Genomic DNA, 115,343 nt, shown 5'->3' with positions numbered 1-115,343 from the left:
ACTATCGCCATGGGTAAAGGCGATATACTTGCCATCTTCACTCAAGGAGACTTCACCAATCTGCTGGTTGTTAAACTGGCGAACAACCTCTCTTTTATTAGTAGATAAAGAGACTAATACTAACTGATGTTTATTAGCTTCTGTATTGTTACTCGCTAAAACAAGATGCTTACCAAGCTTATCAAAATAGAAACGAGTGACATTGGCGATATTCTGACTTGCGCCACTATCCAGTGCGATTAGCCTGAATTCACTCCCCTTATCAAACTTATCAACCTTAGCTTTTTTCTCTTTCTTATCTGACTCTGGCTCAGATTTATCTTTACTGCTCTTATCTTTCTCTTTCGCCTCAAACCAAACAGCAAGATGTGTCCCAGACTCATTAAACTTGAACTCCTTAACACGTTCAAAGCGAGTCTCTTTACCGGTTTCAGTATCAAGCAACACCATGCCTGACTTGAGTTTTTTTCTCTCCTTCTCTGACGCTGCCTCCTTCTCAAGTAACGAAGTTTTAACAACAAAGGCAACAAAACGGCCATCACGGCTAACTTGAGGCTTAGAGGCGCCATCAAGAGTAAACTTCTTCGATGAGGTCAGCATCTGAACTAAACCATGACTGTCTCCCCTATCTGGCGCGACCTCCACAGCAAGTACCGCACCATTGGCAGAGATAACAGGTTTCTTTAACGATTCAAATTTCATGATATCGTTAGTTGTCATGGGGTTATGGTTTGATGGAGATGACACAGCAGCATAACAGCCAGCTGAGACGAAACTTGCCGAAGCAAGTAATAAAGATGCGATGGATAATGACTTCAAGGTCTTCCTCATTTTTCTTATTTTAATGGAATTTAGCTGAGTGATTATTTTATCTATTCGAATTTTATTAGACTAAAGTAGACTTTTTTAACCTTTAGCGATCAATCATCGTCATAAGCCCTCTTTAATGCAAGTTACACTATATAAAAAAACGTGAGACTGCTCACTATTTTCTGTGAAAAATGTTTAAAAGTGTTTAAAATAAAGAGGTGAACAATAAAAACTCATTCTAAGTCATATCCGTGTCGTTCGACATGGCCAGACAATAGCAGTACAACGAAACGTTGAAGGACTCTCATGTCAAAAAGAACTATAACCGTGATCCCTGGTGATGGGATCGGACCTAGCATTATCGATGCAGCACTAAAAATCCTTGATAAAGCTGGTTGTGATTTTGAATACGAGTTTGCCGATGCTGGTTTAGCCGCCCTTGAAAAGCAAGGTGAGTTATTACCCCAGCGTACTCTCGATATGATTGAGAAAAACCGTATCACGCTTAAAGGCCCACTAACGACTCCGGTTGGCGAAGGCTTTACCTCTATTAACGTATCTCTACGTAAACAGTTCAGCCTTTACGCTAACGTTCGCCCAGTCTTATCTTTTAAGGGCACTCAAGCTCGCTACGACAAGATAGATATCATCACAGTTCGTGAAAACACTGAAGGCATGTACTCAGGTCTAGGTCAAACTGTCTCTGACGACGGTGCAACCGCTGAAGCGACCAGTATCATTACTCGTCAAGGCGCAGAGCAGATCACCACATTTGCTTATGAACTGGCCCGTAAAGAGAACCGTAAAAAGGTTACTATCGTACACAAAGCAAATATCATGAAGTCAACCTCTGGACTATTCCTTAAGGTCGCTCGTGAAGTCAGCTTACGCTACCCAGACATCATCACCGAAGAGATGATTGTCGATGCGACCTGCATGAAGCTTGTTATGAACCCTGAAAACTTTGATGTAATGGTAACCACTAACCTGTTTGGTGATATCCTTTCCGATCTTTGTGCAGGCCTAGTAGGCGGCCTTGGTATGGCACCTGGTGCAAACATAGGTAAAGATGCGGCGATTTTCGAAGCGGTACACGGCAGTGCGCCAGATATCGCGGGCAAAAACTTAGCTAACCCAACATCGGTTATCTTAGCGTCAATTCAGATGCTAGAGTACTTAGGTATGGCTGATAAGGCTGAGAACATACGCTCAGCAGTGACCGCCGTTATCTCCGAGGGTGATCGCACCACTCGTGACCTAGGTGGTACTCACGGCACAACTGATTTCACACAAGCTGTGATCGATCGCTTGTAAACAGCAACACCAGACACAAAGTCGATTTCTCTCCATCCTTGGGAAATCAACATAAGTGTTCCAGACACAAAAAGGCCCTATGTAGATTGCTATATAGGGCCTTTTTATTATCTATCTCTTGTCTTGAAATGATGTGTTTGACGACACCTGCTATTGAGTCGGATTCAAACTCAAATAAACCGTCACCTCATCACGATCATGGTAGAGGTGCTTACACTTGATAGAGAAGTTCTTAATTTCGTTCTCCTCAAGTACAGTCGCCATGGTCTCTAATATTGTCGAGACATCTTGATAGCGACTCTTCATCGGCAGCTTGAGGTTAAACATCGCCTCTTTAAACCAGCCATTGATCGCCCAAGCTTCAATCAGCTCAGCCACACGAGATGGCTTCTCAATCATGTCACACACTAACCAGTAGATATTTTTACGTGGCGGTTCAAAACGAAAACCATCGGCTTGATAATGTTTTACCTGCCCAGTCTCCATCAAACCTTCATCCATAGGTCCATTGTCCACAGCCGCCACAAACATACCACGACGCACTAACTGATATGTCCAGCCACCTGGGCAAGCGCCTAAGTCGACGGCATTCATACCACTGCTTAATCTCTGCTCCTGCTCCTCTTCGGGAATAAAGTGGATAAAGGCTTCATCGAGTTTAAGTGTCGAACGACTCGGTGCATCGCTGGCCATTTTTAGCCTAGGGATCCCCATCGGATAGGGAGAGCTATTGTTACTAAAAGAGAAGCCCACGTAAGCCGTACCCGATGCCACAAAACAGACATGGATAATAGGTCGGCTGCTATTCTCTTTTTTAAGTAAGTTGCCTGCGTTTTTTAGCTTCTGCCTTAAAGGAACCGTAAATTTACGACAAAAAGCCGTTCGCTCTTTCGCTTCATTGGTATCGGGTGTTTCAACCCTTAACTCACCCGCATTCCTGACATCGGATAACGCTTCCATAATCGGTGTGATCCGATCATGCTCAGGTAGATTTTTCAGCAGCTCTTTAGCGGCAAACATCTGTCTGGCAAAAATCAGTGAATCCAGTTTGATTTTTTGCGCCAAGATATTTGCATCACCGGCTTGAAAACACTGGAAAATCACATAGCCGTCTTTTTTGTTGGTTTTAACAAAACCACCAATTTCGAGTTCAGCTGCACGATGTTGTATCTCAGCTGCACACTCTTTTTCATAACCAGAGCGGCAATATAAAAATAGGTTGATCATTGGAATTCCTGAAGCGAGCCGGTCGGCAATAAGTGCCAAAAATAACGGCCATTTAATCGATATCTGTCAATGGCCGCTATTCTACACTTTATAGATAATGAATACGATTAATCGTTAAGCTCGACGACTCGATTACGCCACACTGCAAGTGCGATCAACAGCCAACCGACTAAGAAGCACACGCCGCCCATAGGGGTAATAGGCCCTGTCCACTTAGTACCGAGTAGCGCATAAAGATACAAGGAGCCTGAAAAAAGTAACATGCCCGCAATAAAGAGGTATCCCGCCCAATCCAGTAAACGAGAACTTAACCAATGACCTGCAAACGCCACAGCGATAAGTGCAAACGTATGATAGAACTGATACTCAACCCCAAGATTAAAGATAGCGATCATCTCAGGCGATGCCACATTTTTTAATCCATGGGCACCAAATGCCCCCAATGCAACAGAGATAAAGCCACTTAACGCAGCCAATAACAGAAAACCTTTACGCATCCAGCCCCCGAATAAAATCAATACAGTAAGAGATAGCAGATGTTAGGTTATCCTCTTCGGTAACCCCTGACGACTTTCTGGGAACAAAACTATGATCTCCGTCAGTTAACCAGTGCAACTGGGTCCTCTGCATCACTGGCCAGCTTGGTACTAACTCCTTGCCGCCAAACTTATCCCGCTCCCCCTGTATCACACACAAGGGTGCCTTACACAACTCGATAGGCTCAAGCCTTGGATCTCCGCCTTTTAACGGAACAAAAGGGTAACCTAAACAGATCACCCCATCGACAGATGTCTGCTCCGCCACAATCGCCGCCATACGGCCTCCCATGGACTTACCCATTAGGACAATACGTTTAGGGGAGTATTGAGCTTTAATCGCTTCAATATGTAGATTGAAGTCTTTTAACAGTTTAGGGGCTCTGTCAGGCGGACGCCGTTTACCATCGAGTGCATTGGCGCGCATATAGGGAAAGTTAAAACGAATGACCCCGATCCCCGACTCGCTTAATCCTGCTGCCATTCTCTGCATAAAGTCAGAGGAGAGATTAGCTCCAGCCCCATGTGTGAAGATAACAAGCGTATCATTGAGCTCACCATCGATAACGCAGCGACTCTCTAGCAGAGATTCAGCCTCTAAGGGCTCCTTAACCAGGAAGTAGCTCACTGCGCGACTCCTCTTCAAACATATCTAACATCCACTCTCTGAAGGCTGCAATTTTACCTATATCTGAATGATTTTGCTGACACACTAGGTAGTAAGCATTTTTACTCACCAACACCTCAGGGAAGGGGCATACCAGACGCCCAGCTTTAATATCTGGGGTGGCAAGAACACTAAAACCTAATGCAACCCCTTGGCCATGAGCTGCTGCTTGCAACACTAAAGAGGAGTGACTGAATATTGGACCTTGGTTCACATTAATATCATTAATCCCACATTGTCTAAACCAAGCTTGCCAATTATGTCGACTAGTATCGTGCAATAGGGTGTGATTTTTTAGATCGCTTGGCTTCTCAAGTGGCTTAGGTCCACTGAGTAACATAGGTGAACAAACGGGAATTAACACCTCATTTTTTAACTTATCAGCCCTTAATCCTGCCCAATTTCCCTGACCGTAATAGATGGCAACATCGACATCATCGGATAAGGATCCATCTTCATCATCGACCGCTTTAATACGCACATCAATGTCTGGATTTTTTTCACTAAATTTAGCTAATCTAGGCACCAGCCATTGAATAGCAAAACTCGGTGAAGTACTTACTGTTAGTGAGCCTATGGCACTTCGAGCTAATAATCTGTCTGTCGCTTCAGCCAGTTGAACAAAGATATCTTTAATGTCTAAAAAGTATCCCTGTCCCTCCTCGGTCAGAAGCAAAGAGCGGTTCTTTCGGCGAAAAAGTTTTAACCCAAGATACTCCTCTAGCGCCTTAATCTGATGACTGACAGCCGCTTGAGTCACAAACAACTCTTCTGCTGCACGAGTAAAGCTAAGGTGTCTTGCAGCCGCTTCGAAAGCTTTTACTGAATTCAGGGGAGGTAAGCGTCTAGACATAGTGATCCCGATCTCATATTTTAATTAGTTTTTCTAATCCGTATTGTTACATTTTATCGTTTGAAAAGGGAAGCGATTTTGGTTAAATTTTGCGCCAACGAAATGACTATAGTTAGACAGCCTCTACGACGTAAATGGGGAGTGTCTGACAACCCAAAATCCCCGCCCGGAGGCGACCATATATGCTAAACCTTAAAACTGTATTTGTTCTTGCTTTTCTATCAACAGCAACGAGCGTACAAGCTGATGAAGCAAGAATTGACACCACAGACCTTCATGCAACGATTAGTGCAGAGCTAGCTGAGGGAATGGAAGTGATGCAACAAGATCTTACTGAAGACCTTAACGCTATGCTAAACACTAAAGATAAAGCAGAACAAGCTGAAGTAACAGTACTACGCGCCGAATAATCACGCTTAGCCATACTGAAACTGACAAAAAAGCCGCAAAGCAACTGATGCTCGCGGCTTTTTTGTGTCTGGAACACTTTGAAATAAAAAGCCTCAGTGATATCACTATCACTGAGGCCCACACGAGTTAACTCATACCTAGCACAAATAATTAAGGTCGATAAACCTTAACGTTCTCATAGCCCTGCTCTTGAAGATACAGTGCTTGAAGCTTGCTCATCACGCCTCTATCGCAGTAAAGCAGGTAGGTTTTACTCTTATCCAAATCGGCAAACTTAGTCGCTAACCTAAAGAAAGGGATCGCCTTCACTTCAACGCCCTCAACCTCAAGCGGTGACTGCTCCTCCTCTTCTGGAGCACGAACATCAATGATCACTTCACCCGAGTTAATATCGCCAACAGTTTCTGTTGAGGTGATCTTAGTGTCCATACTAGTAGCAATCTCTCTGATATCGATAACCTCTGCAGCTTCAACCACACGGTCAATAAGATCTTCAGAAAACTTCAGCTCCTCAGCTTCAATCTTAGAGAGCACAGCCTTAACCGTTGGGCGCTGAGAGATCACACCGCAATACTCAGGGATCGACTTAGAGAGGTCTTCTGTACCAATCTGACGAGTTAAGTTAATAATGTCTTGCTTATCCATGGCGATCAGTGGACGTAGAATAAGCTGATCTGTACATCGGTCGATGATGCTTAGGTTAGTCAAGGTTTGACTTGAAACTTGACCCATCGCCTCACCAGTCACTAACGCTTGTATTCCCATCTTTCTAGCCACTTTAGCCGCAGCTCGCATCATCATACGCTTGAGAATAACCCCCATCTGGCCATTATCTATCTTCTCAAGGATCTCAGTGACCACAGGATCGAAGGGGATTGAGATAAACTTAACCTTATGGGACTCACCATATTTCTGCCATAGATGATAAGCCACCTGCTTCACACCTATCTCATGCTGATCACCACCTAAGTTGAAGAAGCAATAGTGAGTACGAGAGCCACGTTTGATAAACTGATAACTGGAAACACCTGAGTCGAACCCGCCAGAGATAAGCGACAATACATCTTCCTGAGTCGCCATAGGGTAACCACCTAAGCCCTCAATGCGCTTACTCACCAGATATAGACTCTCTTTATCTATCTCAAGATTAATCGTCATATCTGGATTTTTTAATCTAACACCTGCAGCTTCAGTAAACTGATTTAACCCGCCACCGACATAACGCTCAACTTCGATGGATCTAAAATCATGGTTACCAACACGCTTAACCCGAACACAAAAGGTTTTGCCTGCAAGCTCATCTTTATAAACCGCTAAAGTCTGTTGATAGATATCATCAACAGATTCGAATGTGCTCTCACTTACCTGAAGCACATGAGCGATACCAGGAATACAAGCAAGACGCTCAGCGAAAGCCTCCACTAAATCTTGTCTATCGTCCGGCACCAACACCATGATTTTGTCCCACTCACGCTTCACTTTAGCGGTCTCATCGACCTTCTTAAGTACATTACGAATATTGGTTTCAAGCATCTTGGTAAATCGCATTCTTACCGGTTTGCTTTTCATCATGATTTCAGGGAACAGTTTTACGATAAATTTCATCAGGGGTCTTCCGGGGGGATCAAGCCATTAAATAATATTGGCCGCATTATACCAAGATCATTTGAAGATTGCTTATCTAGATATCTCCATCCAATAATACCAATTAAAAAGGCGCTAAGAGTCTCCTCTTAACGCCCCATTAAATTAGATGGTATCTACCTCTATGGCTCTACCGTTATCTCATCAGACTCCATGGCTTTACCTTGCTCAATGGCAATCTCAACCCTGCGATTACGGGCACGATGACTGCTGGTATCATTTGCCACAAGCGGATCAGAGTTTGCCATACCCACCACCTTCATCCTTTGTGGGTCAAAGCCTTTCACTTTTATCAATTCGTGAGCAACCGCTACGGCGCGTTTACTGGACAGATCCCAATTAGAGCTATAAAGCTCATTACTGATATTCATGTCATCGGTGTGTCCCGACACTGTCACAATTCCAGGAACATCTTTTAATAACTCACCCACTCGACGAACCACAGGTTTAAACCTTGGTTGTAGGAAACCAGAACCTGATGAGAAGGCGCCCTTCTCACGAATACGAATAATGATCTGCTGACCTAAAGACTCTATCTCTATCGCCCCATCAACAATCTCAGTATTTAGCTCCTGAGCCATCTTCTTCACCTGCTCATTAATATTTTCCTGAGCAGCAGCTTGAGCATCAGACTCCTCTTTAGCCTTAGCTTCTGACTCTGAGTCCGATGATGATTGAGCAACAGATTGCTCCTGCGCAGTTGCAGAGGACTCACCACCTCTTTGCTGCCCTTGCTGCTTTTGACTCCCACCCGAACTGTCGTCTTCACCGGCCTGGTATTCGATAACAGGCTCAGTAATTTCGCTGGTTTGTTGAGTAATGGTCTCAATGGGAGTCGGCTCAGGACGACCGGGCCTAAACTCAAGAGCGATGACCGATGTCCCTTTGGGGATATCTTTAACTTCTACTTTATTCTGGACACCAAAGGCATACTTCATCGAGCCGGCAATCTGCTTAAACTTCAGCACATCCATCTCAGAAAATGACAATAACAGCACGAAGAAACACATAAGTAGTGACATAAGATCAGCAAAGGTTGCTAACCACAGAGGCGCTCCGGGAGGTGGACAGTCACACTTTTGTTTAGCCATGGGATCACTCCCCGTCCGTCGTGTCTATCTGCCTTTGTTTTTCAGATATGTAATTCTTCAAAAAGCCTTCAATCACGCGGGGGTTCTGTCCATCTTGAATCGCTAAAACCGCATCCATGATCAGATTTCGATTTAGCATCTCTTCATTCATTCTCAGCTCTAATTTACCAGCAATTGGGATCGCTACCATGTTTGCGACCATAGCCCCATAGAGTGTTGTTAATAGTGCAATAGCCATCGCAGGACCAATGGATTTAGGATCATCCATGTTTGACAACATCCCCACCAAGCCCACTAAGGTACCGATCATTCCCATTGCAGGTGCAACATCACCTACAGTCGAGAAGATACTAATACCTAGCTTATGTCTCTGCTCAGTGAGTGCGATATCTTTCTCAAGCGCATCACGAACCACATCACCATCGTGTCCATCAACCAACATATCCACTGCTTTTTGCATAAAGCTATTGGTGATCTCCGCCTCCTCCAAGGCCAAGAAGCCACCTTTACGAGCAGCATCAGCCATAGTGACAGACTGTTCAATCAACTCATCGGGTTTATCAATCTTAAAGATGAACGCTTTTGCTGCAATTTTTATCGAGCCAAAAAACTGCTTCAGATTATATTTCATCATCACAACAAAAAAGGAGCCACACAATACAATCAAAATAGAGGCAACATCGATAAAAATCCCGATACCACCACTACTGGCCATCGCTCCGAGAATAAATCCGAATGCACCTATGAGTCCTATTAGGGTTGCTAAATCCACAACTGCTCCTCAAATGAAACTAGTCTTCGGCCTGAATATCCGAAACTGTAAAAAATACGCACAATGCCAACGAGATATGTTCTCTGTTATAACCTTAACTTTATAACAAAGATAGAAATAAACCCAATAAGCGTCCCCTTGGGAGACAAAAAATGCAAATAGCTTAATTAAGCGGATAAAACCTAGTCAAACTTGTCTGAATACCGTTCAAGGGCCAATGGTTCACTTCGTTTTTATCAGGGGAAGACAGACAATAAGATTTTAATCGCTACTCTCAATTATCGGACAGCTTACACGCAAGTTTAGCTACAAATTCAATTTTTTATAAAAAAACCACAATAAAGCGTGCTATCGGGCAAATTTACCGCAGCACAATTTGACCGTTGTCGCTGGCTGCGATACCGTGTGTCACGCTAATTTCAAGGAATCGTTACCGTGGCAAAAAAACCTGAAAATCTCACTTTTGAAGAATCCCTTTGTGAACTCGAGCGCATTGTTTCAGAACTTGAACAAGGCGACGTTTCCTTAGACGATGCATTAAAACAGTTTGAACGTGGCATAAAGCTTGTTCGCAACAGTCAAGGAAAGCTAGAGCAAGCACAACAAAAAGTCGCTATTTTAATGGCTGACGATGAAAACGCCCCGCTAACCCCCTTCTCTCCTGAGGCTGAATAAGTGCTAGCTCAAGCCACAACTCAATATCAACAACGCGTGGATAACCAGCTTACACAAGTTATCGATGCTCAATCTGTGACAGACTCTCAACTGCTGGCAGCCATGAAACATGGTGCGCTAATTGGCGGGAAGCGTATTCGCCCTTTTCTGGTTTATGCCATCGGCGAGATGCTCAATGTTCCACAGGAAAAATTAGATGCTGCTGCAGCGGCCATAGAGTGTATACACGCCTACTCTCTAATTCATGACGATCTACCCGCCATGGATGATGACGCCCTGCGCCGTGGACAACCAACGGTTCATGTTGCCTTTGATGAAGCAACGGCGATTTTGGCAGGTGACGCCCTACAGGCCTTAGCATTCGATATTTTAAGCCAGCCCATTGATGGCCTAACGCCCACACAAAATCTGGCGATGGTTCGCGCATTAGCCAAAGCCTCCGGTTACTCTGGAATGTGTGGTGGACAAGCGATGGATCTCAACGCAACCGATAAGCAGATAGATTTAGCCACCCTGACCCAACTACACAAACTAAAAACAGGTGCCTTAATCCGCTGTGCAGTCGAACTGCCAATGATAGCCGCAGATCTGCCAAAAGATGAGCAGGCACTATTAATGACTTTTGCCGATGCGGTTGGCTTAGCTTTTCAGGTACAAGATGATGTGATTGATATCATCTCCAGCACCGAAGAGCTGGGGAAACCTCAAGGCTCAGATTGTGATTCCAACAAGAGTACTTACCCAAAACTGCTTGGATTGGACGGTGCAAAAGCCACCGCCGAGAGTTTGATACAAGATGCTCTATCAGCGCTGACAAAATTACCATACAATAGTCAGCTAATTGCCGAATTCGCCCGTTTTATCATTGAGCGAAGAGTATAATCAAGAGACCAATTATCTCGATGAGTTTGGATATTTCTCAATACCCTGTGCTTGCACAGGCTAATACCCCTGATGAGCTAAGACAGCTCCCTCAAGCCGTGCTACCACAACTAGCAGACGAGCTTAGAGGTTTCCTATTGAAGTCAGTGGGCAAGTCGAGCGGCCATTTTGCCTCTGGACTCGGCACAGTGGAGCTCACTGTGGCACTTCATTACGTCTATAACACGCCGTTCGATCGCCTTATCTGGGATGTGGGCCACCAAGCCTATCCCCATAAGATCTTAACTGGACGCCGTGACGCCATGCACACCATACGTCAAAAAGGCGGAATACACCCCTTCCCTTGGCGTGAAGAGAGTGAGTACGACACCTTTAGCGTGGGTCACTCAGGCACCTCTATCAGTGCAGCATTGGCCATGGCCGTTGCTGCAGAAAAAGAGCAAGCGGGGCGTAAAATCGTTTCTGTTATCGGTGATGGCGCCATGACTGGCGGCATGGTCTTCGAAGCGATGAACCACGCAGGCGATCTACATAACGATATGTTGGTCGTGCTCAACGATAACGAGATGTCTATCTCTGAAAATGTCGGTGCACTCAATAACCACTTAGCTCAGCTGATGTCGGGGCGTTTCTATACCACGATCCGTGAAAGCAGCAAAAAAGTACTCAAAGGGATGCCTGTCATCAAAGAGATGGCTAAGCGTACCGAGGAGCACTTAAAGGGCATGGTTGTTCCCGGCACCATGTTTGAGGAGCTAGGCTTTAACTACATAGGTCCAATCGACGGTCATGATGTTGATGCTCTCGTTGAGACCATGCGCAATATGCGTAACCTATCTGGTCCACAGATTTTACATATCATGACCAAGAAAGGTCGTGGTTATGAGCCAGCGGAGAAAGATCCTATTGGCTGGCATGCTGTGCCTAAGTTCGATCCATCCACTTTTGAGAAACCGGCATCAAAGCCAAGTAATCCAACCTTCTCGCAAGTGTTTGGCAAATGGCTTTGTGATGTCGCCGAAAAAGATGACAAAGTACTGGGGATCACCCCAGCCATGCGCGAAGGTTCAGGCATGGTTGAATTCTCCCAGCGCTTCCCTAAGCAATACTTTGATGCAGCCATTGCCGAGCAGCACGCGGTAACGTTAGGTGCAGGCTTTGCCTGTGAAGGATTAAAACCGGTTGTCGCTATCTACTCAACCTTTCTGCAACGTGGCTATGATCAGTTGATCCACGATGTTGCGTTACAAAAGCTGCCAGTACTCTTTGCTATCGATCGCGGCGGTATTGTTGGTGCAGATGGGCCGACTCACCAAGGCGCATTTGATCTCAGTTTTATGCGTACAGTACCCAATATGGTCATCATGGCACCTTCTGATGAGAATGAGTGCCGTCAGATGCTCTATACCGGTTACTGCTATCGCGATGGTCCTACTGCTGTGCGCTACCCGAGAGGCAGCGCGACTGGCGCCCCTCAAGTTGAAGAGATGACAGCTCTAGCTATCGGTAAAGGTTTGATTAAACGTCAAGGCCAGAAGGTCGCTATTCTCAACTTTGGCACACTATTGGCCAGCGCATTAACCGCAGCAGAGTCCCTTGATGCAACGGTTGCCGATATGCGATTTGTTAAACCACTGGATGTCGAGCTGATTAAAGAGTTAGCAAACTCCCACGACGTGCTAGTGACTGTTGAAGAGAATGCCATCATGGGCGGTGCAGGCTCAGGTGTACTCGAACTGCTGCAACAACTTAAACTGCCAATGCCTGTGCTTCAGCTTGGTCTGCCAGATGAGTTTATTAAGCATGGGGACTCAGGTGAGATTATTGCTGAACTAAAACTCGATGCCGCAGGTATTTTGGAGCAGATAGAGAGCTATTTAGCTTAACAGCTAATCTATATCGGCAAATAAAAAGGACTGCAGTTGCAGTCCTTTTTCTATTGAGCTGAAATGATACCAATCGGTATCACTTCAAATAACCTTAAGCTTGGGTATCGACCCCTGAGCCACCTTGAGAAACCATCACCATTGCTGGACGCAATAGGCGATCATTTAGAATGTAGCCTTTCTGCATCACCATCATAACGGTATTTGCAGGAAACTCTGGACTTGGTTGCATGCCGATAGCTTGGTGGTGCTCAGGATTAAAAGACTCACCATGAGGATTGACCTCTTTAAGACCAAACTTATCAACCGTGCTCACAAAGCTCTTCAGTGTTAGCTCGACACCTTCATAGATAGCTTTAGTCTCTTCTGCCTCTGCATTGGTACCTTGAAGCGCACGCTCCATGTTATCAATCACAGGTAGCAGCTCATTAGCAAACTTCTCTAATGCAAACTTATGTGCTTTTTCAACATCTTGAGCCGCACGACGACGGATATTTGCCTCTGACGCTGCAGCACGAGTCACAGAATCTTTCTGCTCCTCTATTTTTGCATTTGCTTCAGCAAGTGCCTGTTCTAACTCTTCAACGCGGAAATTCGCCTGAGTGAGTTCATCCATTAAACTGGCTTCATCGTTACCGGTTTCAACCTCACTTTCAGTTAGGATTTCACCTTCAACGGCTTCATCTACTTGGTTCTGTTTCGCTTTACTTGAATCGTTGCTCATTCTAACTCCAGCTAAAAATACTTTGTTTCTTCCTGCTCTGAGGATAATATGGGGATCACATTCAAGGTTTCAAGCCCTAGTAATAAGATAATTTATGCCTAAAGCGTTTCAAACTATCGGTCTTATCGGTAAGCCAAATCACCATGGCACCAATCTCACTCTAAAACGGTTACACCACTGGTTAACCATGCAGGGGTTCGAGATACTGGTAGAGGAGCGAGTCGCCGCAGAGATGGGGCCTAAGTGTAACTCGGTGGATCTACTCGAGCTCGGTGACAGATGTGATCTGGCCATTGTCGTTGGAGGCGATGGTAACATGTTGGGCGCCGCCAGAGTGCTTGCCCGCTTCGACATAGGCGTTATTGGTGTTAACCGAGGTAATCTTGGCTTTTTAACCGATCTTCCTCCAGACTCATTTGAAGCTGCTTTAGGTGAAGTGCTAGAAGGTAAATTTGAGACTGAGTTTCGCTTCCTACTTGAAACTGAAGTACATCGTCACGGCAATATGAAATCCAGTAATACTGCGGTCAACGAAGCGGTTTTACATCCAGGTAAAGTCGCTCATATGATAGAGTTTGAAGTCTATATTGATAATAACTTCATGTACTCTCAAAGAGCCGACGGTATGATAGTGTCGACGCCGACAGGCTCAACAGCTTATTCACTATCCGCAGGTGGGGCTATTTTAACCCCTAACCTTGAAGCACTCATTTTAGTGCCCATGTTCCCCCACACCCTCTCAAGTCGCCCAATCGTAGTCGATGCCTGCAGCATCATCAAACTAGTGGTGTCACCAGAAAATGGTGATAATTTAGAGGTGAGCTGCGACGGACATGTCATGTTACCCGTGCTACCTGGTGATGAGATCATCATCAAGCGCAGCCATGAGCGTTTACGCCTAATCCACCCTAAAGGCCATAACTATTTTCATGTGTTAAGGAACAAATTAGGTTGGGGCAGCAAGCTGTTTTAACCCGCAAATAAATATAAATAAGGGCCTGATACTTTGACTTAGTATCAGGCCCTTATTTTTATCACTTATCTTAATGCTAAGACTTTGACATAGTGTAATCTAGCTGCACTGTGCTTGGTGCAGCAACCGGTTTACCGTCAACAAATTTAGGTGCATATCGCCACTTCTTAATTGCCTTTAAGGACTCCTTCTCAAAGCCACTGCCCCCCTCCGACATAATAATTTTTGGGTCAGTGACAAAGCCAGATTCATCGACAATAAAGGAGAGCTGTACCATCCCCTCTCTACCCGCTCTTGCCGAGTTAACGGGGTATTTTGGCGGTAAACGGTAAAGCGGCACCTGCTCCTGAGTATCTAACCAAGGGCGCATACTGCCTATTGCGATGCAATGTTGAGTGGACTTTTCACTCTGACCTTTCTTCTCATAGAGCTCAACCAGCTGCGCGTGGGAAGCTAACTCATAAGGATGACTGTAATCCAGTACTGAGAACTGCTTCACGACCTTATTGAGTAACTCAATAGCTTTAGTATCTTGCTTTTTAGATTTACGTATCATGCCGACAGTATAAGTAGCCCTGACACGAGCCATAGCATCTTCAGGTAACTCATCCTCATAGATCTCAAATGCCTTAATGGCATAATTTTGAATCTTTCGGCTGTAGAGTGGAGTTTTGGAAAGCTTGTTAAAGGCTGACATTAAGGTATTGGCCAGCAGTATAGGATCATCGGCATCTTCAGCAATATCGACTGCTTGAATAAAGTATTTTCTCGCTACTTGAGGTTTTTCAGCGGTATCAGCAGCGCCAATTAAGGGCTCAATCAGTTCGACCGCGTCATCATCAAAATGTGTTTGATAGATAGCTAAGGCTTCGTTGTATGCATCAAAGGCCCGAGTTTGCTCCTCATTGATCTCAAAAACACTCCCTAAATTTAGGGCAAGGTTTGCTAGATCTAGGCTCCCCTTTGGATATATCTCTTTTCCTAATTGATAGGCTTTTTCTGCATATACCTGTGCATCTGAGTAGTTTTTATCACTCACAGCAGATTGGTATGCTGCATAACTATCAGAAAACTCTGAAGCCGAGACAGTAAAATTCGCGGCACTACAAAGAGCTAAACTCAAGGTCGCCGCGAAAAGTGATTTTCGTAAACAAGATTCAAACTGCATAAATATCCTTATTTATATTGATGTTCATCTCTTATAAGCGCTTAGATTAGCACTCATTGTGTAGCTCTAGATTAACAACTCACCTTTATACTTCAAGCTGTTTCGCCACCCGCCGTAACGCAAACCCCATCCAGATAACCAAAAGTGAACTGCAACAAGCCAGCGAGATCCACACACCGTTAGTACCAAATGCCCAAGCAAACAGATAGACAACAAAGGCGATCAACAGCAGCTTAGCCCCAGTTAACATTGACGCTTCTTTTGAGTAGTTAATTGCCTGAAAGAAGCTTGCCCCCACTAACAGCAGTCCCTCCATCGGCAAGCCCCAGAAGTAGAGTCCCATCCCCTCAATCGCATAGGGAGTTAGCTCAAGGTTATCACCGGCAAAAATATAGACCACCCATTGCGGCTTAGTGTAGATAAATAACAGACCGAGAAATGCGGTCACTAAGGTGATCCCAAAAGCGATTTTCAGTGTCTTAAACACGCGGTCATAGCGTCCAGCTCCCGCATTGAAGCTAAATATAGGTTGAGTACCGAAGGCGATCCCTTCGAAAACAAGATAGAAAAATGCCTCCGTGTAACTCACAACCCCATAGGCAGCGACGTGCAGTGGTGAGCCCACCCACAAAAAAGCGATGTTATGTAGCGTAAGTACGATAGAGAGATAGAGGTTCATTAAAAAACTAGGCACACCAGTTTTAATGATATTAATACAGTGGCCTAACTCTAATTTCATCTGCGATAAGGTGATTTTTAACCGTGTCTTATCTGAGAAAAAATGCCACAAACAGAGGCCACCCGTCACCGCTTGAGACATCATGGTTGCAATAGCGGCCCCCACCAGCTCAAAGGGAAACACAACGATAAATAGCCAGTCGAGCACAATGTTAAGGCAGCCACCTAAAATGAGTACACCGGTCACGAAGCCTGGTCTGCCATCATTTCTCAACAGTGCGGTAAAGGCGACTGAGATAATAGGAAAGATCCCCAGAGTATAATACCAAAACAGATAATCATCTGCGCTATCGAGTACGGCACCTTCTGCGCCCAACAACTGCAATATATCTCTGGAGAAATAACTACCAAAAATGGCAAAAAAGGCGCCAAAGATTAAACAAAGACTAAAGGTATTACCGAGGATCTTTCTCGCCTTTGGCACAGAGCCTTGACCTAAGTAGATAGAGACAAGTGCCGCTCCCCCCATCCCCAACAAGGCACCAACCGCATACAGCAGAGCACCAACAGGGTAAGCCAGCATCATACCTGCAAGGCCAGTCTCCCCTAGATAGTGGCCGACAAACATGCCATCGATAGTGACATAGATCCCGGTCACCAACATGGAGAGTATGGTCGGTACGGTATAACGCCACATTAGCTTAGGAATAGGTTCATTGACCAAAGCTAAGTCTTGACTGGAGATCTCAGGATTCATTCACGCTATGCCCTATGAAAACCTCACCTATAGAAGGTGACGTGAAAAGCGGTTATATAAAAAGTTGCCGTAAAATATCAGAAACTTATACGCTTAGAAACTGCAAAAAGTCGAGCCTCTAACTTATCGATAGCTAGTGGGCTTAGACTGATTATCTCCAACCTTGAATCCATGGTGTCATCTAACTCGACAACACTCATCTCACCATCAATCACATTAAAGCCAGCAATCCCTTCATCGGTAATAAGAACAGCTTTAACGCGAGTGACATCTAAGGATTTAATAAAATTTATCACCTCATCGAAATTAAACTCATAGCTAAGATCAAACACCCAACCACAGGAGTAGAAGCCTTCCCCACTGTTGTGTTTAACTAATATCCCTCTCTCATCCAATTCAGGCTCAACTAAAGCAGGTTCAATCTCAAATACACTTTTGGGTTCAGGTGTTAACAGGCTTTTTTGTGGTGAGGGAGATTTCTTTGGAAGCTTTGCCGCACTATCGAGTGATGCCAGCAACAGGGCAGGAAGAGAGCTCAGGGCATTAGCAAGCATGCTTAATGAGAAAAAAGTGCTCTGCTTCGGGCCTTTTGAGGGGAAAGTTTGCTCAACATAATCAGTTAACTCTTCAAACTCTCTATCACGATAGAGATCTGATTTCGTCGCCAAGACAATATCCGCTACCCTCAACTGCTGATTAAAAATATCATGGCCAAGATAGCGCTCATCAGATACCTTTCTCGCATCCACCAAACACACTGTGGATTTCATTGCGATAACATTTTGATAGTGAGGTTGGCTCAATAGTTTAACCACCTCTTGGGGGTGGCCCAACCCTGTAGGTTCAATCAATAACCTATCCGGTTTTGCCTTAGCGATAAGCTGATTTATCGCCACCTGCATGGGTACACTTGCCGCACAACATAAGCAGCCCCCAGCCACTTCACGGATCTCAATACTTTCGCCACTGCCAGACAGCAGCGCACCGTCTATTCCCACTTCACCAAACTCATTAACTAAAATTGCCCAAGTCTCACCTTCAGGCTTAGTGGCTAATAACTGCTTAATGAAGCTTGTTTTGCCGACACCTAGAAAGCCAGTGATCACATTGGTTGGAATAGGTTTTAGTATCATGACAGCTCTTATGCAGATAATGGACAGCACAGTGTAGGGGGAAACAGCTCAACTCTCAATATCCAAGGCTTTGGTTATCACTTGAAAATATACACCAGAAATACACAGTCAAAACATATAAACAACAAACCATTAAAGAGTGTAAATTTCTGTGTAAAAAGACCGCAGCTAGTCTCAAAAACCACAGGGTTTCATAGTAAGCAAATGGACACATGTATAGAATCCCATCGAAGCTCAAATATATGAGCTCAACGAATAATTACTATTAATAATAAATATGATGGGTCATAAAATGAAACTACTTAAAACCGCAGCAGCGGCAGCTATTTCGATGGCGTTATTGGCAGGATGCAATGACGAAACCATAATCAACAATCCAGTTGAACCAACACCCGATGCAACTAATGTTCGCTTCGCGACCTATAACCTCTCATTTGATCGTGCAACATTTGAAGATCTTGTCAGTGAGATGCAGATCACCGCTCCTGAGCAGGAAGTGTTAATGCAGGGATGGTTTGATAAAACCTTAACTGATGACGAACTTAAAGTTGCAGAGAAGGTTATCCAGATCCGTAACGTTGCGGCCGTCATTCAAACAGAGCGCCCAGCTGTGTTGATGATGGGTGAGTTTAACAACGACGGTACCGCAGAGAATCAAGATGCAATCAAAGGGTTCCGCCTAAACTATCTTGCTGTGCCTCAAAATGCTTTAGGTACAACAGCAGATGACAAGAAGATGCTTGAGCCTATTCAATTCGCCTACTTCGAAAACTTCTCTACCAATACGGGTCTATTAAGCGAATTTGATCTCGACAGAAACGGTAAAGTCGCCCTACCTGGCGATGCATGGGGGTTCGGCTTCTACCATGGACAATACGCCTTTGGCCTACTGTCTCAATACCCAATCGATACCGACAACATCCGTACTTTCCAAAACTTTAAGTGGAAAGATATGCCAGGTGAGACCAACCCAACAATCACTAACTGTGATGATGAGAAAAATCCGATCCCTACAGGCATGAAGTGTGGCGACGAGTGGTATACGGCTGAAGCTTGGGCTGAAAAACCTCTCTCATCTAAAAACCATGTTGACGCACCAATCCTGATCCCAACAGCTGATGGCGAAAAAGTCGTACACCTACTACTGTCACACCCAACACCACCAGTATTTGATACCGTCACTGAGAACAATAAGCTACTAAACCGTGCAGAGATTGCTTTCTGGAATGACTATGTTGCTGGTGCTGATTACATCTATGACGATGCTGGCAATAAAGGCGGTCTAGGTTTAGATGCTTCATTTGTTGTGATGGGAGATCTCAACGCAGATCCTGAAAATGGTGACGGTTTCCTTGATGCTATTCAAGACCTAATGAACCATGATCGCGTCAACACTTTAGCCACTGATGGTGTCTATGCCCCTAACAGCCTAGGCTCTACTGAGTGCGTCGCCCTTGGCGACTGTGGAGACAGCACCTACCCAGACCGTATCACCAGCACCTTCGGCCTACGTGTTGACCATGCTATCCCATCAAACGATCTGAACATCATTGACTCTGGCGTATTCTGGCCAGCCACCTTTGAAGAGGGACGTCTGCTAATGAATGATGAGCGTGTTGGCAAATATGGTAACGGCAAAGATATCTCTTCTGATCACCGTTTAGTTTGGATTGAAGCTAAGCTTTAATCTTAACCATTAACGATTGCTAGATTTACTTAAAAAGGGAGCCAATAGGCTCCCTTTTTAGTCCGCCGAGTTATCAAAACATAACTAGCACCTGCATTTCCGTTTTAAGCGTATGAGCTAACAGTAAAACCTCAGTGACTATCAACATCAATAAGAATATCAACAGGAGTACCAACATAAACGTTAGCAAAAGCACGAAGTCCAACTCTGGACTTTTTTATGATTAAAGTCCATTATTGAACTTGGTTATTGATGAGAGGACCAATCATGTCTAACGCTAATGCTCAACATCAACACATTGATATTCACTCAGCTCACGCCTCTAAAGTAGGCTTTGATGCAGCAGTCACTATCCTTCAACATTGGGGATGTAAGACAGAGGCGATAACGAATATCTTGAGGGTAAATCGCTCCTCATACTTTGCCTACAAATCAGGGAAAAAAGCCTTCATTCTGGATAAAGACCAACTCACTCGAATTAGCTATATTCTCAATATTCACGCTGCTTTGAGACAGTTTTTTACCAACCCAGAAAATATCTATGGCTATATGAGCATGGTTAATCACAATCCCTACTTCGAAGGTCGCAAACCACTTGAAATAATCGAAGCGGGTGATTTCGGCGCATTACATGAGGTCTATAACCGAGTGGATCAATTACGCAGTGGTGGATGGGCATAGTGAGTTCAACATTAACGAGTGAAAAGGCCTATCGCCTGGTTAATACCCGATTTCCTGCAATCGACATCTTTGACGACTGTGCCAATGTTGAAGAGTTTGAGGTGCTGTTTGCCCTACAGAGCTTAACCAACCCTAGATTGCAAAATGAGGTTGGCGATCTCACCTTGTTGAGTCATGACCAAATTCCGTTTGGGATCACTGGATGCTCCTATGCCACCGCCTCTTTTACCCATATAAATAGAGATGGCAGCAGGTTTTCTAATGGCGAGTTTGGTGTCTTATACATGGCTGACACGATGAAAACCGCGATTGCAGAAACCCGTTACCATGTTCAAAAAATGCTCTCTCTTATTGAGGGGCTGCATTTTGAAATGATCGTGATGAAAGGGCTATCCTGCACCATAAGCGGCGAGCTAATCGATATTAGAGCTAATGCAATTGCACAGATGCAAACAACTGATATTTATCACCATACTGATTACACAGCCTCCCAACATTTAGGGTTTAAATACCGAAAACAAGCAGTGGAAGGACTACACTACACAAGTGTGCGAAACCCAATGTCCAACTGCTATGCCCTGTTTACGCCTAAAAGAGTAGAAGAGATCATCCAGTCAACACATTACGAATATGTGTGGGATGGAAAATCTATAGAGGTCAGAGGCATAACGGCAATTTAATACCAATCAGTATAATAAACGGCTCTGATAACGAGATGGCCTATATCAGAAAGGTGACTGTCCCTCTAAATTCAATGCAGAGAGACAGCTTTTTTTTGGGGAATAATGTGGAAAGTATCAAAAGCTAAAAACTAGCTATCGACGCCATAATCTCTTGTTAGCAGTTTATTGCTCAATACTTCGATACAACTTACCCAAAATTGACTTTTTCCCGCTAAGTAAAAATTCATTTGTTTGACTGTTAAATTGAGACTTATCAATACAAATATAAGAAGGCAACAGGCCTTCTAACTCTTTGGGTTCGACTCTATATTTGCAGGATTTTCTGCTGGTAGTTTCTACTTTAGTTAATAAAGTTTTAGTATTAAAATCTTGACCAATTAACATTGTAAACATTGCAGGTAAACTATACGTAAAAAATAGTCCAACGAAGCAAAATACAACAATAGGTAAAAATAATAAGCCAGTATTCCTTTGCCTTGAAGTTAGCTTTATCATTTGAGGACTACTTTTAAGTTTTTTCATGTTCTTAAAAATATAAAAAATTGAAACCAATGTTAATAATAATGCGATTCCGTTACCTAAGTAAAAGATCCAGTTACTAGGAGCAAAGTCTCCCCAATACCCATATGGTGAAGAAATGAGAATAAACATTAGTAAATGAATCTTTAGCTGCTTTCTAATGGATGGGTGACTTTCACCGAAATACAAAACTTTCCATGTCATCTAAACTTTCCTGAAATGCTAACGAGCCTGTAGAGTTACTCGTTCTTGATTGACTTTTAATACCATACAAGGACAATATCGAAGTTTCTATGGCTATTCAATTTTTCACTTGGCTTTATTCTTTGGTGGGCTATTTAACAAAGGGGTCGTAGCGAATTAACTAATGGTTCAATCGAAGAGATAATCTTCTTGTAAATCGGCCTGTGTAGATTCGACAGCGAGCTTCCAAAACATGGCCGGAAATGCTCCCTCCATTTCTAGGCATTTTCCACACTGAGCCATAGGGATATGGGAAATGTCTTATGTATGTAAGTAACATTCAAGTCCATGCACGTTACCTGCAGCAAGCAATAAACAGCAATGAAGGTGAGACATTCAAACAAACTATCCAATAACATAAAGCTGGATCCTGAAACAAGTTCAGGATGACGGTAACAATAATTCAGCCAGAAAATAAATCGGATAATGTAATCAGCCTTCATTGGAAGGCTGCTAAATGATGGGTTTTATCTAGCTCATTTGTTAGAATCCCCTTTTATTTTTTGGCAGCAGCCCTGACACAGAGGCTTACTGCCACACTCTGTTCCTATTGGCTTCTTTTAACAGATCGTTTTCGCACCGTTCAGTTTTAACAGAGTATTTAGGTTTTACTATTTAAGGCAGGCTATGACCGTTCTTCTAATGACCCCTCCCATGACCCAGCTGAATACGCCCTACCCGGCAACAGCGTATTTAACGGGCTTTTTGCGCTCCCAAGGCATAGATGCGGTTCAGCGAGACCCTGCGATTGAGCTTTTCCTAGAGATGATGACAGCGCCGGCGCTAGAGATTATTCGCCAACATGTTGAAGAAAATTTCGAGCACTTTGAAGATGATGAGTTGCCTGATGCCGTCTTTAACTTTCTAGCTGAATTTGACCGTTATCATCAAACCGTCGAAAGTGCGATTCGCTTTTTACAGGGCAAAGATCCCAGTCTGGCAATGCGTATTAACTCACGTCGCTTTCTACCTGAAGGCCCCGCATTTGACACCATTGCGCAGATGGAAGCGGTGTCGGGTGATGTACTGCAAGCCGCCTTTGGTAACCTAGGCGTACAAGATAAAGCCAAATACCTAGCCACCCTGTTTATTAATGATCTCTCCAGCGTCATTACTCAGGGAGTCGACCCCTACTTTGAAGTGAGCCGTTATGGCGAGCAATTAGCGGCAGCGAACCCAAGCTTTGATAATCTTTACGAGACCTTGATGGGCGAGCCAAGTTTCAGCTCGGAGATTTTAGAGCAGCTGGTTGAGCAGTATCTGGAAGAGACACAGCCTAGTGTCATTGCCTTAACCGTGCCTTTTCCTGGCAACATGCTAGGCGCCCTGCGAATTGCGCAGACCTGTAAGGCTATCAATCCTGAACTGCCTATTGTTATGGGCGGTGGGTTTATTAATACCGAGCTGCGGGCACTGAAAGATCCCCGTGTGTTTGAGTTTGTCGATTTTATCTGCCTAGATGACGGCGAACGTCCCTTTTTGACGCTGCTTGAGTACTTTCAAGGACTGCGTGAAGCCGATGATTTGGTGCGCACCTATTTCCTTGCTGAAGATGAAAATGGCGAGGCTTACGTACACTTCAATGAAAATTCAGCGCTGCAGGATATTCCACAAAGCGATGTGGGTGCACCGGTTTACGATGGCCTGCCATTAGATGAATACCTCTCTTTGTGTGAAATGCTCAACCCTATGCACCGTATATGGAGCGATGGACGCTGGAATAAACTCACCATAGCTCATGGCTGTTACTGGCGTAAGTGCAGCTTTTGCGATGTCAGCCTAGATTATATCGACCGTTTCGACGCCGCTGGCGCCGATGTATTGGTGGACAGAATCGAGCAACTCATCGAAGAGACTGGCGAAACAGGTTTCCATTTCGTTGATGAGGCTCTACCGCCAAAGCTTTTATTTACCCTCGCAAAACGCCTCATTGAGCGCAATGTTGTGATCAGCTGGTGGGGCAATATCCGTTTTGAGCGAACCTTTAGTCAAGCTCGCTGCCAATTACTGGCAGATTCCGGTTGCATCGCGGTAAGTGGTGGCCTTGAGGTGGCTTCAGATCGTCTATTAAAACTGATGAAAAAAGGTGTCAGTGTTGAGCGAGTCGCCCAAGTGACTAAATCCTTCAGTGACGCTGGCATCTTGGTTCACGCCTACTTGATGTATGGCTTTCCAACGCAAACCGAACAGGAGACCGTCGACTCACTGGAGATGGTGCGTCAGATGATGAAGCAAGGTTGTTTCCAATCGGCATACTGGCACCGTTTTGTAGCCACAGTTCACAGCCCTATTGGTATGAATCCAGAGCAATTTGGCATCACGCTTATCGATCGCCCTGAGATCTTATTTGCAGAAAACGATGTGGACTTTATCGATCCCACAGATACCGATCATGAGATGCTTGGCGAGGGCCTACGTAAAGCCATCTACAACTATATGCACGGCATAGGCTTTGAGCAGCCGATGAGTTTCTGGTTTAACCAGAATGTTGCCCCCACAAAGATGAAAAAAGATCTCATCTCAAAGGCGATTAACAATCTCATCACCAGTAATAAAGAGTACCAATAGAATTAACTGAGTAATAAGCCACTTTTTATTCCAAAGAGAGTGGCTTACTTCTTCCCCACCAACACTCAAAGAAAAATGAGTCACTCCCCCAGCAAAAGAGATTTAATACTTGTTATCCGATGACAGCCCACCTATGGTGTGTCACGGAGATGTTGTCATATTTTTTAAGAATTAAATCATATTCAAAGCGTAGTATGTGCCTAGCAGGTAAAAATGTGTTCTATCGCAACATTTCCGACATAATTTATCGCTATCATTCGCACCAAGCTACACATGGTTAACTTATTACAAGGAGTATTTATGTCCCTTAACCATCAGCAAAAAGTGTATATACCTAAAGCTGCTCGTACGAATCAATACATCACAGCAGAGATTAAAGTAACGGACGCTTTGCTGGCTCATTACCCTGATCTTAAAACATGTTACCAAACCGTTAGCCGTTCTATTTTCAGTCTTGCGGATCAAGAAGAGCTCAGCAATATTCATGTGATCACTAACGATAAATTACCCGTTGTGCGCTTCCACACAGAGGCTTACTGTTTCCAAACTGCTGAGCAGATAATACTTTTCTATAATCCTGCCTACCATGAAGCGCAAAACCTTATCACTGACGATAACTATCGCGCACGTAAAATCAGGATTGTTTTCTTAGCTACAGGCGATGAAATTCGTAGTAACTCCGCCAGTTTCCATGCAAAGGTGCAATCTTTTCTCACCAAGCTGATGCCACAACTGCCGGAAAATGAGCTGACCGTAAAAATTCGCGATCATCAGCACCTCTCTTATGATTTCTTCGCTAAGGCAAAAGGTAACAAGGAAAGCTACGGCTTTAAACTGCGTGCTATAGGTCCTAGATATAAGGCAAGAAATTGCCCGCTACCGGAGGAGCACAGCTCACTGAGCTACGTCACGGTAAAACTGCCTTTAGGTCGTCGACTCAAGCAATCAATATTGCCGGAGCATACTAATGACTTCACGCCACTGTATCAGAAACTAGAAGATGCATTTCTGCAAGCCACATCGGCAAAACAGCTAAAGCAAGTTGCTATGGTCGCCAATGGATTAACGCCACTTGTGCGCAATAGTAAGTATGATCAAGTTGATGGGACAGATGAAGTACAGATGATAGGGTTCGATCCCAACCAAGAGGAGCAGCAATTTGTTCGTCACTGGGATGGTAGCCAATTAGTCGAAACCGTTAGCTTTACTATAGTAGCAGGCAAAAAAGATTATAAAGATGCTGGATTTGGCCGCTTTATGAATCAAGTTGAAGATGCCCTCAAAAAGTTCACCTCTGAGCTTGAATTAGATAGATCCCACGAAGATCTTATTGTTCGCTTCCACCAGCATATTAGCTACCAAAATAGCTAATTGCAGCAGATCGAAATATTAAAAAACCTTAGCGGTTTACACCGCTAAGGTTTATCTCTTACTTCTACGACTTGAGTAACTGCTCTTATCGCTTGTAGACTTAGCGCGACGAGCTTGCTCTTTTCTACCTGCTGGCTTGCCTTTACGTCTCTCGACGCGTTTCTTATTAGGCGCCTCAGCACTGTCACGATAACGGGCCGGAAGTGGAGTGCCCTCTTCATAGCCTGGCACGACAATACGGGGCAGCTTACGCTCAATTAACGATTCAATCTCCTCAAGCATCTTCTCATCTGATGGGCAGACAAAGGAGATAGCATGTCCAGTCAATCCTGCGCGGCCTGTACGCCCGATACGATGAATGTAATCTTGAACATCGAAAGGCAGCTCAATATTAACCACTAGCGGGAGTGCATGAATATCCAGCCCTCTGGCAGCAACATCAGTGGCCACCAGCACACGCAGAGCACCGTTTTTAAACTCCTCTAACGCGCGATTTCTTGCCCCTTGAGTTTTATCGCCGTGAAAAACTGCACTCTTAAGCCCATCAAGCTTTAACTCTTTCTGGATATGCTCTGCGCTCTCTTTTGAGCTAGCAAATACCAACACCTGTTGCCAATTATTGCGACCAACCAGCTCAGAGAGTAACTCCGCTTTACGGCGTTTATCGACAAGATAAACCTCTTGCTCAACGCTCGATGCCGACTTGCTGGTGGCAACATTGATCCATGTCGGCTCACAGAGCATCTTTTCTGCTAAGCACTTAACATCATCGCTATAGGTTGCCGAGAAGAAGTGGGTCACATGTTGGCGAGCAACTAACCCTTTCACACGCTCGATATCACGAACAAAACCCATATCCAACATTCTGTCGGCTTCATCAATCACAAGGCTGGTAACACTTGAAAGGTCTAAACCATGTTGGCCGATAAAGTCGAACAGGCGTCCAGGTGTCGCCACTAAGATATCCACACCTGCATTTAACGCTTTACGCTGTGGATTCATATTCGCACCACCGTAAACCGCCAAGGTTTTCAGCGAAGTGAACTGGCTATAACGTGAGATATTCTCAGCAACTTGAATTGCAAGCTCACGTGTTGGGGTCAGTATCAATCCCCTCAGTGCGCTTTTATCTATGGATTCATCCAATAATTTTTGCAGTAGCGGCAATGCAAATGCCGCCGTTTTCCCGGTGCCAGTTTCTGCACAAGCCATTAGATCGCAGCCAGTTATAGCGACAGGGATCACTTTTGATTGCACTTGCGTTAATTGCTGATATCCACACACTTCAATGGCGTCAAGAATAAGAGGGGATAGGTCAAATGCTGAAAACTTCATGGGAAGCGTGTCCGGGAAAATAAATGAGGGCGGAGTCTATCAAAAATTGTACTTACTGGCTATGACGATACCTTGGCTAACTCAGATAGACCAAGAATATATTTCTCCTCAAACGCCTTAGCAGGAATTGGCTTAGAGAAGAGGTAACCTTGGCCATAATCGCAACCCGCTTCCACTAACGTGGCTAACTGAAACTGAGTCTCAACGCCTTCGGCTACCACCTTCATTCCCAGTTTATGTGCCATAACAATAATCGCTTCACACAAGGCTTGATCGTCTGAGTCAGATGCCAAATTTTGAGTAAAAGATTGATCTATCTTTAGGTAATCGATATCAAACTTTTTCAAGTAGGAGAGAGAGGAGTAGCCTGTGCCAAAATCATCCAATGAAACCTGAATTCCCGCATCCCGATATGCTAACAGTTTCTCTGATACCCCACTGTCGACATCGAGTAGTAAGCCTTCAGTTATCTCGATACAGATCCCATGGCTGTCAAGCTTGAGCTCCTTAAGCTGCTTAATCCAGCTCTCAAAACTGCCTCTTTCATCGCGAAACTGAACAGGTGATTTATTAATACTTATCTGTATCTCAACCCCATACTGCTCACGCCAATAAGCACTTTGTTTAGCAGCCTCCTCAAATACCCAATTTCCAATATCGATGATCAATCCCGTCTCCTCCGCTACTGGGATAAACTCACTGGGAGGTATTATTCCCCTTTCAGGGTGGTGCCAACGAATAAGCGCCTCAGCTTTTAACACTTTCATTGTGTTCATATCGATAATGGGCTGAAAATAAACCTCAAACTCCTGCTTACTTATCGCTTTGCGAAGATCTCTAATCAGTAACATTCGGTATTTTGCATACTCCTGCATTGAGGGAGTAAAGTAGTGGTAGCGATTTCTCCCCAAGCCTTTTGCTGCATACATAGCTTGATCCGCATGCTTAAGTAAACTGTCTATCGTTTGAGCATCATCTGGATAGAGAGTGATCCCGATGCTGGCACTAATATAGGCGGTTTCACTTCCGAGACTAAAAGGCTCCGAGAGTCTGGCTAGGATTTTTTCAGCGACTCTCTCAACCCCTTTATGATCCGCAATCGAAGAGAGCACCACTGTAAACTCATCTCCCCCTAATCGTGCCACCACATCGGACTCACGAATACAGCCCTTCAAGCGTTTTGCCGTTTCAACCAGCAACTGATCACCGATATCGTGACCCAAAGCGTCGTTAACCTCCTTGAAAAAATCCAAGTCTAAAAACATCAGAGCAAAATGCTGCTTGCTACGGTCGGACTTAAGTAGCTCAGTGCCTAGATATTCCAGTAGCATCCGCCGGTTAGGCAAGCTAGTTAAAGGGTCATAGTTGGCTTGCTTCCAGATAATGTGCTCAGCTTGCTTCTTCTCCGTTATATCACTGAAGAGCGCCACTCGCCGATAAACCTCGCCTCGATTATCCAATATGCTATTGATGGTTAATCTAACAATGTGCTCAGAGCCCGTTTTGTGTTTAAGCCAGATCTCTCCATTCCACCGCCCGGTTTCTTCAATAGTGCTCCTCATCTGCACAAAGGTTTTCTTACTCGAGCTATCACACTGCAAGATGCTGATGTGCTGATTAATTATCTCATCTTCCCTATAACCAGTTATCTCAGTAAACGCCGAGTTTATGGTGATGATATTCCCCTCTTTGTCCTGAACACTCATCGCCTCACTGGAGTTGTTATACACAGAAGCCGCCAGATTAAGAGACTCCTCCCCCCTTTTTCGTGCCGTGATATCCATATGGGTACCACACATACGAATAGGAGAGCCTTGCTCATCTCTACTGACCACTTTGCCACTGTCTTGGATCCAGATGGTCTCCCCTGAGAAAGTATGTAAGCGGTATTCGATACTGTGGTGTGAGGTATCTCCCTTAAGGTGAGCATCAATAGAGTGCAATACATCGACTCTATCGGAGCGATGAATGGCATTGATCCATACCCTTTCATCTCGGTTTAACTCTTCGACACTGCAGCCAAGTAGACTCGCACAGCGGGTATTACGATCGACTTTGTTAGATTTGATATCCCAATCCCATAAACCTAGTTCGCTACTATCCAAGACTAAAGCTAACTGCTCTTGGCTAGCACGCATGGCTGATTCAGCGAGCTTCTGGGAAGTAATATCCAACAAACCTGAGATAACGAGCCGAACCTTATTATTCTCTCTTTGACAAGCAACAGTTAAATGGGTGTAAACAATTGAGTTATCTTTAGCCACAAACCGTTTATCCATCTCATACTCATCGATCTCCCCCTTGAGCATTCTATCGAACTGATTTAACCCAGTTTGAAGATCCTCAAAATAGGTCATATCACTCCACTTCATTGCCAATAGCTCTTTTTCACTGTATTTAAGCATCTGGCACACCCGTGGATTAACTTTGATCCAGTGTTGATCCACCGATGAAATTGCAATACCGATATTGCCAATGTTGAATTGAGAACGAAAAATGAGGTCATCCTGAAGCTGAATATAGGCATCTCGCTCTATTTCAAGTCGCCTAGCAAGTAGTGAACTAATCAGTAAAAAAGCAATTGGGTAGATAATTAAGATCGGCAAGGCAACATTATTTAACGTATTCAAAGCCATCTCTAAGGGCAAAATAAATAACCATAGCAAAGAGATAAATTGCAGAATCATGCCAAAGGAGTAGAACTGAATATTAGAGATATCAACAACAGCTCTATGGCAGTAATAACGCCACAAGCAGCCCAATAATCCAGCCGAAACCATCATATTAATCTCAGACCAAAACCCAACTCCCCCTTCATAAAGTCTAAAAATAGAAGCAGAGCTCACAGCAATAAGCGTAGGTAATCCGCCAAAAAAAACGCCAGAGATCCCGAGTATGACTGAGCGAGCATCGAAATACTGACCTTGGGAATACTCCCATGATGTCATCATGCTGGTCATGGTTATGCCGCCTATGATGGCTCCTACAGTGAGCTGCCAGAGAAAAAGGTACTCATCTCGCTGCTTTCTGGGTACCGCATCATAGATAAATACCATGGCTAACAAGAGCGCAGTATTTTGCACTAAAGTAAAGATCACATTTGGCTCCATAAGCCTAACTGTTCTCAATAGTAAATATGAAGTATCAAGTCTTTAGTTTAGCAGAGATGTTACTGTACAATTTTCAGATGAGAAGCTATCAGCCTCAGCTCAAAAGTAAAAAACAGGAAGGCGAAGAGAAAACAGGAAAAACTGTAAATATGAGTGAAATATGCAAATAATAGTCAGCTTTTGTTTAAAACTCATTTATCATTGTGGCTTGAGTCATAGGATGCTCACTTCACTTAAAGGGATTTAAATGCTTCACACTAGATTGACACTCTTACTCATTACCTCCTTAGTTTGTTGTTTTTCCACAGCAAATGAAAGCTTAAAAACAGTAAAACTCGCCGCTGAAGATAATTGGGCTCCTTTTGCTAAGGCGTCAGGTACAGGCGTGTCTCACTCGCTTATTAACCAGGCATTCTCTACTGTCGGGATTAAAGTTGATAGTATCGTGGTTCCCTATTCAAGGGCGGTTGTGATGGCGAAAGAGGGCTTAGTCGATGGGGTATTTAACTTAGTCAAAGAGCAGAGCACTGAATCAGAGTTTATCTTTGGAAAACAACCCCTGTTCTCAGCCACGGCCTCTTTCTACCACAAGGTATCGACACCGGTTAAAGCGAAAGATAAATGGCAACTGCCATCCAATACAAAAGTCGGGATCATTCGTGGCTATGAGTATGGAGACGAGCTAAAGCAACTTCCCAATATCAAACTAATCACCCTTTCCAACCATAATCAACTCATCAACCTACTACTACTCGATAGAATCGATGTCGCCATTATGTACGACTTGGTTGCCAAGCAATATATTACCCAGATGGGCGTCTCACAAGAGATAGAGCAGATATTTACCAATCATACAGGTCAAGTCTATCTGGCATTTTCAAAACTCAACCCCCATGCATCTAAGTTAGCCGAGCTATTAGATAGAGGACTAACAAGGCTAAAGGATGACGGCAGTTATCAAGAGATAATGGCATCGGCTGGTTCACTTGCAAGAAATTAAACCTAAGGTCGATATAGAGGTATAACCTCTGACTAGAAAGGTTATGTTAGACTAGCGCCAATTTTTCCAGATCCCGTGGCACCATGCAGAATAAGAAAGCACTGAATTACAGCCAAACCTTCCACTTTCCGATCCAGATCTATTATGAAGACACCGACTTCTCCGGCGTTGTATACCACCCCAACTTTCTCAAGTATTTTGAACGGGCAAGAGAGCATGTTATCGGTGCAGACACTCTCGCCTCTCTTTGGCAGGAGCAAGGGTTAGGCTTTGCGGTTTATCGCAGCGATATGTTGTGTCATGACGGCGTTGAATTTGCAGATATTATAGAGGTAAAAACTCAGTTCTGTTTTGAGAGCAAGTACAGAACCATTTGGAAACAGGAGATATGGCGCCCTAATGCCAGCAAACCCGCTGTGACAGCCAATATTGAGATGGTATGCATGAACAAGGCGCGCCAATTGGCACCGATGACACCTGAGCTACTTGCCTTGCTTAAGCAGTCTTTTGACTCAACCTCCTAAGCCCGATTTGGGGAGCTTCTCTCCCCTAATCTTAGTGACAAGAGGTTACTTCCTTAATTGCAATTGTTGCCAGTTCACTTCGAGCTCTAACGCGCTCATCGGTTTTGCAAATAGATCCCCCTGGATCTTATCCACCCCCATCTCCACCAGCAATGACTTCACCTCTTCTGTCTCGACCCCTTCAACTGTAACCTTAAAATCAAGCCCTTTGGCTAGCTCTATGCTCGATTTCATTATGTGTTTAGCATGTTTATCACTCATCAGCTCATCGATAAATGCCTTATCTATCTTCACTTCATCAACAGGAAAGTACTTAAGATAAGCAAGGGAGGAGTGACCCGTACCAAAATCATCAATGGCGACATCGACACCAATCGCTTTCAACTTTTCAATGGTTTTAACTGCCATCTCCATATCGTCCATCAGCTTACTTTCCGTTATCTCAATGGAGAGCAATTTGGTCTCTAAACCATACTTATCGAATTTGGTCTGAATATCGTCACATAAGGTGCCGCTAATAATATCTTTTGAGGAGAGATTTACCGCAACCTGTAGTGACAGTCCCGATTGCTGCCACTTATGTTGCTGGGAGATCACTTGATCCAGCGCCCATTCACTGACTAACCCAATCATCCCAGCGTACTCAGCAAGGGGGATAAACTCAGCAGGAGAGATCATACCTAAATCCTCATGCTCCCAACGTATTAAGGCCTCAACCTGGCTAAATCCGCCACTTAACACATCTAGCTTTGGTTGATACACCATATACAACTCTCCTCTGGCTAATGCCTTAGGAAGTCGATTTATGATCCCGAGTTGACGTTGTTGGCTAAGATCGTCTCCCTCTGAATAGCTGGCAAAAAGATGTTTATCCTCTTTAGCTTTAATCAATGCGAGATCAAGCCGCCTCAATAGTTGGCTCACATAGGTATGATGCTGAGCAAGATCTAGATAGCCCATCTGGATCTGGACTGTGATCGGGATATCCTGAATATTAAACGGCATCTGCAGCTTCTCACGGATAGCTAACAGCCTTGCTTCGTCTTGTGCTTGTTCAAAATAGAGAAGAAACTCATCTTCATTCATACGAGCAAGAAATGAGGCATTATTTCCCTCTCCCTGTAAGCGTTCAGATAAGATCTGCAGCAACTTATCGCCAACAGAGAAACCGAAGAGATCGTTAACAAATCTAAACTGATAGATATCGATAAGTACTAAGGTGCCCTGAGTAATAGGCATCAAGGTGAGAAAACGGGACTTTAGTCCTAAGCGGTTAGCAAGCCCTGTCAGCTTGTCTTTATCATTAGGGACCGGCAAGCCATTAATAAATTGACGCCATGCACGATAGAGGGAAAGGTATCTTTTGGGAACATCGAGTTGAGTGAGTTGTTCAGAGGGGATATCGCCTAAATTTAGTGCCCCCTCTTTACTCTTAAGTAGCTCTATTTGTTGCAGCAGAGCATGAATAAATTTGGTTTCATCCCTTCTATGCCGGCACCAAAAGATGATACCAGCGATACAGATAATCAGTAAAAGAACTAAATACCAGCCAATGTCCACGTAAGTAATGCACACCCTTTAAAAGGAACGATGCTAAAGTTCAGCTTACCCCAATATTGACCAAGACAACAACTATTCATAGCTCGATTTTATAGAGTGGTATTTTTCCAAGAACTCATCACTGGCTAACTCTTCAGCCGAAACCGGCAAGCCACGTTTAGCATACAGATCTAACCGCTCTTCAAGCTCAATACCAGCCCTTAACTCTCCAGTGTAAAAAGCTGCGGCCCTAACAAAATCAAGATAACCTACATTATCAGGCAGATAAGATAGATCTGACCATCTCTCTACCACCTCAGTCACTTCTGGTGCGAACTCCCAACTCTTCAATACGGCGCGACCTATTGGCCCCTGCATCTTTCTCACTAACGCTCTGAGCTGATCTATGCTAGTAAACATATCAGGATGGGCTTCAGCCTCTTTAAGCACTGGCAGCGCACCTATGTTATGCACTAAACAGGCTAAAGTTAGCGTATCAAAACTGAGTCCACATCCCTTATGGGTTTTATTATAGATTTGCAGCATAGAGCAAGCCGCAGAGGTCACATCGATTGAGCTTCCCCACACCTCATCCATCACCTCCCAGACCATCTCATTGGTTGAGATAAAGAGCTGCTCCATCGCTGCAGAAGTTGCGATGGATTTAATCTGAGTCAAGCCTATCCGTGTAACCGCACAGTTTACATTTTCAGCTTTAATGCCCCTGCTATAAAGTGCACTGTTAGCCACCTTAATCATACGCGCCGATATCGCAGCGTCTTGTCCGATAATCTCAGCAACCTGCTTTGGACTTGAATCCGGCCTGGAAACCACCTCCTGAACCCTCATCGCAACCTCAGGAAGCGTCGGTAACACTAGTGCATCTGCTTTCAACTTTTTTAAAAGGCCGACCAACAATTGATGTTCAGTTGACATTTTTTATCCCCATTTTGAATCTCAAATAATTTTTCTATAAAAAAGAAGGCGACCAAACCCGCAGACTTGTTAAGCCATAATATAATAAGCACGATTTAAGTTAACGGCTTGTTTAGATTCTAGCTAACTTTAGGATTTTTAGGGAGTAAAAATCATTTTTTCATTAAAATTTTCATCCCCCTTCTCTGAGTAAAAACTTGATATAATAAGGGGTGTGGAAGTTTCTTGGGCAAAATTTGATAACCACACAAACATTAAGTAAAATGCCCGCCCGCTTATCACCCAAATATTCGCTAACTGAGAGTAATTATGTTTAAACCTGAGCTGTTGTCTCCTGCAGGGACACTGAAAAATATGCGTTATGCCTTTGCCTATGGTGCTGATGCAGTTTATGCAGGCCAACCTAGATACAGCCTTAGGGTAAGAAATAATGACTTTAAGATGGAAAACCTAGCCACAGGTATCCAAGAAGCCCATGATCTTGGCAAGAAATTGTACGTGGTGAGTAACATCGCACCGCACAACACCAAGCTTAAGACATACATTAAAGATATGGCACCTGTCGTCGACATGAATCCAGATGCGATAATCATGTCAGACCCAGGCCTTATTATGATGGCTAGAGAGGCGTTTCCCGATCAAGTGATCCACCTATCAGTCCAAGCCAATGCGATCAACTGGGCGTCGGTGAAGTTTTGGCAACAACAGGGGATTAAGCGCGTAATCCTATCACGTGAACTCTCTCTCGATGAGATTGAGGAGATCCGTCAGCGCTGCCCAGATATTGAACTGGAAGTGTTCGTACATGGCGCGCTTTGCATGGCTTACTCTGGTCGCTGTCTACTTTCTGGCTATATCAACAAGCGAGATCCTAACCAAGGCACCTGCACTAATGCTTGTCGCTGGAAATATGATGCCCATGAAGCAACTGAAACCGATTCTGGCGACATCATAGCGGTACAGCCAGATGTTCAGATCCAAACACCAACCTTAGGTGCGGGTCAACCAAGCAGCGATATCGTGTTACTTCAAGAAGCGGGTCGCCCTGGCGAATATATGCCAGCCTTTGAAGATGAGCATGGTACTTACATCATGAACTCCAAAGATCTTCGTGCCATTCAGCATGTCGAGCGCTTAAGTAAAATGGGCATAGACTCACTGAAAATCGAAGGGCGTACTAAGTCATTCTATTATGTCGCTCGTACCGCACAGCTTTATCGTCAGGCAATCGAAGATGCCGTTTCAGGTAAAGATTTTGACCGTACCTTGATGCATAACCTTGAAGGCTTAGCTCACAGAGGCTATACCGAAGGCTTCCTACGTCGTCATGTACATGATGAGTATCAGAACTATGATTATGGCTACTCTATCAGTGATACCCAGCAGTTTGTGGGTGAGTTTACAGGTAAACGTAACACCGTAGGCATGGCTGAGATCGATGTAAAAAATAAATTCAGTGTCGGTGACAACGTTGAGGTGATGACCCCACAAGGCAATCTAACCATCAAAGTCGAGGAGCTGTTTAACCGTAAAGGTGAATCAGTTGAAGCTGGATTAGGTTCAGGTCATTTCGTGTTCTTGGCTCTACCTGAGGGCGTTGAAACAGATAAAGCCGTTTTATTGCGTAATCTGCCTCAAGGTCAAGATACCCGTAATCCCCACGCTCAAGTATAAGCGAAAACGGTAGAAGCCTCCTGTGACTCTAATAATGGTATTAGGGTCATTAAAGTACATAAACGAGTAGATAGACAATGGCTTTATTAATCGACGATAGCTGTATTAACTGTGATATGTGTGAACCTGAATGTCCAAATCAGGCGATCACTATGGGCGAGGAGATCTATGAGATTGACCCTGAGCTCTGCACTGAATGTGTCGGCCACTATGATAAACCTACCTGTATCTCTGTATGCCCTATCGATTGTATCGACCCAGATCCAGATCATAACGAGTCAGACGATGAACTCTTAGTGAAGTATCACCTGATCACAGGTAAACCTGTAAGCTAAAATACTGACAGATATAATAAGTGGGTTTTCTCTTTAGCCCGCTTACTAGCCTCCAATTTTTTACCTTCCCTCCTCTTGTACATCATGGATAACAGTGCAGTTTCCTCCCTGTGATAATGCCTTTTGAAATGCCGCATCGGCTTGTGACAGTAACGTCTTAACCGTTGATTTTTCGTACATTTGCGCCCCACCGACGGTGATTTTAAAGCACATGTCACGCTCTTTAAGAGTGAATGAAAGTGCACTAGCAGCCTGTGTTAACTTATCTACCATCTCTCTATTTTTCACCAAACTTGAACCTGAGATTAAACAACAAAACTCTGCTCCCCCAAACCTTGCTCGGTAGGGAGGCTCAATGCTTTTTTTCAACAATTCAGCAAGCTCCACTAAAACCTTATCTCCACCACTGTGACCAAAAGTTTCATTTATCCCTTTAAAGTCATCTACATGAATAAAAATTAACAGGTGTTCTAGATTATTGACTAGCAGTTCATCGAAGTGCTCAGTCAACTGCTCGATAAAATGACGACGATTGGATAACGAAGTCAGATAATCCATATCGGCAGCCATCTTTATCTCTTCGATATATTGCAGCTTTTCGATGTTTTTAAAGACGCGGCAATAGAACTCTTCAGGACAAAAGGGCTTCTGTAGATAGTCATCTGCACCACTTTTAATAAAACGTGCTGATTGATAAGGTTTATCGATACCTGAGTAGCCAACGATCACCAACTCTCTATCGACAAACTGTTTTCTCACCGCCTGCACCAGCTCTATGCCATTCATGCCAGGCATCTCTTGATCGGTAATAATCAACTTTATTTCCGGATGCATAGCCAAAGCATTCAACGCCTTAGTACCATCAGGCACATCATAAAGCGTGAAGTTTCTTCGGCTTAATAGGTTACACACATAACTTCTCACCGACAGTGAGTCATCGACAACTAATACGCCTATCTCATGGTTTGTTAGCTGCCCATGGAGCACTCTCAGTAGATAATGGTAGGCCTGTGAATTCTCTTTTGTTAAATAATCGACGATAGGTAAACTGAGTAGTTTTTGATGAATCGCGTTATTCATCTTTCCAGTCATCACGATGCAGGGAATATTGTGCTCAAGTACATGGAAAATCGCCTGCCCATCGACCGCATCAGGTAAGCTGTAATCCACCGTTGCGGCAAAAAAATCATGATGGCTCACCAGTAAGCTTTTCAGCTCAGCGAAGGAGTATGCGATGGTAACTCGGTAACCTAGCGAGCCGCCGATATGTTCAATAACGGAAGCTATCGCCTTATTATCTTCGACAACTAGCAAGTTGTTCATCATTAACGTCCCTTCAGATCCAGCTGCTCTTAAGTGTACCTAAGTGAATATCCACCTTAAGCGTAGCAGTTAAACAGAAGGGAATTTAAGGATAAACAGTGGAGCTAATCAACTCCACTTAGCTCATTATGCTAACTCAGGGTTTGCCTTAAGCTGCAGTTGCAAAATCACCATCGCCAGTTTCTCAATACTGTGTCTAAGAGGAGAAGGCATAGTGTCAAACTCGATACTCAAGAGTAAATTTTTAACTTCAAGGCCTAACTCAGTATCCCCTTCGATTGACAGCTTACGTTGGAAGAACAAGGTATCAGGATCCTCCTTACCTGCAGCCACCAAAAGCAGCTCTTTTGATTGACCAGAGAAGGTCACTGCTGCAGATTCAGGCTCACGCACTAGCCAGCGTGAGTCAAAACTAACCTCGAACCTTAAATCCAGATCAAGAATATCGATAGCTACCCAATTCCCCTTGAGAAAATCTAACTCCTCATCACTGGCCTGCTGGGCAAGCAGTTGCCCTAATAGTCGCTCTAAAACTTCCGCTTTAAGCCGAAAAGGAACCAAACCTAAGGGACGGCGAGCCAATTTAGGCCCAAACTCCAGCAGCTGCTTAGCCATACTGTTCAAAAAAGGTGTTTGCATCTTGATCTCACTCCTTAATACAGGTAACCGATCTCCTCCTATAACAGGAGAGTTAAAAAGAAAAAGAGTTTAACCAGATTTTATGATCACAAACCTGTTTTATATCAAGTAATCGACAGCCAATCCCTTTTAAACTCCAAATTCAATTTTTGGGAGTATCTCGGAGCAAGAATATGGAACTGCTGTGCCCAGCAGGCAATTTAGCATCACTAAAAACCGCCCTTAACGCAGGTGCCGATGCCGTCTACTTAGGATTAAAGAATGACACAAATGCACGCTCATTCGCAGGACTGAACTTTACCCCAAAAAAGCTACAAGAAGCCGCCCAGTATACTAAGCAGCAGGGTAAAAAGATCTTCCTAACCATCAATACCTTCCCTAAACCTAGAGAGGAAAAGCGTTGGTATGAGGCGGTCGATATAGCCGCAAACACAGGCGTGGATGCACTCATCATCGCTGATCTGTCGTTATTAGATTATGCCCACAGCCATTATCCTCACCTCCCTCTTCACCTCTCAGTACAAGCCAGTGCCACCAATCTTGGTGCTCTTAAGCTTTATAAAGAGGAGTTTAATATTCAGCGCGCGGTACTTCCCAGAGTTCTATCGATGAAACAGGTGAGAGATCTAAGTAAAGTCACCCCTGTGGATCTTGAGGTGTTCGCTTTTGGCAGCCTATGTATTATGGCTGAAGGCCGCTGCCACCTGTCATCTTATGTGACGGGGCAATCACCAAACACTGGCGGTTCATGCTCACCCGCAAAGCATGTACGTTGGCAAGAGGAGGGAGAGAACAGGTTAACTCGGCTCAATGAGGTGTTAATCGATAAATCTGGTATCGATGAGCAGATGGGCTACCCTGTCGTCTGCAAAGGTCGCTACACCACTGAACATAACAGCACTCCGACCCACCTGTTAGAGTCGCCAACCAGTCTAAACACCTTAAGCTTGCTGCCCGAATTGGCTAAGGCAAATGTGGTCTCTTTAAAAATAGAGGGCCGTCAGCGTAGTCCCGCCTATGTCGAGCAGGTGACTCAAGTATGGCGGCGCGCTATCGATACCTACCTAAATAATCCTGATAACTTTCAAACTCAAGTTGAATGGGATAGAGCATTAGCCAAAGTATCCGAAGGACAAACGACCACCTTAGGGGCCTATGAGCGCACATGGCAGTAATTAAGGATAAGACAATGAAAGCATCACTCGGCCCTATTCTATATTGCTGGCCCAAAGAGAAAGTTATAGAGTTCTACACTCAGGTAGCCTCAAGTCAAATTCCCTTAGTTTACCTCGGGGAAACCATCTGTAGCCGCCGTCGAGAGTTGAAATTCAGTGACTATATGGACTTAGCCCATATGTTAAGGAACTCAGGCAAAGAGGTCGTATTATCAACACTGGCTCTACTCGAAGCCCCCTCTGAATATACTGAATTAAAAAAACAGGTAGAAAATGGCGAATTTATAATAGAAGCCAATGACATGGGGGCAGTTCAGGCCGCCAAGGAGAACAAGCTTCCCTTTATCTGCGGCCCAACCATTAATAATTACAACTTAGCCAGCCTAAAGACACTTCATAGGTGGGGAATGCAGCGCTTTGTCATGCCAGTTGAGCTCTCTAAACATTGGCTTAATACAGTCATCTCTGTCGAAAAACCTGAGTTTGAGATTGAGGTTTTTGGCCACGGATTTTTGCCTCTTGCGCTATCCGCTCGCTGCTTTACAGCAAGGCAGAAAGGCCTAGTCAAAGATAAGTGCCAAACAATCTGTATCGAAAATCCTAAGGGATTACTGGCTCAAACTCAGGAGTCTCAACCTCTGTTAAGGCTCAACGGCATACAGACTCAATCTGCAGCCTGTATCGATCTGACTTCAGAGCTCTCTTCGATGAGCGAAATGGGGGTCAACTACTTTAGGGTATCCCCATCAAGCATTAGCAGCATAGAGAAAGCAGATAAACTCTTTGAGTTGGGCTCACAAACCGCCCAAGTTGATGACACTCACTGTAATGGCTATTGGCATCAACAAGCTGGCTTTAACCACCTAAAGATATAAGCAAAGCTGAGTCAATTAAGGCTTTAGAAAGCTAAAGCCTTAATATATATCATTAGTGCTACACTCGATTTTTCACACTTCGGATCATGCCGCAACACCAAGCCAGAAACAGTAATAAACAGAGCCACTCAAGCGCCGCAGGCCACCATATTACAGGCCTAGGCAGCTCCATCACCATCTCTTGGTAGAAAGGACGATCACTGCCGAAAATGCCGAGGTCGATGTATGAAGATAGCAAGAAAACAGTAAAACTTATCAAGGTTAATAGTCCGGTAACTATATTCCACCTAGAGTAAAACATCCCTCCCTGACGCAATAGGTACACGAAATAGAGAGTGATGCTACAGGTCGCTAAATAGAAAAAATACTGAAGTGCCGCCGTGTGCAGGTGATAGACATTAACCGGAAATAACCCAACAGCCGCCAAACAGAAGAAAGTTGCAGCAAGAGAGAAACAGAGAGGATAAAGCAATTTATTATCAATTAATTGAATTGAAAATAGCGAGAATAGAATCAAGCTCAAACTACCAAAAAATAGCCCCCCATTGATAACAACGGCCATTGTAGAGTGTCCATAATGACCCAGCTCACTAAGGGTATGATTCAAAAAGTTGAATCCGCTCCCATCATAATCCTGATAGCCTGCAACAGATAGAGCCGTACCGATAAAAAGTCCGATTATCCCGAGCACACCAAATTTAAAAGCGAGGCTCGACAGTTTTTTACTCTTATCTACCATATTCCCTAAGTTCGCTATTCACCTAGTCCATACAATATATGGAAGCAGGTTTTTTTAACGAGGTCTAGCGCCAATTATCAACAATTCAATTTTCAAAAAATCAGAATTTGATAAATAAGCCATTTAACCGACAAACAAGGCGCAAACCAAAGCAGTAGCAACCACTAACCTAAAGACTCAAATCAGTGTTAATAATCGCAGGTGACATACAAAAAAGCATGATCATCCAAAAGATATCACGTCCGAGTAAAAAACACCCAAAATAAATTAAAGCGACAACAAAACAAGCACATAAGTGATACAATTCACAAAACCGACAATTGATCTGACTTAGATTTAGCTGTTTGAACGGGAAAACTGATGAAGCCAACAAATGCCCCCCAATCCGGGAGAGAGATCAAACTTAATCCAGATGATGAGCTCATATCGATCACCGATAAACGCGGGGTGATCACCTACGCTAATCAAAAATTTATCGATATATCCGGCTACAGTGAATCCGAACTTATCGGTCAAAGCCACAATATAGTCAGAGACCCAGATATGCCCAGTGCTGCATTTAAAGAGCTCTGGGAGAAACTCAAAGCGGGGCAATCTTGGCGTGGTGTTGTCAAAAATCGCTGTAAAGACGGTAGTTACTATTGGGTTGATGCTTTTGTTTCACCTCTTTATGAAGCTGGCCAGATAGTAGGTTATCAGTCTGTTCGGGTTGCCGCGTCATCTCAACTTACCACTCAAGCAGCTAAGATCTACAAACGGCTAAACAGTGGTAAAGCGGTTAAAGATCCTATATCACTCACTCAAAAACGAGTTCTTTCTGCTATTTGTGCCACCACAGGGTTAGTCATCGCCGGCATGTTTTGGGGCTGGGGTGTGATACTCGCTGGTGCCCTGCTGATGGGACTCAATTTAGCCATTTTTTACGATGAAGCTTTTATTGTCCCTAAAAAGCTGATGCGGATGAAACAGGATTATGATTCCGTTAGCCGCTTTGTCTATTGTGGCCGCGACACCTCATCAGTTCTTGATTTTCAAATCATGCTCCAAGGCGCCAAGATCCAAGGAATATTAGGCCGCTCACAGGACAACGCAGATCAAATAGATCAGATAGCCGATCAACTTGTGGTTGCCGCCAATCAAACTCACGCAGGGCTCAACCAAGAGAGCCAGCAAGTGGAGCAGATGGCCAGTGCCATGGAGGAGATGAGTTCGACCATAGGGGAAGTGGCTAACAATACCCAATCGACCTCCAACAGCATAGATGAAACCTATCGCCTCTGTTTAGATAGCCGTGACTCAATGCAAAGTAATACCAAAAGTATTGTGGACTTAACTCAAGCGGTCAGCGATGCTGCGGCCAATGCCAATCAACTGAACAAAGAAGCTGAGCAGGTGGCAGCGGCGATGAGTGAGATTGATGCCATTGCTGAGCAAACCAACCTTTTAGCGCTCAATGCTGCGATAGAAGCCGCCAGAGCTGGAGAGCAGGGACGAGGCTTCTCTGTCGTTGCCGATGAAGTCAGGGTACTCTCAAGCCGAACTCAAGAATCGACCAATCGGATCTCTAAAAGTGTCGACAAGATGTTCTCTATGCTTTCAAGCTGGGCAGGCCAGATGGATCAAAGCCGAGTACAGGCTGAGCTGTGCGCAACACAGACTCAAGATGCCGCATTAAAAGTCGATAATATCTACCAAGCCATCGGCACTATTCACTCCCTTGCACAGCAAAATGCCGTTGCAGCGGATCAACAAAAACAAGTTATTCATGAAATCAATAGTGGAATAAGTTCAATCAGCCTAGCCAGTGCCGAGAATCTACAAGCTGTTCACAGTGTTGAAGCCTCGGTACTTGAACTCAAAGAGAATGCAAACAAAGCAAAGGGGATGCGAGACACTTTCGGCTAATTGAGACCAATCAGTATCAGCCCGGATAATATAGATGGCATAGATAAAACTATGCCATCTCCCGCCAAAACAATCACACACAACACACATAACCAACACCTTGTTTTAACAAGTATTTTACCAAAAACCTCATAGCTAAATATCCCTCTCCTGCGCTACAATATAATTAATCAAAAAGATGCAATAACTATTCTACGGTATGCAGAATCACCGGAGTAATAGATAAGGTTTTACATACTGGAATGAAGGGGGTAATCTTGCCCTCCTTAGCATGAATGGATATTCAGTGATAATTTCACTTCGAATAAGATGATAACTTATTGGAATTGTACTGAACCGATAATTTAGAGTAAAAAAAAGTGGCAGAAAAACAAAACCATAACATTAAAACCATACTGACATTTATTATTCCGTCATTGATAGGCCTATTACTATTTATGACCCCAATCAGTTATCAAGATGCAATTACGATCCCAATTGCGATTGTATCTAAGGGGTTACAGGCACTTCTGGGAACTTGGTTAACCGCTATCGTGACGGGCGTAGTCTGCTTTACAGCAATCGCAACAGTGGTCACTAAGCTGCTCAAACCAGCATTTATCACCCAAAATGCCTTTCTCAACTCGCTGCTCAACGTCACACCTATGTGGCTTATCATTAGGGTTTTAGGTGCGGTATTTATTCTACTGACTTTTGCGCAGATAGGTCCGGAGGCTATCCGCTCTGGCGATACAGGTGCATTGGTACTCAATGATCTGCTTCCAGTGCTGTTTTGTGTATTTATTTTCGCAGGCATGCTGCTTCCACTTCTACTCAACTTTGGCCTACTCGAGCTATTTGGTACCTTACTCACTAAAATTATGCGCCCTGTTTTCAATCTACCAGGACGTAGCGCCATCGATTGTATGGCGTCTTGGTTAGGTGATGGTAGTGTCGGTATCTTGATGACCAGTAAACAGTATGAAGCTCGCTTCTATACCCAAAGAGAAGCCGCTGTTATTGGCACAACCTTCTCTGCTGTCTCTATAACCTTCTCTCTAGTCGTGATCTCTCAGGTGAAGTTAGAGCATATGTTTGTCCCCTTCTACCTTACCGTCTGTTTTGCCGGTTTGATGGCGGCGATTATTGTGCCTAAACTACCGCCGCTGTCTTGGAAGAAAGACACCTATATTGATGACACACCAAGACACCCAGATGATGAGGTGATCCCAGCAGGCAAAGGGGTTTTATCATGGGGTGTGGAACAGGCGTTAAATAAGGCTTCAAAAGCTGGTGGCCTAAAGCACACACTCACAGATGGCATGAAAAACGTCATTGATATGGTATTTGGCGTGATCCCTGTCGTTATGGCAATCGGTACTGTGGCGCTGATCGTTGCTGAACATACCCCTATTTTTGACTACCTTGGTATGCCATTTATTCCGCTTCTAGAGCTACTTCAGGTGCCAGAAGCAACAGCCGCTTCTAAGACTATCGTAGTTGGTTTTGCCGATATGTTCCTGCCCTCTATCTTGGCAAGTTCAATTGAGTCAGATATGACTCGATTTATCATCGCGGCCATGTCTGTTACTCAACTTATCTACATGAGCGAAGTCGGCGCACTTTTGATAGGCAGTAAAATTCCAGTCAATATACTGGAGCTGTTTGTTGTCTTTATTCTTAGGACCTTAGTAACCTTACCTATCATTGCGGGTGTGGCTCATCTGATCTTCTAAAGGTCACCACAACTTCAAACTAACAAAGAGTGGCGCTGCCACTCTTTTTTTATTCCTATAATTACTCCTCGCACTTTTGCTATTTGCTTCTAAACTTAAAGACTTAACAACTACCAATAAGAAGCAAACTAACGCTACCGGATGAGAATTTTCATTTTAAGTGTGATTTGGTTAATTGGCTGCCCTCTTTTTGCCATGGAAAACCAGCCTATTTTCGACGCCTATAAAGCGGAACAAGGGCTGTCGATGAACACTGTCAACGACATAGTGACAGACGATCAGGGATTTCTTTGGATAGCCACTCAAACAGGGCTTAATCGTTATGACGGAAAACATTTCAAACTCTATCAGGTAGGCAATAATAAAGGGCCCACAGAGAAGCATATCCAAAAGCTTTTCTTTGGTAGAAAGAAACAGTTATGGCTACTCACTAAAAGTGATGGCCTCAATCTATATCAAGCAAACACTGATACCTTTATCCCCTTTAACGAGTCAAATAGCCCACTCTCTAATACAGGTGTCATAGATCTGTACCAAGATAGCCGCGGCATCTTATGGCTAGCCACCCATGATAATGGCTTAATTCAGTACTCCCACACAGAAAATAGGATCCTTAATCATTTCATCTCCTCCCCAAACGATAAAGGACTTATCAGCAATCGATTAAACTTAATCTTCGGTGATCAGTTTGATCGTATCTGGTTAGTCTCAGATAAGGGGCTCTCTTTAATCGAACCTGATAATGAAATTGTCAACTTCCCGCAAATAAACAGTGTATTGGGTGACAGTATAAACAGCTTAGAGATAGGGAAAAGCAATACACTTTGGATTGGAACCAAAGAGAGAGGTTTGTACCTATTTGATATTCAAACAGGAGCGCTTAAACAGATAACTGCAGCGTCACAACTCGAAAGCGACACAGTCACTCACCTTAAAAAAGACAAATTTGGCAAACTTTGGATCGCCGTTCACGGTAAAGGGTTGGCCAGATATTCCCCCCAATCAAATAAACTACTCTATTTTGACAGTGCAGCAGAGGATAAACATAGCCTCAATAGCGTACATGTGACCTCATTTGCCATAGACAGCGAACATCAACTTTGGGTGGGCACCCGTGGCGGAGGGCTGAATAAAACCTATCTAGAGGCTGAAAGTTTTGGTCATATCAGTACTGGGAACTTTAAAGAGCAACCGCTTGAAAATAGCAATATCAGAAGTATATTCAGGGATCATCAACAGCAGCTTTGGGTTGGTACCGCAGCTGGCCTCTACCAAGCCCATGAAGACATAAACAGAGAGATCACTGGCTTCTCTCTCTTTGAGATAGCAGGAGTCCAAATAACCGATCTGTTCATCAGTTTTATCAGGGAAGATGAACAAAAAAGGTTCTGGGTAGGCACTAGAGGCAAAGGCCTGTTTATCTTCTCTCCCGACAAGCAAAGTTACACTCGCTATCAATATCAGGTTGGTAATCACAGTGGGTTGCCCAGTAACTACCTCTATAGTTTATATTTCGATAATGAAAATCGAGCTTGGATCTCAACCAAGGACTCAGGGGTCGCACGCTATATAAATGAAGAACAAGGATTTATTCAATATAAACACAACAGAAATGATCCGAACTCATTATCAAGTAATGAGATAACCAATCTCGTTCAAGATAATGAAGGAAACTTTTGGTTTACCTCCTATGACAAAGGGCTAAGTAGATTAGACAAGCAAGGGCAATTTACCCACTTCAACACCCAAACAAAGTCATCAATCCCAAATAAACACCTAATGTCTATTCATCAAGGAGGTGGCGACAATTTATGGATAAGTACCAATGACGGGATCTTCTCATTTAATACTAAAAGTTATGAAACTAAACTATTCAGTACTGATAATGGATTAATTGGAAATGTTGCCTACCTGACATTGATGGATAACAAAAAAAACCTTTGGGTAGGGACTGCATCAGGCCTAAGTATGCTTAATACTCATAATTTGAGCATAAGAAATTTCACCTATATAGATGGTTTACAAGATAATGAGTTTAATTTTGGTGCCGGTTTTATCGACACCGATAACCGCATCTATCTAGGTGGCATAAATGGGTTTAACCATTTTTTCACCTCTCAACTCCCAAAATTATCCCCTCCAAGACAACCTTTGCTCGAAACCTTAACTATCTTAAACGGATCTCAATCCAGTAGCTCAGAGACTAAAAAAGTAAATATTACTCAAGAAGATAAGATAAAACTCTCCTACCAGCATGATATTTTCACACTCTCATTCCTCACTCCTGCTCTTCATAGAGCGAAACGGTTAGTGTATGAATATAAGATGCTAGGATTGCATAACAACTGGTTAGTCGCTAATGCCGATCAAACAGCTCAATTCACTGGATTATCATCGGGTAATTACGCCTTCCTCCTCAGAGCAAGAGATATAGATGGTAAATACAGCCCTATTCGTCGCCTCGATATTCAAGTGTTAGCGGCTCCTTGGCTATCTTGGTGGGCACTCACACTCTATGTCATGGCTTTTATCACGCTATTTTCGCTATTTTATTATTCGAAGCTCAAAAAATACAATGAACAAAATCTACTGCTAAAAGAGATAGAGCAAAGTGAGCAGAGGCTACAACTCTCACTGTGGGGAAGTGGCGATGAATTCTGGGATTGGAATATTGCAGATAAGCAGATAGTGCGTACCAATGTATTTCTACAATACCCTGAAAAAGAGACCCATCTACACGATACAATGCAGCAGTGTGTCCACCCTGATGATCTACCTAATATCATGACAGAGATCGATGCTTGCATGAAAAAAGGCAAAGATAAATTTGAGTTAACTTATCGCTCAAAACTCACTGATGACAGTTGGCTATGGGTCTTAAACAGAGGGCAAGTTATTCTTAGGGATCACCTTGCTCGCCCCTCCAGACTCGCAGGCACAATCAAAAATATTCAATCTCAGAAAGAGATAGAAACAGCCCTCAGAACTCTAAATCAAGATTTAGAACAGAGAGTATTTAGCCGTACCAGTGAACTGCAAAAAAGTAATGATGAACTCAAAGCAACATTAGAGGAGCTAAAGTTCACTCAGGGTGAACTTATCGATAAAGAGAAGATGGCCACATTAGGTTGCTTGGTTGCCAGTATTACCCATGAGATAAATACACCGATTGGGATCAGTGTTACCGCAGCATCTCACCTACACAATAGTGTGGAGATATTTAACCAGCACTATACCGAAGGCGAGATCTCCCAAGAGGAGTTTGAAGATTATCAAGTAGAAGTGTCAGACTGCTCAAAACTCATCTTAACCAACTTAGAGCGAGCCTCTAAACTTATTCAAAGTTTTAAAAAGGTCTCTGTTGACCAGTCACATGAAGATATCAGAGAGTTTGACCTTAAGAGCTATTTAGATGAGATCTTCCTCTCCCTTAATCCTATGCTCTCAAGAACAGTTCATCAATACAGTTATCAATGTAAAGACAGCATAGTAATAAAAAGTAATCCTGGTGCTTTCTATCAAATTATTAGCAATTTAATTAACAATTCTATCGTACATGCTTTTCCAGATGATCGCTCAGGTGAACTCAATTTAACCGTTACATGTTCAGATTCTGGCATCGAAATTATTTACCAAGACAATGGTTGTGGTATGCCTGAGCATGTACAGGAAAAGATATTTTCCCCTTTCTTCACGACAAAACGAGGTAAAGGAGGTAGCGGCTTAGGCATGAATATCGTCTATAACTTAGTCACTCAGGTACTTGAAGGAGAGATTGAGTTAACATCAACAATCGATAGCGGCAGTCTGTTCAAAATCTCTTTACCGTCATCACTCTTGGTAAATTCCGCATAAATAACTTATCAATCTCACTCCAGAACTGTTATAAATATGTAAGAGTGAGTTTTAACTCATTGATTTATAGATAACAGGAGTGCCATTATGGATATACAAGTATCTGAAATAATGACAAGCAGAGTTGTCACCATAGAGATGGATGATAGATTATCTGTTGCTAAAGAGATCTTTGATAATGCCCCTTTCCATCACCTGCTCGTTGTCGAACATAATCAGCTGCAAGGGGTACTCTCTGAGCGAGATTTTTTACGAGCATTAAGCCCAAACATCGGCAATATAAATGAGACAGAGCGTGATAGTGATACTCTACTCAAGCGTGCTCATCAGGTAATGGCGCGTAACCCCATCACAATTGAAGCCAAAGAGAACATCAATTGTGCAAGTAAGTTACTACTTGAACATGGAATAGGTTCACTTCCTGTTTTAGAGCAGGGGGAGCTGGTTGGGATCATCACATGGAAAGATCTGTTGCGAGCCTACTCAGACTAATACCAATTAGTATAAGAAAGTAGTCAGCTCAGAGCTGTTTTAGGCAAACTAGTTCGAGGCGGATAACTGAAGTAATGGTGCTTCCTTGGGAAGTTATTCAACGAAGAAGTAGGCAGCCTAAAACGCTCCTAAAAGGCGAGTCTTAGCGCTTCTGAATACTACGTCATCGAGCTTGAGCGTAGAGCAACTATGCCCTTCACTCGCTTCCTTGTCTCAAAAGCGCTAATTTCTCGCTGAGTGACTACATCTTTATACTAAACGGTATAACGCAAAGCTCCATTGATGAGGCAAACATAAAGTTTACCTCATCACACAATTTATCCTTTTACCAAGTCAAAGTAAGCAAGGTTAAATTGCCCAGCCTCCCATGTAGAAGACCACTAGACCTAAGGTTATCGCAACCACACCAGGCTTTAACTGACGCCACTCACCACTGCAAATACGACCAATCACTAATGTCACAAAGCCAAGCATGATCCCCGTGACAATATTACAGCTTAAAATGATAAACACAGCGCAGGTAAGACCCGCCATGGCATCAACCTTGTCATTAAAATCAAGCTTAGTTACGTTACTTAACATCAAAAGGCCAACGTACATCAAAGCGGGTGCGGTAGCATAAGCGGGTACCAAGTAGCTAAGTGGTGCCAGAAACATCATCAGCAAAAACAGCACACCGACAATCGTTGCCGTTAATCCAGTCTTACCACCAGCAGCCGTTCCTGCTGCCGATTCAATATAAACAGCCGCAGGAGCACCACCAACGGCGCCAGCAACTATGCTGCTCACAGAGTCAGAGGTCAACGCTTTGCCGCCACCAACAATGTTATCTTTCTCATCAAGCAGTTCGGCCTGACCTGCAACTGCACGAATTGTCCCCGTTGCATCGAAAATAGCCGTCATCACCAGTGCTAATACAATTGGCAGTACCACAGGATTTAACGCCCCCATGATATCAAGCTGACCAATTAAAGACTGCTCAGACATTAAGTTCGGCCAAGCAAAGAAGCCTTGGTATTGCACTGCAGGATCGAAAATGAGTCCAAACAGAGAAAGCACAATAATCACCAGTAAGATCCCGCCTGGCACCCTGCGCTTCTCAAGGCCGATAGTTGCGGCTAATCCAAGTATTGCAGCCAAAACTGGTAGACTATTAATATCGCCTAGTTTAACTGGCAGACCTGCATCATTAGCCACGATAAGCTGTACGCTATTTGTTGCAATTAAAAGTAAAAACAGACCGATACCTATGCCGGTACCATGAGCAATACCTTTAGGTAAATTAGTTAGCACCCACTGACGTATTCCAGTGATACTCACAAAGGTGAATACCACCCCCATCAAGAAGATGGCGCCTAGAGTGACAGGAATAGAGATCCCCTGCCCCAATACCATGCTAAATGCTGTGAACGCAGTGAGAGAGATGGCGCAGCCAATCGCCATAGGCAAGTTTGCCCATAACCCCATCAATAGTGAGCCAAAAGCGGCAATTAAACAGGTAGCGATGAAAACCGCCCCGGTATCAAATCCTGCTGCACCTAGCATATTCGGGACAACAATGACCGAGTAAACCATGGCAAGAAAGGTAGTTAAGCCGGCAATGAACTCACGTTTAAGTGTGCTTCCTCTGTGTGAGATCGTAAAAAAACGATCTAAAAAAGAGAATAAACCTGATGATTGAGTTGCAGATACTTCTGGTGTAGGGCTAGTCTGTTGGGACTGCATAATGATTATACCTTTTTGATCTCTTAGAGTTTGGAAGGCTATGGCAGGTGAGAGCCCCGATACATCGGGTGAGAGATCCACTTAATACTAGTGAGTATTTAACGTGACCTGCATGCTTTATACCCGAGCATCTTGAGGTAGCTTGGGTATATATAGTGACACTAAGCCACCATTTGTGCCTTATCAACGCCCTAATCCAAAAGAAAAAAGTGCAATGACAACACAGCCTTTGTTGGCGGCGGATTCTACAGCAATATTTTCCTGGCACAAAGCACAAGCCATGCAAATTGTGATTTACTTGAAAAGCAGATTGACCTGCTCATTGGCATAAAATGGCTCGTACTAGCTAAGAGAACTGATGGAAAAATCCTCTATGCCATAGAAGAGGAAGGTAAAAAACCAACTAAAAAGAAGTTAAACAGCTGAATAATAAAGTAGAGCTTCATTCGTTCATATTTTTTCATATTTTCATAAATATCATTCATTCAACGTATTATACCTATTCACAAACATGCTTTATATTAGTGTAATCGAAGATAAGATCACATTAAGAGAGTCGGTTATGGCAGATCACCTACCAACAGAGACACCCGCTGAAGTGAAATCTAAAGAATTGAAAGCCTTAGGTTTCATTATTGTTCTACTTTTCCCAATCCTTACCATCTCAGGTATTGGTGCTTATGGCTTAATCATCTGGATCATCCAGGCCTTTGCTGGTGTTGCCAGCCACTAAGTAAGCACTAAGCTGCTGAACAACAACAAATTTAAGATTTAAAGGATACTGTTATGAAGTGGATCATCAACATTTGGCGCACACTTACCAAGCCTGCCAAATTTCTTACCTTAGGTTCGGTCAGTATATCTGCCTTCCTAATGGGTATTATCTTCTGGGGTGGATTTAACACGGCCTTAGAGGCGACAAACACCGAAGAGTTCTGTATTAGCTGCCACAGTATGGAAAGCATGCCATACAAAGAGCTACAGGAAACGGTACATTGGTCTAATCACTCAGGTGTTCGTGCAACCTGCCCTGATTGCCACGTTCCCCACAACTGGAGCCGTAAAATTGCGCGTAAGATGGAAGCATCTCACGATGTATGGGGCTGGATGTTACAAACAGTCAATACACCAGAAAAGTTTGAAGAGAAGCGTTTAGAGATGGCGAGTCGCGAGTGGAAACGCTTCGATCGCGACAACTCTTTAGCTTGTAAAAACTGTCATAACTACGACTCAATGAAATGGGAGAGCATGTCTAAACTGGCTCAAAAGCAGATGAAACGCGCTGCAGAGCTAGATCAAAGCTGTATCGATTGCCACAAAGGGATCGCACATAAGCTACCTGATATGGGGACATCACGTGCACCTGAACTTATCGCTCAAGTGGGTTCTGGTGAGAGTGCTCCTCAGGTCGAGCAGACATACTTCTCAGCATTGACTAAACCGCTTTACTTCAACGAAAAAACTGACGTTGAAGCGGGTACGCTAAATATCGCCACTAAAGTGAAGGTGTTAGAGACTAAAGGCAACCGCGTTAAGATTGGTATCGATGGCTGGCGTAAGAAGATTGGTGCAGGTCGTGTGATCTACTTCGATTTCGGTCTTAACATCCTATCGGCTCAACTAAGTAAAGATGCCGCCCTTGAAGAGGGTGTAATGGAAGTGTTCGAAGAGAAAGAAGATCCATTAACTGGTCTTAAGTGGCAACGAGTTGAAGCGAAAATTTGGACCGATAAAGATTACTTGGTTACCGATCTACAGCCACTTTGGGATTATGCTCGTGAAACATACAGCACAAGCTGTAGTGTATGTCACACCCAACCTGCTGAAGCACATTTTGATGCCAACACTTGGCCAGGTATGTTCCAAGGCATGATCGCCTTCGTTAACATGGATCAGGATACTCAAGCCCTGGTACAGAAATACCTACAAGAGCATTCGTCTACTTTCGATAAGTCTGCGCACTAGCATTAATAGGATAAGAAAATGAAAAGAAGAGACTTTCTAAAAGGCTTAGTATCAACATCTTATGTTGTCCTAAGCGGCGCGTCTGTACTGGCTCCACTCAATGCTCTCGCCGCTGCTGGTGCTAAGAAAGATGATGGCTGGCTGACCACAGGTTCACATTTCGGCGCATTCAAAATGAAGCGCAAAAATGGGGTTATCGATCAGGTTATCCCGTTTGACAGTGATAAGTACCCTAGCGACATGATCAATGGCGTTAAAGGCTTAGTCTATAACCCATCTCGTGTTCGTTACCCTATGGTACGATTAGACTTTTTGTTAAATGGTCATAAGAGTAATACCAGCCAACGTGGTGACTTCCGTTTCGTTCGTGTGACTTGGGATAAGGCGCTGCACCTACTAAAAGATTCATTGGATGAGGTACAAACCAAGTACGGTCCATCGGGTCTTCACGCAGGCCAAACAGGCTGGCGTGCAACGGGTCAGTTACACTCCTGTACTAGCCATATGCAACGCGCTATCGGCATGCATGGTAACTTCGTTAAGAAGATTGGCGATTACTCTACCGGTGCAGGTCAAACAATTCTGCCTTACATTTTAGGCTCGACAGAGGTTTATGCCCAGGGCACCTCTTGGTCCTTGATCCTTGAAGAGTCTGACACCATTATTTTATGGTCGAACGATCCTTATAAGAACCTTCAAGTGGGCTGGAATGCGGAGACTCATGAGTCTTACGCTTATCTTGCTCAACTTAAAGAGAAGGTTAAGCAGGGCAAGATCCGCGTGATCAGTATCGACCCTGTGGTCACTAAGACTCAGAAATACCTTGGTTGTGAGCAGCTTTACGTTAACCCACAAACAGATGTGGCGTTAATGTTAGGTATTGCCCACGAGATGGTAACTAAGAATCTGCATGACACTAAATTTATCGAAGGTTACAGCTTAGGTTTCGATCAATTCCTGCCTTACCTAATGGGTGAGAGCGACGGTGTTGCTAAAACTCCTGAGTGGGCATCAGAGATCACGAGCGTTAGCCCTGAGATCATTCGTGACTTAGCAAAAGTGATGACCAAAGGTCGCACTCAGATGCTAATGGGCTGGTGTATTCAGCGCCAACAGCACGGTGAGCAACCATACTGGATGGCGGCGGTTCTGGCCACTATGATCGGCCAAATTGGTCTGCCAGGCGGCGGGATCAGCTATGGTCATCACTACTCAAGTATTGGTGTACCTTCATCTGGCGCGGCTGCACCAGGGGCTTTCCCACGTAACTTAGATGAAGATCAAAAGCCTATCTTTGATAGCAATGACTTCAAAGGCGCAAGCAGCACAATCCCTGTTGCCCGTTGGATTGATTCAATTTTAGAGCCAGGCAAAACTATCGACGCTAATGGCTCGAAAGTAACTTTCCCTGATATCAAGATGATGGTTTTCTCGGGTAATAACCCATGGAACCACCATCAAGATAGAAACAGAATGAAGCAAGCGTTCCACAAGCTTGAATGTGTTGTCAGTATCGATGTTAACTGGACCGCAACCTGTCGCTTCTCAGATATCGTATTGCCAGCATGTACCACGTTTGAGCGTAACGATATCGACATCTATGGAAGTTACGCTAACCGCGGCCTGCTAGCGATGCAGAAGATGGTCGAGCCACTCTATGAAAGTCTCTCCGATTTTGAGATCTTCACTCGATTTGCAGCCGTTCTAGGTAAAGAGAAAGAGTATACCCGTGGCATGTCAGAGAAAGATTGGCTTGTTAAGCTCTATAACGACTGTAAAGCGGCCAACGCTGGTAAGTTCGAGATGCCTGATTTTGAAGGTTTCTGGAAAGAGGGTTACGTCTATTTCGGTGAAGGTAAGCCTTGGACTCGCCACGCTGACTTTAGAGAAGATCCAGAGATCAATCCGCTGGGTACACCTTCAGGTCTGATTGAGATCTTCAGCCGTAAGATAGCCCAGTATGGCTATGATGACTGCCCAGGCCACCCAACTTGGATGGAGAAAGCGGAGCGTAGTCACGGCGGACCAGGTTCAAACAAGTTCCCGGTATGGATGCAGTCTTGCCATCCGGACAAACGTCTTCACTCACAGATGTGTGAATCTGCTGAGTTCCGTGAAACCTATGCGGTAAAAGGACGTGAGCCTGTGTATATGAGCCCTGCTGATGCAAAACAGCGTGGTATTAAGAGCGGTGATATCGTTCGTGTCTTCAATGACCGTGGTCAACTACTTGCCGGCGCTGTTGTGTCAAACAACTACCCTCAAGGTGTTATCCGCATTCAAGAGGGTGCTTGGTATGGTCCAGTTGGTGCAGATGGCAGCAAAGAGGGCGGCGCTAAAGTCGGTGCACTTTGTAGTTATGGCGATCCGAATACCTTAACCATGGATATCGGAACATCTAAGCTGGCTCAAGCCTGCTCCGCCTACACATGTTTGGTTGATTTTGAGAAGTATAAAGGAAAAGTTCCTGAAGTTAGCTCATTCAGCGGCCCAATTGAAACTCAAATTTAATCACCAAAACATCAGGAATAAGTAACACGTATGAATGGAAGTAATATGAGTGCAAGTGAAATGAATGCTAGTGAGATGAATAGTGTGGCAGTAGTTAATCAGGCGAGAGCTATGGTCTATCGACTGCTCTCATCTTTGTTCGCTAAGGAGGTTGATCATCAACTTCTGCATGAATTAACCGGTGAGCAGGCACAGGCCTTTTTGGCACAACTTGCCAGTGAACCAGCATTCAAACAAGATATCGATACATTAATATCTGTCCTGAATACGTTAAAAACTGATAAGGCACTACTGGAACTGGCGGCGGATTACTGCGGCCTGTTCCTAGTTGGAACAAAACACAGTGCCTCACCTTATGCCAGCTTGTATCTTAATGAAACTGGTAGTGAAACACCTCTGTTTGGCGAGCAACATCAGCAGATGGTGCAGTTTCTCAAGCAGAGTCAGCTGCAGGTTCAAACCAGCTTTCCAGAACCTGCCGATCACATCGCGGTGATCTTAGCCTATGCCGAGCATATCTGCCTAAACAGCGGCGATGCAGAGCAACTCAAGTTTATTGAGTCCTACCTCAATACTTGGTTAGGTAACTTTGCCGCGAAAGTGACCCAATGCGACACAGGAACATTTTACAGTGCCCTGGCGCGTCTGACTCAAAGCTGGGTCACTTCAGATCTCGAAGGTCTGAGCCAAACGACTCACTAAGTTTAGCGACAAGCTGACACAAAAAAGCGCTGAAAATTCAGCGCTTTTTTATATCTAAAAGTGATTAACGGCATAAGTCTATAAATACAGTATGCTAGCCATCCCCAAGAAAGTGAAGAAGCCAACCACGTCGGTCACTGTAGTCAAGATCACCGAACCAGATAGAGCCGCATCTTGATTGCATTTTTGCAAAATAATCGGTACTAAAACTCCCGCTATTGCCGCCACCAGCATATTAACCAAAATGGCGCACGCCATCACCATGCCTATAGTGTTATCACCAAACCACCAAGCGGCAACGGCGCCAATAATACCCGCCCATAAAATCCCATTAACGCTGCCTATCCCTAACTCATTTTTCAGCAGTGAAAAGCGGTTACCCGGTGAAACTTGTCCCATCGCCATTCCGCGGATCATCAAGGTTAACGATTGACTCCCTGCAATCCCCCCCATCGACGCCACAATAGGCATTAAGATGGCAAGCGCAACCACTTGGGTTAGCACATCTTCAAACAAGCCTATGGTCGCAGACGCCAGAAAAGCGGTCAGTAAGTTGATCCCTAACCAGATAGCCCGGCGCTGAGCCCCTTTAACAATAGGCGCAAACAGATCATCCGACTCATCCATACCCGCCGTTGCCATCAACTGAGCTTCATAGTGCTCTCTGACTAAGATAGTTGCTGTTCTCAATGTCACTCGCCCAATCAAGACACCTTCATCATCAACAATGGGCATCTCAACTTCACGACTGTGTTCCATCGACTCAGCCGCCTCTATCAGAGAGGTATCAGCAGAGAGCGCACGGTTATCTTCAGACAGTAGTGACGCCAACGGCTCACTTGGATCATGTTTAAAGATATCAAAGCGTCTGACATCACCTTGATACTTATCATTTTCATCAACAAGAAAAATCTTATCGTTACAGTCTAAGTTGATCCGCCGAAAGAAGTTCTGTGCCTGGCCAATAGAAGATTTAAGATCCAACACCAGCATCTGGTGATCGGCATATCGGCCAATCTCATTGTCAGAGTATTGATCATAGAGTTCGAAGTGCTTTCGCTGGCGTAACCCCATCTTCGCCAACGCTCTCTCTGTTAAGCTCTCGGGAAGGTGATCACTCCAATCAATCAAATCTTCAGGACTTAACTGAGCAAATAGGAGATCGCTCTCCTCTAACGACATCTGCTCTAAGATCCCTAGCCTAGGTTCGGCACGCATTAAACTCAGAACGGTCACCCGCTCATTATCATCGACCTGCTGCCACCTGTCGTAGCGCTCATCTAAAGGTAATGATTCTAATAAAAGTGCAACCGTTCCTGATTCAGCTCCCTCAAGGATCTCATCAAACACCTCTGACTGCGCCTGACCTTCCGCCTCAGTCAATAGCTGAACGACATCTGCGATATCTAACTGAGTAGCGTCATTTTCATTATTTAATTCAACCACGAAATTTCCACCTCAATAGCTCACTCATTTTAGGGCTTTGATACAATTATCAAGGTTATTTAACGTCTTGCTTTCTTACTTCCAGTCGCTCTACGTCTAGCACGCTGCTTCTGGGCCGACTTACTATTTTTTCTTGTCACGCTGACACTTTTAGTTAGATCCGGTTCAAACCCTTCAAGCCACTGCTGCGGCAGACGCGTATCTAACACAGCTTCAACCTCTTCAAGCAACAGGGCATCATCTTCACAATATAGTGTGATAGCCAGACCTGAGTTCCCCGCTCGACCAGTACGCCCAATACGGTGGACATAATCCTCGGCAACAAAAGGAAGCTCATAGTTCACCACCACCTCTAATGACTCAACATCTAAACCTCTGGCTGCAACATCGGTAGCCACCAACACTTGCAGCTCTCCACTTTTAAACTCGTGCAGCACTTTTTCACGCACACTTTGGGAAAGATCGCCATGAAACGCCAGCGCCTTCACGCCTTCATTCACAAGTTTTGCGGCCAGCTTATCGGCGCCCTGTTTTTTTCGGCTAAAGATCAACACTTGCTGCCACTTTTTAGAGAGCATCAGATGACACAGCAGCTCACTCTTTCTATCAGCATCAACGGCATAAACACGTTGTTCAACTTTTCCCGCAGCCGCATTTCGCTTACCCACTTCAATCAATTTAGGTGCTTTAAGTAACCGCTTACTTAAGTTAAATACCCCATCATCGAAGGTGGCCGAAAAGAGCAAGGTTTGTCTCTCTTTAGGCAGCTGCTTAAGTATGGCATCTATCTCATCTTTAAAGCCCATATCCAACATACGGTCCGCTTCATCGAAAACCAGAAATGCTAACTGAGTTAAGGTGAGTGACCCCCGCCTTAAATGATCGAGCAGACGCCCCGGTGTTGCGATCAGAATATCAACCCCCGCCTTTAAGGTATCAGCCTGCGCATCGATGCTCACACCGCCGTACACAATTGCACTCTTAAGTGCTAAACCATTACCGTAGCGAACAAAACTTTGATGAACTTGAAGTGCTAACTCTCGGGTCGGCGTTAAAATAAGCGCACGAACTGGGGCTACTTCATGTGAAGTTTGGCTAGATTTAAATTGGCTCAATAGTTCAAGAATAGGCAAGGCAAACGCTGCTGTTTTTCCAGTACCTGTTTGTGCCCCCGCCATGACATCCCCCCCCGCTAAAATAGCGGGAATGGCTTCAGCCTGTACCTGTGTTGGTTCACTATAGTTAAGCTTAGATAAGACATTAAGTAACTCGGCACTTAACGCCATTGAAGAGAAAGACATAACCATACCTAAATGCCGATGAAATTGGCGCGCAGTGTAGCAGAATTATCTGCTGTTTACTCTCTGGATATTTAGCTTTGACAACAAATATAGTGGCAATAATGCCCTATTATTCAATCAATCATAAACCAGTGTAAAGACTAATATACGCAGCACAAAAAAGTTCAGCTGACCCTAAATGGCCGCTCCACTTTACGACAACTAAACTTAGAGAGATATGTCTTTTAGCCAGCTATCACAGGCGCAGGGGCTCTGTTTAGCAGGCTAAATATTTGGAGAGAAGCCTATGTACCCGTCTCCGATAGCCTCGGCCATCACCTTAGCCTTAGCAGGAACAGCGCACTTAACAGTGATGGCTGAAACCGCTCCCACAAACAGCAGTTCATCACTTAATAATATCCACAACCAATGCATAGTACAGATGCAGAGCAACCTTCATTCTAATGAAGTCACAGGCCTTGCCAACAGCATGCTCAAACGGGCCAATATGACCCTTAGCAATCCGGCAAAACTAACACATATCTACAAACACAGTATCAAAGGTTTTACCATTACAATGCCCTGCTCTGCAGCGCAAAAGGCCTTTGGGGATGATCCCAGCGTCAACTCATTTACCCCAGATAGTATCGTCAGTATCAGCAAAAGAAAACCCACGAATCCAGGTAACGGTGGAGGCGGAGAGGATACTGATAACAGCGTGTCCCAAAGCACACCTTGGGGAGTAACCAGAGTCGGCGGCTCAGCTGACGGCACAGGAAGAACAGCTTGGGTAATCGACACAGGTATTGACCTTAACAATGCCGATCTCAATGTTGATGCCAACAGAGGCTTTTCCGCCTTCACTAAGGGAAAAAATGCTGGCATGAACGATGGTCACGGGCACGGCACACATGTTGCGGGCACTATTGCCGCTATCGATAACAGCATAGATGTTGTCGGTGTCGCAGCTGGCGCCACTGTCGTTCCTGTAAAAGTGCTGGACTCGAGAGGCTCAGGCTCAACCTCTGGCGTAATAGCTGGAATCGACTATGTCGCAGCCAATGCCACTGCAGGCGACTGCGCCAATATGAGCCTAGGTGGTGGAGTAAGCAACTCTTTAGATAATGCGGTCAAAGTTGCCGCATCATATGGAATATTTTTTGTGCTCGCGGCGGGAAACAGTGGGGCTCATGCCAGTAATCACTCCCCTGCACGCGCCAATGGAGCAAATATATTTACCATCTCAGCAACCGATATCAATGACAACATGCCCAGCTGGTCCAACTGGGGGAACCCACCTGTGGATTACGCAGCTCCAGGTGTTAGCATCTCGTCACTCAAACGTGGCGGCGGTGTCACCACCATGTCTGGCACATCGATGGCCGCCCCAGCAGCTTGTGGTGTAATAATGATGACAAATGGTCAGCCTAAAAGTAGTGGCAATGCTGGCAATGATCGTGACGGAAACCCAGATCCCATCATCCATCTATAAGCCTAAACACTCACCGCTCCCCATTCATATCTCTAATGGGGAGCGCTATACCAATATTCATTGATAACGCTTCATCCCCCTTTCTTATAGTGATTGTCATTACTCACAAAATCATCAAAATTAGTGAGAGCTTAAGTAAAAAGCACGGTTCCGTCACAGTTATCTAGCTCAAAATAACGACAATACTCCGTTGTTAATTTGACCAGGTATCTCATTTCGTGTTTGACATTCATTATCTCTATTTTGCCCAAGGATTAGGCTTCATCTCAATGTTCTTGGCTTGGTGGGCTAACGCTCAAAGGGATGATAAAGCACTACTTAGCGGCAACTTAATCGCTTCGGGACTAACTTCAATTCACCTAGGTTTACTGGGCAGCCCCCTTGGCATGGTAAATCAACTGCTGAATATGGGCCGTTTTTTCTCTAGCCGTTACTACAGAATCTCAATTCTTGCTCCCATATTTGCCTCACTCGCCATAATACAGGGTTTATTATGGGCAGAGCATTGGAGTGAGTGGTGTACCGTAATGGCAGGGGTGATCATGAGCTTTGCACTCATTCACAGCAGAGGCACTCAACTTCGCTTAAGTATATTAGTGAGTAACATCTGCAACTTAGCACTATCGCTGCACTTACATTCATGGTCAGGAGTCATATATCAAGTAATCACCATAGGGGTGATCACTTACCAGTTAACAAGAGACACTCACTATGATAAATCCGGTAATGAGCCCACTTGCAACCATGCACTAGCCAAGTAGCTGACTAAATGCAGCCAGAGAGTCTTTATGCAACTGCAACAAACCTAAATACTCATCATCTTGATATTCAGATGTTTCCAGTAGCTTACACATCTTAGATAATCCGATAAGTCCCATGCTGGCACTGCTTCCCTTTAATGCATGAAGTAAGGTATTTCGATTCTCGCTCTTTTGTGACAGAGCCGAGAGTTGAACTTGGCTCGACTCTTTGTATAGCATCAGCATCTCCTCTACGGCATCCTTACCCAAATACTCGAGATCTTGCTCTATCTGCCCGATATCCAACAGTTCCCCTTGATAATCACCAGGAGAGGTCTTTGTCACTCTTTCCTCTTCGAGTGGGTTAACCACACCAATCCATGCCGCTAGCATCTGCATATTAAGCGGCTTACCCAGTACAAGGTCGAAGCCTATCTCACGATAATGGTCCATGTCATCGGCTTGGATCTGGGCGGTAAATGCGGCAATCTCCAGTTGATGAGATGCGTGTAAAGTCACCTCTCTTAGCTCTTTTAAAAGTACTAAACCAGAGCCGTCTCCTAACTGAATATCTAACATAATGGCATCGAAGCTATGCGCACTTTGTGTGCAATAAACACTCCTTGCCTCTGCGCAGCTATCAGCAAGCACTGACTCATGACCTAAATGAGCTAGAAAGCCCTGGGCGACCATAGCATTAACTTTATTATCCTCTATCACCAGAACCCGTTTCTTGTTTGTAACTCTCTGAGGTTCTTGCCCCCCTTCACTAGCCTTCTCACAAATAACCAGTGGCAAACTAAATCCAAAGCGGCTCCCTGCTCCCGCCTCACTTTCAACCCAAAGCGGTTTACAACCTCCCTCAAACAACCCCGCCTCTACTGATTTGACTTCATACTCAGGCAACTGACACATCAGCTCCACCAGCTCCTTACTGATAGCAAGTCCTAAACCTGTGCCACGAGATCGCCCCTGGTTCAATTGCGCACTATAGGCTTTAAACAGATGCTTCTTAGCTTCATCGCTGATCCCAACTCCACTGTCAACAACCATGAAGCAGAGCGCGCTATCCTCCACCCATACCTTAAGTCTAACCTCACCTTTGGGGGTAAACTTAATCCCATTACCAATAAGGTTAAACAACACCTGTCTTAACTTAGGGCCATCAATATTGACCCACTCCGGCAGTTTGGCACTATCGAGCACCAGATTTAACCCCGCCAGTCCTGCTCCTGCAAGCATGATAGCCACCACCTCATCGAGCAGATCATTAATGGCCACAGGACGAGGTTCATTAGCAAGTTTCCCCTGCTCCAATCTTGAGAAGTCCAGAATATCGTTCAACACAGTCTGCAGCAGGGTTCCACTGTATTGAGATAGGGCCAGCATCTGCTTTTGCGCGACAGGAAGATTTGAGTGCCCCAGTAGTGTTAAGGTGCCTAACAATCCATTGAGGGGAGTTCTGATCTCATGGCTCATGGTCGCCAAAAAGAGCGATTTGGCCTGATTAGCTTGCTCAGCCATGGTCCGAGCCTGAGCATGGCCTTTGGCTTCAGAGTCTAAGCGTTTATTGGCTATCGCCAGCTCCTGAGTTCTGGCTTCAACTTTGATCTCAAGCGCCGCCTTATGCTCGCTCAACTCATCGGCACTCTCTCTAAGCTCTAATTGAAGTTTTTGGTTATGTGCCGTTTTCTGTTTAAAGGCCTCAATGGCACTCGCCATTGCCGTTAACTCATCATCACCATGGGAGTTGATACCAACCTGAGTATCGCCCAAACTCAATCTGGAGAGTGCATAGGTCGCCTCATTGAGCCTCACTGCGATCCCCTTGTAGATCACACGATAAACCACAAACAAGATCACGATAAACATCAGGACACCTGTCCCCATCAACCCCGCTTTGGCCCAAGCTATTTGCTGCAGATAATCCAAACGAGCGCCTTCGGCCTCCTGCTGCTGAATAGCCATAGCATGATCAACCGTTTGATTAAGTTCATATAACTTATTTGAGAGCATGATAAGTTGCTTGCTCTGTGTTTTTATCAGATGCACATAGTTCTTCTGTATCGTCAGCCCCTCTGATACCTGCCTTAACACTGAAAACTCCCTCTCTAACTCTTTGGCACGCACAGGATCTCTCACTAACCCTTTAAGTAGCTCAAGCGCCATCAGGTCGACCTGTATGGTGGATTGTGAGCCCTCAGCATTGGGATCCATTGATGCTTGTAATGGCTGAAGTTGATAGGAGCTAGGCGGCACAACTGAAGGCTGCTGAGACATATTGCTCAACACAGTCAATAGCCCTTTTTCCTGCTCAGGAGATTGAAGTAACTGGCCAATGAGTGCGATATCATGGATAAGCTTAAGCGCCCTATTCAAGCGCTCCTGAATATCAATATCATGCTCAATCACAGTATCGAGTAGCTCTGCACTCTTCCTCTGACCCACTATCTCTGGATAGGCCAGACTCAATTTAGCTAGCACGGAAGAGTCAACGACGGCAAGTTCAGCCTCAAGCAGCTCAATACTATGACTTGCGGCCAGAGCTAAAGCCTCCCCCTGCGCGGTGAGTTTACTGGCGACTAATAATCGGTTTCCAACCTGCTTACCCAGTTGCGACAGGTCGTGAATAATCTCACCCGCTGTTAGCTCAAGACGCCAATCACTCTGCACCTGCAAGGATTTAAGTTTAGCGATAGCACTGAGCATATTGGTGCTATTTATCGACAATTTACGACCAATAAACTGCCGTTGGTGCTCCTCTTCGACTCGTCCTAGGGCTTGAGCATTTTCCGCCAGCGCGTTTGACGCCTGCGCCAGCTCTCTGGCCGCTTCAGATGCAGGAAGCGCCTTATCATAAAGGTAAGCATCGGCCTGATTAACCCAATATAAGCTTAAATTTCCCAGAGAAACCAAAAGAAGTAACAGTAAGCCAAGCACGCCAAAAGCCAACATCAGACGACCGACTAAACTTTTTCTTGAAAGTGATAAAGCGCTCACTCTTATTCCTTCTGTTAAAGGCTGATACAATTAAAAACTGATATTATATAAATCGAATAAACGCTCAGTTAATACCAAATAGCGGTGGTGAAAAGTGACTTTAAAAAAAATAATCTCAACGTTCGTCAGTATCATGCCACTTCTCTTTGCCCTCCAGGCCAACGGTGAAACTTGGTCCTTAGAGCAGCGTACTCCTTACAATACCAAGGTTCAAACCGCAAACACTCTGCTTTATACACCGCTTAAACAGACTCAACAACCTTGGAAAATCTGTGCTCTTGTTCCCCATCTAAAAGATGCTTACTGGATCGGCATTGATTATGGCTTAGTGCAGCAAGCCACTAAGCTCAATATCAAACTCGAGCTATTTGAAGCTGGAAGTTATTACCATAAAAAGAAACAACTAAAACAACTCAGCAACTGCATGAAAGGGGATTTTGATGCCATTTTACTTGGCACTGTCGACCCCAAACTCATTGCATATTACCACGGTCCAATCACTAAACCAGTTATCGCATTGGTCAATAGAGTCGACAGCCCCACCATTACGACACGGATCGGAGTCAATTGGTATCAGATGGGCTGGCATGCGGGTCAGTTTATCAAAAATGATCTGACTCTATCTCCTACAAGCAGCCATAAGAAACAGAAAGATTTAGCACTACTGACTGGCCCAGAAAAACTAGGTGGGAGCGATTGGGTAGACCAAGGGGTATTCGATGCATTAAAAGAGAGCGATATCAAGATCTCCTCTATACGTCATGCAGACAATAATCGGGATCTTTACCGGGATCAGCTACATCACCTACTCGATGATCAGAGCCCAAATTACATCTTAGGCAGTGCCGTCGCCATAGAGGCAGCCATCGGCGAAATAGGCCATAAACATTTAGAGGGCAAAGTAAAACTCGTCAGCAGTTACCTATCTCCTGGTGTACTAAGAGGCTTATTCAGAGATAAAGTCTCCTTTAGCAGCGATGACTTAGTAGTTTTACAGGGAAAACTGGCTATTGATATTGTTGTCAAAGAGCTAGAAGGAAATGCTATTCATGGTGATATTGGTCCCAAGATTCAAGGGATAAACGCTCAGAAGCTCAATCAAGACAAGATCAAAAACAAACTAAGCAAGAGCTTAGCTCCAGCCAACTTCTACCCTGTCTACAGCGTTAATCCTCAACCTTAGCTGAGAATAAGTAGCCCTCTCCGTGAACCGTCACAAATAAATCTGGATTAAGTTTATTGCGTAATCGTCTTAAGATGACATCGATAGTTCTATCATTAACATCTTGATTTCTATGACTTGTTTGCTGCATAAGACGCTCGCGGGAAAGCACTTGTTGCGGATGCAGTGCAAAAGCAGCCAGTAACTCAAACTCTGCTTTCGTCAGCTTAATGAGATCCTCACCATGAAGTAGTTTACGGCTATTGAGCTCAAGTGCATAACCATCAAATACGATCACATCATCTTTTTCTTCAAGCTGCTCAATAACTTTCTGCTCAGCCTGACGAACAAGCGAGATCCGCCAAAGCAGGTTTTTTACCCTAACTAACAGCTCACGCAACTCAAAAGGCTTAGTCACATAATCGTCGGCTCCCATCTCCAAACCAATGATCTTATCTATCGCCTCATCACGACCTGTGACCAGTATAATGCCTACATCGGAACGGCTTCTTAGCTCTCTTGTCAGGCTTAAACCATCGGCACCAGAATTTAATCCATTACTGCCCTGTAGATTAATATCGAGTATAACAAGATCGATATGTTGACGATTAAACTCATGCCACATCTGCTCGCCATTTTGAGCCTGTTGGACCCGATAGCCCTCCTTCTCAAAATACCCTTTTAACCTTGCACGAATGACTGACTCATCGTCGACAACCAACACGTTATACGCCATGGCTTAAATTATCCTATCCCGAAACATCTTCTCAATTATTCACATTTTTTCATATTTGCATATAAGCAATGTGTAAAATATCCGATTTGATCGATAAATGGCCAACATAAAGTGAGTTTGATCAGTAAAAAAACATTAATATCGCAAGAATTTTTACACCCATAACAAAGTGGCATATGCTTATAGCGAAGCATATTAATTTTTAAGCTATTTTCTAACCGGTACATTAAGGATGACTTATGGATGAAAGGCGTCAGTTTTCCCGTATTTTGTTTAATACAACCGCCTATCTCAATCAAGGCGAAAATATGTGGGCGACTAAAATTCATGACTTGAGTCTAAATGGAGCACTGATTGATAAACCAATGGATTTTGCACCAGCAGAGGGCACTATCACACTCGGTTTCTCTCTCCCCGATTCAGATATCGAATTGCGAATGGAAGCCACACTGGTTTACTCAACCGAGCGACTCTTAGGGCTTAAATGTTTCCACATCGATGTTGAAAGTATCAGTCACCTCAGGCGTATGCTAGAACTCAATTTAGGCGATGCCTCTCTACTCAACCGTGAGCTGGAAAACTTTATTGATGCACATGATAAACCAACCTTGGATTGAAGGTTCGCGACATTTCTGATTTAACTTCTGTTAATAGGCCTTCGAATGAAGGCTTATTACATTTTTTATATGTTAACTTTTATCTAAATTGGCATTGGATTGTTGAAGATTGTACCTTCACTGTGATCTATCGCTTCCCAGCGGGCAATGTGCAGTTACTTCTGCGAGGCGCTGTGAAGCCATCCTTGGCCGCTTTACGGTTTCATCCTTGAAACCGAAACTCGCAGCTGAATCTGCACCTGTTCATTTACTTCTTCGATTTGGCTTTATTACTGGAATTGTGGCTCTAGACTATGGCTAAGTTGAACAGTTTATACCTTGCATTTTTTGCAAAAATCGAGATTATTTGTTCCACTCAAAAAAGAGAGTTGATAACTAGCAAGTTGCCAATATTAACTCATTGATGGTTAATAGCTTTACTGTTAACTTTAAGCAATAAATACAAAGGCTATCACTTGTAAAAATCGTTCTTATGGGGAATGTTCTTATTCAAAGTTCAGCCTAATATACAGTTAGGCATTAAAGGGAGCTTGATTTTAACTCCCTCATAATTTTAAGATTTATCCTTTGGTGCTTTTCGGGTCATTTCCATAGCTGTGTTTCGCACGGATCTTACCGTTATCACCACGATGGATCGAAACTTCAGATTGTGCTTTTTGTGCTAGTTCCCTAGCTCTTTCAAATACTTCTTTTTGAGTTGCTCCAGTCACGCTAGCTCGGCTTGCATCTTCACGTTTTCCTTTCCATGTACCATCGCTATCTTGGTACACGTTGTAATCATCTTTAGACATAAATTACCTCATAATGAATAAGTAGTAAGTTGGATCACCATGTGCAATAAAACACACTTATTACATGGGTATTTATACAGTCTGATTCAAGGTGTATGGTCTAAAAAATGCCTAACAAATTCGTAAACTCATGGCAAAATTAGCTTCGTGTTAACTTCAATTCTTTTAGCGCTACTAGCATCTGAAGTACATGAACTCAAAACTGAATTTGGTGCTTGGGATATTGATAGTGATAATGCTCAAACTGTACTAAAAGAATTAATGTCCGACGGTAATACCGGGATAACAAAATATCAAAGTGAGGAATATCAAGATTACGAGAAAAGTGAATCACTCGACTTAATATGCTTTGTTTGCTCTAACCTTCAAATATTCCTCACTGACGATGGATATAAGCGGTGGAAGACTAATAGTAATGGGGTTTCCACAAAAAGAGCTAGGCATTTAATGTTCTCTAATCGTGGAAGTCAATTAATGTTTAATACAATCCGTTACCGAACAAATTTCTCAACAATGAACACATAGGTCTGTTGCAAGCAACTAAGACCTAATAAAGTAACCACACTAACTAAGACAACATAAACAGCCCAATAAAGCCTAAAAAAACTAGAGAGTTAATTGATTAATTCAAGCAATTCGTGAATGGTTTTCACTGGGATAATTTTAGCGCCTAACCCCTCCATGGATTTATGGTAGTTACGAAAAGGGATAAATACCTCGGTAAAGCCATGCTGAACCGCTTCTTTCACCCTTGGAACGCCACTGTCTATAGGTCTGACGTCGCCATTTAAGCTAAGCTCGCCCATGATGCAGGTGGTTCTTGGTACCACAAAATCATTTAAGCTACTCAAGAGTGCCGTTACCAAGGCTAAGTCGATACAGGTTTCCGATTCATCAATCTTCAGGCCACCCACTAAGTTAAAGTAGGTATCGTGAAATATCTTAGTGCGGGTGTGTTTTCGCAATATTCCCGTTAGCATCTTAATTCGGTTCATGTTGAGACCAACACAGACACGTTGAGGAAACTCCCCTTCGGTTTCTGTGGTTAGGCACTGGATCTCCAGTAAAAGATTACGGTTTCCCTTACGGATACAGGTAATGGCGGCGCCGGGGGACTGGGTTGATGAACCCGATAGAAAGATCTCACTTGGGTTATCGACACTGAGCATGCCTCGCTCTGTCATTCTAAAGATACCCACAGTATCAACATCGCCAAAACGGTTCTTGTTAGCTCTAAGGGTTCTTACCTGACCGTCATTACACTCAAGATGCGTCAAACAATCTACGATATGGATCAGGGTCTGCGGCCCCGCCGTTTCATTGTTTTTGTTCACGTGCGCCACTAAAAACATGGTGACATTGTTCTGCTTGCAGTATTGAGTCAATGACTGAGCACTGCTTTTAACCTGTGAGGGAGAGCCTGGACTGCCGTTTGCTAAGTCGGTAACAACGGCTTGAATAGAGTCGATAACGGCAAATTTGACCTTTTTAGCCTCGAGCTCTGCAATAATCGCTTCAACGCTGGTTTCCGCCATTAAGTACAAGTTTTCCTCATTACAGTTTAATTTAAGACGGTTAACACGGTTCTTAAACTGTGAAAGTGACTCTTCAGCTGTACAGTATAGAGACGGCATAATTTGGGACATACGCGAAACAAGATCAGACAATAATGTCGTCTTACCCGCACCAGGATCCCCAGAGATGATATTGACTGAACCAGTAGTAAGCCCGCCACACAATACGCGGTCAAGCTCACCTATCCCGGTAAGCATCTTTTGTGCTTCAAACTCCTCAACCTCACTCAGTCTCTTTGAACCACCTCCAACAGAGCCTGCATAACCAGCCACAGAGGAGCCTGAAGACTTGGCACTGCTTAAACGCACCTCAGTGATGGTGTTCCACTCATGACAGGCACTGCATTGCCCCTGCCAACGAGGAAAGTCCTGACCACACTCATTACACACATATGCTGTTTTATTTTTTGCCATATCTCTACATAACTATTGAAAAACGATTGAATTGAATGCTAACGAACAGTCTCACTATTAAGCAGACGTTTTCACAAGCTCAAACGACCACTTGCTTATCTTGCCTGTGATATCATAAAAATGGTCTCTAGCTTGAGTTAAAGCGGTGAACGTGTTGCGATAATCAAATGATAATAACGACTTATCATTAAACTGATTGAAAATTCATTATCAAGAATTTTCTCTAACAGCCGACATAAGATCTGTTGGCAATAAGATTATCAGTCATGGATAGAATTATCACCTCAATAAGAGGTGTTTTATACCCTATATTAAAATAGTGAATCCAGATATTTAAGCAGTATTTTTCATCTCCTTTACTTAAAATAGTACAGCAACAAATAACAACGCCTCCCTACGAATAATATGAGTGAGTAATGAGTTTAGACGAACACAGTGCATTAATAGAACAGCTAAAGCCCCTCTTAATGGAACCCGACTTCCAGGCTATTTTCGATATGCTGACAAAAGATGAGTCCAACTCAACCCGTTTTCTTCTAAAGATGGAGCTCAATCGCATCTCTGCGCTCTGTACACGTATCATAGATCTTAGAGATAAGTCTGAACTTGCCTGTGAAGAGGTCACAGATGGGGATCGTCATCATTATTTAGATGAGCCAGCAAAAGAGAGTTTTAAAGAGTCCATGGCTCTCTACCATGGCAAGTATACATTAGGCGTTTATGAACATGTCATCGATGCCCATCGACGCCGTAAAACAAAACTGCAGGAGACAGGCAGTGCAACTGAGGTCTCGACTCCTGAACCTTATATTGCAACGGGCGTTGTTTTAGGCAGCTACTTCAACCGTAGTGAAGAGAGGATGAATTACAGCATTCGGATCTCAGCCTCCCAACCCGGTCGAAACGAGAGCCTAGGGATCACAGTCGATCTCTCCGTAGGTGGAGCGCGTATACGTCTACCATTAAAGCATAGTTTTAACGTCGATAATCCAATAAAGATAAAGCTGCTTGAGCTCAGTGATGAGTACTATCACGAAGATCTACAACAAGGTGTTGAATATCAGATTGTCGATACAGAAACCAGTTCAGAGTATTGCTGGATGCGCCTAAAACGAGTCGGTGGCAGTGACGCACTCACGCAGATGCTCTCCAATCTAATTAAGGGTTATAAGTTCAGGTATAAAGTCGATATCAACGATATCTTAGTGGCAGCAACTGGACTTGGCTTTGAGCGTCACTATCTGCCTCACCTTCCTCATTTACCGATCTTTATTGAGCCCGATGCTGATAACTATAAAATAACCCATAAGCTCTTAAGCCGAGATAACCAGCAGCTGCAATATTATTTTCAAGATGAGCAAGATATCAGTCAACTGCCAAACATGATCACTGGCAGCAGGATCAAGGCCATGATAGATGAGCCAGATAACAAAGATCATACCCTGTTTTTCTGTTTCACTTTCCACAGTAATGGCCGAGTTTACTTCTATTCAGCCACGTTAGCAGAATTGAAAGAGACTAGGCTTCTCTCACTGTTTTTAAGTTTTGGCTCCACCAAGCCATCATGGAAAACACTGAAGCTAACCTATCATGCAATCGATCATAGAAAATCATACAAAGCCAGCATACTGCCTGGTGATGATAGCTGCTACTCAGCACTTACCGAGGCGCAACTCAAACGTTTCTCCCATGTGCTACAGCTCATCGATCTCACCGATCCACAAGCGAAAGAGCACTATCTTAGCTGGAACGACAGATCTGATAAGGCTACCAATGAGCTTAAGGTATTCGGTCAACAGAAATTATTGAAAAACAACGTCAAGTTACTTTCGCTCCAATTTAGTGAACGACGTAATGAGGCTAGATTTTCATTTAAGACTCAAGTGAAAGCCAGCCAAGGTAAAAAAGTCGTCACGGGCATTACCCGAGATATCTCCAGTAAAGGCTTACAGCTTGCATTAGAGCAACCTATTAATTTCGACAGAACCGCGCCAATACAACTGACTTTTCCCAAGCTACAATCTATCGCTGGTAAAATAGATCTAAGTCAGCTTCCCTACCGATTAATCAGGGAGAGACAATCAGGTTCGAGTATCCATTTGGCGGCAGTGATGGGGCATTCACCTCATATTGGTGTCGAATTTATGAATAAACTCATCACTAATAACCGCGACAAACTTGAGAAATTAACTGAAGCCAACAGTGAGATGAAAGAGTTAGCTGATGCCTTAAAGAACTTACTAGTACGTAACTTAGACTCAGTCCCTTTCTTTATCGAGAAAACCGTTAAATCAGCTAAATTAAGTACCTTAGGGGTCAGTACCCATAAAAATGAGATCACCGATCTATTTGCGGCATCGGCCTCTCGCTCACTGGAGTATAACCTCGCCTCCTTACTTAAAGATGGGCGATTAAAGCAAGATTTTATAGACCCTATTCGAGCAATGAAACACCAAACGGGTCTCGAGTACTTCGAGCTCTACCTACAGATATCTAGGCAATCCCTTGGAGAGGTAAAAGTAAAATGCGTTGCCCCCAACGAGATTGGTGATACTAAGGCTAGAGAACACTTTATCACCCAAAGTCAAAATCTAGGGCGATTTATGGCCTTAAGAGTTTATCGAGGTGTCACCGATAAACCAGATCTTAGTTATATCCGTAAGGAGATGGAGTACATAACTGTACATGCCCATCATAAGGCAAAGCAGTTACAGGAACGTTTATGGCGAATTGTTGGCGTAGGTGAACTTCTAGATATCACCGAGGAGGTACTGCTTAGGTATCCTGATCTCTATCAGCAGACAGAACGTGAACCAGAAAATAGCTCCGCTTAATTAATCAAGTAGGCTCAGACTTTGCCCCAGTCTTAATGGGGCTTCACCCAATTTTCACCCTAACTCCCTCCAGTTTCACCTAACTTCACCTTTGCTAAACTGTCTTTCAGCTAAAAGCATGTAGGCTAATAACAATCAGAATAATCCAATAAAAGAGATAGTAAACCTGATGAAAAGTATCCTCATAACAATCGCAGTTAGCCTTATACTGCTCACCAGTTCAAACCTCAATGCCAACTCTTTAGATAAGACTCCGATAGTGAGTGCTTATGAATATCAGCACCACTCACAGATACTTGCACAGAAGAGGCGCTATATGGTCTCGCTTCCCGAGCGGTATCAAGTCAATCAAAGACGCTTCCCAACACTCTATATCATAGATGCTGACTTCCAGTTTCATCATGTCTCATCAATAGTGAAGCATCTGACTCGTATGGGAAAGTTACCGCCTATGATAGTCGTAGGTATCGCCAATCAGGGAGATGATGACTACCTTAAAACAACAACTTGGCCCGATGGTAAAGACGATGCTTTTGGCGGTGCAGCTCAATTCCACACATACTTGAAACAGGAGTTGTTGCCAACTATCGACGCTCAATTTCGAACCGATGACCGCAAGGCTCTCGCTGGCTACTCACTTGGCGGTCTATTCACTCTCTACAGCATGATGCAAACACAGACGCCATTTGATGCGTTCTTAGCCATGAGCCCCAGTGCTTGGCATGACGGCAACAGCCTACCAGGAAAGATTGAGCCTCTGCTCAAACAAGGAAAAATAACCTCTCCGGTGTTTATCTCACTGGCTAATGAGGAGGGGATGGGAGTTGAAAAGTTAATTCAAGTATTTGAGCAAGTTGCGCCTGAAAAGCTAAATTGGGAATATAAGCACTACCCTAACGAGAATCACTTCACCACCGCCCTTCCAGCCCTCTACGATGGGTTACAATTTTTAGCACCAAACTACGCCATTGACGGCACAGACATGTTAGCCATAGGAGACTACAAGCAAGTGTTAGCTCACTTTAATCAGCAACAGAAAAATTGGGCTGGATTTCAGTTTGAGTGGCTCACTGCCTATCAATTTGCTAAGTACCTATTTTGGTCTAAGCAGCTAGATGAGGTCGATAACGTGCTAACAGCGGTGAAAAAGCAGTTTCCTGAATCTTTCGCCAATGTAAGTATTCAGCTAGCCAAAGGCTTTAATAAGAAACAAGATTTTAAGCGTGTAGCTCAACTACTCAACGGTGTGAAAGCTGAGGGAGAAACACTACCAGGCTGGCATAAGCAGATGAGTATCTATTATAAAAGTACTGATAAACCTGAACTGGCGAAACAACATCAAGAGCAAGCATTAATGTTAGCGAAAAAGTATGCCCTTGAAAGCTGGGAGGTGTGGGAGCTTAAATAGGGCCTTACATCTAAGTCCCTAGTTGTGAAAATTCACTCCAACAACTAGGGCCTTAATAGCAATAACTAAATATTTTGGTACCAATCTCTGATCTGAATAAAATGATCATCAACCGCATCTTTATGGATCAACATATCGGCATGGCCATAATCATGTTTATGCCCCTGAGACTTGGCAAGTAAGGTATATTCTACATCGGAAAACTGACACTCTTGGATCATCCTCTGCACATCGGCAGGATTGCCTAGTACCTCATCCCCTAGGCCCGCAATAAACCAAGACTTAGGCCACTTATCCTTATTTGCGACAACTTGCGCCGCTCGGGCATAATCAAAACCATCATCATGATCTATCCAATCTCCCCTTACCCAATCTACACATTGTGACAGGGAACGACGACTCTCATTATCCATCCCCATTCCCCAGCGATCAGCAGCAAGGTAACCATGGCCCCACGCAATCATCTTAGCCAACTTATTCCAGCCAATATTAACCATCATATACTTCTTAACAGAGCTCACTTTAATGGTGCGCTTAGTCCCGAAGGTAAGTAAGGATGCCACACTCTCCTGAAACAGGGGAAAACGAGAGATAGCACTGGCCATTAGAACGCCCCCCCAGGAATGAGCACACCAATGAATACTCGATACTTGAGAGTGAAGTCCCATGATATAGTGATGCACTAAGGGAAGCTGTTCACGGATCACCTCCCCCTGTCCCTCTTTAAACCCTCGCTGGATCTTAGGCGTACTTAGACCACGCCCCTGAGTATCGAGCACATACACAACAAAGCCAGCTTCAGCTAAAAAACAAGCGAGACCTCGTCCAGACTCACTGTAAAACACCTTACCGTTAGACATGGCACCATGGAGCATTAATATGGGCGGCTTATGCATATCGGCATTGGCTAGCTTTACCTGTCTAAGGTGCAGTTGACCTTCAAGATAAGGGATATAAAAAGAGGTTTGTTCCAAATCCACAATCACTATTTACTGACTAATGAAAATAATAAACTACTGACTTGAAATGAAAAAACAAGAGTAAACACTCAATAAAGTGGCATATGAACTAGGGAGAACAGATAAGATGAATGAGTTCAAATTGATATGACCTCATTTAAAACATAAAAAATTAAGCCCATCGATAGGAAAACAACCGTTTTGCTATCGATGGGCCTAACTCAGAGGTTAATACTAACTTGTATCACTAAATTAACTGCAACAGATATGGCAATACTTTTAGATCTAACTGTTTAATGGCAACATCGGCTGCAGCTTCAAGTTTTGGTTTTGCATGGTAGGCGATACCAAAATCTGCGATCTCAATCATAGGGATATCATTCGCCCCGTCACCGATTGCAAGTCGTTGGCCCTTTGGGATCTCCCAAGCTTGGGCGCAGCGCACAACCGTATCCGCCTTAAACTGAGCATCGACCACCTGACCTGTCACCTGGCCTGTCAGCTTTCCTCCTTCGAACACCAACTCATTGGCGTAGGCAGCATCAAGATCCAATAACTGCTTAAGATGACCAACAAACGGGGTAAATCCGCCTGATGCAACGACAAGTCGCCAACCATATGATTGCAGCTCAGCCACCATCTCCGTTAAACCTGGCATCAGAGGAAGCTTGTCACATAGGATCTGTATAATCGCCTCGTCCGCACCTTCAAGTTGAGCAACTCTTGCCCTCAAGCTCTCTTCAAAATCCAGTTCCCCCTGCATGGCACGCTCGGTCACCTCTGCAACCGCCTCCCCTACACCAGCCATGACTGCTAGCTCATCGATACACTCAATCTCAATGGCAGTGGAATCCATATCCATCACTAATAAACCACAGCGATTGAGTACCGCTTGATTTGGACTAATAGAGAAAAACTCAACGCCGTCAATTAAGGCGTACTGTTCTCTCTCTGTCGCATTGAGAGGCTTATCTAAACGCAGCTCTATACAGTGCAGTGCATTTTTTCGAACGATATAAGCAAGCGAAACGGGCTGAGAAAGCACAACAAGTAATCTAGCTAACTCGCTCTCTACGGATTGCTCAGAATACACACATCGATACCTAACCGCTCCATTAGGAAGCTCAGACTCAAGATGACGAGATATAGAAAGTGTTTGAGCATTAAAAGTAAGGGTTTGCTCCTCTTTCAACCATGAAAATAGTGACACGTGGTTCAGACTTTCCATCAGCAATGCTTCTCCGGCTATCGGGCAGGGTCATAATCAATTATGATTAGGTAAACCCATAATAAATTCAGGTACACAGTGTTTTTTCTTAAAGGACTGAAAAAGAGTCATAGGATCAGCAGGTTTATACAGATCACTATCGCACTGACGTTGGCAGTGGGACTTATTCAGTTATGGGAAACTAGCCTACTACAAGGCCAGCAGCTTCTAAAGTCCCAAACTGAAAAGATGGCCAGATTAATGGTTCAACAAACAGCTTATGGCGCCGCTCCGGCACTGCAGCTTGAAAATGATGAGCAGCTGCAATGGCTCGCCACCGCTTTGGTGCTCGACCCTAAGGTGATGTCGGCCAGTATTTTCAGTGAAGATGGTCAAAGGCTCTCCTTTGCTCAAAGTGTTAGCACCGAGGAGTTAGAGCCAGAGTCTGAAGAGTTACAAGCATTGCTCGCTCCCTACCCTCCCTATGTTGAGGCTGTTTCTCAAGATGGTAATAACTTAGGCTTTATTGAGGTCAGATTGGAGCCCCGCCTCTTCTTTAATGAGATTAAAGAAGCGCATCAGATAAACATGAAGCAGCAACAGATGATGCTGATTATCGCAGGCTTAATAGGTATGTTACTGTCGCGAGCTCTCTCCTTTAAGCGGGCTGATTTTGACCGTAGGAAAACACGCTTTAAACTCAGAAAGAAACCGAGCAAACTCAAGAAAGAAACATTACCGGAAGAAGTAGCGAGTAGCGAGTAGCGAGTAGCGAGTAGCGAGTAGCGAGTAGCGAGTAGCGAGTAGCGAGTAGCGAAGAAGATAGAGAAAGCAGAAAAGATCAACATAAAAAACGGGCTCATATTATGAGCCCGTTTTATTTAGCTTTCCTCTAATACTAATCAGTATAAAAAGAGGAACATCAGCACCTTATATCAATTAGATTAAAGTGTGATAGCTGCGTCTAGTGTCATCTCGATCATCTCGTTGAACGTAGTTTGACGCTCATCTGAAGATGTCTTCTCACCAGTACGGATGTGATCTGATACAGTCACAACACACAAGGCTTTAGCACCGAACTCAGCAGCAACACCGTAAAGGCCAGCCGCTTCCATCTCAACACCTAGAATGTTCATCTTTTCCATCACATCAAACATCTCTGGATCTGGAGTGTAGAAAAGATCAGCTGAGAAAACGTTACCGACACGGTACTTAGTACCTTTCGCATCAGCGGCTTTAACAACTGCGCTAAGTAGGCTGTAATCAGCGATAGCTGCGAAGTCTTGGCCTTTGAAACGTAGACGGTTAACTTGAGAGTCAGTACAAGCACCCATACCGATCAGTACGTCACGAACTTTAACGTCTGTGCTTACTGCGCCACAAGTACCAACACGGATTAGGTTCTTCACGCCGTAGTCTTTGATGAGCTCTGTCGCGTAGATAGAAGCAGAAGGGATGCCCATGCCTGAACCCATAACAGAGATACGAGTCCCTTTGTAAGTACCAGTGTAACCAAACATGTTACGAACATCAGTCACTTGCTCAACGTTCTCAAGGAAAGTCTCAGCAATGTACTTAGCACGTAGCGGATCGCCTGGGAAAAGTACTGTTTCAGCAAAAGCACCGTCTGCTGCATTAATATGTGGTGTAGCCATCTATATAACCCCTTATATTTATAACTTAAACTAGTACTTTAAAAGAGTACTTAAGTCTTGTAACTGGCGGCCATCACCGCCAAATTTTTAAATTCGTAGCTCCAAGCCTTTCCACTATTTAATGAAAGACTCACCGTACTCCATCGGCTCAAGCTTAAAGTAACTTGCAATCGATTGACCAATATCGGCGAAGCTATTGCGGCGTCCTAAAGATCCCGCTTTCAACCCAGCGCCATAGGCCAATACAGGCACACGTTCACGGGTATGATCTGTTCCTTTCCAGCTTGGATCACAACCGTGATCCGCTGTCAGTAACAGCAGGTCATCTTCGCCTAAAATTTCAAATATTTCAGGTAAACGAGAATCAAAATACTCAAGGGCTTTCGCGTAACCTGCAATATCACGACGGTGACCGTAATGGGAGTCGAAATCAACAAAGTTTGTGAAGACAATACTCTTATCACCTGCCGCTTTAACCTGCTCAAGAGTTGCATCAAACAGCGCTTCTAGGCCCGTTGCTTTCACTTTTTGAGTGATACCGCAGTTGGCATAGATATCGGCAATTTTACCGACACTCACCACTTCACCACCGGCGGCTTTCATCTTATCAAGTACCGTTTTTGAAGGTGGCTCAACCGCGTAGTCACGGCGATTACCGGTACGGGCAAAATCACTTGGGCCAGTCCCAACGAAGGCGCGAGCGATAACACGACCTATATTATAGGGCTCAAGCTCTTCACGGGCGATGATACATAAGTTGTAAAGGTTTTCTAACCCAAAACTCTCTTCATGACATGCTATTTGAAAAACAGAGTCGGCAGAGGTATAGAAGATAGGCTTACCTGTGCGCATATGCTCTTCGCCTAACTCTTCTAGAATGGCAGTTCCAGAAGCATGGCAATTACCTAAGTAGCCATCGAGACCAGCTCTGGCTAAGATTTTGTCGGTAAGCTCTTTTGGAAAAGAGTTAGTCAGATCGCTGAAATAACCCCACTCATAGAGAACTGGCACACCCGCCATCTCCCAGTGACCACTAGGCGTATCTTTACCAGTACTTAGCTCATCTGCGTGGCCATAGGCACCAATCACCTCAACATCATCGCTAAAGCCTGGAGCAAAAGATCCAGTACTCTCTTTCGCCGCCAATGCTAAACCAAGTTTAGAAAGGTTTGGTAGTTTAAGCGGGCCTTCACGGCCTATGTCGGCTCTTCCTTCGGCGCACGCTTTCGCTATGCTACCAAAAGTATCTGAACCCAGATCACCGAAAGATTCAGCGTCAGTAGCTGCTCCTACGCCAAATGAGTCCAACATCATTATGATTGTTCTTTTCATATTAACCTCTACTTTGCGAGTTACAGATCGCTAGCGCGGATATAACGATAAATTTCAGGCGTTTTCTCTGGGCGAGACTCGCCAATATGGATCGCTTTTCTCACCGCACTTTCAGCTTCTGCAAATGCTGTTTCAGTCTGAGCGTGGATCATGGCAATGGGTTTATCTTTCGATATCTCATCACCTAAGGCACACACTTGTGTCAGACCAACACTGTAATCGAGTGCATCACCTGGCTTACGACGTCCGCCACCTAAGGTGACAACGGCAAGACCAAGCTCGCGGGTGTCCATCGATGTAGCAAAACCTATTTGCTCAGCATAGACTGGACGAATAATCTTAGATTCTGGTAGGTATAGACCTGGGTTTTCAACAAAATCTGTCGGGCCGCCTAAACCTGAGATCATACGGCCAAAGATCTCTGCCGCTTTACCGTTATCAAGTACTGCATTGAGCTTTTCACGGGCTTGAGTTTCAGTCGTGGCAATGCCACCTAACATCAACATCTCGGCGCAAAGCCCCATGGTGACTTCATAGAGACGTGGATTACGATATTTACCTGTTAGGAAGTCAATCGCCTCTTTCACCTCTACCGCGTTACCAGCACAAGATGCAAGCACTTGGTTCATATCGGTAAGTAGCGCAGTGGTTTTAGTTCCAGCACCGTTAGCCACAGCCGTAATACTACGAGCAAGCTCCTCTGAGGCTTCATAAGTAGGCATAAACGCGCCACTGCCCACTTTGACATCCATGGCTAACGCATCAAGACCTGCAGCCAATTTCTTAGAAAGAATTGAAGCGGTAATAAGGGAGATTGATTCCACAGTCGCAGTGTTGTCACGAATGGAGTAGAAACGTTTATCGGCAGGAACAAGATCGCCAGTCTGGCCAATAATGGCAACACCAGCCTCTTTAACGACTTTTCTAAAAAGGGCACTGTCTGGCTCAGTTTGGTAGCCAGGAATGGCATCAAACTTATCTAATGTGCCGCCAGTATGGCCGAGTCCACGACCCGAGATCATAGGAACATAGCCGCCACATGCCGCTGCCATAGGGCCAAGCATCAGGCTAATCACATCACCAACACCGCCGGTGCTGTGCTTATCTATGATAGGACCATTAAGGTCCAAACTCTGCCAGTCGAGTACTGTGCCAGAATCACGCATGGATGTTGTCAACGCAATGCGCTCATCCATGTTCATATCGTTGAAGTAAACCGCCATGCCAAGGGCTGCGATTTGACCTTCTGAAACTGTATTATCTGTGATGCCTTTAACGAAGAACTGGATCTCCTCCTTCAATAAGGCTTCAGCGTTGCGCTTTTTACGAATTATCTCTTGTGCTAGAAACATGGTACTGCCTCCAAGTTTGTAACTGAAATTCAATCTTTAGCAACAAACCTCAGTGTAAAATCGGTAAAACTTCGATGTGCAACAGAGGAACATGTAAATTTACTACATTCGATAGTAACTAAGTTTCGCTGATGCCAACTAGATTTAGATCACACTTAACTAAAAAAATAGCCCTATTTTTTAATCAAAAAGGGCTATTGAGCAGTGCTTAGTAACCCTGTGGGCCTTTAGCTTCTTCACCTAACTCTAAGGTGTGGAGCAAGTTAACCAACAAGCTTGACGCACCGAAGCGGAAGGTTGCAGGGGTGGCCCAGTCATCGCCTAGAAGGCGAGCAGCAAGAGCTAGGAACTCACCAGCGGCGGCGGCATCACGTACACCACCTGCAGGCTTAAAGCCCACTTTAGTGTTCTTCTCACTGATCACTGTCATCATGATCTCAGCCGCTTCAATGGTCGCGTTAACTGGCACTTTACCGGTAGAGGTCTTAATGAAATCTGCACCGGCATCGATAGAAAGCTCTGATGCTTTACGGATAAGTGCAGGATCTTCTAGTACACCAGACTCGATGATCACCTTAAGGATCGCATCGTCACCACAAGCTTCTTTACATGCCTTCACAAGCTCAAAACCAAGGGTTTCATTGCCTTCCATCAGTGAGCGGTATGGGAAAACCACATCGACCTCATCAGCGCCGTAAGCAACCGCAGCACGCGTCTCTAGTACCGCAATGGCAATATCATCGTTACCGTGTGGGAAGTTAGTGACAGTGGCAATCTTGATATCTTCACAACCAAGCTCATTAAGCGTCTTACGCGCAATAGGAATAAATCTTGGGTAGATACAGATAGCAGCGGTATTTCCGGCAGGAGTCTTAGCTTTATGACAAAGCTCAATCACTTTCTGATCGGTATCATCATCATTGAGAGTGGTAAGATCCATCAGCTCAATCGCTTTCTGTGCTGCTTTTTTTAAATCGCTCATAATAATTCTCCAAAACAAATTCAAATGTGTAAAAGTTCAATAAATTAAAAATATATCTAGTTGAGACAGCATTTGGGCTGGGCATTATTATGATTTTTTTGGCCGGGCCTTCGGGCATCGTCTCAGAGCTCACTCACCAAGAGCTCTAATAATTCAGGTATTCAATGCTCTCCCAAAGGGAGTCGCTATCTGACACTCAGGTCACGACTTGAATCCTTGAAGACCGGGAAGGAGAAAACAAAAATTGGGTTTCTACCTTTCCGCGAAAATTCCATTTTAGCGCGTGTATCTTGTTCTTTAGGTATAACTAGCGATAGGGTCACTATCTAGTTAAACCTTTACTTAAGTAGGCTGAGATAATATAGCCTGTTTAAGTAAAGATTAAGCTGCTTTTTGTGTAACGAATTAAGAGGAAATAGAGCCACGCAGCGCGTGGCTCATACACCCTTACAGCTCTTAGAACTTGTAAGTTGCTGTTAAGTAATGTGCCCAACCAGTAGTTTCAAGACCTACGATACCTGCACCATCTTCAAGCAGATATACATCTTGGTAACCCTTTAGACCGTAACCTAGAGCATAGTTGTCTGAATGCCAGTGTAGACCGAAGTAGGCAGCACCACCGCTAGTGCTTTGTGGTACGAACTCGTTACCATACTTTTCATCAGCACCAAACTGGTAATCAACATAACCTTGGAAAGAAATGAAAGAACCGTTTTCAAAGTTCATAACAGGCTTGAACCAGTTCATAGAGAATTGGTAACCGTTCCACTCTTTGATGTTCATGTCATAGTGAGCGTATAGGTTCATGCCAGTTTTACCTAACCATGGAACCATAACATCAGCACCGACACCCCAAAAAGATGCATTTACGTCACCTTTTCCATCTTTATTGAATGCACCGCCACCCCAGTTAAATAGCGTTGAGAAGTAAACTTCTTGGATAGGACCAGCTGAAAGGTCCCAACCTGTCATCGCATCGATAGAGAAACGTGGAGCAAACTTCATGAACATCTTGCTATCGTTACCAGTCTTATCGCCTGAACTGCTGTTAGTTAAGTTAAATACATCAACATAACCGTATAGATCAACGATACCAGCGCGGCCACCAAATTCCATCTCTAGGTAATCATGACCATCACCATCACCGTCAGATGGAAGTTCGTTGAACGCATACATTGCGTTGAACTGCATCCAGCCGTAATCGCCGCCACGTAGGTCGCTACGATCTGCTGCGAAAGTTGGTGCAGCCATAGTTGCTGTTAGTGCAGTAGCTAGTGCTATAGTTTTAACGTTTTTCATCATCAACCCCATTTATTTTATGGTTTGCCGCTCTTTTTTATAAAGAGTCAGCGTTTCTTTTTATGGCGCCGCATTTTACTTATTCTGTGCTAAAGCACAACATTATTAATGTAAAAATGCGAACACTAAGTTTTAACATTCAAACAAACATCTGATCTATTAACTGATTTCGATAAAGAGATTAGAGCAAAATCGATTAATAAATCGTGTTCATCCGCACATCCCTAACCATTCTTTACGAATTTGTTTAGTGATGCTATCCAACTTAAATCTGAAAAATGGTTGAGTTAACTTGGGCACTACTCACATGAATAGTGCACCAGTTAGAGGGGAGAGTCCCCCTCAGAAATTGTACGCTTAAATCGCTAGGAATAGACCTGCTAGCGTCGCACTCATCAAGTTTGCAAGAGAACCTGCAATCACAGCGCGAATACCAAGCTTAGCTAGGTCATGGCGACGTGTAGGCGCCATAGCACCTAGACCACCAAGTAGAATCGCGATTGAAGATAGGTTAGCGAAACCACACAGAGCGAATGAGATGATAGCTTTGGTTCTATCAGTCATAGCGGCTTGAGTTGCCTCAACTAATACACCACCGTCAGCCACATCCTTTAGGTATGGAGCGAAGTTTAGGTAAGCAACAAACTCGTTAACAACAATCTTCTGACCGATGAAAGAGCCCGCAATAAGCGCTTCGTTCCAAGGTACACCGATAAGGAATGCAAGCGGCATAAAGATATAACCAAGGATCAACTCAAGCGTTAGTCCTTCCATACCGATAAAGCCACCGATACCACCGATAATGCCGTTAATCATCGCGATAAGACCAACGAAAGCAAGTAGCATTGCACCGACGTTAAGTGCTAAGTGCATACCAGATGAAGCACCTGCAGCTGCAGCGTCAAGTACGTTAGCTGGCTTGTCAGGATCTTCGGGTAGATCGCTCATGTCGTTTTTAGCTTCTTCAGTCTCTGGGTGCATCAGTTTAGCCATTAATAGACCACCTGGTGCTGCCATGAATGAAGCGGCAACAAGATACTCGATAGGTACACCCATCTGCGCGTAACCAGCCATTACTGAACCAGCGATAGACGCTAAACCACCTACCATGATGGCAAATAGCTCAGAGTTAGTCATAGTCGCGATAAACGGACGAACCACAAGTGGCGCTTCAGTTTGACCTACGAAGATGTTTGCTGTTGCAGACATAGACTCAGTACGGCTCGTACCTAGTGCTTTTTGAAGTGCACCACCGATAATACGGATGATCCACTGCATAACGCCAAGGTAGTAAAGGACTGCAATAAGAGAAGAGAAGAAAACAATGACTGGAAGTACATTGACGGCGAAGATGAAACCAACTTTAAAGTTAGCCAAGTCGCCAAACAGGAAGCCGATACCGTTTTGAGCGTAACCGATAACGCTTGATACGCCGTCAGATACTGTCTTAAGGATATCTTTACCGACTGGTACATACAAAACAAAACCACCAAACGCAGCTTGAATTGCTAGAGCACCGAATACAGTACGCTTATTAATTGCTTTTTTATTATTAGATAGCGCGAACGCTATCGCTAGTAAGGTGACCACCCCTACTAAACTCATTAAAATATCCATTAACCATCACCCTATTGTTAATACTTTTTAATTATGTTGTTAACCAACCTTTTTCGAGCACGATTATACCCGACCAGACGGCTAAAATCGTCGTTTCGATCAAATTTTTGAAGTTTAATTTCAGCACCTTAGTAGAAATTTATGATGCGACTAACACCTGTTTAAACAAAATAAATTAAAGGTCAAAGAGTTGCGTTACATTCTCAAACATTCGTTCTGAAACCAGAACACTCGATTTTTTTTGTAATTTCGCAATTTCTTCGATGATTGAGGGCAAAATAAGTGGTGTATTACGTTTTTCAGCTAGGTGTTTAGGGCTCATAGCAGGGGAATCTGTTTCAATTATGAGCGAATTCAGAGAAATATTTGTCACGCAAGTTTTAAGTTTTTTCGCATCCTTGTTTAAAATTAAACCGCCGATTCCGAGTTTATAACCTAATTTAACATACTCCTGAGCAACCTCTAATGAGCCATAAAAGCCATGTACCACCCCACCTCTGGCCAGTTTGAATACTTTCAAAAGTGCAATGAGCTCGCTGTGAGCCTTAACGACATGTAAAATTACCGGCAGGTTGAGCGACTTCGCCAGTGCCAATTGATGCTCGAGCACCTTTAACTGTATCTCCCAGTTTCCTCCACGTAGCTTATCTAAACCACACTCGCCTATTGCAACAAACTTGGGCTCTTGCTTTCGTTGATTAACGGCTTTATCAAGCCCTGAAAGTTCAGCGCTATAGTTATCACTGAAAAACCAAGGGTGTATCCCCAGTGCATAAGGGCAGGAGTACTGAGCAGCGATATGAAGCTGGTTTTCCCAATGGGAGGGGGAGACGCCCGGTATCAGAGCAGTGTGGATCCCCTGGGCTCTCATCGTTTTAAAAAGCTCAGCGCGATCATTATCAAACTCAGGAAAGTCTATGTGAGCATGGCTATCAATAATTTTTGGATAATGAACTGATTCAGACACACGCTCTCCTAGCTATCCTCGGAAGATTCACATTTATCTGATGAAACACGTTTAGTTGAGACAAGCTCAGGCTCTTCCAATCTAGGGGCGCAGCAGCGTCTATTCTCGGGAGTTAACCCCATCTCATCACACCAAGCGATATAGCCTCGCCAGACTTTTACAATCCAATTCATACCGCACCTAGGACAGTTAAATTTATCTGTCTATCATAACCCCACTAAGGCGATAAACCACAACTAATACCAATCAGTATAAATCTCTGGAACATTTTCGAGCATATGCAAATCCCCTCTATCGCTTTGACCTACATGGTCTTAAGCGTTCCAGACGCTTTAAAGACATTCCCCATATCCCTATGGGTCAGTGTAAGGAATACCGACAAATGCTGGGAGCATTTCAGGTGCCCTGCAATCACGGATAAGCACATCTGAGCTCCATGGGCCAGTAAAGCTCCCGGCATTACTCTGGCATTTCCCATATCCCTATGGGGCAAGGAGGAAATGCCGAATAAATGTCTGGAACATTTTCGGCCATGTGCAAATCCCCTCTATCGCTTTGACCTACATGGTCTTAAGCGTTCCAGACGCTTTAAAGACATTCCCCATATCCCTATGGGTCAGTGTAAGGAATACCGACAAATGCTGGGAGCATTTCAGGTACCCTGCGATCACGGATAAGCACATCCATGTGCAAAAAAGCCCCAAACTTTCGTTCAGGGCTTAATGAGATAACTCACTTTCAACCGCTAGATCTTAGTTCTCACGGGTCTTAGCAAACTGAATATCTGGGTAGCGCTCCATCGAAAGATTGAGGTTTACCATAGTCGGTGCGATATAAGTCAGGTTATCACCACCATCCAGTGCAAGGTTGTTACTGCACTTACGGCGGAACTCTTCAAGCTTACGCTCATCATCACAGTAAACCCAGCGAGCAGTGGCAACGCTGATCCCTTCATAGATGGCTTCAACCTTGTATTCACTCTTCAAGCGGCCAACAACCACTTCAAACTGGAGCACACCAACAGCACCCACAATCAGATCATTAGAGTCAATAGGTCTAAATACCTGCACAGCTCCCTCTTCCGATAGCTGTACTAGCCCTTTGAGCAACTGTTTCTGCTTTAATGGATCTTTTAAACGGATACGTCTAAACATCTCAGGAGCGAAATTGGGAATACCGGTAAAGCGGAACTTCTCCCCTTGGGTAAACGTGTCACCAATTCGCATCGTACCGTGGTTATGTAATCCGATAATATCACCTGGATAAGCCACTTCAGCACGATTACGATCGCCCGCCATAAAGGTCAAAGCATCACTCACGTTAACATCTTTACCAAGACGTACGTGATGCATCTTCATCCCCTGCTCATAACGACCAGAACAGATCCGCATAAAGGCAACTCTGTCTCTGTGTTTCGGATCCATATTCGCCTGGATCTTAAACACGAAGCCACTGAACTTCTCATCTTCAGGTTGGATGTCTCTGACTTCCGTTTCGCGAGCTTGTGGCTTAGGTGCCCACTCAACGATACCGTCTAGAATATGATCAACACCAAAGTTGCCTAACGCGGTACCAAAGAAAACAGGAGTCAACTCACCGGCAAGGAACATCTCAAGATCAAACTCGTTCGATGCACCAAGCACAAGCTCAAGCTCTTCACGCACTTCGGCTGCATAAGCACCAATGGCTTCATCAAGCTCTGGGTTATTGAGACCTTTAATGATTCTAGAGTCTTGTATCGTATGTCCTTGACCACTTTGATAGAGGATCACCTCATCACGCAGCAGATGATAGACACCCTTGAACTCTTTACCTGAACTGATTGGCCAAGTAATAGGCGCACAGGCGATGTTAAGTACCTCTTCAACCTCATCCATCAACTCTAAAGGATCGCGAATATCACGATCTAACTTGTTCATGAATGTTACGATTGGCGTATCACGTAGACGAGTCACTTCCATTAATTTAATGGTACGTTGCTCAACACCTTTCGCTGAATCGATAACCATCAAACAGGAGTCCACTGCTGTTAATGTACGGTAGGTATCTTCAGAGAAGTCTTCGTGACCAGGAGTATCGAGTAGATTAACTAAGGCATCATTATATGGAAACTGCATCACAGAGGTCGTAATAGAGATACCACGATCTTTCTCCATCTCCATCCAATCTGACTTAGCATGCTGTCCAGATTTCTTACCTTTTACTGTCCCCGCCTTTTGTAACGCGTTGCCAAATAAAAGTACCTTCTCGGTAATGGTGGTCTTACCCGCATCGGGGTGAGAGATAATGGCGAAAGTACGACGCTTGTCGACCTCAACTTTATTGCCTGACATGTTAACCTGCAGATTTATGGTGTTCGCAAAGGCGGCAATTATAGCGTCAAGGAAGCTAAATGGCTACCCGATGGACCAGAGATTTAAAGATAGGAGAAAAGCCAGCCAGAAGAGGTATCTACCATGGTTTATAAGATTAAACACCATGGTAGATATTTACTATCAGCAGAATAATTAACGAGAAGAGTTACTCATTTTTTCGGCAGAGATGATGGCGTTAATTTTCGCCAACTCAATTCTTGCATACCTGTGTTCAACAAAATCATAGATATTGGTTGCTAGCGCCAGTCTAAAGTAATTTGCAGCATCAATATTTTGTCCATTCTGCTGAGCTATTTTGGCAATATAAAAGTACGCTTCACAAAGGCGTTCAGCGTATTCATTGGGGTGAGAAAGTCCCTCTTTTGCAGCAGCAAACACCTCATCACGACTCTTCTTACCTAGGTAAAAATCGACAAGTACGCTAGACCAAGTATTCGGGTTAAGGCGCAGGCTATTCTCGGCTAAGTTAGCCTTAGCTTGCTCTAAGTTGTTGGCACTTTCAGTCACATACAACCAAAGTGCGCGATAGCCATCTTGTGGGTCAAGGGAATAAAATGACTCCATATCCGAGGCAGCAAGCTCATTACGCTCACCGTAATAGAGTGCAATGCCACGATTTAAAAAGGCATAATCGTAATCAGGTGAGAGCTCAAGCACAGCATCGAATGCCTCATAGGCACTTTCGAACTCGCCTTCCTGAGTATAATAGATACCGATAAAGTTATAGGCATCAGCCAGATTTGGCTGCATCTTTAATGCTTGGTGAAAATCAATTCGACTTAGTATGCGTAATCCAACACTGTCATAAATCACGCCACGGTCATAATGGAATCTGGCTCTCTGCGCATCGGTGAGCTCAGCTGACGATAAGATCTCATTTAATTTTGCTAAGGTGATCTCAAGCTTGTAATCAGGCATGACAGGTTCAACCATGACCTTACCTTGTTCACTCCCTCCGGACTGAGTCGATATACATCCTGTAAGTAAGATACTCATACCAGCCAATACGACTACAGCGGCTGTCCGCACTTTTTGAATCATCCATTTAACCCTTTGAATTCACCTGTAGCTGTAATCATAGCAATCCGCTATCACTACGGCTATCAAGGATTTAATTATTTCACCGATACTAACACTTCTTATATCAATTGAAATAACTCAAAGCAGATCAGGCAATAAAAAAGGAGACCCTTAGGTCTCCTTTCATCGTTAAGCTAAATGCTTATTCAGCAGCTGGAGCCGCTTCAGCTTTAGGTTGTGCTTCTTTCATTGAAAGACGTACACGGCCTTGGCGATCAACTTCCATCACCTTAACTTTAACTTCTTGACCTACTTGTAGGTAATCAGAAACGTTAGCAACACGCTCTTCTGCGATCTGAGAGATATGTACTAGACCATCTTTACCAGGAAGAATGGTCACAAACGCACCGAAATCAACGATACGAACAACTTTACCGTTGTAAACCGTACCCACTTCAACTTCAGCAGTGATCTCTTCGATACGACGGATAGCTTCTTTCGTTGCTTCACCGTTAGCAGATGCGATCTTAACAGTACCGTCATCTTCTAGCTCAATCGTAGTACCAGTCTCTTCGGTAAGCGCACGAATAGTCGCACCACCTTTACCAATAACGTCACGGATCTTCTCAGGATTAATCTTAAGAGTCGTGATACGTGGAGCGTGATCAGAGATATCTTCACGATGACCAGAGATAGCCTGATCCATCACGTTTAGGATATGAACACGTGCACCGTAAGCTTGCTGTAGAGCAATCTGCATGATCTCTTTAGTGATACCTTCAATCTTGATATCCATCTGCAGTGCAGTAATACCATCACGAGTACCAGCTACTTTAAAGTCCATATCACCAAGATGATCTTCATCACCTAGGATGTCAGAAAGAACAACAAAGTCGTCGCCCTCTTTAACTAGACCCATAGCGATACCAGCTACAGAAGTCTTGATTGGAACACCTGCATCCATAAGTGCTAAAGAAGTACCACAAACTGAAGCCATAGAGCTTGAACCGTTAGATTCAGTGATCTCAGATACTACACGAACGCTGTATGGGAACTCTTCAGCTGTAGGCATAACAGCGTTAATACCACGCCATGCTAGCTTACCGTGACCAATTTCACGACGCTTAGGTGAGCCAACCATACCTGTTTCACCAACAGAGTAAGGAGGGAAGTTATAGTGCAACATAAAGCGGTTTGTGTACTCGCCCATGATGCTATCAACTTTCTGAGCGTCACGCTCAGTACCTAAAGTACAAGTAACTAGTGCTTGAGTTTCACCACGAGTGAACAAAGAGCTACCGTGAGTACGTGGAAGTACACCAGCCATAACGTTAAGTGCACGAACCATATCAGGCTCACGACCATCGATACGTGGGCTACCAGAGATGATGCGGCTACGAACCACTTTCTTCTCTAGGCTACCAAGTAACTTGTCAACTTCACGTAGATCAACATCTGCGTTCTCTTCAACAAGCTTTGCAACTGCTGCATTTTTAAGTGCAATAACCGCATCACGACGCTCATGCTTATCAGCAATCTGGTATGCATTTGTCAGTTCAGCTTCAGCAAGACCTTTAATCTTCTCAACTAAGTCAGTGTCTTCAGCTGGTGCTGTCCAGTCCCACTTAGTTTTACCCGCTTCAGCAGTTAGCTCATTAATCGCATTGATCACAACTTGCTGCTGGTCATGGCCATAAACCACACCACCTAACATCACCTCTTCAGGAAGTGAAGCCGCTTCAGATTCAACCATCAATACTGCGCCTTGAGTACCGGCAACAACTAGGTCTAAATCACTTTCAGCTAACTGGCTAACATCTGGGTTAAGTACATATTCGCCATTGGTATAACCAACACGAGCAACACCTAGAGGACCATTGAATGGCAGGTCTGAGATACTAAGTGCAGCAGAAGTACCGATCATAGAGATAACATCTGGGTTGATCTCTGGATCAACTGAAACCACTGTGATGATAACTTGAACTTCGTTTTTGAAACCGTTAGGGAAAAGAGGACGGATTGGACGGTCAATTAGACGTGCAATCAAGGTTTCATTTTCTGAAGGACGACCTTCACGCTTGAAGAAACCGCCAGGGATCTTACCCGCTGCGTATGTTTTTTCCTGATAGTTAACGGTTAAAGGAAAAAAGTCACGGCCCACGTCTTCTGCTTTCTTTCCAACGACAGTGACTAATACTGTTGTATCACCCATACTTGCTAAAACCGCAGCATTTGCTTGGCGGGCTATAACCCCAGTTTCCAAGGTGACTGTATGTTGACCATATTCAAAACTTTTTACGATTGGATTCACGTGAACCATTCCTTAAATTTAATAACCTTAATTTCGCGCATAAGTATACTTCATCTCTATTCAATAGATAAAGAGCATAGAGTGATGACAAAGCCGAAAGTTTTCTCTAAAGTGAATACTTTCAAGAATATTTTGTTATGGAACTGGCTTAAAAGAGGTTTTTTGAGTATCAAGACCCAAATAAAAGGATCGGCACATGTCTGCCAGCTTTAAATCTCTTACTTGGAAGCAGACCAGCTTAGTGGTTTTTTCCGCACTTTTCTTTGCTATCGCGATTTTTATAGTAGAGATTGCGCTTGTAGGTGTATCAGCAAGAGATCAACTTAAAGCTTCTCAAAAAGAGCTTCTTGATTCAGTAGAACAACCCGCTGCAAATGCTGTTTGGGCCTTAGATGATAACTTAGCTAAGCAAACCCTTGAGGGAGTGCTTAAGGTTCAACATGTGGGCTCAGCCGTTATTGAGCTTGATGATGGCTCCATGTTTGTCTCAGTATCCTCACCTAATCTGCACCCAAGTATCTTTGAAAAACTCAGTCATCGCCTTTTTGGTGATCTTAAAGAGATCTCTCGTTCACTGCTCAGACCTTTCTATTTTGAGGGCACAGAGAAACAACAACTGATAGGCACGCTGACCATATTTTATGATACTCAAGGACTGACAGACTCTCTCTTTTCTCAACTAAAGTTCAGTCTTATTGCAACACTGGCGCGCGCACTCTTAATCACCTTAGTGCTCTCTGTGGTATTTCATCGATTTCTAACACGCCCCATCGCCCATATTAGTGAAGCCATCGATAAAATAGAACCAGACTCCCCAGATGAAAATCTGCTTCCCGTCGATAAATCGCACATTGATGATGAGCTAGGATTAGTGACATCAAAATTTAATCAAATCTTAATACAGTTCAGCCAAACCCAGAGCAAGTTACGTAAGATGGCAACTCGAGATCCGTTAACTGGTTTGCCTAATCGCACCCTATTACTCGAAACTATCGCCGTCACGATTCAACGAGCGCGAGTTCATAAGAATCAATTTAGTATGGTGTTTATCGATCTAGATAGATTTAAAAACGTCAACGACTCACTGGGTCATGCATTAGGTGATAAATTTCTGGCGAGGATCGCCCGCGTATTAGAGCGAGTCGTCGGTGATAAAGGGACCGTAGCCAGACTCGGTGGTGATGAATTTGTTATCTTAGCCGATGAGATCCAAACGCCAGATCAAGCTGCAGATTTTGTCGATAACCTGCTAATTCAATTAAATACCCCTATGCAGCTCAATGAGCATACGATCCATCCTGCAGCATCGGTGGGGATCTCTATCTACCCCGATGATGGCATGACGGCAGAAGATCTCATTCGTCATGCTGACATCGCCATGTACAGTGCAAAAGCGGCAGGTTCAAACCAGTGGGCCTTCTTTAAGCAGCAGATGACAGAGCGAGCAGCGGTGCGATTAAGAACCGAGGCATCACTCCATGACGCCCTTAAAAATGAGGAGTTCTTGCTCCATTACCAGCCTAAATTTGATATTAAAACTGGCAAAATCCTCGCTTGCGAAGCGTTAATAAGATGGAAAAAAGATGGGCGCCTCATCAGTCCACTTTCATTCATCCCTGTGGCTGAAGAGACTGGCATCATCATCCCTATCGGTCGATGGGTTATAGAGGAAGCCTGCAAGACCCTCAGAGAGTGGAAAATTAAGTATAACTTTGCGCTACCTATAGCAGTCAATGTGGCCTCACAGCAGTTTGCAGACGCCAGCTTGGTGCCAGATATCAAGCAGTTAGCCCTTAGATATCAGATAAGTCCAGAGTTATTAGAGATAGAGATAACTGAAACCTCATTGATGAACGACATCGAACTGGCTATCTCAAAACTTCAGCAACTAAAATCGGCAGGCTTCGGCATTGCAGTTGATGATTTTGGCACTGGCTATTCATCGCTCTCCTACCTTAGGCATCTGCCTATCACCACCATGAAGATCGACCGCTGCTTCGTCACCGATCTCCCACAAGAGAGTGCTATTGCATCCACCATCTTAATGTTGGGCAAACAGTTAAATCTAAAAGTTGTCGCCGAAGGGATAGAAACAGAGGAGCAACTTGACTGGCTTAGCAGTAATGAGTGCCAGATAGGACAGGGATTCTATTTCAGTAAACCCTTAGAACACGATGAGTTTGTCGACAAATATATCAGACCCAATACCGCAAGTATTAGCCATATTTAACAGATGGATACAGGGGAACTTTCAACAAGCCTTCCGAGAATATTTAGGCAAAAGTAAATTTATATCCCTCCATGGGCTCTTAATCAGAAATAGGACATAAAGTTCCAGACACAAACCCCCTCAATCGCTGTCCCTGCGATCAGGGATAAAAACATCCATGTACAAAAAAGGAGGCCTAAGCCTCCTTTATCTAAATCTAATCGTTATTAACGACGTAGACCTAGCTTCTTGATTAGTTCCTGGTAACGTACGTTTTCAGTACGCTTTAGGTATGCAAGAAGTTTACGACGGGTATTAACCATGCGTAGTAGACCACGACGTGAGTGGTGATCGTGCTTGTGCTCTTTAAAGTGACCTTGCAGATGGTTAATCTGTGCAGTTAAAAGAGCTACCTGAACTTCAGTAGAACCAGTGTCATTTTCACAACGACCGAATTCAGCCAGGATAGATGCAGTTTGTTCAGCATTTAGTGACATGTTGTCTCTCCAAATAATGCATTAATAAATCTTTAGCCAATCACTAACTCAGCTAAAGCGAGCGCGGATTTTACCTATTTTTGGCAATATATGCAATAGATAACTAATACCAACCAGATAATATCAATCGGTATAAAATTTACGCCTTTATTTCATCTTCACGAATAACGATTAGGCGTTTTGGTGCCAACATACCGTCATCATTCATCGCCCCAATTCCAACAAACTTATGCTCATCACCTATAGTGATCCGCACAATTTCATCAGCAACTAAACCTGAAGCATGAACGGGATTACCATTCATTAGATAAGGAGCCTGCGACTCAGCGAGGTTTATCTCTCTAAACTTACTGACTGCGGTATCCATAGGCAAGAGTAACGGGTCGAGCACAGATTTAGTTTCAACTCCATCAGCCTCAGCTTGACTGACCATCTCATTAAGCTGCTCAAGGCTGATCATACGCTCGTAAGGGTAACCAGCAACTTGAGTTCGCCTTAACATGATCACATGGGCACCACAGCCTAGCATCTCACCAAGATCATCTGTGATAGTGCGTATGTAGGTCCCTTTCGAGCAGTGGATATCTAAGGTTAACTCATCGCCTACAAGGCTGATAAAGTTAAGTTCAAAGACATTAATTGGTCTCGCCTTCCTTGCTACCTCAATGCCTTCACGCGCATACTTATACAGAGGTTGCCCCTCATGTTTAAGTGCCGAATACATAGAGGGAACTTGCATCGTCTCGCCACGAAAATGCTCCAAGGACTCCATTAGCAGCTCTTGAGTAAAGTTAATCGGGCGAGTCTGCACCACTTCACCATCTGAATCACTGGTATCGGTTCGCTCTCCAAGTTTTGCAATCACGGTATAACGCTTGTCTGCATCGAGCAGATGCTGTGAAAACTTGGTCGCCTCACCTAAACAGATTGGCAACATACCCGTTGCAAGTGGATCAAGCGCTCCGGTATGCCCAGCCTTATTGGCATTAAAAAGTCGCTTAACTCGCTGCAATGCAAAGTTAGAACTCATGCCAGTATCTTTATCTAGGAGTACAATCCCGTCGATAAAGCGGCCACGAGAGCGACGAGCCATTACTCTTCACCTTCCGAATCAGCGGTATCGGTTTTATCTTTACCGTTATGCTTCTGCTGCTTAGCTTCATCATCATGAATGATACGAGTCACCAAGTTAGACATACGCATACCTTCGACAAGCGATGCATCATACACAAATCTAAGTTCAGGCATCACGCGCAGCTTCATGCGACCAGCGACCAATGAACGAACATAACCAGACGCTGTTGTTAGCGCCTCTAATTTTTCCTCAACAAGCTTGCTATCCTCTTCGAAAAAGGTAACAAAGACTTTGGCGTAACTTAAATCACGTGATACTTCAACGTCATTTACCGTTACCATGCCAATACGAGGATCTTTAATGTCACGCTGTAGCACTTGAGCCAGCTCTTGCTGTAACTGCTGTGCGATACGACGTGTTCGACTAAATTCTCTTGCCATAATAATTTGCCACTCGGTTAATTATACCAATTAATATAAGAAGTTGATCTACTCAGAGTGTTTTTTGGCAAACTAATTCAAGGCGAATGGATGACATAATGGTTGTTCCCTTATGAATTCATTCAACGCAGAAGTAGGCAGCCAAAAACACTCCTTTCAGGCGAGTTTTAACGGTGCTGATGCGGTGTTAACGAGCTTGACCGTAGAATAACTATGCTCTTCACTCGTTGCCTTGCCTCAGCACCGTTAAACTCTCGCTGAGCGATCAAATCTTTATAATAATTGGTATTAGATAGCCATTTATGAGTGCTATCTAAACGAAAAAAGGGCGGCATCCGCCGCCCCCTTAGCTACAATCTCTTAGAGAGAGCGTGCTATTTCAACGGTTTCAAAGACTTCTATCTGATCGCCAACTCTGACGTCATTGTAATTCTTAACACCGATACCACATTCCATGCCGTTACGAACATCGTTAACGTCATCTTTAAAGCGACGAAGTGATTCTAACTCACCTTCGTAGATAACAACGTTGTCACGTAGAACACGGATTGGTGCGCTGCGCTTGATCGTACCTTCAGTTACCATACAGCCAGCAATTGCGCCGATCTTTGGAGACTTAAATACGTCGCGAACTTCAGCAAGACCAATGATCTCTTGCTTAAACTCAGGAGCAAGTAGACCACTCATCGCGTCTCTAACTTCATCAATCAATTGATAGATGATGCTGTAGTAACGCAGATCAACACTCTCACTTTCGATAACTTTACGCGCTTGTGCATCAGCACGAACGTTAAAACCAACCATGATAGCGTTTGATGCAGCAGCAAGGCTTGCGTCAGTTTCAGTCAATCCGCCTACACCACGTGCGATGATGTTAACTTTAACTTCACCAGTAGATAAGCCATTGAGTGAATCACAGATAGCTTCAAGTGAACCTTGAACGTCCGCTTTAAGAACGATGTTCAGCTCCTGAACTTCGCCTTCAGTCATGTTAGCAAACATGTTTTCAAGCTTAGACTTCTGCTGGCGAGCCAGTTTGATATCACGGAACTTACCTTGACGGTAAAGAGCAACTTCACGGGCTTTACGTTCATCACGTACAACGGTCGCTTCATCACCTGCTGAAGGTACACCTGAAAGACCTAAAATCTCAACAGGAATAGATGGACCCGCTTCAGTCACAGAGCGGCCATTTTCGTCGCGCATAGCACGGACTTTACCGTATTCAAGGCCACAAAGAACGATATCGCCTTGCTTAAGTGTACCTTCTTGAACCAATACAGTTGCTACAGGACCGCGGCCCTTATCCAACTTAGATTCAACAACAACACCTGCAGCCATACCTTCTCTGATCGCCTTAAGCTCAAGGACTTCAGCTTCAAGAAGGATACCTTCAAGTAGCTCGTCGATACCTTCACCGCTCTTAGCTGAAACGTGAACAAACATGTTGTTTCCGCCCCAATCTTCAGACATTACGCCGTGCTGTGAAAGTTCACTCTTAACACGCTCAGGATCAGCCTCTGGCTTATCCATCTTGTTCACTGCAACGATTAGCGGTACACCGCCCGCTTTGGCATGCTGAATCGCTTCAATCGTCTGTGGCATTACACCATCATCGGCAGCAACAACCAAGATAACGATATCGGTTGCCTTAGCACCACGAGCACGCATAGCGGTAAACGCAGCGTGACCAGGAGTATCAAGGAAAGTGATCATGCCGTTATCAGTTTCAACGTGGTATGCACCAATGTGCTGGGTAATACCACCCGCTTCGCCTGAAGCCACTTTAGCCATACGAATATGGTCAAGTAGCGAAGTCTTACCGTGGTCAACGTGACCCATGATAGTAACAACAGGAGCACGAGACTCAGCCTGGATGTTGCCATCACGGTCAGCAAGAACCTGATGCTCAAGTTCGTTCTCACGAATTAGCACAACCTTATGGCCCATCTCTTCAGCAACTAATTGAGCAGTTTCCTGATCAAGTACCTGGTTGATGGTAACCATAGAGCCCATCTTCATCATCTGTTTGATGATTTCAGTGGCCTTGATAGACATTTTTGATGCTAATTCAGCAACAGAAACAGTTTCACCAATGCTCACATCCGTTTTAACAACGGCAACTGGCTTAGTAAATGCGTGATCCATAGACTCAGGTGCAACACTACGGTTGTTACGAGCATTACGGCCACCGCGTGCATTACGGCCATCACGACGATTGTCTTTTCCGCCACGACGCTTGCCTTTGCCTGTATTAGCAGGCGCATTTGCAGGAGCCGCTGCAGGGGCTTTACGTGGACGACGGTCGCGCTTTTCAGCGTTAGCATCGGCAGTATCTTCCGCGGCACGCGCTTCTGATGAAGTCGTTACGTGGTGATCAACATTCTTTTCAAGCTCTTTACGTTGCTTCTCTTCCTCAGCCCAACGAGCTGAGTTCTCTTCTGCAAGTATACGAGCGGCTTCAGCAGCAGCTTTCGCTTCTTCATCTGCTTTAGCTTTAGCAACGTCATCTTTCGCAGCTTGAAGTCTATCGGCTTCGTCTTGAGCCGCTTTCTCTTCCGCTGTAGGTGCTGTCTTAGCTTTTGCTGCAGCGTTGGCTTTAGCCTTCTCTTTCGCTTCTGCGTCAGCTTTGGCCTTAGCCTCTGCTTTGGCTTTAGCTTCTGCATCAGCCTGAGCTTTAGCAGCAGCTTCTGCAGCCGCTTTAGCTTCTGCTTCAAGTTTTGCTGCAGCCTCAGCTTCCGCTTCAGCAGCAGGATCACGCTTCACGAAAGTGCGCTTTTTGCGCACTTCAACTTTAACATCTTTAGAATCACTACCTGTACCAACGCTTAGTGTTGATACTGATTTGCGCTGTAGTGTCATCTTAGTTGGTGCTGAATCGCCACCATGTTGCTTCTTTAAAAATTCAAGCAACTGCTGCTTCTCAGCCTCAGAGACTGAGTCAGTTTTACTTTTCTTAATACCGGCATCAGAAAACTGCTCAACCAAACGATCTGCACTTTTTCCAACTTCTGTGGCCAGTTTTTCTACTGTAGTTTCTGCCATCTGTAAAATCCCCTCTGTTGATCGACTTATGCTTCTTCGCCAAACCAACAGATATTTCGGGCTGCCATGATGAGCTCACCAGCCTTTTCTTCTGTCAATTCTTCAATGTCGATCAAGTCATCAATGCCTTGTTCGGCTAAATCTTCTAGTGTAATAACGCCTTTACTCGCTAATACAAACGCTAGGTGTCTCTCTAGACCTTCGAGTGCAAGTAGGTCTTCACTTGGCTCAGCACCATCTAATGCTTCTTCAGAAGCAAGTGCACGAGTAGAGATTGCAGCTTTAGCTCGCTCTCTCAACGCTTCAACGATCTCTTCGTCGAAACCATCAATTTCCATCAATTCAGACTCAGGAACGTAAGCCACCTCTTCTAATGAGGTGAAACCTTCATCTGCAAGTACTTGAGCAAAATCTTCATCAACTTCTAATGCCGAAACAAATAAGTTAACGATCTTCGCGCTCTCTGCCTGATGCTTAGCTTGCATATCAGCCACAGTCATCACGTTAAGCTCCCAACCAGAAAGTTGAGTTGCTAGACGTACGTTTTGACCATTACGACCAATCGCTTGAGCCAAACTATCCGCTTCAACAGCGATATCCATCGAGTGGTTATCTTCATCGACGATGATAGAAGCGACATCCGCAGGTGACATGGCATTGATAACAAATTGTGCTGGGTTATCATCCCAAAGCACGATATCAACACGCTCGCCATTTAACTCATTTGATACAGCTTGTACACGTGCACCACGCATACCGACACAAGCACCGATAGGATCGATACGCTTATCATTTGATTTAACGGCAATCTTTGCACGAGAACCTGGGTCACGGGCTGCGCCCATGATCTCAATCATCTCATCTTGAATTTCCGGTACTTCAACACGGAAAAGCTCGATAAGCATATCTGGCTTAGTACGAGTTAAGAAAAGCTGAGCACCACGAGCCTCTGGACGAACTGCATATAGCAAAGCGCGTACACGATCTCCTGGACGGAAGCTTTCACGTGAAATCAAATCTTCTTTGAATAACACGGCATCAGCATTGTTACCAAGATCAACCACAACACTTTCGCGATTGCTCTTTTTAACAACACCAGTGATTAACTCACCTTCTTTATCTCTAAATTGATCAACAACTTGAGCGCGTTCAGCTTCACGAACCTTCTGTACGATCACCTGTTTAGCCGTTTGCGTCGTAATACGGTCAAATACAACTGACTCGATATCATCTTCGATATAGTCGCCAAGTTGAATTTCAGGATCTTCAAACTGAGCCGCTTCCAGTGTTATTTCACTAAAAGGGTTCTCTAAAGGCTCACCCGTGTCTTCAACAACCATCCAGCGACGGAAGGTTTCATATCCACCGGTTTTACGGTCGATCTGAACACGAACTTCAATATCGCCTTCATATTTTTTCTTGGTGGCTGTAGCTAATGCTATTTCCAACGCTTCGAAAATTTTCTCGCGAGGAACACCTTTCTCATTTGAAACCGCCTCAGCGACTAGCAAAATCTCTTTATTCATCCTCTTGCCTCGTTGATTCTTGAATCCATCAAAACTTAGCGATTAGGTTGCCTTTACGGATATTATCCAAAGCAATAATCAGTTCGTTACCATCAACAGTAAGTGTGAGCATCTGCCCTTCAACTCCTGTAACGGTCCCCTTTAAATTACGACTACCAGCAACAGGCATAGTCAGTTGAATTTTTACAGTCTCATCGATGTAAGCAGTATACTGCTCGGCATTAAAAAGTGGCCTATCTACACCGGGAGAGGAAACTTCTAATGTGTATTCGGTTGAGATGGGATCTTCAACATCTAGCACAGCACTGACCTGGCGGCTAACTTCGGCGCAATCTTCGATGAAGACGCCTTTCTCATTATCGATATAAACTCTGACGACAGAGTGTTTACCCGCCTGGATATACTCTAATCCCCAAAGTGTGTGGCCTAGTGCCTCAACTGGAGATTTAAGCATCTCTTCCAGTCTATTTTCTATAGTTGCCAAGGTGACCCCCCGAAAAACAAAAAAGGGCTAAATAGCCCCAGTACAACACCGATTAATCGGCATTTTATAAGTTCCAGATAACAAAAAACCCCGTAATAACGAGGTCGTTGAGTTTAGAACCTGTAAACAATTATAGATAAACTACAATTGAGAAGCTGGTTGCGGGGGCCGGATTTGAACCGACGACCTTCGGGTTATGAGCCCGACGAGCTACCAAACTGCTCCACCCCGCGTCAACTGCTGCAAGTATATTGAGTAATCAAGCTACTTGCAATAATAAAGCACATTACATCGACTTTATTATTTTGGTTTAAAGAAACAACTCATAAATGAACAGTTTCAACAAACCGAAATTGGTGCGGATGGGGGGACTTGAACCCCCACGAGCTTTCGCTCACCAGCCCCTCAAGCTGGCGTGTCTACCAATTCCACCACATCCGCTTAAAACCATATTTTGACTGCTTTTACATATGCTACGTTAAGAGGTTAGTAGCATTTACAGTCAGTATTAATCATTTTCGATTGATACCTTCATAAGCAAGCTTATGAATTAGTCAGGGATCTTATCTTCTGACTTTTGAGTCTCTACTGCATCGGTAACTTGCTCAGTTACTTGTGCCGCATCAGAACTTAAATCTTTCCATGCATCTTCGCTCTTGGCGTGATTTGCGCTTAAGTTACCAATAATCAAACTTAATGCAAAAAAACCGACTGCTAAGATTGCAGTTGAACGAGTCAAAAAGTTACCAGCACCTGATGAACCGAACAGAGTGGCTGAAGCACCGGCACCAAATGAGGCCCCCATGTCAGCTCCTTTACCTTGCTGGATTAAAATCAGGCCTACTAGACCAATTGCAACCAACAAGTAAACAACCATTAATACTTCGTACATATTATGCGCTCATCGCTATGGAACATAAACTTAGAAACTCGGTAGAGTTTAAGCTCACTCCGCCAATCAATCCACCATCGACATCAGGTTGAGCAAATAAATCTGCTGCATTACTCGGTGTTACGCTGCCACCGTACAAAATCCTGATATTCTCTCCAATAAATGGAGACACTTCAGAGAGGCGTTTGCGTATAAACGCATGAACTTCTTGAGCCTGCTCTGGCGTAGCACTTTTACCAGTTCCTACAGCCCATAAAGGCTCGTAGGCGATAATTGCGTTATCAAAAGCCATGGTGCCATTTTTCTCAATGACGACATCTAACTCTTCTGCGATCACCTCAAAGGTGCGTCTCGCTTCTCTAGCTGGACCTGACTCACCAACACATAATATTGGAGTCAAACCATGTTTTTGTGCTGCAGCAAACTTCTCTGCAACGATATCACTCGTCTCTCCGTACATACGGCGACGTTCGGAGTGTCCGATAATAACATATCGACATCCTGAATCTTTTAACATCTGCCCTGACACTTCACCAGTATAAGCACCAAAATCATGTTGACTAAGATTTTGTGCGCCCATTCTGACAAGACAACCATTTAAGGCTTCCTTGTTAGCGTCTAACTGCTGACGTACGCTCTCTAGATAAATCGTTGGCGGACACAAGACCACTTCCGCAGAATCATTTTGAAGTTTGGTAGCGAACTTTTTAAATAGCTCTTGTGCAAGCTGTGCACTGCCATTCATTTTCCAGTTACCAGCGACCATTGGACGTCTGAGTGCCATCTGTGTCTCCTCTGAAAGCGGTGAGGATAATAGCGAACCGATTAGAAACTTACAATACCTAAAGTGGTAATATTTGGGATTAAATGACGGAACGCTGCTTTTTCATCCGCATATAACTATTTATTAATCAAATCCTATTTAAAAAAAATTAGCCAACTCACGTTAGCTAATTCTTTATCATTAAATAGTACAATAATTAAACTAAGTTTCTCACTGCATCGGCAATATAGTTAGCATACTTAATGACATCGGCTTCGACATCACCTTCAACCATCACACGGATCAAAGGTTCTGTACCCGATTTTCTTAATAATACTCGACCACGCTCACCCAGTTGTGACTCAACCTCTTTTTGTGCATTAAGCACCTCATCAGAAGCTAAAGGATCATGGTCTCCCTCGAAACGAACGTTAACAAGTACTTGCGGTAGCATCTTAATATTAGCCGTCAACTGCTCAAGTGTTGCATTTTGACGACACATAGCAGCAAGCACCAAAATGCCAGCCACAATACCATCCCCCGTAGTGCCATGGTCTAAGTTGAGGATATGGCCTGAGTTTTCACCACCAATGCGCCAGCCCTTCTCTTTCAACATGGTCATCACATAACGATCGCCCACGTTGGAGCGAGCAAACGGGATATCAAGCTCTTGCAGCGCAAGGTCCAAACCTAAATTAGACATCAATGTGCCAACCACACCGCCACAAAGTACGCCGCGAAGCTTGGCATCACAAGCCAGTATATAAAGGATCTCATCACCATCGATGACCCTACCTTCACGGTTAACCATCATGATTCGGTCACCATCACCGTCGAGTGCAATTCCTAAATCAGCCTTTTCAGCGACAACGGTTTCACAAATCTTAGCCATAGAGGTCGCGCCGACCTCATGGTTGATGTTCAGCCCATCTGGTTTATCACCGATAGCGATAACATCCGCCCCTAGCTCACGAAAGACATTAGGTGCGATATGATAAGTGGCGCCATGGGCACAATCGACAACAATTTTCAGTCCACGTAGCGTATGCTCTGCAGGGAAGTTACCTTTACAATACTCAATGTAACGGCCAGGAGCATCGTCAATACGAGACACCTTGCCTAATAGGTGTGACTCAACACAGGTAAGCGGCTTTTCAAGCTCACGTTCGATCTCAAGCTCGACTTCATCGTCAAGTTTACTGCCATCGGTGGAGAAAAATTTAATCCCATTATCATAATAAGGGTTGTGTGATGCACTGATCACAACGCCAGCTTCAGCCCTAAAGGTTCTGGTCAAATACGCCACGGCAGGTGTTGGCATAGGTCCCATCAACATAACGTTGAGGCCTGCGGCCGATAATCCAGCTTCCATTGCCGACTCAAAGAGATAACCTGAAATACGGGTATCTTTACCAATGATCACTTTTTGAGTGCCTGTGCGCGATAATACTCTTCCAGCCGCCCAGCCTAACTTTAACGCCAGCTCAGGTGTCATCTTGCCCGCGCCAACTTTACCGCGGATACCGTCTGTTCCAAAAAACTTTCTCATACTCATAACCCCAAATCCATCTCTGTCTTAGCGAAGGGATAGAAAAATAAAAAACGCTACCAGTCTACTGTTCAAACCCTAACCTAAGCTGAACAGAGACAAATGTTATCACTGTGTTTATAAAAAGATCTGTGTGATAACCCTAAATAATTAACTAAAGATTTTTATAATGACTCGTTGCTAAAAGCACCTTAAGTACATCGACGGTCTCAGGCACGTCATGAACTCTAAAGATATCTCCTCCTCTTTGCGCTGCCAGTAACACGCCAGCTAAACTTCCCGCTAAACGCTCAGATGTATCTCGATTTAACAGATTTCCCATCATGCTTTTACGCGACACACCAATAAGTAGTGGCAGTGCTAACTCTTGAAACTCCGCTAAACGATTGAGTAGTTCATAGTTATGGGACAGAGTTTTACCGAAACCAAAACCTGGGTCTAAAATAATATTTTCACGCTTAATTCCAGCATCAATGCATGCCTGAATACGGCTTTCAAAAAAGCGCTTAATGTCTTCAACCACATCATGATACTCAGGAGAGGCCTGCATTGTCCTAGGTTGTCCCTGCATATGCATAAGGCAAACTGGCACCTGTAGTTTAGCAGCAACCTCTAGTGCGCCCTCCTCCTGAAGAGCTCGCACATCGTTAATAAGGTTAGCTCCGGCGTTAACCGCCGCTTCCATCACAGCAGCTTTACTGGTATCGACCGATATCCAAACATCATGATGCTTAGCGACATATTCAATTAGAGGAATGACCCTAAGAAGCTCCTCATCTAAGCTCACTTCTTCCGCGCCAGGCCTTGTGGACTCTCCACCGATATCGATAAAGCTTGCTCCCTGAGCAATCATTTGATCAGTATGTTCGCATGCGCGCTGGAAACTGGAAAACTGCCCACCATCTGAAAATGAATCAGGCGTAACATTGAGGATCCCCATCACTACTGGGCTAGCAAGATCTAGGGATTTATCACCACTTCGAATTTTATACACTAAGACTCCTGAGTTTACCTTTTGAAAACAAGAAAACCCCATAGCGGGGTTTTCTTTTCGTCAGCAAAAGCTAATTACTTAGCTGTTGATTCATCTGCTTCATTAACATCAGGTGCATTAGCTTGTTCAGGTTCAGCTTTCACTTCCTCTTGAACAGGAGTGTTATCTGATTGAGCAGGCTTGCCACCTTTGTCATTGCTTGAACCATTATCATCCATGTTCCAATCAACAGGGTCACGAACTTCTCTGCGCTCCATCAGATCATCGATCTGATTAGCATCGATAGTCTCATACTTCATCAACGCATCTTTCATGGCATGAAGAATATCCATGTTGTCATTCAAGAATGTCTGAGCACGTTGATAGTTATTATCAATAAGCGTTTTAACCTCAAGATCGATAATACTCGCTGTCTCATCTGACATATGTTGTGATTTGCCCATGCTACGCCCTAGGAAGACTTCGTTTTCATCTTCGGCGTAAAGAACTGGACCTAACTTTTCAGAGAAGCCCCATTGGGTCACCATGTTACGCGCAATCGACGTTGCATATTTAATGTCTTGAGAAGCACCAGTAGATACTCGCTCGCTGCCATAAATAATCTCTTCGGCAAGTCTTCCACCATAAGCCACTGAGATTTGGCTCTCTAGCTTACGGCGACTTTGACTAATAGCATCCGCTTCAGGCAGGAAGAAAGTCACACCTAATGCACGGCCGCGCGGAATAATCGTTACCTTATGCACAGGGTCGTGCTCAGGCACTAAGCAACCTACAATAGCATGGCCCGCTTCATGGTAAGCGGTCATCTCTTTCTCTTCCTCAGACATAACCATAGTGCGGCGCTCAGCCCCCATCATGATCTTGTCTTTAGCACTTTCGAACTCTTCCATACCAACAATACGTCGGTTGCCACGAGCTGCAAACAGTGCTGCTTCGTTGACTAAGTTTGCCAAGTCAGCACCAGAGAATCCAGGAGTACCACGTGCAATCACGCTCGCTTTAACATCATCAGCTAAAGGCACTTTACGCATATGCACCTTTAAGATCTGTTCACGACCACGAACATCAGGCAGACCAACCACCACTTGACGGTCAAAACGACCTGGACGAAGCAGTGCAGCATCCAGTACGTCTGGACGGTTGGTTGCGGCGATGACGATCACACCTTCATTACCTTCGAAACCATCCATCTCAACCAACATCTGGTTCAATGTCTGTTCACGTTCATCGTGTCCACCACCAACACCTGCGCCACGTTGGCGACCTACGGCATCGATCTCATCGATAAAGATGATACAAGGTGCAGATTTCTTAGCTTGCTCGAACATGTCACGCACACGAGATGCACCGACACCAACAAACATCTCAACAAAATCAGAACCTGAAATGGTAAAGAAAGGCACCTTAGCTTCACCAGCAATCGCTTTTGCTAGCAAAGTCTTACCTGTACCAGGAGGACCAACAAGCAGAACACCAGTAGGAATACGACCACCTAGTTTTTGGAATTTAGTTGGCTCTTTAAGGTAATCAACCAGCTCCTTAACGTCCTCTTTAGCTTCGTCACAACCAGCAACATCACCAAAGGTCGTCTTGATCTGATCTTCGCTCATCAATTTGGCTTTACTTTTACCAAATGACATTGCGCCTTTACCGCCGCCACCTTGCATCTGACGCATGAAGAATATCCACACACCGATAAGCAATAGCATAGGGAACCAAGAGATAAAGATCTGAGTTAAAAATCCTGACTCTTCAGCTTCCTGACCCTTCATCACGATCCCTTTTCGATCAAGATCATTAATCAGATCTTTATCAAACAGAGGCATAATCGTCGTGAATTTCTCCCCGGTGCGCTTAGTACCTTCAATCGTACGCTGATCGCTTTTTATTTCGACGGTATTAATCTGTCCACTACGAACATCATCTAAAAAAGCGGAATAATCCATCTTCGACGCGCTGGAAGAAGAGGGGGAATAACCCTGAAATACAGACATCAACACCACGGCGATGACAACCCAGAGAATTAAATTTTTTGCCATATCACTCAAAATTACTAGACCTCATGCAGTCTTGCGATTATTGACCATAGAATACACAACGCGTACTCAATCAGCCTTGCGGTTACTGAAAATAATAGTAGAACTTGCTATACCCTATCAGTCTTCAGATTACTGAGCTTAGAATACCACAATTTATACTTTTTCAGCCTTGCGGTGACTGACTTTATAGTACAACTTGTTATACCTAATCAGTCTTGCGATTAATGACGTTAGAGTACTATAACTTGTACCCTGTCGCCACAAGATAGACTTCACGCGAACGTGGTCGCGAAGAGTCTGGCTTACGTGTTTTGACGGTTTTAAACGCCTCTCTTACTGATTTCATGTACTCTTCAAAGCCCTCCCCCTGAAAGACCTTAACAGCAAAGCAACCATTTGGTGCCAACACTTGATGACACATATCCAATGCTAACTCAACTAGATACATAGCGCGAGGTTGATCTACACCACCTGTACCACTCATATTAGGCGCCATATCAGATAAAACAACATCGACTTTGGCATCACCTACACGAGTTAACAATGCATCGAGAACTTTCTCCTCCCTAAAATCTCCTTGAAGAAAATCAACACCAACGATGGGATCCATTGGCAAAATATCACAAGCGATAACTTTACCATTGTCACCCGCTAATTTAACTGCAACCTGAGACCAACCACCTGGTGCGGCACCTAAATCAACAACAGTCATTCCAGGACGGATCAGTTTATCTTTCTCCTGGATCTCCTCTATTTTAAACGCTGCGCGTGAACGAAATCCCCGTTTTTGAGCCAATTTGACATAGTGATCATCAAAATGTTCCTGCATCCAACGAGAGGAACTTGCTGTTCGTTTTTTTCCTGACATTTAAAATCCGCAACAAATGAGAGTTACATAATGGGTATATAAGGGTAGAATAGCGGCTTTTCAACAGTAACTCAGCATAAAGTTGGTAGAAATGAACTTAACAACCAAACAAAAACAGCACTTAAAGGGCTTAGCACATAATCTGAAGCCTGTAGTGATGCTTGGTTCCAATGGCCTGACTGAAGGTGTACTGGCGGAAATTGATAATGCACTCGCTTATCATGAACTGATCAAAGTGAAAGTAGCCTCTGGCGACAGAGAGTTAAAAAATGCAGTCGTTGATGCCATTGTGCGTGAAACTCAAGCTGTAAAAGTACAGCTTATCGGTCACGTCCTAGTACTATTCCGTCAATCTGAAGAGATGAAGATTGCCATTCCAAAAGCAAAATAAGCTTTTGTGATTAAAAGTGACTACCTCCACATTGAGGCAATCTCTTACCGTAAGTAAATCGGAGCCACTGACTATTCAGTGGCTCCATTTTTTTATGGGGTGTCGCTAACAGGCACTAACTTATAATGCTCTGAGTTCACCCCAAATAACTCAGGTAAACAGGTCCCCACAGATATTGATGACCAGGTCCCGGTTAAGATACCGATAAACATTGCAATGGAAAAACTCTCCAGCGCACCACCTCCCATTATCCAAAGTGCACTTACTGTCATCAATGTCGTACCACTGGTCACCATAGTACGTGAGAATGTGGCTTTAACCGCACTGGTACAGACATCTGCAATTGGCATCTTCGGCTTTAACGTTAATAGCTCCCGTATCCTATCTGCAATGATAATCGAGTCATTAAGGGAGTAACCCAATATCGCCAACACAGCCGCAAGTACTGTTAAATTAAACTCCATCTGCGTCAGAGAGAAGAAAGCCAGTACAAAGATAACATCATGAAAAAGCGCAAACAGGGCGCCACTGGCAAGTCGCCACTCAAACCGGAAGCTCAGGTACCCTAAAATACACAGCATGGCGACCAAGAGCGCTAACCCGCCCTGCTCCGCTAGCTCTTGTCCAATCTGAGGGCCAACTATGCTGCTATTTAACACTTGAACCTCACTTTTTAAAGGTGAGAGCACTTGAGTAATATCTAAAGCGTTAGCACTGACATCACCTGAAGTTGGAGTTTGACTATATCTCAATACCCATCGCCCAGGCTCTCCTGCTGAGATAACACTCACCTCTTGCTGCGACGACTTAGCCAGTAATACCTCTATCTGTTTAGCAGATATCTCCCTATCGACACGGATCTCCGTTACGACACCGCCAGTAAAATCTAAGCCCCAATTAAACCCTTTCACGGAGATAATTGTCACAGATAGAATCATCAAGGTTAAAGAGATAAAGCTAGTGAAGTAGCGCCACTTAGTTAATCGGGTCATATTACTAAAATCCCACGTCTTGCCATTCATCATATTAATTTTCATATTACACCCTCACATCACGGCTAAAGTCGCGCCCATACTTCCAGTTAATCAGTGCCCTTGAAGCAAAAATTCCCGTAAACATACTGGTCAATAGCCCTAAACCTAAAGTAAGAGCAAACCCTTGAATTGGCCCATTACCGATGGAGTAGAGCACCACAGCTGTGATCATAGTGGTGAAATTTGCATCGAAAATAGTTGCAACAGCACTGTCAAAACCTCTATCAATTGCATGTGCAAAGCCTCTCCCCTCCTGCAATTTATCTTTTATCCGTTCAAAAATAAGCACATTAGTATCAACGGCCATGCCTACTGTTAATACCAGTCCAGCGATACCCGGCAATGTCAGTACTGCGCCAGGAATAAGGGCAAGCAGACCAAACAAAATAACCATATTGGCAAGCAGCGCAACATTCGCAACCCAACCTAAACGTCGATACCAAAGCCCCATGAAAAGTAACGTCATCGCCATCCCCAAAGCTAAAGCGGAGAAGCCATTTTCAATATTCTCAGCCCCTAAACTCGGGCCTATGGTTCTCTCCTCAACAATGGTGACGGGGGCTGTCATAGAACCCGCTCTAAGCAATAAAGCTAACTGCTGCGCCTGAGCATAATCTCCCGCGCCTGTGATACTGAAACGATCGCCTAACTGAGATTGAATCGTTGCCACACTGATGATCTCTGTGGTTTGCCTCACCTTCCCCTGTTCATCACGGCTGTATTCACTATATGAGGTCGCCATAGGCTTACCAATATTGTCACGAGAGAAATCAGACATAATTTTCCCACCAGAGCGGTCAAGATTAATGACCACCTCTGGCATTCCCATTTCACCTAAGCTGGCTCTGGCATCGACAATATGCTCCCCACCTAAAACAGGTTTACGAGCAACATAAACAGGATTTCCTGAGCGCTCTCTTAAAACTTGAGCGTTAACAGAGCCCTCCTGCTTAACTTGATAAAATGCCAAACTTGCTGTTGCTCCGATGACATTTTTCGCCGCAGCAGGATCTTGAACACCCGGTAACTCAATTCTGATCCTGTGCTCACCTTGTCGCTGTACTAAAGCCTCAGTGATCCCAAGCTGCTCAATACGGCTACGCATAATCTGCAGATTTTGTTTGACCGTCAGATCCCGAATCTTAATCTTTTCATCGGCTTTGATATCCGCTTTTAGACCCGAATTGTCTGAGTTTGAAACTTGCCATGTTGGATAGTTGTTTGCGATAAACTGTCGAACTTTTCCTTTATAGTCTGGATTAGCTAAATTGATAGCCACATTGGAATCGGCATTTTGATGAACTGTTACTCCAGGGATCCCCTGTTGACGGGCAAACTGCCTTACACTGTCAATAAAGGCGTCATAATGAAGCTGATACACAGGTTCAAGTTCAACATCCAATAGGAATTGCACTCCCCCCCGAAGATCTAATCCAAGCTTAATTGGCTTAACCCCTAAAGAGAGTAACCAATCAGGTGCTGCTGGTGCCAAGGCGAGCGTTAATCCTGATGCATCCTCAATATAACTGCTTAATAAAGCTTTTGCTTTGCTTTGCTGGTTATCGTCGGCTAGGACAATTAGGGTTTTATCACTATTGTGATCGATGCGCTTAACCTCAATATCATCACTTTTAAGCACACTGTTAAGCTGTAGAGGTGTTAGATTTAACTTTGCTTTTGCGCCAATCTCAATGGCCGCATCTTCACCATACAATGTAGGTAATGCACTCAGTAGCATGACGATAAAAGTCACAACTAACACCACATACTTCCATGCAGCGTAATGGTTTAACACTTTACTATTAGTCTGTTTTCTCATAGTTAACTCTTATAAATAATACAGGCTTCCAGCCCAAGCGCAGGTATGCGAAACCATACCTTTAACGCAAATTAGGCTAAAAAATGTCAGTAGATAGACGCCATGAAATATGGCTAGAGAAACTTAACTAAGTGAGCTTGTCTGTGAGAAACGATAGAGGAGATTTGTCTCTTTCCAACCAGAAAGCCTAGATGGCTTTTTACCCATATGTAGAGACCAATCTAAAGATTGAGCAAAATCGACTCGGTAGCCTATGGTAAGAGAGAGCGCTAAAGGTGGAGCAAACTCAAATGCAAGACGGTAATCAGGCTCATTTTGAAGAGGATCATGCTGAGCAAAGCTGATAAGACGCTGTGAAATCAAGGGAACGAATTTTGAGTCCTCTTGATCATCTTTTACCGCTTTATTTGAAGCTGATTGCTTTTGAGGTAAGAGAGGAGTTTCAAGTAGAGAAGTGAAACTGAGATCTTGCGTTGATACTGGTGAGATACTTAGTTCATGGACAAGTTGAGTACCTTCTACTTTCTGGAAGTCATGGGCAAACGCTGGAGAATTTAAAAAAACTCCCAGAAAAAGCCAAATAAAAACCAAACGTAAAAAAGTGTGCACTCATAAACCTAAGTAATCTAGATAATAGAGATAGTAGAGCTTAGCCTAGATAGATACAAATTAATTTTTATATATCTATACCTTTCTCTTCTCCTTACTGATATAAAAAAGCCGCTATAGAAGCGGCTTTAGTTAACTAACTGCTACGATATAGAGTTAAATATACTCTACAGCAATGATCTCATACTCTGTCATACCGCCAGGGGTGTTAATAGTCACCTCATCGTCGACATTTTTACCTATCAGACCACGTGCAATAGGAGAGCTGACAGAAAGTAGGTTCTCCTTAATATTCGCTTCATCGTCACCGACAATTCTATAGGTTGTTTCAACATCGGTATCGATATTTAAAATAGTCACAGTGGTACCAAAGATAATACGCCCCGTGTTCTGCATCTTAGTCACATCGATGATCTGAGCATTTGATAGCTTACCTTCGATATCACGAACGCGAGCTTCACATAGCCCCTGCTCTTCACGTGCGGCATGGTACTCTGCATTTTCTTTCAGATCGCCAAGCTCTCTCGCCTCACCAATTGCTTCTGCAATTTTAGGGCGCTTCTCAAACTTTAAATAATCTAACTCTTTACGTAGTTGATCTGCACCAACAATAGTCATTGGGACCTTATTCATAATACTCTTTCGTCTCCTTTTAAAACAAAAGCAGCCTATGCTGACCAATTTAGGGCCAACACAGTAATAATCATTTATCTTGGAATAACCCCATTCTATACATAGAGCGCCCATGACGCCAGTGGTGAAAAAGCCAAGCAAGCTAACCTTTCGCACAATTTCGAATTAATTTTCCCCAAGCTACCATAAAAAAACCATCAAGGTCTTAATTCCAAAACTAAAACAGAACTCAGTTGTCTGCAAACTCTGGGATTTACACTAGACTTCTAATGAACAGTAAATGTTCTAGTTAGCTGAATTCTGGTCTTTAATTGAAATTTCGCTAACCAGAGCACAAAAAATATAGGAAATGAGAATGAAGATGAAAAAATATCTCTGCATCGCCTTAGGGCTTTCGGCAGCCTTTAACTACTCCTCCCTTGCTCATGCAACTGAAGGATTATCGGCTAATATCGGTGTTACCAATAACTACGTTTGGAGAGGGGTCACTCAAACAGATGATAAACCAGCTGTTTCCGGAGGGATTGATTACGCATCAGAGATGGGCGTCTATGTTGGAACTTGGGCATCTAATGTCGATTTTGGTGATGATGCCTCAACCGAGTTAGATCTCTACTTAGGTTTTGCTAATGATGTAGGTGAATTCAGCTATGATTTTGGCTATGTCTATTATGGTTATCCCGATGGCGATGAACTCGACTTCGGTGAAGTATATGGCTCCCTTGCTTGGAACTTCCTCTCAGTTGGTGTTTCAACAACCGCCCATTCAGACTGGTCATCAAACTTTGGCGATGATATCTATGTTGAAGCTAACCTGACCTTCGAAATATTAGGTGACATTGAGTTAGAGCTACATGCGGGTAGTTATAACTTCGATGATGGTCTCGACTATCAAGATTATAATATCAGTCTTAGCAAGAGTGGGTTTAGCTTTATGCTGAGCCAAGTTAGCGAAGATGAGATTGATGATGATTACAAGGTCATCGTGAGTTATACCCACGAAATCGATCTTTAAACACAAGCAAAGCTCAAAAATAAAGAGGCCACTAAGGCCTCTTTATCATCAAGCTTTCAAACAACTATAATTTAAACTCTCTCATCCGCTCCTCTAAACTAACTACGAGTGAACTTAAATTGTGCACATCATCTTTACTCAACTCTGCTTTACTTGAGATATTTTGCGATGTTCCTGCTATCTCAGTGATATTCTGATTTATCTCGCCCACCACTGAACTTTGCTCCTCTGAGGCTGTGGCGATCTGCATATTCATGTCACTCAATTGAGATATCAAGGCCAATACCTCTGAGAGAATTTTACGGTTTTCTTCACAAGCCCCGATACTCGAGTTCGCCATCTGGCTCGATGACGTCACCATTTTGACCGTAGTTTCAGTTTCATGCTGTAGGGAGTTTATCTTCTCTCTAATATCCTCTGTCGATTGTTGGGTTCGTGACGCTAATGTTCTAACCTCATCCGCAACCACTGCGAATCCTCTTCCCTGCTCACCAGCTCGGGCAGCCTCAATTGCAGCATTAAGTGCTAGCAAGTTTGTTTGCTCGGCAATGGCTTGAATAACATCAAGTACAGAGCCAATCGATTCACTCTCTTTAGCCAATTTATCAATTGAAGCTGAAGCTGAGTTCATCTGTATATTGAGCTCAGACATATCGCTCTCTAGCCGCTCAGCCACATGACTTGTCTCTTGACACTTATTCTCAGTATCCCTTACCGAGTCTGAAGCGTTGGCCGCATTTTTTGCCACCTCTTGAATTGTGGCAAGTAGCTGATTTGTTGCTACCGCAACACTGTCGGCATTATTTGACTGCATCTGTGTTTGATCAGTCGTTTCACCAATATTGACCAGCATCTTTCCAGTTGAGTCTAGCAATGTTGCAGCCAACTCTTCAACGCTATTTAAGACCTCTTGCAGCCCCTGCATCAGTTGGTTAAATGAGGTCGCTAACGAGAACAACTCATCATTGCCTTGGTAATTAATTCGCGTTGTCAGATCTTTCTCATCGGCGACTTTATTCACCTGAGAGATAAAACTGTTGATTGGATTTGATATGCCACGACCAACTAAAAAACCAGCCACTAAGGTCAAAGGCACTAAGATAAGAATGATAACCGAGATAACTTGCCATATAGTCACCAGCATCTCATCTTTATCTTTCATCGCCTCAGCCACATCAATTTCACTTAATATTGCCCACTCAACCCCATTAATCTCTAATGGAGCAAAGGCTGATAACACATCCACATTGCGATAGTCTTTAATAGCCTTAATGGCTGTTTGACCCGATAACGCTGCTGTGGCTCCCTCACTCTCCACTTTTTGATAACCGATTGCGGAGCCACTAGCACTGATTTTATCAACGATCTTAGAAGCGGTTCCAGCAGCGAGTAAGGCTTTAAAGTACCCCTCTTTATCATCAAGTAAAAAGCGGCTCTGACTTCTAAGAAGATGATCGCTTCCTACCAGATAGGTCTCTCCAGAACTTCCTAACCCCATCTTGGCCCACTCACCTTTAAAGGTCATCAAGCTATTAATCTCATCAATAGGCATCTGAAACACTAAGATCCCCAGTTTTTTACCTTCGCTTGAAAAGATTGGAGAGGAGATAAAAGCCGCTGCGGCCTCATAGGAGGGAAAGTAAGGTTTAAAATCGACTAAAAAAGTCTCATTTTTCTCTGCAGTTGCGTTCGCTAATCTAAACGCTTCGGCTAAGCCAGTCTCTTTATAGGGACCAGTTAAAAGGGAGGTTGCAAAGTCCAACTCTTTAAAAACAGAGTAAACAACATAGCCAGTTTCCGGCTCGATAAGAAAGATGTCATAAAAACCAAATGCTTCTAAATACTGATTCAGATGGGGGTGATATTTCTTATGTAACTCGCTGTACTTAGATCCATCTTCAGCTTTCATTAGCTGATTTTTACTGCCCAAGGGGTTTGAGTTACCACTAATATAGGCGTGCTGTATTAATTTACTATTGTCACTTAGCTGCTCCAGTTTGCTGGTTGAGCTGATGGTACTGGATGGATTTTGCGACAAATACTCTTCATCAAACATCTGAGTGTAATATCCATTTAACTCTCCCGCCTCTTTAAGTGATGTTTCATCCTTATATCTAAAGAATGATTGGGGGATCTCCTCCATCATATCCATCACCATGCGATCATTTGAGAGCGTAGTGACCTCCTTTACTATGGTTGAGAAGTAGCGTTCAATCCGGTTTTTTTGCATCTCTCTAATAGCAACGAGCTGTTCAAAGGCTCTTTTTTCCAAAGCCTCTGAAGCAACTGATGAGGATCTCCATCCCACCAATGATCCTGCGGTAAATATGCCAATCCCTGACAATAAAACAGTAGCTAGAATAATTTTGCTCGAGATTTTCATACTAAACCACCAACTAAATTACATTGATTATCTTTAGTCTAGTAGATATAGAAAAACTCGCTCTTTATACCAATCAGCATAAAGATTTAATCGCTCAGCGAGAGTTTAGCGGTCCTGAGACAAGGCAACGAGTGAAAAGCATAGTGAAACTAGGGTTAAGCTCTCTCTTTGTTTATAAAAAGTCACTGCATCAGCACCGCTAAAACTCGCCTGTAAGGAGTGTTTTTGGCTGCCTACTTCTGCGTTAAATGAACTCACAAAGGAATAATCCATCATCCATTCGCCTTGAATTAGTTTGCCAAAAAACAAACAACTTCTTATACTGGTTGGTATTAGTGGAAAGTTTGACGAATAAAAGTAAAGAATCCACCTTCTGAAGAAGGTGGCTTTGCATTAGCCCCCTAAAAGGGGGCGTTGTCTACTTCAAATCTAATTGCGGCTGCTCCTGTTTTTCAACCTTTTCTTGATGCCTTACATATCT

93 protein-coding genes, 2 tRNA genes and 1 pseudogene (1 of these 96 running past the window's edge) are annotated in these 115,343 nt (G+C 44.0%); 35 read left to right on the top strand and 61 right to left on the bottom strand.

The window, feature by feature from the left end:
• A protein-coding gene (locus K0625_RS19610) for an alpha/beta hydrolase family protein (protein ID WP_438944514.1) crosses the window boundary here: on the bottom strand, nucleotides 1–819 show its 5' end (the start). Its footprint begins 2,001 nt before the window's first position; the window shows 819 of its 2,820 coding nt (coding positions 1–819); it begins with the start codon at nucleotides 817–819; its stop codon lies off the left edge, out of view.
• A 297-nt stretch (nucleotides 820–1,116) separates the two neighbouring features.
• On the opposite strand from K0625_RS19610, the gene K0625_RS19605 reads away from it, so the two are divergent.
• Nucleotides 1,117–2,124, top strand: coding sequence for an isocitrate dehydrogenase (locus tag K0625_RS19605; protein WP_012326067.1), 1,008 nt, complete (start codon nucleotides 1,117–1,119; stop codon nucleotides 2,122–2,124).
• A gap of 150 nt (nucleotides 2,125–2,274) precedes the next feature.
• Here the strand turns inward: K0625_RS19605 and rlmM are convergent, their stop codons facing one another.
• The 4 genes from rlmM to K0625_RS19585 all read right to left on the bottom strand — a co-directional run bounded on the left by rlmM (nucleotide 2,275) and on the right by K0625_RS19585 (nucleotide 5,407).
• Nucleotides 2,275–3,351 (bottom strand): 23S rRNA (cytidine(2498)-2'-O)-methyltransferase RlmM, encoded by a 1,077-nt coding sequence (gene rlmM / locus K0625_RS19600; RefSeq protein ID WP_012326068.1) that lies wholly within the window; start codon nucleotides 3,349–3,351, stop codon nucleotides 2,275–2,277.
• Between the two features lie 107 nt (nucleotides 3,352–3,458).
• On the bottom strand, nucleotides 3,459–3,848 hold the full coding sequence (locus K0625_RS19595) for a DUF423 domain-containing protein (RefSeq protein ID WP_012326069.1): 390 nt from the start codon (nucleotides 3,846–3,848) through the stop codon (nucleotides 3,459–3,461).
• Entirely contained in the window at nucleotides 3,841–4,515 is a 675-nt protein-coding gene (locus K0625_RS19590; RefSeq protein WP_220111212.1) for an alpha/beta fold hydrolase, read from the bottom strand. The genes K0625_RS19595 and K0625_RS19590 overlap by 8 nt, the downstream gene beginning before the upstream one ends.
• Nucleotides 4,496–5,407, bottom strand: a complete 912-nt coding sequence (locus K0625_RS19585; protein ID WP_012326071.1) for a transcriptional regulator GcvA — start codon at nucleotides 5,405–5,407, stop codon at nucleotides 4,496–4,498. The genes K0625_RS19590 and K0625_RS19585 overlap by 20 nt, the downstream gene beginning before the upstream one ends.
• 182 nt (nucleotides 5,408–5,589) lie before the next feature.
• Between K0625_RS19585 and K0625_RS19580 the strand changes: the two genes are divergently transcribed.
• On the top strand, nucleotides 5,590–5,817 hold the full coding sequence (locus K0625_RS19580; protein WP_012326072.1) for a hypothetical protein: 228 nt from the start codon (nucleotides 5,590–5,592) through the stop codon (nucleotides 5,815–5,817).
• Between the two features lie 151 nt (nucleotides 5,818–5,968).
• Here the strand turns inward: K0625_RS19580 and thiI are convergent, their stop codons facing one another.
• The 3 genes from thiI to pomA all read right to left on the bottom strand — a co-directional run bounded on the left by thiI (nucleotide 5,969) and on the right by pomA (nucleotide 9,325).
• Complete coding sequence (gene thiI, locus K0625_RS19575; RefSeq protein ID WP_220111211.1) at nucleotides 5,969–7,423, bottom strand: tRNA uracil 4-sulfurtransferase ThiI; 1,455 nt, start codon at nucleotides 7,421–7,423, stop codon at nucleotides 5,969–5,971.
• A gap of 161 nt (nucleotides 7,424–7,584) precedes the next feature.
• On the bottom strand, nucleotides 7,585–8,553 hold the full coding sequence (locus tag K0625_RS19570) for a flagellar motor protein MotB (RefSeq protein ID WP_012326074.1): 969 nt from the start codon (nucleotides 8,551–8,553) through the stop codon (nucleotides 7,585–7,587).
• 4 nt (nucleotides 8,554–8,557) lie between these two features.
• The gene (gene pomA / locus K0625_RS19565) at nucleotides 8,558–9,325 is read right to left on the bottom strand and encodes a flagellar motor protein PomA (RefSeq protein ID WP_012326075.1); all 768 of its coding nucleotides are present in this window, start codon (nucleotides 9,323–9,325) and stop codon (nucleotides 8,558–8,560) included.
• 435 nt (nucleotides 9,326–9,760) lie between these two features.
• Here pomA and xseB point away from each other — a divergent pair, with 435 nt between their 5' ends.
• Genes xseB through dxs form a run of 3 tightly spaced genes read left to right on the top strand, consistent with a single transcriptional unit; the run spans nucleotide 9,761 to nucleotide 12,768 of the window.
• Nucleotides 9,761–10,000 carry an exodeoxyribonuclease VII small subunit gene (xseB, locus tag K0625_RS19560; protein WP_220111210.1) on the top strand — a complete coding sequence of 80 codons (240 nt, stop codon included), beginning with the start codon at nucleotides 9,761–9,763 and terminating at the stop codon, nucleotides 9,998–10,000.
• Nucleotides 10,001–10,882, top strand: a complete 882-nt coding sequence (ispA, locus tag K0625_RS19555; RefSeq protein ID WP_012326077.1) for a (2E,6E)-farnesyl diphosphate synthase — start codon at nucleotides 10,001–10,003, stop codon at nucleotides 10,880–10,882. It begins immediately after the preceding gene.
• A gap of 20 nt (nucleotides 10,883–10,902) precedes the next feature.
• The gene (gene dxs / locus K0625_RS19550; RefSeq protein ID WP_220111209.1) at nucleotides 10,903–12,768 is read left to right on the top strand and encodes a 1-deoxy-D-xylulose-5-phosphate synthase; all 1,866 of its coding nucleotides are present in this window, start codon (nucleotides 10,903–10,905) and stop codon (nucleotides 12,766–12,768) included.
• 94 nt (nucleotides 12,769–12,862) lie between these two features.
• Here the strand turns inward: dxs and grpE are convergent, their stop codons facing one another.
• Complete coding sequence (gene grpE, locus K0625_RS19545; protein ID WP_012326079.1) at nucleotides 12,863–13,492, bottom strand: nucleotide exchange factor GrpE; 630 nt, start codon at nucleotides 13,490–13,492, stop codon at nucleotides 12,863–12,865.
• Nucleotides 13,493–13,586: 94 nt separating this feature from the next.
• Between grpE and nadK the strand changes: the two genes are divergently transcribed.
• Nucleotides 13,587–14,465 (top strand): NAD(+) kinase, encoded by an 879-nt coding sequence (gene nadK, locus K0625_RS19540; RefSeq protein WP_220111208.1) that lies wholly within the window; start codon nucleotides 13,587–13,589, stop codon nucleotides 14,463–14,465.
• A 76-nt stretch (nucleotides 14,466–14,541) separates the two neighbouring features.
• Here nadK and K0625_RS19535 read toward each other — a convergent pair whose 3' ends face one another.
• The 3 genes from K0625_RS19535 to K0625_RS19525 all read right to left on the bottom strand — a co-directional run bounded on the left by K0625_RS19535 (nucleotide 14,542) and on the right by K0625_RS19525 (nucleotide 18,201).
• Nucleotides 14,542–15,633 (bottom strand): energy transducer TonB, encoded by a 1,092-nt coding sequence (locus K0625_RS19535; RefSeq protein WP_220111207.1) that lies wholly within the window; start codon nucleotides 15,631–15,633, stop codon nucleotides 14,542–14,544.
• A gap of 85 nt (nucleotides 15,634–15,718) precedes the next feature.
• Nucleotides 15,719–17,068, bottom strand: coding sequence for an MATE family efflux transporter (locus K0625_RS19530; protein ID WP_220111206.1), 1,350 nt, complete (start codon nucleotides 17,066–17,068; stop codon nucleotides 15,719–15,721).
• 77 nt (nucleotides 17,069–17,145) lie between these two features.
• Complete coding sequence (locus K0625_RS19525) at nucleotides 17,146–18,201, bottom strand: CobW family GTP-binding protein (RefSeq protein ID WP_220111205.1); 1,056 nt, start codon at nucleotides 18,199–18,201, stop codon at nucleotides 17,146–17,148.
• A gap of 292 nt (nucleotides 18,202–18,493) precedes the next feature.
• Here K0625_RS19525 and K0625_RS19520 point away from each other — a divergent pair, with 292 nt between their 5' ends.
• The 3 genes from K0625_RS19520 to K0625_RS19510 all read left to right on the top strand — a co-directional run bounded on the left by K0625_RS19520 (nucleotide 18,494) and on the right by K0625_RS19510 (nucleotide 21,249).
• Nucleotides 18,494–19,888: an endonuclease/exonuclease/phosphatase family protein gene (locus K0625_RS19520; RefSeq protein WP_220111204.1), complete on the top strand. Its 1,395-nt coding sequence runs from the start codon at nucleotides 18,494–18,496 to the stop codon at nucleotides 19,886–19,888.
• 267 nt (nucleotides 19,889–20,155) lie between these two features.
• A complete protein-coding gene (locus tag K0625_RS19515) occupies nucleotides 20,156–20,569 on the top strand; it encodes an antitoxin Xre-like helix-turn-helix domain-containing protein (RefSeq protein ID WP_220111203.1) in 414 nt (137 codons plus the stop codon).
• Nucleotides 20,569–21,249 (top strand): RES family NAD+ phosphorylase, encoded by a 681-nt coding sequence (locus K0625_RS19510; protein ID WP_220111202.1) that lies wholly within the window; start codon nucleotides 20,569–20,571, stop codon nucleotides 21,247–21,249. Before K0625_RS19515 ends, K0625_RS19510 begins: the two co-directional genes overlap by 1 nt.
• Before the next feature lie 165 nt (nucleotides 21,250–21,414).
• On the opposite strand, the gene K0625_RS19505 is transcribed toward K0625_RS19510, so the two are convergent.
• A complete protein-coding gene (locus K0625_RS19505; RefSeq protein ID WP_220111201.1) occupies nucleotides 21,415–21,975 on the bottom strand; it encodes a hypothetical protein in 561 nt (186 codons plus the stop codon).
• A gap of 666 nt (nucleotides 21,976–22,641) precedes the next feature.
• Between K0625_RS19505 and K0625_RS19500 the strand changes: the two genes are divergently transcribed.
• Together K0625_RS19500 and K0625_RS19495 are read left to right on the top strand one after the other, a co-directional pair.
• Nucleotides 22,642–24,582, top strand: a complete 1,941-nt coding sequence (locus tag K0625_RS19500; RefSeq protein WP_220111200.1) for a radical SAM protein — start codon at nucleotides 22,642–22,644, stop codon at nucleotides 24,580–24,582.
• Between the two features lie 300 nt (nucleotides 24,583–24,882).
• On the top strand, nucleotides 24,883–25,953 hold the full coding sequence (locus K0625_RS19495; protein WP_220111199.1) for a DUF3083 family protein: 1,071 nt from the start codon (nucleotides 24,883–24,885) through the stop codon (nucleotides 25,951–25,953).
• A gap of 51 nt (nucleotides 25,954–26,004) precedes the next feature.
• Here the strand turns inward: K0625_RS19495 and K0625_RS19490 are convergent, their stop codons facing one another.
• Nucleotides 26,005–27,288, bottom strand: coding sequence for a DEAD/DEAH box helicase (locus K0625_RS19490; protein WP_220111198.1), 1,284 nt, complete (start codon nucleotides 27,286–27,288; stop codon nucleotides 26,005–26,007).
• A gap of 59 nt (nucleotides 27,289–27,347) precedes the next feature.
• Nucleotides 27,348–30,398 (bottom strand): EAL domain-containing protein, encoded by a 3,051-nt coding sequence (locus K0625_RS19485; RefSeq protein ID WP_220111197.1) that lies wholly within the window; start codon nucleotides 30,396–30,398, stop codon nucleotides 27,348–27,350.
• Between the two features lie 247 nt (nucleotides 30,399–30,645).
• Between K0625_RS19485 and K0625_RS19480 the strand changes: the two genes are divergently transcribed.
• Both K0625_RS19480 and K0625_RS19475 read left to right on the top strand, forming a co-directional pair.
• Nucleotides 30,646–31,398 carry a substrate-binding periplasmic protein gene (locus K0625_RS19480; RefSeq protein WP_220111196.1) on the top strand — a complete coding sequence of 251 codons (753 nt, stop codon included), beginning with the start codon at nucleotides 30,646–30,648 and terminating at the stop codon, nucleotides 31,396–31,398.
• An 83-nt stretch (nucleotides 31,399–31,481) separates the two neighbouring features.
• The gene (locus K0625_RS19475) at nucleotides 31,482–31,922 is read left to right on the top strand and encodes a thioesterase family protein (protein ID WP_220111195.1); all 441 of its coding nucleotides are present in this window, start codon (nucleotides 31,482–31,484) and stop codon (nucleotides 31,920–31,922) included.
• Nucleotides 31,923–31,967: 45 nt separating this feature from the next.
• Here the strand turns inward: K0625_RS19475 and K0625_RS19470 are convergent, their stop codons facing one another.
• Both K0625_RS19470 and K0625_RS19465 read right to left on the bottom strand, forming a co-directional pair.
• Entirely contained in the window at nucleotides 31,968–33,482 is a 1,515-nt protein-coding gene (locus K0625_RS19470) for a putative bifunctional diguanylate cyclase/phosphodiesterase (RefSeq protein WP_220111194.1), read from the bottom strand.
• A 72-nt stretch (nucleotides 33,483–33,554) separates the two neighbouring features.
• Nucleotides 33,555–34,397: an HDOD domain-containing protein gene (locus K0625_RS19465; protein ID WP_220111193.1), complete on the bottom strand. Its 843-nt coding sequence runs from the start codon at nucleotides 34,395–34,397 to the stop codon at nucleotides 33,555–33,557.
• Between the two features lie 309 nt (nucleotides 34,398–34,706).
• Here K0625_RS19465 and trhP point away from each other — a divergent pair, with 309 nt between their 5' ends.
• Both trhP and K0625_RS19455 read left to right on the top strand, forming a co-directional pair.
• Nucleotides 34,707–36,071 carry a prephenate-dependent tRNA uridine(34) hydroxylase TrhP gene (trhP, locus tag K0625_RS19460; protein WP_220111192.1) on the top strand — a complete coding sequence of 455 codons (1,365 nt, stop codon included), beginning with the start codon at nucleotides 34,707–34,709 and terminating at the stop codon, nucleotides 36,069–36,071.
• A gap of 77 nt (nucleotides 36,072–36,148) precedes the next feature.
• A complete protein-coding gene (locus tag K0625_RS19455) occupies nucleotides 36,149–36,406 on the top strand; it encodes a YfhL family 4Fe-4S dicluster ferredoxin (RefSeq protein ID WP_012326110.1) in 258 nt (85 codons plus the stop codon).
• Nucleotides 36,407–36,466: 60 nt separating this feature from the next.
• Here the strand turns inward: K0625_RS19455 and K0625_RS19450 are convergent, their stop codons facing one another.
• Nucleotides 36,467–37,732 carry a GGDEF domain-containing response regulator gene (locus tag K0625_RS19450; RefSeq protein WP_220111191.1) on the bottom strand — a complete coding sequence of 422 codons (1,266 nt, stop codon included), beginning with the start codon at nucleotides 37,730–37,732 and terminating at the stop codon, nucleotides 36,467–36,469.
• 123 nt (nucleotides 37,733–37,855) lie between these two features.
• On the bottom strand, nucleotides 37,856–38,368 hold the full coding sequence (ubiT, locus tag K0625_RS19445; RefSeq protein ID WP_220111190.1) for a ubiquinone anaerobic biosynthesis accessory factor UbiT: 513 nt from the start codon (nucleotides 38,366–38,368) through the stop codon (nucleotides 37,856–37,858).
• 173 nt (nucleotides 38,369–38,541) lie between these two features.
• On the opposite strand from ubiT, the gene ubiU reads away from it, so the two are divergent.
• Nucleotides 38,542–39,543, top strand: coding sequence for a ubiquinone anaerobic biosynthesis protein UbiU (gene ubiU, locus K0625_RS19440; protein WP_220111189.1), 1,002 nt, complete (start codon nucleotides 38,542–38,544; stop codon nucleotides 39,541–39,543).
• A 14-nt stretch (nucleotides 39,544–39,557) separates the two neighbouring features.
• Nucleotides 39,558–40,418, top strand: coding sequence for a U32 family peptidase (locus K0625_RS19435; protein WP_220111188.1), 861 nt, complete (start codon nucleotides 39,558–39,560; stop codon nucleotides 40,416–40,418).
• 58 nt (nucleotides 40,419–40,476) lie between these two features.
• Here K0625_RS19435 and K0625_RS19430 read toward each other — a convergent pair whose 3' ends face one another.
• The gene (locus tag K0625_RS19430; protein WP_220111187.1) at nucleotides 40,477–41,157 is read right to left on the bottom strand and encodes a DUF998 domain-containing protein; all 681 of its coding nucleotides are present in this window, start codon (nucleotides 41,155–41,157) and stop codon (nucleotides 40,477–40,479) included.
• Between the two features lie 360 nt (nucleotides 41,158–41,517).
• Here K0625_RS19430 and K0625_RS19425 point away from each other — a divergent pair, with 360 nt between their 5' ends.
• The 4 genes from K0625_RS19425 to K0625_RS19410 all read left to right on the top strand — a co-directional run bounded on the left by K0625_RS19425 (nucleotide 41,518) and on the right by K0625_RS19410 (nucleotide 49,124).
• A complete protein-coding gene (locus K0625_RS19425; protein ID WP_220111186.1) occupies nucleotides 41,518–43,062 on the top strand; it encodes a methyl-accepting chemotaxis protein in 1,545 nt (514 codons plus the stop codon).
• 359 nt (nucleotides 43,063–43,421) lie between these two features.
• Nucleotides 43,422–44,777: a YjiH family protein gene (locus K0625_RS19420; RefSeq protein ID WP_220111185.1), complete on the top strand. Its 1,356-nt coding sequence runs from the start codon at nucleotides 43,422–43,424 to the stop codon at nucleotides 44,775–44,777.
• A gap of 141 nt (nucleotides 44,778–44,918) precedes the next feature.
• Nucleotides 44,919–48,632, top strand: coding sequence for a two-component regulator propeller domain-containing protein (locus tag K0625_RS19415; protein WP_220111184.1), 3,714 nt, complete (start codon nucleotides 44,919–44,921; stop codon nucleotides 48,630–48,632).
• Nucleotides 48,633–48,719: 87 nt separating this feature from the next.
• Complete coding sequence (locus K0625_RS19410) at nucleotides 48,720–49,124, top strand: CBS domain-containing protein (RefSeq protein ID WP_220111183.1); 405 nt, start codon at nucleotides 48,720–48,722, stop codon at nucleotides 49,122–49,124.
• A 348-nt stretch (nucleotides 49,125–49,472) separates the two neighbouring features.
• Here the strand turns inward: K0625_RS19410 and K0625_RS19405 are convergent, their stop codons facing one another.
• Nucleotides 49,473–50,849, bottom strand: a complete 1,377-nt coding sequence (locus K0625_RS19405; RefSeq protein WP_232847185.1) for an NCS2 family permease — start codon at nucleotides 50,847–50,849, stop codon at nucleotides 49,473–49,475.
• A 562-nt stretch (nucleotides 50,850–51,411) separates the two neighbouring features.
• Between K0625_RS19405 and torE the strand changes: the two genes are divergently transcribed.
• The 4 genes from torE to torD are packed head-to-tail and all read left to right on the top strand — an operon-like array spanning nucleotide 51,412 to nucleotide 56,027.
• Complete coding sequence (gene torE, locus K0625_RS19400; protein ID WP_041417776.1) at nucleotides 51,412–51,582, top strand: trimethylamine N-oxide reductase system protein TorE; 171 nt, start codon at nucleotides 51,412–51,414, stop codon at nucleotides 51,580–51,582.
• A 53-nt stretch (nucleotides 51,583–51,635) separates the two neighbouring features.
• Entirely contained in the window at nucleotides 51,636–52,814 is a 1,179-nt protein-coding gene (gene torC, locus K0625_RS19395) for a pentaheme c-type cytochrome TorC (protein ID WP_012326122.1), read from the top strand.
• Between the two features lie 18 nt (nucleotides 52,815–52,832).
• The gene (gene torA, locus K0625_RS19390) at nucleotides 52,833–55,325 is read left to right on the top strand and encodes a trimethylamine-N-oxide reductase TorA (RefSeq protein WP_220111182.1); all 2,493 of its coding nucleotides are present in this window, start codon (nucleotides 52,833–52,835) and stop codon (nucleotides 55,323–55,325) included.
• 45 nt (nucleotides 55,326–55,370) lie between these two features.
• Nucleotides 55,371–56,027 (top strand): molecular chaperone TorD, encoded by a 657-nt coding sequence (gene torD / locus K0625_RS19385; protein WP_232847184.1) that lies wholly within the window; start codon nucleotides 55,371–55,373, stop codon nucleotides 56,025–56,027.
• A gap of 78 nt (nucleotides 56,028–56,105) precedes the next feature.
• Here torD and K0625_RS19380 read toward each other — a convergent pair whose 3' ends face one another.
• Together K0625_RS19380 and K0625_RS19375 are read right to left on the bottom strand one after the other, a co-directional pair.
• Entirely contained in the window at nucleotides 56,106–57,473 is a 1,368-nt protein-coding gene (locus K0625_RS19380; RefSeq protein WP_220111181.1) for a magnesium transporter, read from the bottom strand.
• Nucleotides 57,474–57,532: 59 nt separating this feature from the next.
• A complete protein-coding gene (locus K0625_RS19375) occupies nucleotides 57,533–58,774 on the bottom strand; it encodes a DEAD/DEAH box helicase (protein WP_220111180.1) in 1,242 nt (413 codons plus the stop codon).
• A 286-nt stretch (nucleotides 58,775–59,060) separates the two neighbouring features.
• Here K0625_RS19375 and K0625_RS19370 point away from each other — a divergent pair, with 286 nt between their 5' ends.
• Both K0625_RS19370 and K0625_RS19365 read left to right on the top strand, forming a co-directional pair.
• Nucleotides 59,061–60,245 (top strand): S8 family serine peptidase, encoded by a 1,185-nt coding sequence (locus tag K0625_RS19370; RefSeq protein WP_220111179.1) that lies wholly within the window; start codon nucleotides 59,061–59,063, stop codon nucleotides 60,243–60,245.
• Between the two features lie 218 nt (nucleotides 60,246–60,463).
• Nucleotides 60,464–61,006 (top strand): YgjV family protein, encoded by a 543-nt coding sequence (locus tag K0625_RS19365; RefSeq protein ID WP_333473872.1) that lies wholly within the window; start codon nucleotides 60,464–60,466, stop codon nucleotides 61,004–61,006.
• On the opposite strand, the gene torS is transcribed toward K0625_RS19365, so the two are convergent.
• A complete protein-coding gene (torS, locus tag K0625_RS19360) occupies nucleotides 60,995–63,985 on the bottom strand; it encodes a TMAO reductase system sensor histidine kinase/response regulator TorS (RefSeq protein WP_220111178.1) in 2,991 nt (996 codons plus the stop codon). The two genes, K0625_RS19365 and torS, sit on opposite strands and share 12 nt — an antisense overlap.
• A 133-nt stretch (nucleotides 63,986–64,118) precedes the next feature.
• Between torS and torT the strand changes: the two genes are divergently transcribed.
• Complete coding sequence (gene torT / locus K0625_RS19355) at nucleotides 64,119–65,168, top strand: TMAO reductase system periplasmic protein TorT (protein WP_220111223.1); 1,050 nt, start codon at nucleotides 64,119–64,121, stop codon at nucleotides 65,166–65,168.
• Here torT and torR read toward each other — a convergent pair.
• Nucleotides 65,152–65,883 carry a two-component system response regulator TorR gene (torR, locus tag K0625_RS19350; protein ID WP_220111177.1) on the bottom strand — a complete coding sequence of 244 codons (732 nt, stop codon included), beginning with the start codon at nucleotides 65,881–65,883 and terminating at the stop codon, nucleotides 65,152–65,154. The two genes, torT and torR, sit on opposite strands and share 17 nt — an antisense overlap.
• A gap of 239 nt (nucleotides 65,884–66,122) precedes the next feature.
• On the opposite strand from torR, the gene K0625_RS19345 reads away from it, so the two are divergent.
• Nucleotides 66,123–66,500, top strand: coding sequence for a PilZ domain-containing protein (locus tag K0625_RS19345; RefSeq protein ID WP_220111176.1), 378 nt, complete (start codon nucleotides 66,123–66,125; stop codon nucleotides 66,498–66,500).
• Between the two features lie 560 nt (nucleotides 66,501–67,060).
• Here the strand turns inward: K0625_RS19345 and K0625_RS19340 are convergent.
• Complete coding sequence (locus tag K0625_RS19340) at nucleotides 67,061–67,291, bottom strand: DUF2188 domain-containing protein (RefSeq protein WP_220111175.1); 231 nt, start codon at nucleotides 67,289–67,291, stop codon at nucleotides 67,061–67,063.
• 614 nt (nucleotides 67,292–67,905) lie between these two features.
• Nucleotides 67,906–69,279 (bottom strand): DNA repair protein RadA, encoded by a 1,374-nt coding sequence (gene radA / locus K0625_RS19335; protein WP_220111174.1) that lies wholly within the window; start codon nucleotides 69,277–69,279, stop codon nucleotides 67,906–67,908.
• A 416-nt stretch (nucleotides 69,280–69,695) separates the two neighbouring features.
• Between radA and K0625_RS19330 the strand changes: the two genes are divergently transcribed.
• Together K0625_RS19330 and K0625_RS19325 are read left to right on the top strand one after the other, a co-directional pair.
• Entirely contained in the window at nucleotides 69,696–72,113 is a 2,418-nt protein-coding gene (locus K0625_RS19330; protein WP_220111173.1) for a PilZ domain-containing protein, read from the top strand.
• A 169-nt stretch (nucleotides 72,114–72,282) separates the two neighbouring features.
• Nucleotides 72,283–73,521 (top strand): alpha/beta hydrolase, encoded by a 1,239-nt coding sequence (locus tag K0625_RS19325; RefSeq protein ID WP_220111172.1) that lies wholly within the window; start codon nucleotides 72,283–72,285, stop codon nucleotides 73,519–73,521.
• Between the two features lie 65 nt (nucleotides 73,522–73,586).
• Here the strand turns inward: K0625_RS19325 and K0625_RS19320 are convergent, their stop codons facing one another.
• On the bottom strand, nucleotides 73,587–74,501 hold the full coding sequence (locus tag K0625_RS19320; RefSeq protein WP_220111171.1) for an alpha/beta fold hydrolase: 915 nt from the start codon (nucleotides 74,499–74,501) through the stop codon (nucleotides 73,587–73,589).
• Nucleotides 74,502–74,727: 226 nt separating this feature from the next.
• A complete protein-coding gene (serB, locus tag K0625_RS19315) occupies nucleotides 74,728–75,708 on the bottom strand; it encodes a phosphoserine phosphatase SerB (RefSeq protein WP_220111170.1) in 981 nt (326 codons plus the stop codon).
• Nucleotides 75,709–75,786: 78 nt separating this feature from the next.
• Between serB and K0625_RS19310 the strand changes: the two genes are divergently transcribed.
• Nucleotides 75,787–76,452 (top strand): YtjB family periplasmic protein, encoded by a 666-nt coding sequence (locus K0625_RS19310; RefSeq protein ID WP_065188063.1) that lies wholly within the window; start codon nucleotides 75,787–75,789, stop codon nucleotides 76,450–76,452.
• Nucleotides 76,453–76,631: 179 nt separating this feature from the next.
• Here K0625_RS19310 and deoD read toward each other — a convergent pair whose 3' ends face one another.
• The 11 genes from deoD to pnp form a co-directional block, all read right to left on the bottom strand.
• Nucleotides 76,632–77,342 carry a purine-nucleoside phosphorylase gene (deoD, locus tag K0625_RS19305; protein ID WP_012326143.1) on the bottom strand — a complete coding sequence of 237 codons (711 nt, stop codon included), beginning with the start codon at nucleotides 77,340–77,342 and terminating at the stop codon, nucleotides 76,632–76,634.
• 114 nt (nucleotides 77,343–77,456) lie between these two features.
• Nucleotides 77,457–78,674 carry a phosphopentomutase gene (locus K0625_RS19300; RefSeq protein ID WP_220111169.1) on the bottom strand — a complete coding sequence of 406 codons (1,218 nt, stop codon included), beginning with the start codon at nucleotides 78,672–78,674 and terminating at the stop codon, nucleotides 77,457–77,459.
• Between the two features lie 20 nt (nucleotides 78,675–78,694).
• Nucleotides 78,695–80,026 carry a thymidine phosphorylase gene (gene deoA / locus K0625_RS19295; protein WP_220111168.1) on the bottom strand — a complete coding sequence of 444 codons (1,332 nt, stop codon included), beginning with the start codon at nucleotides 80,024–80,026 and terminating at the stop codon, nucleotides 78,695–78,697.
• Between the two features lie 208 nt (nucleotides 80,027–80,234).
• Nucleotides 80,235–81,008, bottom strand: coding sequence for a deoxyribose-phosphate aldolase (gene deoC / locus K0625_RS19290; RefSeq protein WP_220111167.1), 774 nt, complete (start codon nucleotides 81,006–81,008; stop codon nucleotides 80,235–80,237).
• Between the two features lie 456 nt (nucleotides 81,009–81,464).
• Nucleotides 81,465–82,307, bottom strand: coding sequence for a nucleoside-specific channel-forming Tsx family protein (locus K0625_RS19285; RefSeq protein ID WP_220111166.1), 843 nt, complete (start codon nucleotides 82,305–82,307; stop codon nucleotides 81,465–81,467).
• Between the two features lie 357 nt (nucleotides 82,308–82,664).
• Complete coding sequence (locus K0625_RS19280; protein WP_220111165.1) at nucleotides 82,665–83,924, bottom strand: NupC/NupG family nucleoside CNT transporter; 1,260 nt, start codon at nucleotides 83,922–83,924, stop codon at nucleotides 82,665–82,667.
• A gap of 175 nt (nucleotides 83,925–84,099) precedes the next feature.
• Nucleotides 84,100–84,864 (bottom strand): TatD family hydrolase, encoded by a 765-nt coding sequence (locus K0625_RS19275; RefSeq protein WP_220111222.1) that lies wholly within the window; start codon nucleotides 84,862–84,864, stop codon nucleotides 84,100–84,102.
• A gap of 35 nt (nucleotides 84,865–84,899) precedes the next feature.
• Nucleotides 84,900–85,064, bottom strand: coding sequence for a DUF5363 family protein (locus K0625_RS19270; protein ID WP_220111164.1), 165 nt, complete (start codon nucleotides 85,062–85,064; stop codon nucleotides 84,900–84,902).
• A gap of 579 nt (nucleotides 85,065–85,643) precedes the next feature.
• On the bottom strand, nucleotides 85,644–87,224 hold the full coding sequence (gene prfC, locus K0625_RS19265) for a peptide chain release factor 3 (protein WP_012326151.1): 1,581 nt from the start codon (nucleotides 87,222–87,224) through the stop codon (nucleotides 85,644–85,646).
• Between the two features lie 174 nt (nucleotides 87,225–87,398).
• Nucleotides 87,399–88,307 carry a lipoprotein NlpI gene (gene nlpI / locus K0625_RS19260; protein WP_220111163.1) on the bottom strand — a complete coding sequence of 303 codons (909 nt, stop codon included), beginning with the start codon at nucleotides 88,305–88,307 and terminating at the stop codon, nucleotides 87,399–87,401.
• A gap of 181 nt (nucleotides 88,308–88,488) precedes the next feature.
• Nucleotides 88,489–90,597: a polyribonucleotide nucleotidyltransferase gene (gene pnp, locus K0625_RS19255; protein WP_220111162.1), complete on the bottom strand. Its 2,109-nt coding sequence runs from the start codon at nucleotides 90,595–90,597 to the stop codon at nucleotides 88,489–88,491.
• A gap of 196 nt (nucleotides 90,598–90,793) precedes the next feature.
• Here pnp and K0625_RS19250 point away from each other — a divergent pair, with 196 nt between their 5' ends.
• The gene (locus K0625_RS19250) at nucleotides 90,794–92,827 is read left to right on the top strand and encodes a putative bifunctional diguanylate cyclase/phosphodiesterase (protein WP_220111161.1); all 2,034 of its coding nucleotides are present in this window, start codon (nucleotides 90,794–90,796) and stop codon (nucleotides 92,825–92,827) included.
• Between the two features lie 206 nt (nucleotides 92,828–93,033).
• Here K0625_RS19250 and rpsO read toward each other — a convergent pair whose 3' ends face one another.
• The 14 genes from rpsO to rlmE all read right to left on the bottom strand — a co-directional run bounded on the left by rpsO (nucleotide 93,034) and on the right by rlmE (nucleotide 106,978).
• Nucleotides 93,034–93,303: a 30S ribosomal protein S15 gene (gene rpsO, locus K0625_RS19245; protein WP_012326155.1), complete on the bottom strand. Its 270-nt coding sequence runs from the start codon at nucleotides 93,301–93,303 to the stop codon at nucleotides 93,034–93,036.
• Nucleotides 93,304–93,442: 139 nt separating this feature from the next.
• A complete protein-coding gene (gene truB / locus K0625_RS19240) occupies nucleotides 93,443–94,396 on the bottom strand; it encodes a tRNA pseudouridine(55) synthase TruB (protein ID WP_220111160.1) in 954 nt (317 codons plus the stop codon).
• The gene (gene rbfA, locus K0625_RS19235) at nucleotides 94,396–94,818 is read right to left on the bottom strand and encodes a 30S ribosome-binding factor RbfA (protein WP_012326157.1); all 423 of its coding nucleotides are present in this window, start codon (nucleotides 94,816–94,818) and stop codon (nucleotides 94,396–94,398) included. The genes truB and rbfA overlap by 1 nt, the downstream gene beginning before the upstream one ends.
• A 360-nt stretch (nucleotides 94,819–95,178) precedes the next feature.
• Nucleotides 95,179–97,863, bottom strand: a complete 2,685-nt coding sequence (gene infB, locus K0625_RS19230) for a translation initiation factor IF-2 (RefSeq protein WP_220111159.1) — start codon at nucleotides 97,861–97,863, stop codon at nucleotides 95,179–95,181.
• Nucleotides 97,864–97,889: 26 nt separating this feature from the next.
• On the bottom strand, nucleotides 97,890–99,389 hold the full coding sequence (gene nusA / locus K0625_RS19225; RefSeq protein ID WP_012326159.1) for a transcription termination factor NusA: 1,500 nt from the start codon (nucleotides 99,387–99,389) through the stop codon (nucleotides 97,890–97,892).
• 28 nt (nucleotides 99,390–99,417) lie between these two features.
• On the bottom strand, nucleotides 99,418–99,873 hold the full coding sequence (gene rimP / locus K0625_RS19220; protein WP_012326160.1) for a ribosome maturation factor RimP: 456 nt from the start codon (nucleotides 99,871–99,873) through the stop codon (nucleotides 99,418–99,420).
• A 156-nt stretch (nucleotides 99,874–100,029) separates the two neighbouring features.
• A tRNA-Met gene (locus tag K0625_RS19215) sits at nucleotides 100,030–100,106 on the bottom strand.
• Nucleotides 100,107–100,227: 121 nt separating this feature from the next.
• Nucleotides 100,228–100,314 (bottom strand) — tRNA-Leu (locus tag K0625_RS19210).
• Between the two features lie 109 nt (nucleotides 100,315–100,423).
• Nucleotides 100,424–100,765 carry a preprotein translocase subunit SecG gene (secG, locus tag K0625_RS19205; protein ID WP_220111158.1) on the bottom strand — a complete coding sequence of 114 codons (342 nt, stop codon included), beginning with the start codon at nucleotides 100,763–100,765 and terminating at the stop codon, nucleotides 100,424–100,426.
• Between the two features lies 1 nt (nucleotide 100,766).
• Nucleotides 100,767–101,549 (bottom strand): triose-phosphate isomerase, encoded by a 783-nt coding sequence (gene tpiA, locus K0625_RS19200; protein WP_012326162.1) that lies wholly within the window; start codon nucleotides 101,547–101,549, stop codon nucleotides 100,767–100,769.
• A gap of 196 nt (nucleotides 101,550–101,745) precedes the next feature.
• Nucleotides 101,746–103,083, bottom strand: a complete 1,338-nt coding sequence (gene glmM, locus K0625_RS19195) for a phosphoglucosamine mutase (protein ID WP_220111157.1) — start codon at nucleotides 103,081–103,083, stop codon at nucleotides 101,746–101,748.
• A 148-nt stretch (nucleotides 103,084–103,231) separates the two neighbouring features.
• Nucleotides 103,232–104,113 (bottom strand): dihydropteroate synthase, encoded by an 882-nt coding sequence (gene folP / locus K0625_RS19190; protein WP_232847181.1) that lies wholly within the window; start codon nucleotides 104,111–104,113, stop codon nucleotides 103,232–103,234.
• A gap of 32 nt (nucleotides 104,114–104,145) precedes the next feature.
• Complete coding sequence (gene ftsH, locus K0625_RS19185) at nucleotides 104,146–106,119, bottom strand: ATP-dependent zinc metalloprotease FtsH (RefSeq protein WP_220111155.1); 1,974 nt, start codon at nucleotides 106,117–106,119, stop codon at nucleotides 104,146–104,148.
• 229 nt (nucleotides 106,120–106,348) lie between these two features.
• On the bottom strand, nucleotides 106,349–106,978 hold the full coding sequence (gene rlmE, locus K0625_RS19180; protein ID WP_012326166.1) for a 23S rRNA (uridine(2552)-2'-O)-methyltransferase RlmE: 630 nt from the start codon (nucleotides 106,976–106,978) through the stop codon (nucleotides 106,349–106,351).
• Between the two features lie 91 nt (nucleotides 106,979–107,069).
• Here rlmE and yhbY point away from each other — a divergent pair, with 91 nt between their 5' ends.
• On the top strand, nucleotides 107,070–107,369 hold the full coding sequence (gene yhbY, locus K0625_RS19175; protein WP_012326167.1) for a ribosome assembly RNA-binding protein YhbY: 300 nt from the start codon (nucleotides 107,070–107,072) through the stop codon (nucleotides 107,367–107,369).
• Between the two features lie 92 nt (nucleotides 107,370–107,461).
• Here the strand turns inward: yhbY and secF are convergent, their stop codons facing one another.
• The 4 genes from secF to greA form a co-directional block, all read right to left on the bottom strand.
• A complete protein-coding gene (gene secF, locus K0625_RS19170) occupies nucleotides 107,462–108,406 on the bottom strand; it encodes a protein translocase subunit SecF (RefSeq protein WP_232847179.1) in 945 nt (314 codons plus the stop codon).
• Between the two features lies 1 nt (nucleotide 108,407).
• Nucleotides 108,408–110,222, bottom strand: coding sequence for a protein translocase subunit SecD (secD, locus tag K0625_RS19165; RefSeq protein ID WP_220111154.1), 1,815 nt, complete (start codon nucleotides 110,220–110,222; stop codon nucleotides 108,408–108,410).
• A 123-nt stretch (nucleotides 110,223–110,345) separates the two neighbouring features.
• Nucleotides 110,346–110,831, bottom strand: coding sequence for a hypothetical protein (locus tag K0625_RS19160; protein WP_220111153.1), 486 nt, complete (start codon nucleotides 110,829–110,831; stop codon nucleotides 110,346–110,348).
• A 156-nt stretch (nucleotides 110,832–110,987) separates the two neighbouring features.
• Nucleotides 110,988–111,464: a transcription elongation factor GreA gene (gene greA / locus K0625_RS19155; RefSeq protein WP_220111152.1), complete on the bottom strand. Its 477-nt coding sequence runs from the start codon at nucleotides 111,462–111,464 to the stop codon at nucleotides 110,988–110,990.
• Nucleotides 111,465–111,819: 355 nt separating this feature from the next.
• Between greA and K0625_RS19150 the strand changes: the two genes are divergently transcribed.
• Complete coding sequence (locus tag K0625_RS19150; protein ID WP_220111151.1) at nucleotides 111,820–112,479, top strand: TorF family putative porin; 660 nt, start codon at nucleotides 111,820–111,822, stop codon at nucleotides 112,477–112,479.
• Nucleotides 112,480–112,543: 64 nt separating this feature from the next.
• Here K0625_RS19150 and K0625_RS19145 read toward each other — a convergent pair whose 3' ends face one another.
• From K0625_RS19145 to K0625_RS19135, 3 genes and pseudogenes are all read right to left on the bottom strand, one after another.
• Nucleotides 112,544–114,862, bottom strand: coding sequence for a methyl-accepting chemotaxis protein (locus tag K0625_RS19145; RefSeq protein ID WP_220111150.1), 2,319 nt, complete (start codon nucleotides 114,860–114,862; stop codon nucleotides 112,544–112,546).
• A 105-nt stretch (nucleotides 114,863–114,967) separates the two neighbouring features.
• A complete protein-coding gene (locus K0625_RS19140) occupies nucleotides 114,968–115,138 on the bottom strand; it encodes a hypothetical protein (protein ID WP_220111149.1) in 171 nt (56 codons plus the stop codon).
• 142 nt (nucleotides 115,139–115,280) lie between these two features.
• Nucleotides 115,281–115,343 (bottom strand): annotated as a pseudogene (locus K0625_RS19135) (IS200/IS605 family transposase); the annotation flags it as partial.

Source organism: Shewanella nanhaiensis, assembly GCF_019457885.1.
GTDB classification, from domain to species: Bacteria; Pseudomonadota; Gammaproteobacteria; order Enterobacterales; family Shewanellaceae; genus Shewanella; species Shewanella nanhaiensis.
This window is presented reverse-complemented; position numbering and strand designations above follow the sequence as displayed.

What these genes read in the sequence shown, in the direction of transcription:
- K0625_RS19490 (WP_220111198.1), bottom strand. Translation starts at nt 27,288, where the DNA reads ATGAAGTTTTCAGCATTTGACCTATCCCCTCTTATTCTTGACGCCATT.
- torC (WP_012326122.1), top strand. Translation starts at nt 51,636, where the DNA reads ATGAAGTGGATCATCAACATTTGGCGCACACTTACCAAGCCTGCCAAA.
- trhP (WP_220111192.1), top strand. Translation starts at nt 34,707, where the DNA reads ATGTTTAAACCTGAGCTGTTGTCTCCTGCAGGGACACTGAAAAATATG.
- K0625_RS19515 (WP_220111203.1), top strand. Translation starts at nt 20,156, where the DNA reads ATGTCTAACGCTAATGCTCAACATCAACACATTGATATTCACTCAGCT.
- K0625_RS19285 (WP_220111166.1), bottom strand. Translation starts at nt 82,307, where the DNA reads ATGAAAAACGTTAAAACTATAGCACTAGCTACTGCACTAACAGCAACT.
- nlpI (WP_220111163.1), bottom strand. Translation starts at nt 88,307, where the DNA reads ATGATTCAAAAAGTGCGGACAGCCGCTGTAGTCGTATTGGCTGGTATG.
- K0625_RS19435 (WP_220111188.1), top strand. Translation starts at nt 39,558, where the DNA reads ATGAAAGCATCACTCGGCCCTATTCTATATTGCTGGCCCAAAGAGAAA.
- K0625_RS19455 (WP_012326110.1), top strand. Translation starts at nt 36,149, where the DNA reads ATGGCTTTATTAATCGACGATAGCTGTATTAACTGTGATATGTGTGAA.
- K0625_RS19505 (WP_220111201.1), bottom strand. Translation starts at nt 21,975, where the DNA reads ATGACATGGAAAGTTTTGTATTTCGGTGAAAGTCACCCATCCATTAGA.
- secG (WP_220111158.1), bottom strand. Translation starts at nt 100,765, where the DNA reads ATGTACGAAGTATTAATGGTTGTTTACTTGTTGGTTGCAATTGGTCTA.
- deoD (WP_012326143.1), bottom strand. Translation starts at nt 77,342, where the DNA reads ATGGCTACACCACATATTAATGCAGCAGACGGTGCTTTTGCTGAAACA.
- K0625_RS19300 (WP_220111169.1), bottom strand. Translation starts at nt 78,674, where the DNA reads ATGAAAAGAACAATCATAATGATGTTGGACTCATTTGGCGTAGGAGCA.
- K0625_RS19450 (WP_220111191.1), bottom strand. Translation starts at nt 37,732, where the DNA reads ATGATGAACAACTTGCTAGTTGTCGAAGATAATAAGGCGATAGCTTCC.
- grpE (WP_012326079.1), bottom strand. Translation starts at nt 13,492, where the DNA reads ATGAGCAACGATTCAAGTAAAGCGAAACAGAACCAAGTAGATGAAGCC.
- K0625_RS19520 (WP_220111204.1), top strand. Translation starts at nt 18,494, where the DNA reads ATGAAACTACTTAAAACCGCAGCAGCGGCAGCTATTTCGATGGCGTTA.
- K0625_RS19580 (WP_012326072.1), top strand. Translation starts at nt 5,590, where the DNA reads ATGCTAAACCTTAAAACTGTATTTGTTCTTGCTTTTCTATCAACAGCA.
- K0625_RS19480 (WP_220111196.1), top strand. Translation starts at nt 30,646, where the DNA reads ATGCTTCACACTAGATTGACACTCTTACTCATTACCTCCTTAGTTTGT.
- K0625_RS19595 (WP_012326069.1), bottom strand. Translation starts at nt 3,848, where the DNA reads ATGCGTAAAGGTTTTCTGTTATTGGCTGCGTTAAGTGGCTTTATCTCT.
- glmM (WP_220111157.1), bottom strand. Translation starts at nt 103,083, where the DNA reads ATGAGTATGAGAAAGTTTTTTGGAACAGACGGTATCCGCGGTAAAGTT.
- folP (WP_232847181.1), bottom strand. Translation starts at nt 104,113, where the DNA reads ATGGGGTTTTCTTGTTTTCAAAAGGTAAACTCAGGAGTCTTAGTGTAT.
- deoA (WP_220111168.1), bottom strand. Translation starts at nt 80,026, where the DNA reads ATGTTTCTAGCACAAGAGATAATTCGTAAAAAGCGCAACGCTGAAGCC.
- K0625_RS19425 (WP_220111186.1), top strand. Translation starts at nt 41,518, where the DNA reads ATGAAGCCAACAAATGCCCCCCAATCCGGGAGAGAGATCAAACTTAAT.
- K0625_RS19530 (WP_220111206.1), bottom strand. Translation starts at nt 17,068, where the DNA reads ATGAATCCTGAGATCTCCAGTCAAGACTTAGCTTTGGTCAATGAACCT.
- K0625_RS19340 (WP_220111175.1), bottom strand. Translation starts at nt 67,291, where the DNA reads ATGTCTAAAGATGATTACAACGTGTACCAAGATAGCGATGGTACATGG.
- K0625_RS19280 (WP_220111165.1), bottom strand. Translation starts at nt 83,924, where the DNA reads ATGGATATTTTAATGAGTTTAGTAGGGGTGGTCACCTTACTAGCGATA.
- K0625_RS19270 (WP_220111164.1), bottom strand. Translation starts at nt 85,064, where the DNA reads ATGAATTGGATTGTAAAAGTCTGGCGAGGCTATATCGCTTGGTGTGAT.
- K0625_RS19330 (WP_220111173.1), top strand. Translation starts at nt 69,696, where the DNA reads ATGAGTTTAGACGAACACAGTGCATTAATAGAACAGCTAAAGCCCCTC.
- greA (WP_220111152.1), bottom strand. Translation starts at nt 111,464, where the DNA reads ATGAATAAGGTCCCAATGACTATTGTTGGTGCAGATCAACTACGTAAA.
- prfC (WP_012326151.1), bottom strand. Translation starts at nt 87,224, where the DNA reads ATGTCAGGCAATAAAGTTGAGGTCGACAAGCGTCGTACTTTCGCCATT.
- nadK (WP_220111208.1), top strand. Translation starts at nt 13,587, where the DNA reads ATGCCTAAAGCGTTTCAAACTATCGGTCTTATCGGTAAGCCAAATCAC.
- nusA (WP_012326159.1), bottom strand. Translation starts at nt 99,389, where the DNA reads ATGAATAAAGAGATTTTGCTAGTCGCTGAGGCGGTTTCAAATGAGAAA.
- tpiA (WP_012326162.1), bottom strand. Translation starts at nt 101,549, where the DNA reads ATGGCACTCAGACGTCCAATGGTCGCTGGTAACTGGAAAATGAATGGC.
- secF (WP_232847179.1), bottom strand. Translation starts at nt 108,406, where the DNA reads ATGAAAATTAATATGATGAATGGCAAGACGTGGGATTTTAGTAATATG.
- serB (WP_220111170.1), bottom strand. Translation starts at nt 75,708, where the DNA reads ATGGAAAGTCTGAACCACGTGTCACTATTTTCATGGTTGAAAGAGGAG.
- rlmM (WP_012326068.1), bottom strand. Translation starts at nt 3,351, where the DNA reads ATGATCAACCTATTTTTATATTGCCGCTCTGGTTATGAAAAAGAGTGT.
- rpsO (WP_012326155.1), bottom strand. Translation starts at nt 93,303, where the DNA reads ATGTCACTAAATGCTGAACAAACTGCATCTATCCTGGCTGAATTCGGT.
- torR (WP_220111177.1), bottom strand. Translation starts at nt 65,883, where the DNA reads ATGGCGTATAACGTGTTGGTTGTCGACGATGAGTCAGTCATTCGTGCA.
- K0625_RS19495 (WP_220111199.1), top strand. Translation starts at nt 24,883, where the DNA reads ATGTCCCTTAACCATCAGCAAAAAGTGTATATACCTAAAGCTGCTCGT.
- K0625_RS19535 (WP_220111207.1), bottom strand. Translation starts at nt 15,633, where the DNA reads ATGCAGTTTGAATCTTGTTTACGAAAATCACTTTTCGCGGCGACCTTG.
- K0625_RS19250 (WP_220111161.1), top strand. Translation starts at nt 90,794, where the DNA reads ATGTCTGCCAGCTTTAAATCTCTTACTTGGAAGCAGACCAGCTTAGTG.
- ubiU (WP_220111189.1), top strand. Translation starts at nt 38,542, where the DNA reads ATGGAACTGCTGTGCCCAGCAGGCAATTTAGCATCACTAAAAACCGCC.
- truB (WP_220111160.1), bottom strand. Translation starts at nt 94,396, where the DNA reads ATGGCTCGTCGCTCTCGTGGCCGCTTTATCGACGGGATTGTACTCCTA.
- K0625_RS19140 (WP_220111149.1), bottom strand. Translation starts at nt 115,138, where the DNA reads ATGATGGATTATTCCTTTGTGAGTTCATTTAACGCAGAAGTAGGCAGC.
- K0625_RS19410 (WP_220111183.1), top strand. Translation starts at nt 48,720, where the DNA reads ATGGATATACAAGTATCTGAAATAATGACAAGCAGAGTTGTCACCATA.
- K0625_RS19525 (WP_220111205.1), bottom strand. Translation starts at nt 18,201, where the DNA reads ATGATACTAAAACCTATTCCAACCAATGTGATCACTGGCTTTCTAGGT.
- torE (WP_041417776.1), top strand. Translation starts at nt 51,412, where the DNA reads ATGGCAGATCACCTACCAACAGAGACACCCGCTGAAGTGAAATCTAAA.
- K0625_RS19345 (WP_220111176.1), top strand. Translation starts at nt 66,123, where the DNA reads ATGGATGAAAGGCGTCAGTTTTCCCGTATTTTGTTTAATACAACCGCC.
- K0625_RS19465 (WP_220111193.1), bottom strand. Translation starts at nt 34,397, where the DNA reads ATGTCAACTGAACATCAATTGTTGGTCGGCCTTTTAAAAAAGTTGAAA.
- torD (WP_232847184.1), top strand. Translation starts at nt 55,371, where the DNA reads ATGAGTGCAAGTGAAATGAATGCTAGTGAGATGAATAGTGTGGCAGTA.
- K0625_RS19485 (WP_220111197.1), bottom strand. Translation starts at nt 30,398, where the DNA reads ATGGAGCCAAATGTGATCTTTACTTTAGTGCAAAATACTGCGCTCTTG.
- torT (WP_220111223.1), top strand. Translation starts at nt 64,119, where the DNA reads ATGCCACTTCTCTTTGCCCTCCAGGCCAACGGTGAAACTTGGTCCTTA.
- torA (WP_220111182.1), top strand. Translation starts at nt 52,833, where the DNA reads ATGAAAAGAAGAGACTTTCTAAAAGGCTTAGTATCAACATCTTATGTT.
- rlmE (WP_012326166.1), bottom strand. Translation starts at nt 106,978, where the DNA reads ATGTCAGGAAAAAAACGAACAGCAAGTTCCTCTCGTTGGATGCAGGAA.
- infB (WP_220111159.1), bottom strand. Translation starts at nt 97,863, where the DNA reads ATGGCAGAAACTACAGTAGAAAAACTGGCCACAGAAGTTGGAAAAAGT.
- K0625_RS19145 (WP_220111150.1), bottom strand. Translation starts at nt 114,862, where the DNA reads ATGAAAATCTCGAGCAAAATTATTCTAGCTACTGTTTTATTGTCAGGG.
- thiI (WP_220111211.1), bottom strand. Translation starts at nt 7,423, where the DNA reads ATGAAATTTATCGTAAAACTGTTCCCTGAAATCATGATGAAAAGCAAA.
- K0625_RS19405 (WP_232847185.1), bottom strand. Translation starts at nt 50,849, where the DNA reads ATGCAGTCCCAACAGACTAGCCCTACACCAGAAGTATCTGCAACTCAA.
- K0625_RS19430 (WP_220111187.1), bottom strand. Translation starts at nt 41,157, where the DNA reads ATGGTAGATAAGAGTAAAAAACTGTCGAGCCTCGCTTTTAAATTTGGT.
- K0625_RS19475 (WP_220111195.1), top strand. Translation starts at nt 31,482, where the DNA reads ATGCAGAATAAGAAAGCACTGAATTACAGCCAAACCTTCCACTTTCCG.
- K0625_RS19150 (WP_220111151.1), top strand. Translation starts at nt 111,820, where the DNA reads ATGAAGATGAAAAAATATCTCTGCATCGCCTTAGGGCTTTCGGCAGCC.
- K0625_RS19375 (WP_220111180.1), bottom strand. Translation starts at nt 58,774, where the DNA reads ATGTCTTTCTCTTCAATGGCGTTAAGTGCCGAGTTACTTAATGTCTTA.
- K0625_RS19370 (WP_220111179.1), top strand. Translation starts at nt 59,061, where the DNA reads ATGTACCCGTCTCCGATAGCCTCGGCCATCACCTTAGCCTTAGCAGGA.
- K0625_RS19585 (WP_012326071.1), bottom strand. Translation starts at nt 5,407, where the DNA reads ATGTCTAGACGCTTACCTCCCCTGAATTCAGTAAAAGCTTTCGAAGCG.
- radA (WP_220111174.1), bottom strand. Translation starts at nt 69,279, where the DNA reads ATGGCAAAAAATAAAACAGCATATGTGTGTAATGAGTGTGGTCAGGAC.
- K0625_RS19325 (WP_220111172.1), top strand. Translation starts at nt 72,283, where the DNA reads ATGAAAAGTATCCTCATAACAATCGCAGTTAGCCTTATACTGCTCACC.
- K0625_RS19570 (WP_012326074.1), bottom strand. Translation starts at nt 8,553, where the DNA reads ATGGCTAAACAAAAGTGTGACTGTCCACCTCCCGGAGCGCCTCTGTGG.
- dxs (WP_220111209.1), top strand. Translation starts at nt 10,903, where the DNA reads ATGAGTTTGGATATTTCTCAATACCCTGTGCTTGCACAGGCTAATACC.
- rbfA (WP_012326157.1), bottom strand. Translation starts at nt 94,818, where the DNA reads ATGGCAAGAGAATTTAGTCGAACACGTCGTATCGCACAGCAGTTACAG.
- K0625_RS19605 (WP_012326067.1), top strand. Translation starts at nt 1,117, where the DNA reads ATGTCAAAAAGAACTATAACCGTGATCCCTGGTGATGGGATCGGACCT.
- K0625_RS19415 (WP_220111184.1), top strand. Translation starts at nt 44,919, where the DNA reads ATGAGAATTTTCATTTTAAGTGTGATTTGGTTAATTGGCTGCCCTCTT.
- yhbY (WP_012326167.1), top strand. Translation starts at nt 107,070, where the DNA reads ATGAACTTAACAACCAAACAAAAACAGCACTTAAAGGGCTTAGCACAT.
- K0625_RS19500 (WP_220111200.1), top strand. Translation starts at nt 22,642, where the DNA reads ATGACCGTTCTTCTAATGACCCCTCCCATGACCCAGCTGAATACGCCC.
- deoC (WP_220111167.1), bottom strand. Translation starts at nt 81,008, where the DNA reads ATGAGCGATTTAAAAAAAGCAGCACAGAAAGCGATTGAGCTGATGGAT.
- ubiT (WP_220111190.1), bottom strand. Translation starts at nt 38,368, where the DNA reads ATGCAAACACCTTTTTTGAACAGTATGGCTAAGCAGCTGCTGGAGTTT.
- secD (WP_220111154.1), bottom strand. Translation starts at nt 110,222, where the DNA reads ATGAGAAAACAGACTAATAGTAAAGTGTTAAACCATTACGCTGCATGG.